The sequence below is a fragment of the Pseudomonas sp. NPDC087626 genome (genome assembly GCF_044743405.1).
In the GTDB taxonomy this organism is placed as follows: Bacteria; Pseudomonadota; Gammaproteobacteria; order Pseudomonadales; family Pseudomonadaceae; genus Aquipseudomonas.
This window is the reverse complement of record NZ_JBIUWJ010000006.1, coordinates 1-114,613: the sequence shown is the minus strand read 5'-3', so window position 1 is coordinate 114,613 and position 114,613 is coordinate 1. Positions and strand designations below refer to the sequence as shown.

Annotated in this window: 104 protein-coding genes, 1 tRNA gene and 1 pseudogene (1 of these 106 cut by a window edge); 48 read left to right on the top strand and 58 right to left on the bottom strand. The window is 61.2% G+C overall.

Annotation, left to right across the window (positions count from 1 at the left end; translation table 11 throughout):
* The 5 genes from thrC to ACIOVD_RS07390 all read right to left on the bottom strand — a co-directional run.
* On the bottom strand, positions 1-1,166 hold the 5' portion of the coding sequence (gene thrC / locus ACIOVD_RS07410) for a threonine synthase (protein WP_401126917.1). 229 nt of this gene lie to the left of the window's left edge; the window shows 1,166 of its 1,395 coding nt (coding positions 1-1,166); its start codon is at positions 1,164-1,166; its stop codon lies off the left edge, out of view.
* Between the two features lie 16 nt (positions 1,167-1,182).
* Positions 1,183-2,073 (bottom strand): LysR substrate-binding domain-containing protein, encoded by an 891-nt coding sequence (locus ACIOVD_RS07405; protein WP_401126915.1) that lies wholly within the window; start codon positions 2,071-2,073, stop codon positions 1,183-1,185.
* 59 nt (positions 2,074-2,132) lie between these two features.
* Positions 2,133-3,563 (bottom strand): amino acid permease, encoded by a 1,431-nt coding sequence (locus ACIOVD_RS07400; protein WP_095169855.1) that lies wholly within the window; start codon positions 3,561-3,563, stop codon positions 2,133-2,135.
* A 143-nt stretch (positions 3,564-3,706) separates the two neighbouring features.
* On the bottom strand, positions 3,707-4,984 hold the full coding sequence (locus ACIOVD_RS07395; RefSeq protein ID WP_401126913.1) for a cystathionine gamma-synthase family protein: 1,278 nt from the start codon (positions 4,982-4,984) through the stop codon (positions 3,707-3,709).
* 176 nt (positions 4,985-5,160) lie between these two features.
* Positions 5,161-7,020: an ABC transporter ATP-binding protein gene (locus ACIOVD_RS07390; protein ID WP_401126911.1), complete on the bottom strand. Its 1,860-nt coding sequence runs from the start codon at positions 7,018-7,020 to the stop codon at positions 5,161-5,163.
* A gap of 125 nt (positions 7,021-7,145) precedes the next feature.
* On the opposite strand from ACIOVD_RS07390, the gene ACIOVD_RS07385 reads away from it, so the two are divergent.
* Positions 7,146-7,685 carry an adenylate kinase gene (locus ACIOVD_RS07385; protein ID WP_401127004.1) on the top strand — a complete coding sequence of 180 codons (540 nt, stop codon included), beginning with the start codon at positions 7,146-7,148 and terminating at the stop codon, positions 7,683-7,685.
* A 54-nt stretch (positions 7,686-7,739) separates the two neighbouring features.
* Entirely contained in the window at positions 7,740-8,294 is a 555-nt protein-coding gene (locus tag ACIOVD_RS07380) for a DinB family protein (protein ID WP_401126909.1), read from the top strand.
* A 2-nt stretch (positions 8,295-8,296) separates the two neighbouring features.
* On the opposite strand, the gene ACIOVD_RS07375 is transcribed toward ACIOVD_RS07380, so the two are convergent.
* Both ACIOVD_RS07375 and ACIOVD_RS07370 read right to left on the bottom strand, forming a co-directional pair.
* Positions 8,297-9,325 carry an LLM class oxidoreductase gene (locus tag ACIOVD_RS07375; protein WP_401126907.1) on the bottom strand — a complete coding sequence of 343 codons (1,029 nt, stop codon included), beginning with the start codon at positions 9,323-9,325 and terminating at the stop codon, positions 8,297-8,299.
* Positions 9,322-10,755, bottom strand: a complete 1,434-nt coding sequence (locus ACIOVD_RS07370; protein WP_401126905.1) for an MFS transporter — start codon at positions 10,753-10,755, stop codon at positions 9,322-9,324. Before ACIOVD_RS07370 ends, ACIOVD_RS07375 begins: the two co-directional genes overlap by 4 nt.
* A gap of 129 nt (positions 10,756-10,884) precedes the next feature.
* Here ACIOVD_RS07370 and ACIOVD_RS07365 point away from each other — a divergent pair, with 129 nt between their 5' ends.
* Positions 10,885-11,775, top strand: coding sequence for a LysR substrate-binding domain-containing protein (locus tag ACIOVD_RS07365; RefSeq protein ID WP_401126903.1), 891 nt, complete (start codon positions 10,885-10,887; stop codon positions 11,773-11,775).
* A 172-nt stretch (positions 11,776-11,947) separates the two neighbouring features.
* Positions 11,948-12,325: a cytochrome c gene (locus ACIOVD_RS07360; RefSeq protein ID WP_159996601.1), complete on the top strand. Its 378-nt coding sequence runs from the start codon at positions 11,948-11,950 to the stop codon at positions 12,323-12,325.
* 51 nt (positions 12,326-12,376) lie between these two features.
* Here the strand turns inward: ACIOVD_RS07360 and ACIOVD_RS07355 are convergent, their stop codons facing one another.
* From ACIOVD_RS07355 to ACIOVD_RS07340, 4 genes are all read right to left on the bottom strand, one after another.
* Positions 12,377-13,375: an XdhC family protein gene (locus ACIOVD_RS07355; protein WP_401126901.1), complete on the bottom strand. Its 999-nt coding sequence runs from the start codon at positions 13,373-13,375 to the stop codon at positions 12,377-12,379.
* A 57-nt stretch (positions 13,376-13,432) separates the two neighbouring features.
* The gene (locus ACIOVD_RS07350; protein ID WP_401126899.1) at positions 13,433-15,682 is read right to left on the bottom strand and encodes a molybdopterin cofactor-binding domain-containing protein; all 2,250 of its coding nucleotides are present in this window, start codon (positions 15,680-15,682) and stop codon (positions 13,433-13,435) included.
* The gene (locus tag ACIOVD_RS07345) at positions 15,682-16,137 is read right to left on the bottom strand and encodes a (2Fe-2S)-binding protein (RefSeq protein WP_095171962.1); all 456 of its coding nucleotides are present in this window, start codon (positions 16,135-16,137) and stop codon (positions 15,682-15,684) included. The genes ACIOVD_RS07350 and ACIOVD_RS07345 overlap by 1 nt, the downstream gene beginning before the upstream one ends.
* Before the next feature lie 88 nt (positions 16,138-16,225).
* Positions 16,226-17,158, bottom strand: coding sequence for an AraC family transcriptional regulator N-terminal domain-containing protein (locus ACIOVD_RS07340; RefSeq protein ID WP_401126897.1), 933 nt, complete (start codon positions 17,156-17,158; stop codon positions 16,226-16,228).
* Between the two features lie 160 nt (positions 17,159-17,318).
* Between ACIOVD_RS07340 and ACIOVD_RS07335 the strand changes: the two genes are divergently transcribed.
* The 4 genes from ACIOVD_RS07335 to ACIOVD_RS07320 all read left to right on the top strand — a co-directional run bounded on the left by ACIOVD_RS07335 (position 17,319) and on the right by ACIOVD_RS07320 (position 21,214).
* On the top strand, positions 17,319-18,368 hold the full coding sequence (locus ACIOVD_RS07335) for an NAD(P)-dependent alcohol dehydrogenase (protein ID WP_401126895.1): 1,050 nt from the start codon (positions 17,319-17,321) through the stop codon (positions 18,366-18,368).
* A 49-nt stretch (positions 18,369-18,417) separates the two neighbouring features.
* The gene (locus tag ACIOVD_RS07330; RefSeq protein ID WP_401126893.1) at positions 18,418-19,614 is read left to right on the top strand and encodes an MFS transporter; all 1,197 of its coding nucleotides are present in this window, start codon (positions 18,418-18,420) and stop codon (positions 19,612-19,614) included.
* 223 nt (positions 19,615-19,837) lie between these two features.
* The gene (locus tag ACIOVD_RS07325; protein WP_095171955.1) at positions 19,838-20,128 is read left to right on the top strand and encodes a hypothetical protein; all 291 of its coding nucleotides are present in this window, start codon (positions 19,838-19,840) and stop codon (positions 20,126-20,128) included.
* A gap of 39 nt (positions 20,129-20,167) precedes the next feature.
* Complete coding sequence (locus ACIOVD_RS07320; protein WP_401126891.1) at positions 20,168-21,214, top strand: alpha/beta hydrolase family protein; 1,047 nt, start codon at positions 20,168-20,170, stop codon at positions 21,212-21,214.
* Between the two features lie 12 nt (positions 21,215-21,226).
* Here the strand turns inward: ACIOVD_RS07320 and ACIOVD_RS07315 are convergent, their stop codons facing one another.
* Complete coding sequence (locus tag ACIOVD_RS07315; protein ID WP_401126889.1) at positions 21,227-21,790, bottom strand: dihydrofolate reductase family protein; 564 nt, start codon at positions 21,788-21,790, stop codon at positions 21,227-21,229.
* A gap of 88 nt (positions 21,791-21,878) precedes the next feature.
* Positions 21,879-22,316, bottom strand: a complete 438-nt coding sequence (locus tag ACIOVD_RS07310) for an NUDIX domain-containing protein (protein WP_401126887.1) — start codon at positions 22,314-22,316, stop codon at positions 21,879-21,881.
* A 208-nt stretch (positions 22,317-22,524) separates the two neighbouring features.
* Here ACIOVD_RS07310 and ACIOVD_RS07305 point away from each other — a divergent pair, with 208 nt between their 5' ends.
* Positions 22,525-23,394 carry a GyrI-like domain-containing protein gene (locus ACIOVD_RS07305; protein ID WP_401126885.1) on the top strand — a complete coding sequence of 290 codons (870 nt, stop codon included), beginning with the start codon at positions 22,525-22,527 and terminating at the stop codon, positions 23,392-23,394.
* 375 nt (positions 23,395-23,769) lie between these two features.
* Here the strand turns inward: ACIOVD_RS07305 and ACIOVD_RS07300 are convergent, their stop codons facing one another.
* On the bottom strand, positions 23,770-24,696 hold the full coding sequence (locus ACIOVD_RS07300; RefSeq protein ID WP_401126883.1) for an FRG domain-containing protein: 927 nt from the start codon (positions 24,694-24,696) through the stop codon (positions 23,770-23,772).
* Positions 24,697-24,866: 170 nt separating this feature from the next.
* Entirely contained in the window at positions 24,867-25,178 is a 312-nt protein-coding gene (locus ACIOVD_RS07295; protein ID WP_401126881.1) for a hypothetical protein, read from the bottom strand.
* A gap of 601 nt (positions 25,179-25,779) precedes the next feature.
* On the opposite strand from ACIOVD_RS07295, the gene ACIOVD_RS07290 reads away from it, so the two are divergent.
* Both ACIOVD_RS07290 and ACIOVD_RS07285 read left to right on the top strand, forming a co-directional pair.
* A complete protein-coding gene (locus tag ACIOVD_RS07290; RefSeq protein ID WP_401126880.1) occupies positions 25,780-26,115 on the top strand; it encodes a hypothetical protein in 336 nt (111 codons plus the stop codon).
* A gap of 99 nt (positions 26,116-26,214) precedes the next feature.
* Positions 26,215-26,799, top strand: a complete 585-nt coding sequence (locus ACIOVD_RS07285; protein WP_401126878.1) for a hypothetical protein — start codon at positions 26,215-26,217, stop codon at positions 26,797-26,799.
* Positions 26,800-26,844: 45 nt separating this feature from the next.
* Here ACIOVD_RS07285 and ACIOVD_RS07280 read toward each other — a convergent pair whose 3' ends face one another.
* A complete protein-coding gene (locus ACIOVD_RS07280) occupies positions 26,845-28,167 on the bottom strand; it encodes a PLP-dependent aminotransferase family protein (RefSeq protein ID WP_401126876.1) in 1,323 nt (440 codons plus the stop codon).
* A 128-nt stretch (positions 28,168-28,295) separates the two neighbouring features.
* Here ACIOVD_RS07280 and ACIOVD_RS07275 point away from each other — a divergent pair, with 128 nt between their 5' ends.
* Together ACIOVD_RS07275 and ACIOVD_RS07270 are read left to right on the top strand one after the other, a co-directional pair.
* Complete coding sequence (locus ACIOVD_RS07275; protein WP_401126874.1) at positions 28,296-28,706, top strand: VOC family protein; 411 nt, start codon at positions 28,296-28,298, stop codon at positions 28,704-28,706.
* On the top strand, positions 28,700-29,329 hold the full coding sequence (locus tag ACIOVD_RS07270) for a LysE family translocator (RefSeq protein WP_401126872.1): 630 nt from the start codon (positions 28,700-28,702) through the stop codon (positions 29,327-29,329). The genes ACIOVD_RS07275 and ACIOVD_RS07270 overlap by 7 nt, the downstream gene beginning before the upstream one ends.
* Before the next feature lie 19 nt (positions 29,330-29,348).
* Here the strand turns inward: ACIOVD_RS07270 and ACIOVD_RS07265 are convergent, their stop codons facing one another.
* On the bottom strand, positions 29,349-29,795 hold the full coding sequence (locus ACIOVD_RS07265) for a GNAT family N-acetyltransferase (protein ID WP_320332492.1): 447 nt from the start codon (positions 29,793-29,795) through the stop codon (positions 29,349-29,351).
* A 182-nt stretch (positions 29,796-29,977) separates the two neighbouring features.
* On the opposite strand from ACIOVD_RS07265, the gene ACIOVD_RS07260 reads away from it, so the two are divergent.
* The 7 genes from ACIOVD_RS07260 to ACIOVD_RS07230 all read left to right on the top strand — a co-directional run bounded on the left by ACIOVD_RS07260 (position 29,978) and on the right by ACIOVD_RS07230 (position 35,082).
* Positions 29,978-31,456: a DUF1254 domain-containing protein gene (locus ACIOVD_RS07260; RefSeq protein WP_401126870.1), complete on the top strand. Its 1,479-nt coding sequence runs from the start codon at positions 29,978-29,980 to the stop codon at positions 31,454-31,456.
* 122 nt (positions 31,457-31,578) lie between these two features.
* A complete protein-coding gene (locus ACIOVD_RS07255) occupies positions 31,579-32,148 on the top strand; it encodes a DJ-1/PfpI family protein (protein WP_401126868.1) in 570 nt (189 codons plus the stop codon).
* Between the two features lie 173 nt (positions 32,149-32,321).
* Positions 32,322-32,942, top strand: a complete 621-nt coding sequence (locus ACIOVD_RS07250; RefSeq protein WP_159996649.1) for a LysE family translocator — start codon at positions 32,322-32,324, stop codon at positions 32,940-32,942.
* 9 nt (positions 32,943-32,951) lie between these two features.
* Positions 32,952-33,686: an SGNH/GDSL hydrolase family protein gene (locus ACIOVD_RS07245; RefSeq protein ID WP_401126866.1), complete on the top strand. Its 735-nt coding sequence runs from the start codon at positions 32,952-32,954 to the stop codon at positions 33,684-33,686.
* Positions 33,679-34,107 carry a nuclear transport factor 2 family protein gene (locus ACIOVD_RS07240; protein WP_401126864.1) on the top strand — a complete coding sequence of 143 codons (429 nt, stop codon included), beginning with the start codon at positions 33,679-33,681 and terminating at the stop codon, positions 34,105-34,107. The genes ACIOVD_RS07245 and ACIOVD_RS07240 overlap by 8 nt, the downstream gene beginning before the upstream one ends.
* A 103-nt stretch (positions 34,108-34,210) precedes the next feature.
* Positions 34,211-34,822: a DNA-3-methyladenine glycosylase gene (locus ACIOVD_RS07235; protein WP_320332506.1), complete on the top strand. Its 612-nt coding sequence runs from the start codon at positions 34,211-34,213 to the stop codon at positions 34,820-34,822.
* Positions 34,819-35,082, top strand: a complete 264-nt coding sequence (locus tag ACIOVD_RS07230; protein ID WP_095170739.1) for an Ada metal-binding domain-containing protein — start codon at positions 34,819-34,821, stop codon at positions 35,080-35,082. Before ACIOVD_RS07235 ends, ACIOVD_RS07230 begins: the two co-directional genes overlap by 4 nt.
* Here ACIOVD_RS07230 and ACIOVD_RS07225 read toward each other — a convergent pair whose 3' ends face one another.
* The 12 genes and pseudogenes from ACIOVD_RS07225 to ACIOVD_RS07170 all read right to left on the bottom strand — a co-directional run bounded on the left by ACIOVD_RS07225 (position 35,083) and on the right by ACIOVD_RS07170 (position 49,356).
* Positions 35,083-36,777 (bottom strand): BCCT family transporter, encoded by a 1,695-nt coding sequence (locus ACIOVD_RS07225; protein ID WP_095170741.1) that lies wholly within the window; start codon positions 36,775-36,777, stop codon positions 35,083-35,085.
* A gap of 241 nt (positions 36,778-37,018) precedes the next feature.
* Positions 37,019-38,263, bottom strand: coding sequence for an MFS transporter (locus ACIOVD_RS07220; RefSeq protein ID WP_177440703.1), 1,245 nt, complete (start codon positions 38,261-38,263; stop codon positions 37,019-37,021).
* 39 nt (positions 38,264-38,302) lie between these two features.
* Positions 38,303-38,674 carry an ethanolamine utilization protein EutQ gene (locus tag ACIOVD_RS07215; RefSeq protein WP_401126861.1) on the bottom strand — a complete coding sequence of 124 codons (372 nt, stop codon included), beginning with the start codon at positions 38,672-38,674 and terminating at the stop codon, positions 38,303-38,305.
* Positions 38,671-39,999: an NAD(P)/FAD-dependent oxidoreductase gene (locus ACIOVD_RS07210; protein ID WP_401126859.1), complete on the bottom strand. Its 1,329-nt coding sequence runs from the start codon at positions 39,997-39,999 to the stop codon at positions 38,671-38,673. Before ACIOVD_RS07210 ends, ACIOVD_RS07215 begins: the two co-directional genes overlap by 4 nt.
* 10 nt (positions 40,000-40,009) lie before the next feature.
* A complete protein-coding gene (locus tag ACIOVD_RS07205) occupies positions 40,010-41,254 on the bottom strand; it encodes an FAD-dependent oxidoreductase (protein WP_401127002.1) in 1,245 nt (414 codons plus the stop codon).
* Positions 41,243-41,407: pseudogene (locus ACIOVD_RS07200) on the bottom strand (rubredoxin); the annotation flags it as partial. The gene ACIOVD_RS07205 and the pseudogene ACIOVD_RS07200, both read right to left, overlap by 12 nt.
* A 5-nt stretch (positions 41,408-41,412) precedes the next feature.
* Positions 41,413-42,858 (bottom strand): aldehyde dehydrogenase family protein, encoded by a 1,446-nt coding sequence (locus tag ACIOVD_RS07195; protein ID WP_401126857.1) that lies wholly within the window; start codon positions 42,856-42,858, stop codon positions 41,413-41,415.
* A gap of 12 nt (positions 42,859-42,870) precedes the next feature.
* The gene (locus tag ACIOVD_RS07190) at positions 42,871-44,058 is read right to left on the bottom strand and encodes an aromatic ring-hydroxylating dioxygenase subunit alpha (protein WP_401126855.1); all 1,188 of its coding nucleotides are present in this window, start codon (positions 44,056-44,058) and stop codon (positions 42,871-42,873) included.
* Between the two features lie 239 nt (positions 44,059-44,297).
* Positions 44,298-45,215, bottom strand: a complete 918-nt coding sequence (locus ACIOVD_RS07185; RefSeq protein WP_401126853.1) for a LysR substrate-binding domain-containing protein — start codon at positions 45,213-45,215, stop codon at positions 44,298-44,300.
* Between the two features lie 164 nt (positions 45,216-45,379).
* A complete protein-coding gene (locus ACIOVD_RS07180) occupies positions 45,380-46,624 on the bottom strand; it encodes a saccharopine dehydrogenase family protein (RefSeq protein ID WP_095170753.1) in 1,245 nt (414 codons plus the stop codon).
* A 27-nt stretch (positions 46,625-46,651) separates the two neighbouring features.
* Positions 46,652-47,749 carry a carboxynorspermidine decarboxylase gene (locus ACIOVD_RS07175; RefSeq protein WP_095170755.1) on the bottom strand — a complete coding sequence of 366 codons (1,098 nt, stop codon included), beginning with the start codon at positions 47,747-47,749 and terminating at the stop codon, positions 46,652-46,654.
* A gap of 569 nt (positions 47,750-48,318) precedes the next feature.
* The gene (locus tag ACIOVD_RS07170; protein ID WP_401126850.1) at positions 48,319-49,356 is read right to left on the bottom strand and encodes an Ldh family oxidoreductase; all 1,038 of its coding nucleotides are present in this window, start codon (positions 49,354-49,356) and stop codon (positions 48,319-48,321) included.
* 130 nt (positions 49,357-49,486) lie between these two features.
* Between ACIOVD_RS07170 and ACIOVD_RS07165 the strand changes: the two genes are divergently transcribed.
* From ACIOVD_RS07165 to ACIOVD_RS07135, 7 genes are all read left to right on the top strand, one after another.
* The gene (locus tag ACIOVD_RS07165) at positions 49,487-50,362 is read left to right on the top strand and encodes a MurR/RpiR family transcriptional regulator (RefSeq protein ID WP_401126848.1); all 876 of its coding nucleotides are present in this window, start codon (positions 49,487-49,489) and stop codon (positions 50,360-50,362) included.
* A 13-nt stretch (positions 50,363-50,375) separates the two neighbouring features.
* Entirely contained in the window at positions 50,376-51,131 is a 756-nt protein-coding gene (locus tag ACIOVD_RS07160; RefSeq protein ID WP_095170761.1) for a transporter substrate-binding domain-containing protein, read from the top strand.
* A 110-nt stretch (positions 51,132-51,241) separates the two neighbouring features.
* Positions 51,242-51,961, top strand: a complete 720-nt coding sequence (locus ACIOVD_RS07155; RefSeq protein ID WP_095170769.1) for an ABC transporter permease — start codon at positions 51,242-51,244, stop codon at positions 51,959-51,961.
* Positions 51,958-52,668 (top strand): ABC transporter permease, encoded by a 711-nt coding sequence (locus tag ACIOVD_RS07150; RefSeq protein ID WP_095170771.1) that lies wholly within the window; start codon positions 51,958-51,960, stop codon positions 52,666-52,668. The genes ACIOVD_RS07155 and ACIOVD_RS07150 overlap by 4 nt, the downstream gene beginning before the upstream one ends.
* A 51-nt stretch (positions 52,669-52,719) precedes the next feature.
* On the top strand, positions 52,720-53,961 hold the full coding sequence (locus tag ACIOVD_RS07145; RefSeq protein ID WP_159996689.1) for an FAD-binding oxidoreductase: 1,242 nt from the start codon (positions 52,720-52,722) through the stop codon (positions 53,959-53,961).
* 17 nt (positions 53,962-53,978) lie between these two features.
* Positions 53,979-54,767 carry an amino acid ABC transporter ATP-binding protein gene (locus ACIOVD_RS07140; protein WP_401126845.1) on the top strand — a complete coding sequence of 263 codons (789 nt, stop codon included), beginning with the start codon at positions 53,979-53,981 and terminating at the stop codon, positions 54,765-54,767.
* A 109-nt stretch (positions 54,768-54,876) separates the two neighbouring features.
* Positions 54,877-55,329, top strand: coding sequence for a hypothetical protein (locus ACIOVD_RS07135; protein ID WP_095170775.1), 453 nt, complete (start codon positions 54,877-54,879; stop codon positions 55,327-55,329).
* 11 nt (positions 55,330-55,340) lie between these two features.
* On the opposite strand, the gene ACIOVD_RS07130 is transcribed toward ACIOVD_RS07135, so the two are convergent.
* On the bottom strand, positions 55,341-55,502 hold the full coding sequence (locus ACIOVD_RS07130) for a DUF2986 domain-containing protein (RefSeq protein WP_095170777.1): 162 nt from the start codon (positions 55,500-55,502) through the stop codon (positions 55,341-55,343).
* A gap of 288 nt (positions 55,503-55,790) precedes the next feature.
* Here ACIOVD_RS07130 and ACIOVD_RS07125 point away from each other — a divergent pair, with 288 nt between their 5' ends.
* The 8 genes from ACIOVD_RS07125 to proC all read left to right on the top strand — a co-directional run bounded on the left by ACIOVD_RS07125 (position 55,791) and on the right by proC (position 65,279).
* Positions 55,791-57,215, top strand: a complete 1,425-nt coding sequence (locus tag ACIOVD_RS07125) for an FAD-binding oxidoreductase (protein WP_401126843.1) — start codon at positions 55,791-55,793, stop codon at positions 57,213-57,215.
* A 67-nt stretch (positions 57,216-57,282) separates the two neighbouring features.
* Entirely contained in the window at positions 57,283-58,365 is a 1,083-nt protein-coding gene (locus ACIOVD_RS07120; RefSeq protein WP_095170782.1) for an ABC transporter substrate-binding protein, read from the top strand.
* A gap of 66 nt (positions 58,366-58,431) precedes the next feature.
* Positions 58,432-59,541 (top strand): ABC transporter ATP-binding protein, encoded by a 1,110-nt coding sequence (locus tag ACIOVD_RS07115; protein WP_401126841.1) that lies wholly within the window; start codon positions 58,432-58,434, stop codon positions 59,539-59,541.
* Positions 59,538-61,307, top strand: coding sequence for an ABC transporter permease subunit (locus tag ACIOVD_RS07110; protein ID WP_320332519.1), 1,770 nt, complete (start codon positions 59,538-59,540; stop codon positions 61,305-61,307). The genes ACIOVD_RS07115 and ACIOVD_RS07110 overlap by 4 nt, the downstream gene beginning before the upstream one ends.
* Before the next feature lie 32 nt (positions 61,308-61,339).
* Positions 61,340-62,257 carry a 4-hydroxy-tetrahydrodipicolinate synthase gene (gene dapA, locus ACIOVD_RS07105; RefSeq protein ID WP_095170788.1) on the top strand — a complete coding sequence of 306 codons (918 nt, stop codon included), beginning with the start codon at positions 61,340-61,342 and terminating at the stop codon, positions 62,255-62,257.
* A gap of 98 nt (positions 62,258-62,355) precedes the next feature.
* Positions 62,356-63,186, top strand: coding sequence for an IclR family transcriptional regulator (locus tag ACIOVD_RS07100; RefSeq protein WP_320332520.1), 831 nt, complete (start codon positions 62,356-62,358; stop codon positions 63,184-63,186).
* Positions 63,187-63,288: 102 nt separating this feature from the next.
* Positions 63,289-64,440, top strand: coding sequence for an alpha-hydroxy acid oxidase (locus ACIOVD_RS07095; protein WP_401126838.1), 1,152 nt, complete (start codon positions 63,289-63,291; stop codon positions 64,438-64,440).
* A 50-nt stretch (positions 64,441-64,490) separates the two neighbouring features.
* Positions 64,491-65,279, top strand: a complete 789-nt coding sequence (gene proC, locus ACIOVD_RS07090; RefSeq protein ID WP_401126836.1) for a pyrroline-5-carboxylate reductase — start codon at positions 64,491-64,493, stop codon at positions 65,277-65,279.
* A 555-nt stretch (positions 65,280-65,834) separates the two neighbouring features.
* Here the strand turns inward: proC and ACIOVD_RS07085 are convergent.
* The 7 genes from ACIOVD_RS07085 to ACIOVD_RS07055 form a co-directional block, all read right to left on the bottom strand.
* Positions 65,835-66,638, bottom strand: coding sequence for an IclR family transcriptional regulator (locus tag ACIOVD_RS07085; RefSeq protein WP_401126834.1), 804 nt, complete (start codon positions 66,636-66,638; stop codon positions 65,835-65,837).
* A 123-nt stretch (positions 66,639-66,761) separates the two neighbouring features.
* Entirely contained in the window at positions 66,762-68,315 is a 1,554-nt protein-coding gene (locus ACIOVD_RS07080; protein WP_401126832.1) for an AMP-binding protein, read from the bottom strand.
* A gap of 3 nt (positions 68,316-68,318) precedes the next feature.
* Positions 68,319-70,022 (bottom strand): ABC transporter permease subunit, encoded by a 1,704-nt coding sequence (locus tag ACIOVD_RS07075; RefSeq protein WP_401126830.1) that lies wholly within the window; start codon positions 70,020-70,022, stop codon positions 68,319-68,321.
* Entirely contained in the window at positions 70,019-71,089 is a 1,071-nt protein-coding gene (locus tag ACIOVD_RS07070; protein WP_095170801.1) for an ABC transporter ATP-binding protein, read from the bottom strand. Before ACIOVD_RS07070 ends, ACIOVD_RS07075 begins: the two co-directional genes overlap by 4 nt.
* Positions 71,090-71,101: 12 nt before the next feature.
* Complete coding sequence (locus tag ACIOVD_RS07065; RefSeq protein ID WP_095170803.1) at positions 71,102-72,163, bottom strand: ABC transporter substrate-binding protein; 1,062 nt, start codon at positions 72,161-72,163, stop codon at positions 71,102-71,104.
* Positions 72,164-72,319: 156 nt separating this feature from the next.
* Complete coding sequence (locus ACIOVD_RS07060; protein WP_401126827.1) at positions 72,320-73,084, bottom strand: enoyl-CoA hydratase/isomerase family protein; 765 nt, start codon at positions 73,082-73,084, stop codon at positions 72,320-72,322.
* A gap of 202 nt (positions 73,085-73,286) precedes the next feature.
* Positions 73,287-73,766, bottom strand: a complete 480-nt coding sequence (locus ACIOVD_RS07055; protein ID WP_095170806.1) for a VOC family protein — start codon at positions 73,764-73,766, stop codon at positions 73,287-73,289.
* Positions 73,767-74,067: 301 nt separating this feature from the next.
* Here ACIOVD_RS07055 and ACIOVD_RS07050 point away from each other — a divergent pair, with 301 nt between their 5' ends.
* Both ACIOVD_RS07050 and ACIOVD_RS07045 read left to right on the top strand, forming a co-directional pair.
* Positions 74,068-76,194, top strand: a complete 2,127-nt coding sequence (locus tag ACIOVD_RS07050) for a TonB-dependent receptor family protein (RefSeq protein WP_401126825.1) — start codon at positions 74,068-74,070, stop codon at positions 76,192-76,194.
* 121 nt (positions 76,195-76,315) lie between these two features.
* Positions 76,316-77,257: a hypothetical protein gene (locus ACIOVD_RS07045; protein WP_401126823.1), complete on the top strand. Its 942-nt coding sequence runs from the start codon at positions 76,316-76,318 to the stop codon at positions 77,255-77,257.
* Between the two features lie 171 nt (positions 77,258-77,428).
* Here ACIOVD_RS07045 and ACIOVD_RS07040 read toward each other — a convergent pair whose 3' ends face one another.
* Entirely contained in the window at positions 77,429-78,367 is a 939-nt protein-coding gene (locus tag ACIOVD_RS07040; protein WP_401126821.1) for an RHS repeat-associated core domain-containing protein, read from the bottom strand.
* 501 nt (positions 78,368-78,868) lie between these two features.
* Here ACIOVD_RS07040 and ACIOVD_RS07035 point away from each other — a divergent pair.
* Together ACIOVD_RS07035 and ACIOVD_RS07030 are read left to right on the top strand one after the other, a co-directional pair.
* The gene (locus ACIOVD_RS07035) at positions 78,869-79,879 is read left to right on the top strand and encodes an alpha/beta fold hydrolase (protein ID WP_401126819.1); all 1,011 of its coding nucleotides are present in this window, start codon (positions 78,869-78,871) and stop codon (positions 79,877-79,879) included.
* Between the two features lie 301 nt (positions 79,880-80,180).
* The gene (locus ACIOVD_RS07030) at positions 80,181-80,807 is read left to right on the top strand and encodes a transcriptional regulator (RefSeq protein WP_401126818.1); all 627 of its coding nucleotides are present in this window, start codon (positions 80,181-80,183) and stop codon (positions 80,805-80,807) included.
* 22 nt (positions 80,808-80,829) lie between these two features.
* On the opposite strand, the gene ACIOVD_RS07025 is transcribed toward ACIOVD_RS07030, so the two are convergent.
* The 5 genes from ACIOVD_RS07025 to ACIOVD_RS07005 all read right to left on the bottom strand — a co-directional run bounded on the left by ACIOVD_RS07025 (position 80,830) and on the right by ACIOVD_RS07005 (position 85,609).
* Complete coding sequence (locus ACIOVD_RS07025; RefSeq protein ID WP_401126817.1) at positions 80,830-81,528, bottom strand: RraA family protein; 699 nt, start codon at positions 81,526-81,528, stop codon at positions 80,830-80,832.
* Positions 81,529-81,571: 43 nt separating this feature from the next.
* Positions 81,572-81,961, bottom strand: coding sequence for a RidA family protein (locus ACIOVD_RS07020; RefSeq protein ID WP_401126815.1), 390 nt, complete (start codon positions 81,959-81,961; stop codon positions 81,572-81,574).
* Positions 81,962-82,239: 278 nt separating this feature from the next.
* Positions 82,240-83,517 (bottom strand): dicarboxylate/amino acid:cation symporter, encoded by a 1,278-nt coding sequence (locus tag ACIOVD_RS07015; protein ID WP_401126813.1) that lies wholly within the window; start codon positions 83,515-83,517, stop codon positions 82,240-82,242.
* A 134-nt stretch (positions 83,518-83,651) separates the two neighbouring features.
* Entirely contained in the window at positions 83,652-84,617 is a 966-nt protein-coding gene (locus ACIOVD_RS07010) for a threo-3-hydroxy-L-aspartate ammonia-lyase (RefSeq protein WP_401126811.1), read from the bottom strand.
* 20 nt (positions 84,618-84,637) lie between these two features.
* Complete coding sequence (locus ACIOVD_RS07005; RefSeq protein ID WP_095171625.1) at positions 84,638-85,609, bottom strand: ornithine cyclodeaminase family protein; 972 nt, start codon at positions 85,607-85,609, stop codon at positions 84,638-84,640.
* Between the two features lie 416 nt (positions 85,610-86,025).
* On the opposite strand from ACIOVD_RS07005, the gene ACIOVD_RS07000 reads away from it, so the two are divergent.
* Together ACIOVD_RS07000 and ACIOVD_RS06995 are read left to right on the top strand one after the other, a co-directional pair.
* Positions 86,026-86,289, top strand: coding sequence for a hypothetical protein (locus ACIOVD_RS07000; protein WP_095171623.1), 264 nt, complete (start codon positions 86,026-86,028; stop codon positions 86,287-86,289).
* 167 nt (positions 86,290-86,456) lie between these two features.
* Complete coding sequence (locus ACIOVD_RS06995) at positions 86,457-87,092, top strand: DUF502 domain-containing protein (protein ID WP_095171621.1); 636 nt, start codon at positions 86,457-86,459, stop codon at positions 87,090-87,092.
* A gap of 12 nt (positions 87,093-87,104) precedes the next feature.
* On the opposite strand, the gene ACIOVD_RS06990 is transcribed toward ACIOVD_RS06995, so the two are convergent.
* The 3 genes from ACIOVD_RS06990 to ACIOVD_RS06980 form a co-directional block, all read right to left on the bottom strand.
* Entirely contained in the window at positions 87,105-87,671 is a 567-nt protein-coding gene (locus ACIOVD_RS06990) for a nucleotidyltransferase family protein (protein WP_401126809.1), read from the bottom strand.
* 102 nt (positions 87,672-87,773) lie between these two features.
* Positions 87,774-92,159, bottom strand: a complete 4,386-nt coding sequence (locus ACIOVD_RS06985; RefSeq protein WP_401126807.1) for a response regulator — start codon at positions 92,157-92,159, stop codon at positions 87,774-87,776.
* 46 nt (positions 92,160-92,205) lie between these two features.
* Positions 92,206-93,363 (bottom strand): two-component system response regulator, encoded by a 1,158-nt coding sequence (locus ACIOVD_RS06980; protein ID WP_159996723.1) that lies wholly within the window; start codon positions 93,361-93,363, stop codon positions 92,206-92,208.
* 255 nt (positions 93,364-93,618) lie between these two features.
* On the opposite strand from ACIOVD_RS06980, the gene ACIOVD_RS06975 reads away from it, so the two are divergent.
* Both ACIOVD_RS06975 and ACIOVD_RS06970 read left to right on the top strand, forming a co-directional pair.
* On the top strand, positions 93,619-95,106 hold the full coding sequence (locus ACIOVD_RS06975; RefSeq protein ID WP_401126805.1) for a DUF3300 domain-containing protein: 1,488 nt from the start codon (positions 93,619-93,621) through the stop codon (positions 95,104-95,106).
* Between the two features lie 38 nt (positions 95,107-95,144).
* Positions 95,145-96,020 carry a DUF2950 domain-containing protein gene (locus ACIOVD_RS06970; RefSeq protein WP_401127000.1) on the top strand — a complete coding sequence of 292 codons (876 nt, stop codon included), beginning with the start codon at positions 95,145-95,147 and terminating at the stop codon, positions 96,018-96,020.
* Between the two features lie 5 nt (positions 96,021-96,025).
* On the opposite strand, the gene ACIOVD_RS06965 is transcribed toward ACIOVD_RS06970, so the two are convergent.
* From ACIOVD_RS06965 to ACIOVD_RS06935, 7 genes are all read right to left on the bottom strand, one after another.
* Entirely contained in the window at positions 96,026-96,664 is a 639-nt protein-coding gene (locus tag ACIOVD_RS06965; protein ID WP_401126803.1) for a dihydrofolate reductase family protein, read from the bottom strand.
* A 43-nt stretch (positions 96,665-96,707) separates the two neighbouring features.
* Positions 96,708-98,123 (bottom strand): DUF2252 domain-containing protein, encoded by a 1,416-nt coding sequence (locus ACIOVD_RS06960; RefSeq protein ID WP_401126801.1) that lies wholly within the window; start codon positions 98,121-98,123, stop codon positions 96,708-96,710.
* Between the two features lie 254 nt (positions 98,124-98,377).
* Positions 98,378-98,662: a type II toxin-antitoxin system RelE/ParE family toxin gene (locus tag ACIOVD_RS06955; protein ID WP_095171608.1), complete on the bottom strand. Its 285-nt coding sequence runs from the start codon at positions 98,660-98,662 to the stop codon at positions 98,378-98,380.
* Positions 98,652-98,894, bottom strand: a complete 243-nt coding sequence (locus ACIOVD_RS06950; protein WP_095171606.1) for a CopG family ribbon-helix-helix protein — start codon at positions 98,892-98,894, stop codon at positions 98,652-98,654. The genes ACIOVD_RS06955 and ACIOVD_RS06950 overlap by 11 nt, the downstream gene beginning before the upstream one ends.
* 153 nt (positions 98,895-99,047) lie before the next feature.
* Positions 99,048-101,051: a U32 family peptidase gene (locus tag ACIOVD_RS06945; RefSeq protein WP_401126798.1), complete on the bottom strand. Its 2,004-nt coding sequence runs from the start codon at positions 101,049-101,051 to the stop codon at positions 99,048-99,050.
* Between the two features lie 121 nt (positions 101,052-101,172).
* Positions 101,173-101,553, bottom strand: coding sequence for a RidA family protein (locus ACIOVD_RS06940; RefSeq protein WP_095171602.1), 381 nt, complete (start codon positions 101,551-101,553; stop codon positions 101,173-101,175).
* Between the two features lie 156 nt (positions 101,554-101,709).
* Positions 101,710-101,784 (bottom strand) — tRNA-Gln (locus ACIOVD_RS06935).
* 356 nt (positions 101,785-102,140) lie between these two features.
* Between ACIOVD_RS06935 and ACIOVD_RS06930 the strand changes: the two genes are divergently transcribed.
* The 5 genes from ACIOVD_RS06930 (at position 102,141) to ACIOVD_RS06910 (ending at position 109,097) form a co-directional block, all read left to right on the top strand.
* On the top strand, positions 102,141-103,514 hold the full coding sequence (locus ACIOVD_RS06930) for a glutamine synthetase family protein (RefSeq protein ID WP_095171600.1): 1,374 nt from the start codon (positions 102,141-102,143) through the stop codon (positions 103,512-103,514).
* A gap of 7 nt (positions 103,515-103,521) precedes the next feature.
* Positions 103,522-104,913, top strand: a complete 1,392-nt coding sequence (locus ACIOVD_RS06925) for an aldehyde dehydrogenase family protein (RefSeq protein WP_401126796.1) — start codon at positions 103,522-103,524, stop codon at positions 104,911-104,913.
* A 3-nt stretch (positions 104,914-104,916) separates the two neighbouring features.
* Positions 104,917-106,077 (top strand): iron-containing alcohol dehydrogenase, encoded by a 1,161-nt coding sequence (locus ACIOVD_RS06920; RefSeq protein ID WP_401126794.1) that lies wholly within the window; start codon positions 104,917-104,919, stop codon positions 106,075-106,077.
* A gap of 146 nt (positions 106,078-106,223) precedes the next feature.
* Complete coding sequence (locus ACIOVD_RS06915) at positions 106,224-107,789, top strand: amino acid permease (protein ID WP_401126792.1); 1,566 nt, start codon at positions 106,224-106,226, stop codon at positions 107,787-107,789.
* A gap of 480 nt (positions 107,790-108,269) precedes the next feature.
* Positions 108,270-109,097 carry a 5'-nucleotidase, lipoprotein e(P4) family gene (locus ACIOVD_RS06910; RefSeq protein WP_401126999.1) on the top strand — a complete coding sequence of 276 codons (828 nt, stop codon included), beginning with the start codon at positions 108,270-108,272 and terminating at the stop codon, positions 109,095-109,097.
* A 38-nt stretch (positions 109,098-109,135) separates the two neighbouring features.
* On the opposite strand, the gene ACIOVD_RS06905 is transcribed toward ACIOVD_RS06910, so the two are convergent.
* The 5 genes from ACIOVD_RS06905 to ACIOVD_RS06885 all read right to left on the bottom strand — a co-directional run bounded on the left by ACIOVD_RS06905 (position 109,136) and on the right by ACIOVD_RS06885 (position 114,303).
* A complete protein-coding gene (locus ACIOVD_RS06905) occupies positions 109,136-109,660 on the bottom strand; it encodes a transporter suffix domain-containing protein (RefSeq protein WP_401126790.1) in 525 nt (174 codons plus the stop codon).
* A 40-nt stretch (positions 109,661-109,700) separates the two neighbouring features.
* The gene (locus ACIOVD_RS06900) at positions 109,701-110,153 is read right to left on the bottom strand and encodes a YMGG-like glycine zipper-containing protein (RefSeq protein ID WP_095171590.1); all 453 of its coding nucleotides are present in this window, start codon (positions 110,151-110,153) and stop codon (positions 109,701-109,703) included.
* A gap of 88 nt (positions 110,154-110,241) precedes the next feature.
* A complete protein-coding gene (locus tag ACIOVD_RS06895) occupies positions 110,242-111,648 on the bottom strand; it encodes a purine-cytosine permease family protein (protein ID WP_401126788.1) in 1,407 nt (468 codons plus the stop codon).
* 53 nt (positions 111,649-111,701) lie between these two features.
* Complete coding sequence (locus ACIOVD_RS06890) at positions 111,702-112,442, bottom strand: TorF family putative porin (protein ID WP_095171587.1); 741 nt, start codon at positions 112,440-112,442, stop codon at positions 111,702-111,704.
* Between the two features lie 118 nt (positions 112,443-112,560).
* Positions 112,561-114,303, bottom strand: a complete 1,743-nt coding sequence (locus ACIOVD_RS06885) for an amidohydrolase (protein WP_401126785.1) — start codon at positions 114,301-114,303, stop codon at positions 112,561-112,563.
* Positions 114,304-114,613 lie beyond the last annotated feature (310 nt).

Genomic DNA, 114,613 nt, shown 5'->3' with positions numbered 1-114,613 from the left:
CCGGTCGCCGTGTGGGGATCGATGACGTAGCCGGTGTCGCGGTACAGCGCGCTGATTTCCTGCACCGTCTCGGCATCGCTGACCGCGTAGGAGTCAATGATCATCCGCGCCTGTAACCAGCATTCGTTGGCCATGCGCATCTCGCCAGTGGCCTCGAACCCGGCCATCAGCGCACTCACCGCCTGGCCATCTTGCCCATAAAGCGCCCAGAGCAAACGCTCGAGGTTGGAGAAAATCGACAGGTCCATGGCCGGCGACAGGGTCTGGTTGGCGTGCGACCGGCAGTAGTAATTCTTCAGGAACAGCTGGTGCAGCGCGTCATTCTGGTTGGTCGCGACAATGATCTGGGTAATCGGCAGCCCCATCTTCTGCGCAATGTACCCGGCATACACCTGGGCAAAACTCGCCGCCGGCACGCTGACGCCGATGGGCCGCTGACCGCCACCGAGTTGCAACACCCCATGGAAATAGAACACCAGTTGCGCCAGCACACTGACCCAGTTGCTGGAGTTGAAGCTGACCGCCTGCAAGTCGGCGCACGGCCACTGCTGGAATAGCTGACTGACCAGGGTCTGGCACTGATCGAAGCTGCCGTTGACCGCGAACCTGTGGACCCTGGGCCGGTTCACCGCCTGCAACTGCTGCCACTGCTGCGGCGCCACGCCAGTCTGCGGGTAAAGCAGCACCACTTCGGCTTGCGCGCAATGCTTGAATGCCTCGATGGCCGCCAGCCCGGTGTCGCCATTGGTGGCCCCCAGCACCACGGCCCGGCGCTGGCGTTTGCGCAAGAAGTGCTGCACCAGCTGCGCCTGCAGTTGCGCGGCAAAGTCCTTGGAGGAACCCGTGGGCCCGTGGAACAGCTCCAGCACCCACTCATTGCGGTCGACCTGGTGCAGGGGCGCTATCGCACGATGACTGAAACCGCGGCAGGCAGCCTTGAGCAATGGGCGTAAATCCGCTTCGGCAATCGCCTCACCGATAAACGGCTGCAACACCCGCCAGGCCAGTTCGTCATAGGCCAAGGTCGACCAGTTGGCAATGTCCTGCGGGCTGAAGTGCGGAAGGTCGACGGGGACGTACAGCCCCCCATCGTCGGCCAGTCCGGATAACACGACTTTTTCGAAGTCAGCCTCTACGGCCGAACTGCGGGTACTTACATAACGCATGGTTGGCTCCGGCCATTCATTTGTGACGATGTGCCTGCTCCACCAGCCAGGTGGCAAACATGATCGCGTCGGGGTGTTCGTCGGTGCCGGCACCGCGCACCAGGTAGAACGACTCGCTGGCTTCGATGCGCTGGGCGAAGGGTTCCACCAGGCGCCCGTCCTCGAGCATCTCGAGCACCATCGAGGAGCGGGCCAGGGCAATGCCCTGCCCCAGCTCGGCCATGCGCAAGGTCGAGATCAGGGTGTCGAACTGCATGCCGGTCGAGGAATCGACGCTGTCGGCGCCAACCATCTTCAACCAGTAGCCCCACCCTTCTTCGTAGCCCAGCACGTGCAGCAGCGGATGCTGGGCCACGTCGGCCGGGACCTTGAGCGCCGAGCGCGCCATCAGCGCTGGCGAGCAGACCGGGAACAGGCTGTCCCAGGTCAGGCGCTGCGCCACCAGGCCGGGCCAATGGCCGTGACCCCAGCGAATCTCCATGTCGTCCTCGCCGTCCAGTTCCTTGACCCAGATATTGCTGATGTAGCGGATGTCGACATGCGGATGGGCCTGGCGGAACCCCACCAGCCTGGGCGCCAGCCAGTGCACGAAAAACGACAGGCTGCCGCGCACCTTGATCGGCCGGCGCTTGTGCTGGCCGAAAATTTCGTTGGTGCCCACGGCCAGCCGGGTGATCGCGTCCTGCACCACGGGCAGGTAGGCCTGCCCTTCCTCGGTCAACCCCAGGCCACGAGGCAAGCGCTTGAACAGCGCCACCCCGAGATGGCTTTCGAGCTGGCGGATCTGCTGGCTGACGGCGCCCTGGGTGAGGAACAACTCGTCGGCGGCGTGGGTGAAGTTCAGGCAGCGGGCGGACACCTCGAAGGCCCGCAACCAGTTCAACGGGGGTAAGGTTTTTTGCTTCATGGCCTGGACCTCTGTGACACCCCCGCACCGAGCGAACCTGCCCAGCCCGCCGACGGTTACTAGAACGCATCGGACGGTTGTGCCAAGGGGGCAAGCGCCAAGCGGCGCTCACGGCTTTTGCGGGTAATGTAATACACGAAGTAGCACCAGGCGATGAAGGGCAAGCCGAAGTACAGGGCCACGCGCTGCTCAGGGTCGAAGGCGATCCCGATGCAGGCCAGGCTGCAGCAGACCAACGCCCCCAAAGGCACCCACGGATAACCGCGGACCCGGAACTTGAGGTCGTGGATATCGCCGCCGTTGGCCACGTAGTGTCGACGAAAGGCGATCTGGCTCGCAGCGATGCTCATCCAGACCACCACCACGGCCAGCCCGGAGATCGATACCAGTGCCAGGTAGATGGTGTCGGCGGCAAACACACTGCTGAGCAGCGAGGCGGCGCCCCCGGCCATGCTCACGATGATCGCGTTGAGCGGCGTGCCCATGCGGGTCAGGGCCGAGAATTGCTTGGGCAGGTGTCCCTGGTCGCTGAGGGTCCAGAGCATCCGCGAGGCGGCGTACAACCCGGAGTTGGCTGCCGACAGCAAGGCCGTGATGATCACGAAGTTCATGATGTCGGCGGAGTACGGAATGCCGATGTAGGTGAACACCGTGACAAACGGGCTCTCCACCAGCCCGGCCTGCTCACGGGGCAACAGGGTCGCGAGGACAAAGATGGTGCCGACAAAAAAGATCGCCAGGCGCAGCACTGTGGTGCGGATGGCCCGCGGTACATTGCGTTGCGGGTCCTTGGTTTCACCGGCGGCGATGCCGATCAACTCGGTGCCGGAGAAGGCAAAGGCCACCGCCAGCAAGGTCATGGCAATCGGCATGAAGCCGGTGGGGAACAAGCCTTCACGGGTGAAGTTGCCCAGGCCGATGCTGTGCACCTGGTCGATGTTCAACAGGCCGAGAATCGCCCCGCCGCCAATCACCAGGAACACCACCACCGTTATCACCTTGATCAGCGACAACCAGAATTCGGTCTCGGCAAACAGGCGCACGGAAATCACGTTGGTCAGGAACACCACCCCGGCAAACAGGGCGCTCCAGATCCACACCGCAGTGTCCGGGAACCAGCGCGTCATGAGGATGCCGGCGGCGGTGAACTCCGAACCGATGGCCACCGTCCAGGTCAGCCAGTAGAGCCAGGCCACCGTGTAGCCGGTGCCCGGGCCGAGAAAGCGCGTGGCGTAGGTGCTGAAGGAGCCGGTTTCCGGCATCTGCACCGCCAGTTCGCCGAGGCACATCATGACCATGTAGACCATCAGCGCGCCAATGATGTACGCAATCACCGCGCCCAGCGGGCCGGCCTGGTTGACGGTGTAGCCAGAGGTGAGGAACAGTCCGGTGCCAATCACGCCGCCCAATGCCAGCATGACGATGTGGCGGGTCTGCATTTCCTGTTTGAAACCGGAACGCGGGTCGAGTTGTTGTTCTTTTATGGACATGGTTGTTCTCATGAAAGGGGTTAGGGCACGCACTGGCGCCTGCGCTCGGTTGCCCGGCAGAGGCGCACCCAGGTTTTATTGTTATGGCTCTTCATGAAGTCCCCACGGGCGGTCTCGCCGTGGGGCTGGTGATCCCTCACTCGTCAGCCTGCGACCTCGGCGCTCGACGGATTGCAGGTAACACGCGCCATCGATGCGCTTTGCTCCTCGCGAATGCGCCGGACATGGGCAAACGCCTGCTGCAGATCCGCCAGCAGGTCATCGGTGTCTTCGATGCCGACCGAGACCCGCACCAATCCTTCGGAAATCCCCAGGGCGAGACGCTCCTCCAGGGTGTTCTCGACGTGGCTGGTGGTGCGGGCCGGGCCGTAGATGGTTTCCACCGCCCCCAGGTTGCCCGCGCAATGGGCATACCGCAGGCGTGGCAGCAGCACCTTGACCGTGTCCATGCCCCCCACCAGCACGAAGCTGACGATGGCGCCAAAACCACGCATCTGCGCAGCCGCGACACTGTGGTTCGGGTGGTTGGGCAACCCGGGGTAGCTGACCGACTCCACCAGCGCTTCGCTGCACAGGTAGTCCGCCAGGACGCGGGCGCTGTGCTGCTGTTGGCGCATGCGCAGCACCAGGGTCTTGATGCCACGAATGATCAGGTAGGCCGAGAATGGGTCGAGGGACGCACCATTGATTTCCCGGTAATGCCGGACCTGCGCCATCAGGGTTTCACTGCCGCACACCAGGCCGCCAAGCACGTCGCCATGGCCGCTGAGAAACTTGGTCGCGCTGTGGATCACCACATCCACGCCCAGCGCCAGGGGGTTCTGGTTCAGGGGGGTGGCGAAGGTATTGTCGGCCACCACCAGCGCACCGACACGCTTGGCCGCGGCGACCAGGCGCTGGATGTCGAGAATTTTCAGGGTCGGGTTGGTCGGCGTTTCCAGGTACAGCACACGACAGCCCTTGGCGATTTGCGCTTCGATCTCGGCGTGATCGAAGGTCTCGCACAAGGTCACTTGAACGCCCATGCGCGGCAGGAACTCTTCGAAGATCTTGTTGGTGCCGCCGTAGCTGTCCTTGGTCGACACCACCCGGTCACCATTGGCCAGGAAGGTGTAGAGCACACTGCTGATGGCCGCCATGCCGCTGCTGAACGCCACCGCGGACTCGGCCTGTTCCAGCTGGCGGATCTTCGCTTCGAGGGTCTCCACCGTCGGGTTGCTCATGCGGCTGTAGATGAAGCCTGGGGCCTTGCCCAACGCCACGTCGTACCAGACGTCGATGTCGTCGTAGGCATAGGCGGCACTGGCAACGATCGGCGTTTGCGTGGCGTTGTAGGGATGCCCGCCCTGCTCCCCGCCCCAGACCGCACGGGTCCCCGCGCCGGCCTGGGTGAGTCCTGCGCTGTCAGGTTTTTTATTCATAGAGACTACTCGCACTAAGGATGGCGAGCGTTCAGCCACTCACCGGGTATGGCGGCCAATATAGGGAAATACGCCGCCCCCGAGAAACGATGGAATCGGTGGCAAAGGGGCGGTTTTTTTAATGGCTGGGGGACGGGCTGAACGGTCAGGCTCCCACCTGCGGCGCCCCTTCAGGCTCATACCTGATCCATAGCCTCGACCACGCCGTTGTCCTCCCCCAGGAAGCCGCCGCTTTGATGCTGCCACAGCCGCGCATAAACGCCGTTCTTGCCGAGCAACTCGGTGTGGGTACCTTCTTCGATGATGCGTCCGTCATCCATGACGATGAGCCGGTCCATGGCCGCAATCGTCGACAGTCGATGGGCGATGGCGATTACCGTCTTGCCCTGCATCATTTCATCGAGGCTTTCCTGAATAGCCACTTCGACTTCCGAGTCCAGCGCGCTGGTGGCCTCGTCCAGCAGCAGGATCGGAGCGTTCTTGAGCATCACCCGGGCAATCGCGACGCGTTGGCGCTGGCCGCCGGACAGCTTGATGCCCCGCTCACCCACCAGGGTGTCGTAGCCGGTGTGGCCTTGTCGGTCACTCAGTTGGTTGATGAACCCATCGGCCTGGGCATTGGCCGCGGCGCTGCGGACCTGCGCGTCGGTCGCATCGGGACGGCCGTAGGCGATGTTGTCGCGAATGGAACGATGCAGCAGGGAGGTATCCTGCGTGACCATGCCGATGGAGGCACGCAGGCTGTCTTGTGTCACCTTTGCGATGTTCTGGCCGTCGATGCGAATCTCCCCGCTGTCGACGTCATAGAAACGCAGCAGCAAGTTGATCAGCGTGGACTTGCCAGCACCAGAGCGACCCACCAGGCCGATTTTTTCACCAGGGCGGATACTCAGGCTCAAGCCATCGAGCACCTGGCGTTCGCCACTGTAGTTGAAGCTGACCTTATCGAAGGTGACCGCGCCACCGCTGGTCATTAGCACGCCGGCATCTGGCGCGTCCTGCACCTTGGCGCCCTGGGTCAGCGTCGCCATGCCATCCTGCACGGTGCCGATGCTTTCGAACAGCGAGGTCATTTGCCACATGACCCAGTTCGACATGCCGTTGATACGCAATGCCATGGCAATGATTGCCGCCACGGCACCGGCGCCGATCTCGCCCTGATGCCATAACCACAGGGCATAACCCCCTGCCGCCATGATCAACGCCACCACCAGTGCCTGGTTGACGATATCGAACAGGCTGACCAGGCGCATCTGGCGAAAGCCGGTTTGCTTGAAATCCTCCATCGCTGCACGCGCGAAGTGCGCCTCACGATTGGAGTGGGAGAATAGTTTCACCGTCGTGATGTTGGTGTAGGCGTCCGAGATACGCCCGGTCATCATCGACCGCGCGTTGGCTTGTTCCTGCCCGACTTTCCCCAGACGAGGCACGAAGTACAGCATGGCCACGCTGAACAATACGACCCAGGCAATAAAAGGCAGCATCAGCTTCAGGGCGAAGCCGCCGGCCAGGGCGATGATCGCAATCAAGTACACGCCGATCCCGGGGGCGATCTCGATAAGGGTAAACAGCACATCGCGCACCGCTAGCGCAGTTTGCATCACCTTGGTCGTGACTCGACCGGAAAACTCATCGGAAAAAAAAGACAGGCTTTGCCGCAGCATCAGGCGATGGAAGTCCCAGCGCAGGCGCAACGGCAAGTTGATCGCCAATATCTGGTGCTGCACCATGGTGCGCAGCGCGACCAGGACGACACTGGTCACCATGACGATGCCCATGCCCCACAACACGCGACGTTCCTGCGCCGCCGCTGCACCGCCCGCCTGCCAGGTCGAGAGCAGGTCCACGACCTGCCCGAGGAAGTAAAACAACCAGGCTTCGTAGATCGACACACCGGCACTCAGTAGCGCCAGCGCCAGGATGTAACCACGAGCACCCCGCGTACAGGCCCACAAAAAGCGAGCCAGGCCGGCGGGTGGCGGTGGCACCTCATCTGGCGGAAAGGGGTCGAGCCTTCGTTCAAACGCACCCAGCATGGTGATCTCCAAAACCATCCAGTCTAGTCCGTTCGACAAAACACGAGAAGCCTGGCGGTTTTTCGAGCGGCGGTTATGGGGTATCGTGCCGACCTCAGAACCGGCTGGTATTCATGGAGGAAAAATTGCGGATCTACATTACCGGTGCGTCGTGTGCGGGCGTGACCACATTGGGGCAAAACCTCGCAACCCTGCTGGGTGTTCGGCAGGTCGATGTCGATGATTTTTTCTGGATGCCCACCAACCCTCCGTTTACCACCAAGCGACCTGCCGACGAGCGCGTGTCATTGATCCAGCAGGAGTTCGCTGACGAAGATTGGCTGCTGACCGGTTCTTGTTTGGGTTGGGGAGATGCGCTGATCCGCCAGGTCGATCTGATTGTGTTCGTTGCAACTCCAACGCCGGTTCGCCTTGAACGGCTGGCCGCCCGGGAACAGCAGCGCTTTGGCGATCGCATCGCACCCGGCGGCGACATGCATGAGATACACGTGGCCTTTCGGGAATGGGCTGCGCAGTATGACAATCCGGACTTTGCAGGACGCAACCGAGCGTGGCACGAGGCGTGGTTATCCAAACAAACGGCACCAGTCCTGCGGATCGACGGGGCCAACAGTGCTGAACAGATGGCAGCGGATGTGATTGCTGCATTGTCGCAAGTATCGTAGTCACTCGTAACCGAGCCGGCTTCCCCGCTAGCTGCTGGTAAAAGGATGAGCACCATGACCCGCACCCGCCACATCCACCTGATGGCAACCTATAACCAGTGGATGAACAGCAGGATTTATCAGGCCGCCCGGAGCCTGCCAGACGAAGAACTGTGCATGGATCGTAAAGCCTTCTTTGGTTCGATTCTGCGGACCTTGAACCACCTGGTGGCAGGCGACACGGTCTGGCTGCAGCGCTTCGCCACGCACCCAGCGAACTACCTGGCACTGGGTGCGATTGGCCAATTTCCCGTCAGCAGCCTGGACCAGTTGCTGTTCCCGGATATCCGCGAACTGTCGGCACATCGAGAGTGGCTCGATGAGCAAATTGTCGAGTGGTCTGGCTGCATTACCGAGTCGGACCTGGATCACACCCTCCATTACAGCAGCATGAAGGGTGTACCTGCCGACAAGGACTTCTACGCGTTGCTCATGCACTTTTTCAACCATCAGACCCATCACCGCGGACAAGTGACGACCTTGCTGTCACAGGCGGGTGTCGACATCGGGGACACGGACCTGGTCATACTTGTTCCGTCCGAGCCTGGCGCACTGGATAGCTCGCGCTGAACTCACCATGCCACCTTGAAGCCCGCAGGCCCCTGATGCGACGGAAACAGTGGCAGGACTTCTTCGGCCAGTTCCTGGACGACTTCTGCGGCCGGTCGCTGGGAGAACTGGATGCCCAAGGCGGCATGGTTGACCCCGGCAGCGCGCCACTCACCCAGCAACTCAATCAAGCCTTTACGCCCGGTACGCAGCACATATCCCCCCTGTATCGGCGTGCGGGGATGGTTGGGGTCGTCAACCAGATCGAGCCACTCATTGGTCATGTGGGGCCGGAACCCGCCGTCTGCAATCAACCCCCGCCAGGCCTGGATCTTTGCCGCCAGGCGTTTCGGCCCTTCAGGTGTATGGGTTGCTTCGGGAAAGGTCAGCCAGCCATCCGCCTGTTCTGCGATCCAGGCGGGTGACTGGCGGGACGAACCGGTCACCATCAAGGGTATGACTCCCGCCACCGGTTGCGGTAAGAACTCAGCGCCGGTGATCCGGCCCAAGGGCGAATCGACGAGGGGCGTTTGCCCACCGGTGAGCTGACGAAAATACGCCACCGCCTGGGCAAACCGTTCGCCACGCTCGGCGTGCTGCAGACCATAGGCGGGAAACTCAAGCGGCCGGTCACCCGAGGCAATGCCCAGGACCAGGCGCCCACCCGAAAGCTGGTCGATCGTCGCCGAGGCCTTCGCCAGGTCGATGGGATGGCGCAGCGAAAAAATCGCACTGCCGGTTGCCAACGCAATCGTCTTGGTCTGGGCGGCAAGGAACGCCAAGTAAGTGAAGGGGTCGAACACCTGGCCGGCATCACCGAACGCCGGATCGAACAGCGGCACGTCCCTCACCCAGACGGCGGCAAAACCCAGGCGGTCAATGTCCCTGACCATCTGCGCCTGCCCCGCCAGCACCGCCATGTCACCTTGATAGAAGCGCAAGGGCAGGAAAATCCCCAGAGTCAGTTCATCGGACGCGAACATGCGTCGGTAGCCGGGATGGCTGGCGAACGCCCAAGAGGATTTGCCGACGCCGTGATCGATGCAATTCATGCTCGCTCTCCAGGTTCAGGCGCCTGGAGCGGGCGAGGTAAAGAGGATGCACCCGCAGACTTGCCGGGCAGGATGAGCGCGGCACAGACCACACCGATCACCACCATGCCGGCGGAGACCAAAATGGCATAGCTGAAGCCTTGCACCGCGCTTCCACCATCGGCCAGCACGGCGATGCTGACTGCCACACCCATCGCCAGGCCCACGGCTGAACCCACCTCTTGAGTGGTGGTCAGCATGCCGCCGGCCAAGCCGTGGTCGACCGCATCAATGCCCTCGATCCCGGCCACCGTCCAGGCGGGAAACGCGACCCCGTAGCCAATCCCCGCCAACAAGGTGCCGGGAAGAATCGAAGTAGCCCAGGAGGCGTCCGCTGCCAGTGAGGCACCCAGCAGCGCCAGACCGCCGATGAACAGGGTCATGCCGCCGAGGATGACCGGCTTGGTAGTGACCCTGGCGATCAGGCTCGGCCCGACCCAGGCGCTGGAGAGCGTGAAGGCAATCGCCATCGGCAGCAGCCCCATTCCGGTCTGGGTGGCGCTGAAGCCGAGGATTTCCTGCATGTACAGCGCCACGACCACAAAGGTCGGACCCAGCGCGGTGTTCGCCAGCAGCGAGACCAGGTTGGCCCCGCCGGTCATGCGCCGCCAGAAAATCGGGATCGGCATCAACGGCTGTTTGACCTTGCTTTCGACCCAGACGAACAAGGCCAGCAACCCCATGGCCAGGGCGATCAATCCATAGGTGATGGGCGACGCGAGGCCCACGTGTTCGCTGTTGGCAAAGGCGAACACCAGCGTTGCAGCCCCCGCCGCGACCAGCACTGCACCGCCGGCGTCCAGGCGCCCCGCAGCCCTTGCCCCCTCGCGCTGACCCACCGGGAGATTACCCGCCAGGGCAATCACCAACACGCCAACGGGCACGTTGATCCACAGCACCCAGCGCCAGCCCATGAGGTCAGTGATGATGCCACCCAGGATCAAGCCCGCGACAAATCCTGTCGCGGCCACGGCCGTCCAGGCCCCCAGCGCTCGATTACGCGATTGCTCATCGGTAAACAGGGCCAGCAATAACGAAAAGGCCGCTGGCGAAAACAACGCCGCACCAAAACCCTGCAAGGCCCGGGTGAAGATCAGCATCGCCGGGCTCTGTGAAAAACCCCCGAGCAACGAACCGAGGGTAAAGATAACCAGCCCGAGCAGAAACACGCGCCGGCGGCCAAACAGGTCGGCCGCTCGCCCACCCAGCAGCAGGAACCCGGCAATGGCCACGCCGTACGCATTGATCACCCACTGCAAGGCGCCGGGGGTAAAGCCCAGGCTTTGCTGAATCTGCGGCAAGGGAATCATGGTGATAGAGAAGTCGAGCAGTGCAACGAATTGGGTGGTGCACAGCAATATGAGGCAGAGCCGCCAACGAGGGTTGTTCATACAGGCATCCTGATAGATATAGTTTTACTAAAGCTTCTTAGTCGCGCTAAACGAACGGTATAATCGCTGGCGTGCTGCTCCAGCGGAAACGATCATTTCTGCGCACTGACTTTAGGAAAACTAAATCTTATGGCCACCTCACTGCCCCTGCTCGCCCTGCGCACCTTCGTCGAGGTTGGCCAACGCGGCAGCATCAAGGCTGCCGCTCAAGCGCTGAGCGTCACCTCCGGAGCGGTCAGCCAACAGATCCGCCTGCTGGAAGATCGAATCGGCCTGGCGCTTTTCACTCGCCAGAGAAGCGGCTTGCGCCTGACCGAAGCGGGAGCCAGCGTTCACCCTTCCCTGCTCCAGGCGTTCGAGCAAATGGAGCAAGCGCTGCAGTCGCTGGAACAGATCAAGTCTCGCCAGACCCTGACGGTCAGCACGGTCGCAACGTTCGCCGCGTCGTGGCTGGTGCCGCGCCTGGGGCGTTTCAACCTGCGCCACCCGCACATTGAGGTGCGGGTCGAGGCGACCTCCGCCGTGATCGACATGCGCCGCGATCATGTGGATGTGGCCCTGCGACATGGCTTGGGGGTCTACCCCAACCTGCACGTCAGCCGCCTGATGGCGCCCGTCCTGGTGCCGGTGGCCAGCCCCGGGTTCGTGGCCGACCACTCCATGCCTGAAGAACCGCAGGAGTGCCTCGACTTTCCACTGCTGCACGACTCTGACCGGGCAGACTGGCCCCTGTGGTTGACCGCACACGGCGTGGCGAAAGACCCGCGCGCAGAACGCGGGACGGCGTTTGAAGATGACTTTCTGCTGATCCGTGCAGCGGAGGCCGGCCAGGGGCTGGCCCTGGTGCCCGTGGAATACGCCAGAGACGAAATCGCCGCCGGCCGCCTCGTGCAAGTCATGGATAAACCTTGGCCGGCACGCTTTGCCTACTACGTCGTGACGCAACCGGAGGCGATGCAGCGCGATGAGGTCAAGGCGTTCGTTGCGTGGGTCATGGAAGAAGCCCAGGGCATGAATTAAAGGCACCCCTGCGGCTAATGCTGATCAGTTAAGCGACGCCGTCCATTGTGGGAGCGGGCTCGCCCGCGATGGCGGTGTGTGGCCAGCGCAAATGGTTGTGTGTGCCGACACGCGGGCTGATATCTTTGCCGCGCGCCGAAACGCGGCCACTCCATCAAGGAAGATGAAAACCATGAAAGTATTATTGATCGCTTCGCTAGGACTTTTCTCGCTGACGCAGACCGCACTGTCCTTGGCCGATAATGCCAACGGCAAGAATCTTTTTACCCAGAGATGCTCCATGTGTCATGGCGCGGATATCAAGGGAACCGGACCTCTGGCCAACAAAAGCAACCCGCCGACACCGGACCTGACCACAGCCACTTTCAAGAAACGCTTGAGTGATTATCCGGGCGTTATTGTCTCCTCGATTATCCTGCGCCCCAATGGCGACCTGATTCCCCGGACCTTGCGCGAGAATGGTGTAAAGGTGGCGCCGCACGCGTGGAGCGTTAACGATTTTCGCGATTTGAATCAGTACATGAGTGCTGTGATTGCAAAAACCCGATGATTACGAGATGAGCGCTGGGCGCGGCAATCCAAGCGAACGACTGAGCACTCCTTAGTGCGCTTTGGACCTGGCAATTGACAACTCTCTCGGCAGGCTGGCCCCATTCTTGGCGGCAAGGATCTCGGCCATCACGCTGACGGCGATTTCCGCGGGCGTCTTGCTGCCGATGTAGATGCCGATCGGTCCGTGCAGACGCTCAAGCGACGCTTGGGTCTCAGCAAAATGCTCGATCAGGCGCTCGCGGCGCAGCTGGCTGTTGCGCCGCGAGCCAATGGCACCGATGTAGAACGCCGGTCCGTGAAGGGCTTCGAGCAATGCGAGATCGTCGAGTTTGGGATCATGACTCAAGGCGACGATGCAGGTTCGCAGATCGACCGCGAAGTCACGAACCACGTCATCGGGCATGCCGACAATGCACTCCACGCCGGCCACCGCCCACGTCTCGATGTACTCGGGACGTGGATCGCAAACCGCCACTTTGAATCCGTTGAACAACGCCATGATGGCCAGGTACTCGGCCAGCGCGCCGGCTCCGATCATCAGCATCCGATACCCCGGTCCCAGGGTATTGAGCATCTGCTGGCCGTCGAAGCTGAATTGCTCAGGGGTCTGCGTGGGTTCGAGGGTGACCTGCCAGGGTTGCAGTACCAGGCGGCGGCGCACCAGTCGCCCGGCGTCCATTTCGGCCAGCAGTTCATCGAGCGACCGCCAGGACGGGCTGAACTCCAGAATCAGCTCAAGCGTACCGCCACAGGGCAAGCCGAAACGGTGCGCTTCATCGGCGCTGACGCCATAGCGCACTACCTCGGGTGCGCCGTCCTTCAGGCCACTTCCGCCATGGGCTGTGGTGTAGCGATGGATCAGGTCATCCTCAATGCAGCCACCGGACACGCTGCCCACCACCCGACCGTCGTTACGCAAAGCCATCATCGACCCTACCGGGCGCGGTGAAGAACCCCATGTGCGCGCGACAGTGGCGAGCAGCACGCGCTCGCCGGCGGCGAGCCAGTCCCGCACGGTGCGCAGGACCAGCAAGTCGATGCTTTCCATCTGGCTCTCCTCTAGCGTATGTGGTGTACCAGGCACGGCCAGCCATCCAGGCGCAGATCAGGTGAAGGTGTGCCGGCTCATGGGCAGGCTACGAACCCGCTGGCCAGTCAGCGTAGCCACCGCATTGGCGACAGCGGGCGCGACGGCGGGCAGTGGCGGTTCGCCGATGCCACCCATTTTTCCCCCGCTCTCGACAACCCGCACATGTACCCGGGCCATCCGCGCAGGCGCCAGGATCGGGTACAAGTCAAAGTTGCGAGCCCGGGGTTTGCCATCCACCCACACCGACTCCTCCACCAGCGTTTGAGACAGCCCCAGAGCCACGGCGCCATTGACCTGGGCTTCGACGATAGCCGGGTTGACGATGCTGCCGGGGTCAATCGCCTGCCAGATATCGTGCACCTTGACCTGCCCGTTCTCGATGGACACCTCGGCGATCACGGCAGTCTGCGTACCGAACGGCGAAGCCATCGCTATGCCGCGCGCACGTTTGCTACCGTCCTCGGCGGTAAACGGCCCGCGCTTCCAACCGCCCGACAGTTCACTCACAGCCTGCAGCAGCGTGGTCAGGCGCTGGTTGTCACGAAGCAGGTGCAGGCGCAGTTCGAACGGATCCTTGCCGCCCTTGTCAGCCAGTTCGTCAAGAAACGATTCGTAGAAGAAGTCGTTGAGGGAATTGCCCACCGAACGCCAGTAGCCCAGCATGGCCGGGCCTTTGACGTAGATCTGCGCGATTCGCTTGTTAGGGATCGCGTAGGACTTGCCTGACAACCCTTCGAGCGCCGTAGGGTCGAGCTTGTCACCCTGCTTGCCCGCGATGGCCTCGCTAGGACCTTCAGTGGCACTGATCGCTTCGATCGCCAGCGGCCAGCCATCGTTATCCAGCGCGGCGCGAAAATTGACCGAGGCAACGGGACGGAGCACGTCACGCAGGAACTCTTCCTCTCGACTCCAGATCAGTTTGACCGGGCGGCCAACCGCCTTGGACAACTCGATCGCCTGGGGATAGGGACTGGCTGAGTCGTAGAGGAAATGCCGACCGAAGAAGCCACCCAGCAGTGGCGAATGCAAGGTGATGCGAGACGGATCCAGCCCCGTGCGCTTGGCTATGTCTGCAAGAAACATGTCCGGCGCCTGATTAGGTAGCCAGACCTCCAGCGATCCGTCCGGATTGAACCTGGCCAGCGCAGAAGGCGGTTCCAACTGCCCGTGGTTCAGGTACTGGTTGTGGTAGGTGGCGTCGACCCGGGTCTTGGCGTCAGCAAGAATCGAAGCAACGTCCCCTTTGTGTTCGTCATCCCTGGCCAGCCCCTTTGCGTTAGCGAGTCGCTTGAGCCAGTCGTCGCTGGAAAAGTCTGCGGGCATCGGTCGCACTTTGCTGTCGAGCGCTGGCTCCTGCCAGTCGACCTGAATCGCCTCCACCGCACGTTTGGCGTGCCACCAGCGCTCGGCCAGCACTGCCACGGCACCCGGCAGACGATGCACGGAATGCACGCCTTTCATGGCCTTGACCTGGTCTTCGTTACGCAGGTTGCCCACCGTCATACCCAAGCGCGGGGCATGCTGAACGGCGGCATGCAGCATGCCATCGACCTTCAGATCGATGCTGTAGAGCGCCTTGCCGGTGGACTTGTCGTAGGCATCGATGCGCTTTACCGGCTTGCCGATCCAGCGAAACTGGCTCGGATCACGCAGTTGCACGCTGGCAGGATCGGGAACTGGCAGGTCCATCGCACGCTCGGCCAACTCACCGTACGCCAACGAGCGGCCCGACGCGGCATGCACCACCTTGCCAGGTTCGGTGGTCAATTCGCCCACCGGCACCCCAAGCTTCTCCGCGCCCGCTTGCAACAGCATGGCGCGGGCAAGTGCGCCGAGGCGGCGCATGACCGGGTAACTCATGCGCACCGACATGCTGCCGCCGGTGACACGCATGCCATTCTCCATCACCACAAAAGCCTCGCCGGGCGGCGCGGCTTCGACCAGGAAGGTCGCCGGGTCGGCGTCCAGTTCTTCACCGACGATCTGCGCCATCGCGGTGAACGTACCCTGCCCTCCTTCCATGAAGGGACACAGCAGGCGTACGCGGTTGTCCGGGCGGATCTCCAGAAATGCCGGAACCTGGGTGCCGCGCCCGGCAGTCGTGGCTGCCGCAGCTTGCACCCGGGTCGCACCGAGCGGCAGGCCGAAACCGAGGACCAGTGCGCCGACGGCGGTACCGGTCAAAAAACGTCTGCGCGACACATTGATCGGATCGTGCAGAGCGAATGCCGATGCCTCAAGGGACGGATCGATACGTACGTTCATCACACGCTCCCCTTGGCAGCAAGCTCATGCATCGCGGCATGAATAGCGTTGTACGTGCCGCAGCGGCACAGATTGACCATCGCGGCCTCGATCTGCGCGTCACTCGGCTCGGGGTTTTGTTTGAGCAGCGCGGTGGCTGCCATAACCTGCCCGGACTGGCAGTAGCCGCACTGGGCGACCTGAAGATCGACCCAGGTCGCGACAACCCGCTTCCCTACTTCATCGGCCTCGATGGCCTCGATGGTGGTGATCTCCCGGCCAACCACACCGGCCACCGGCATGATGCACGAGCGCACCACATTGCCGTCCACCAGCACCGAGCAGGCGCCGCATTGCGCCAGCCCGCAGCCGTACTTGGTACCGGTCATGCCCAGGTCATCACGGATCACCCACAGCAAGGGCGTATCGGCGTCGGCATCGACCTGATAGGTCTTCTGGTTGATTCGTAGTTCCATGGTTCACCCGCTTGATCATCGGTTGACGAGCATTGTTTTAAGCGGTGAAACGCTGCGAGGCGTACCACCGGTAAAGCTGTTCTTTCGCTCAACTTGCCGCGTTACCGAGCCCTTCGGCCTCGAATGACTGCCCACGCAGCAGCGCCATGTCACGACTGGGTGCGGTGCCGAACAGGCGGCCATATTCGCGGCTGAACTGTGAGGGGCTTTCATACCCGACGGCGAACGCCGCCCGTGAGACGTCCAGGCGCTCCGTCAACATCAGCCGACGGGCCTCGTTCAGGCGCAGCCACTTCTGGTATTGCAGCGGGCTCATGCCGGTGAGCTGGCGGAAATGATGGTGGAAGGTGGGTGCGCTCATCTGCACCCGCGCCGCCAGTTCGTCAATGCGCAGCGCAGCCGTGTAGTTGAGCTTGAGCCAGTCGATGGCTTTGGCGATGCGATAACCCTGGCCATCGACGGCGGTTATCTGCCGCAGCCGTGCCCCTTGATCGGTACTCAGCAGCCGATAGTGGATTTCCCGCAGAATCAGCGGCGCCAGCACCGGGATCGCCTCCGGTTCATCGAGTAATGCCAGCAGGCGATCGAGCGCGCCTTCCAGGGCGAACGACATGCTGCCAATGCCAGCGCCTGAACCCATGACTGGAATTCGCTTGGCAGGCAAGCCGACCTTGGCGATGACCTCGGCAAGCATGCTGACATCCAGTTTCAGCACCAGGCCGACACAGGGTTGTTGGGGACTGGCGAGAATCACTTCGGAGTTGGCTGGTAGATCCAGTGACGTGACCAGGAACCGCGAATGGTTGTAGCTGTAACCCTCACCACCAACCCACAACCGCTTCGCACCACGGCCCACCAGTATCAGGCTCGGCTCAATCATGCACACGGCGGGGGGCGCCGGCTGGTCGCGACGAAACAGCGACAGGCCGGGTATGGATGTGGCGAAGTCACCCGCCTCGCTCACGCGCGGGTCAATGTTCAACGCCAAGGGTGACTCATGGCGCAGGGGGTTGGGATTCATGTCAGGTCGCTCCTGTTGACTGAACTCTAGTGCGCCCACGCTGCGTTTCCTATCCACCGCCCTGCATCGCCATAGGATTAGGCAAGCATTCAAGCGGAATGCACTAGGGCAGAGGCAAATCGACCGGGAGAATGTGTCGAACTGTTACAGGAGAGCCACAATGGAAGTCTTCGCTTATGGCGCCCATGCGGGCGACAAACCGCTTGAACCCTTGCGCATCACTCGTCGTGATCCCGGCCCGGAAGATGTGCAGATCGAGATCGCCTATTGCGGCATCTGCCACTCGGACCTGCACCAGGTGCGCGCCGAATGGCAAGGTACACAATTTCCGTGCGTGCCCGGTCACGAGATCGTCGGCCGTGTCTCAGCCGTAGGCCTGAAGGTCGCCGGGTTCGCACCGGGTGATCTGGTCGGAGTCGGCTGCATCGTCGACAGCTGCAAGCATTGCCAAGAGTGTGCCGAAGGCCTTGAGAACTACTGCGACAGCATGATCGGCACCTACAACTTTCCAACGCAGGACGCACCAGGCTGGACGCTCGGTGGCTACTCGCAAGCGATCGTTGTCCATCAGCGCTACGCACTGCGCATTCGCCACCCCGAAGCACAGCTGGCGGCCGTTGCGCCGCTACTGTGCGCGGGCATTACCACCTGGTCGCCGCTGCGTCACTGGAACGCCGGCCCCGGGAAAAAAGTCGGCGTGGTGGGCATCGGTGGCCTGGGTCACATGGGCATCAAACTGGCCCATGCACTGGGCGCGCATGTGGTGGCTTTCACCACGTCCGAATCCAAGCGTGAAGCCGCCAAAAGCCTGGGCGCCGATGAGGTGGTGGTCTCAAGCGATGCGCAGCAAATGACCGCGCACCTGAAGAGCTTCGATCTGATCATCAACACCGTCGCCGCCCCCCACGACCTGGATGCCTTGCTGGTACTGCTCAAGCGCGACGGCGCGATGACACTGGTGGGCGCGCCCGCCTCGCCGCATCCAGCGCCCAACGTGTTCAACCTGATCATGAAACGTCGAACCCTGGCGGGATCGATGATCGGCGGCATCGCGCAAACCCAGGAGATGCTCGATTTCTGCGCCGAGCACGGCATCGTTTCGGACATCGAGCTGATACGTGCCGAGCACATCAACGAGGCTTACGAGCGGATGCTCCAGGGTGACGTCAAATATCGTTTTGTGATCGACACCGCAACGCTGGCGGGGTGACCAACGGCGCACGCAAACCATCACGCTTTTCGCAAGACAGGTAGTTCCCATGACTGTTCGCGCTACAGAAAAACGCGGCTGGAGCGCCGTGCTGGCCATGTCGTTGGCCGCATTCGCTTTGGTTGCTTCAGAATTCATGCCCGTCAGCCTGCTAACCCCCATTGCGGCGGAGCTGAACATCACGCAAGGCCAGGCAGGCCAGGGTATTTCCGTGTCCGGTGCATTCGCATTAGTCACCAGCCTGGTCATTGCAACAATTGCCGCTCGCGTCGAGCGCAAGAGGCTGCTGCTGTGCCTGATCTTGCTGATGATCGTCTCAGGTACGGTCGTCGCCCTCGCGCCAGGCTACCCCTCCTTCATGCTGGGGCGTGCCTTGATCGGTATCGCTATTGGCGGCTTCTGGTCATTATCAGCGGCGACCGCCATGCGCTTGGTGCCGCCTGATCAAGTTTCCCGGGCGCTGGCCATGGTCAATGGCGGTAACGCTCTGGCTACGGTCATCGCAGCCCCGGCGGGGAGCTTTCTTGGCTCGCTGATAGGATGGCGCGGGGCGTTCTTGTGTGTGGTTCCGGTCGCAGCGCTTGCAGCCGTGTGGTTGCTGATCAGTCTCCCGACCTTCAAGGTCGAGCGTAACGTAAGCAGCGGCAATGCCCTGCGGCTGATGAAGCAGTTGCCAGTCGCATTGGGCATGGTCGCCGTCAGCGTATTTTTCATGGGACAGTTCATGCTGTTCACTTACCTGCGGCCCTTTCTTGAGGTCGTCACCGGTGTCAGCGTTTCAACCTTGTCTTTGATGCTGTTGGGCCTGGGACTGGCCGGCTTTATCGGGACCTTTGTGATCGAGAGATTCATGGGCAATGGCCTCTACCGCACACTGACCGTGATACCTCTGATAATGGCTGTTATAGCGCTGGCTCTGGTGGCCTTCGGTGCATCGCCGTTACTGACTGCCGTGTTGCTCGGACTCTGGGGCCTGGTGGCGACTGCCGCTCCCGTTGGCTGGTGGACATGGCTGGCGCAAACGCTTCCTGATGATGCTGAAGCCGGTGGCGGCTTGCTCGTGGCCATTGTCCAGCTGGCTATCGCAGGAGGGGCAATCATCGGCGGCCTGGCATTTGACCTGAGCGGCTATAGAGCCACCTTCGAGCTGAGCGCGACTGTGCTGGTCATCGCGTCTGTTCTCGCTTGGCTAGCGGGTCGCAGTGCCACTGAAGTTCATCTCGCCGAGTCGAACGCGACAGCCTGACGAGATCAGGACCTGCCCAGCGAGCTACGTGACTCTGGGCAGATCGGTCGCTTCGCCGAAGACTGCACAGTGCACCCGCAGTTATTGAGCTGCGGGGACAATAAATCTGTCCCCTTTCCCTACTTTCTCTGGCGAGCCACTTTCAAGGCGCCTGCTATAGTCAGCCGGGTCGGTTCAAGGCTATAGCTGCAGGTAAAAAAACAAACTACTCAGGAGTTTGATTATGCGAATTCTATCGGCCACTGCGTGCATATTCCTGTTATCCCTGGCATTGCCAACGCTGTCCTTTGCCGGTTCGGACTGTGATGATGCGGGCAGTGCAAGTGACGTCAGAAACTGTTTAAAAAACAACAACGAGCAAAAAGGTAAAGGCAATTGCAATGACAATGGCAATTGCGCCAAGGCCAAGGACAAAGCCAAAAACAACGATTACGATGACGATCACTCAGTCAGTTGCATGAAGATCAACAACCTGACCTTGCGCCGTGAGTGCCTTGACCGGCGTAGAGATTGAATGAACTGATGTGATAGCGGGATCAAGGAAGAAACCACATTGAAAATAGCTTTTGGCACCCTGTTGTTGACCGGGCTGACGACTATCGCACTCGCTGACGAAAGCGCTGTCGGCTTCCAATCTTCCACGCTGGTGGACACGCACAATGACCGCGCACTGCAGATGGTGGTCTGGTACCCCAGTGCAACCACCGCCGCCACACAACTGATCGGCGATGATGCGGTGTTCGTCGGGGCGGCTGCGGTTCGGGACGCACCGCCCGCGGCTGGCAAGCATCCGTTGCTGGTGCTCTCGCACGGGTACAGAGGTAACTGGAGCAACCAGATCTGGCTCGCCAGTGCGCTGGCTCACAGGGGTTACATCGTCGCCGCCATCAATCACCCGGGCTCCACCACCCATGACCGCAGCCCTCACGCAGCGGCGCAGTTATGGCAGCGCCCGGTTGATGTGAGCCGAGCCATTGATAGTGTGACCACTCAACCTGAAAAATTCGGCGCGGTGGCCAAAGACCGAATTGCCGTGGCCGGCCATTCACTCGGCGGCTGGACCGCCCTGGAGATCGCCGGCGCGCAATTCGACCCAGACCGCTTCGCCCAAGACTGCAAGGCGCACCCGCAGTTAACCAGTTGCAGCGTCTTTGCACGGATGAACCCGGCAAGCACCTCACAATCAAAAGCCGCATTGACCGCCGATTTGCGTGATCAACGTGTCACTGCCGTGGTCACACTAGACGTGGGGCTTTCACGGGGCATGACCGATGCGAGCCTGGCGGCGCTGCCGATACCCGCGCTGGTAATCGCTGCCGGCGCCCCTTCGCATGATCTTCCTGCGCAGTTGGAGTCTGCCCACCTGGCCAAACGTCTGCCGGCGGCTTCAAGTCGTTACGTCGAAATCAGCGACGCGAGCCACTTCACTTTCTTGTCGGTGTGCAAACCGGGGGCGCAGGCACTGCTCGAAGAGGAAGTACCAGGCGATGGCATCATTTGCCAGGATGGCGACAGCGCACGTGCACGTGGGGTGATTCAACAGCAGGTGACTTCGCTGATCGCGGCGTTTCTTGAGTCATCTGCCGCCAGGCAACCCTAACCTTGTGCAATATCAGCCCATGCAACCAGCCGGTGCGAGCACTTGATAACGACTCTGGACAAATCCGTTATCCGATACTGATGAGGCAATCAGGCGTAAGCCCAGCTCATCAGCAAACTGGCTGAACAGTGGAATGCCTTTGCCCAACAACACTGGAATGCGCGTGATGACGATCTCGTTGATCAATCCCGCAGCAAGGAAAGCCTGGATGGTCTGCCCTCCATCTATGTAGAGATGCTTGAGACCTCGCGCCGCCAACTGCTCCACGATGTGTGCCGGGTCGCCGGCCAGCACATCGATCTTGCCCCTCAGTTCTTGTGGCAATGCCACCTTCCCATGCGAGAGCACTACGACTGGCGTGTTGTCGTAGGGCCATTGAGGAAAGGACAGCACCTTGTCCAGGGTCTTGCGTCCCATGACAATGGCATCAACCGTGGTCATGAATTCGTCGTAACTGAGCCCCTTCAAAGCCGCGCACTCGTACTCAGGCCGATGAAGCCACTCGATATCGCCATCAATCCTGGCAATGAAGCCGTCAACGCTGGCCGCGATGAACACCGAGCATTTTCTATCCATAGTCTGGGAACCTCCTGTTTGGGCGGTGTTTATAGCATGAGCTGACGCCCGAAATTCTTGGGGAAAAAATGATCACGCTGTAGTTACATCAACACCGTTTGTCCACCCAGTGCCCCCGCGCCCGCAAGACCTCGCACAAGAAGTCCAGCGCTCGACGAAAAACAGGATGGCAATCGTCATAGGGTAAGCAGTCGAACGAAGCCCAGAAAAACTCGAAGCGGTGACCATGGTCATCGAGCGTCTGGTGTGACCATTGCTCAGGTAAGGGCCCACCCGCCTGGCAAAGGTGAAACGACCAGATCTGGCCGTGATGAGCGGAGTCCCAGCAGCCTAGATCGTCGACGATTTCGGCGGTGCTTAAACCCGACTCTTCCGCCAACTCACGCAGGGCAGCTCGAGCCGGTATTTCGCCCTGTTCAATGGTTCCCTTCACCAGTTGGACCCCCGCTTGAGGATGCCGGAACAACAGGATCCTGGGTGGCGACGTAGAAGAAAGTACGACTGGGCAGGCCTTGTCAGAACGCATGGCGATTTCCGTATCGGTAATGAGGGCCCGCCATCATACGCGTTCAGCTAATGCGTCAGGGCTGTGACTGGGTCCTGACTGGCATCGTGAGCTGCAGCCAAGTGATCACATTGGCCAAATCAAAACCGGCCTTGAGCAAACGCGGCTAGGCGCGTGCACGGCGCTATAGTCGACTCTATTGACGACCGTACTTCCAGGAGCTTTTCCAGTGTCTGACATGCCGACCCATCTCGCTTACACAAAACGCTTCAACGCCGTGCTCGCCTACATTGATGCCAATCTCGAAGGCGACCTGTCGGTGAAGACGTTGAGCCGTGTGGCGAACTTCTCGGCATTTCACTTCCATCGACAATTCACCGCGTTCGTTGGAGTGCCCGTCTCACGCTATGTGCAACTGATGCGACTACGCCGCGCGGCACATCGCCTGGCGGCCCTCGCTGATCACTCGGTACTGGACGCGGCACTCGATGCCGGTTTTGAAAGTCCCGAGGCATTTAGCAGGGCGTTCAGGCGGGCGATCGGGATGACGCCGAGCGCGTTCAGGAAGGAACCGAACTGGCAGGTCTGGAATGCGGTGTTCGCAATCCCTCACTTTTCAAGGACAGTCATCATGCAAGTACGAATCGTAGATTTCCCCGAGGTCAAGGTCGCCGCGCTTGAGCACTGCGGGCCAGCCGGGCTCGTCAGTGAAAGCGTGAACAGGTTCATCGAGTGGCGTATGCACAGTGGACAGTCACCGGTGGCCTCGTGTCGCACCTTTGGCATTCCCTATAGCAACCCCGATACGACACCTGCACAGGAATTTCGCTTCGCAATCTGCGGCGAGATTCACCAAGCGGTGGCGCCCAATGAGTTCGGCGTGCACGAGATCGTCATCCCCGCCGGCCGGTGCGTCGTGGTACGACACACGGGGTCACCGGATCACATCGGCGAAACGATCTATCCGATCTACCGCGACTGGCTGCCAACCAGTGGCGAGGAACTGCGTGACCAGCCACTGTTCTTCCATTACCTGAGTGCCTATCCCGAGACCCCGCGGGATCAATGGCAAACCGATGTGTATGTCCCGCTGCAATAGCGCAGCAAATAGCGTTCGAGCCTGAGCTGACGCTGACGAGTGTCTGTTCAGGCTCGATTTCAACCGGTTGAGACACGGCAAAAAGGGGATTTATTTGCCTGAGCAGGCCAGCTTTCAGGAGCCAAATAAATCTGTCCCCTTTTTGCTTCAACGCGGACGTTGACATGGGCTACCCACTAGAACAGAAGCTGAAAGATTATGCTGGATATTTCTTCAAAGGGCGTTACGGCTATGAGGCTGATTCAGTCGGTGTGATTCGTATTGAGGTTGTTAGGCACGGTAGATCATCTTAGCTTTTGTCAGAGAATTTTTAGCCTTCTGACATTCTAGCCAATGTGTAGCCCGCCCTAGAAATTAGCGGGTTTTACGACACGATCAATTAAAGTCAGGATCATAACTGTCAGAATTGCAGTCATCTATAGCTGACTGAGAGTGCCTGACGCCAACTTCAATATTAGCCCAGTCCCTCACCATCTTAGCTACTCCATGATGGCCGGGGAAAAGTGTAGCCCCGTCAACACCAAGCTTAGAACACAGCCCTAATAGTTCAGGAGCCTCACTAACTGGTAATGTCATTTTGATAAGTGGCCGAAGGCTTCTAGCCCTGCTGTAAATTTCACCAACTTCATCAAGAGCCTCTGATTGGTACTCGTCGTGGATGCCATATCTTGTGACATTGTGCGTGGTGAATAAGCCCGACTGTGCTGCCTGATTCCTGCTTGTTCCACCTGGCGTCCTAATGATCTTTACTGTTTTCCAGCTATCGTGGTAAGTGGTGTCTAGTGCCCATACCGCAATCTTAGGCATATTCATAGTATCTAACTCAAAGTTGGCTGAGGCCGCTGCAAAGTAACACGCCACAAAGCTTCTCTCAGTCCAATCTAAAAGACGGGTGGGTACGTCATAGTGTTGGGCTACAGCCATGATTTCGTATAGCTGCTCAGGTGGCCATGGCAGAAAAGACTCAGGGAAAAAGAACGGATGATCTGAGAGCTTCCTTTTGACTTGCTCTGAGTATCCAGGAACAACTAGACCTGACCTATCGCAGCCTTCTAGAAATCTTCTGAGTATGTCCAGCTCAAATCCAACTTGCCCAGAGCTTGACTTGTCAAAAGCTCTCGTAGGCGAGCCATAAGCAAACGATCCTTCACCATTTCGGCAAACTGAGGGTATCAGCTTGTACAGGTCGCTCGGCTGGCCCCTGAATATGTACCGGCCCTCATCCCAAACCGTGTTTAGCGGTGAGACGTAATCCAGCAGCTTACGCGCTGTGTCGAAAGGCATTTCAATCGGCTTTAGCATCACTCCCCGGCTCCCTGTTAGGCAGGCGTAAGCGTACTGGCTCTTGGAGGCTACTATCAACCTCAATCATCTCTCATAGGTCTTCTATTGTGCAGAGAGTGGCCTACCTATGAGCGTTGTAACTGACCCAAAGCGGCCATCCAGCCAGGATCTAAATACGACGGGTAGCCTTACACCTCGAGCAGCAAAAACAAATCCTCATCGGTCAGATCTGTGTCTCGCTTATAAGAAAGCCGTTCTGCAACTGCTGGTACGAGTGGCAGCAGTGATGTCTGGCTTTTGGGGGCGAATGTACTTTGACCTGTACGATAAAATGAAGCTCCGGCAAAGCTGCAGCCGTTGTCAATGATGATGCGATGCTGCCGGCCATGGTCAGGGTTTTCGACGATTACCAATCGATAGCTGCTGTGGTGGAACTGTTGCATGCAGAGAATCAGCGTATCACCTTTGGCGGGGGCATTTGCCGTGAAGTAGCTCTTCACTTGTTCTCGCGAAAAGTTTAAACGCCGACGAAGAGAGTCGGCCACACTCTTTGCCCGTCATGCTTCTGCGCATGAAGGACACCGCTCAGACGTCGATTTGAAGATGCGAACTGGAACAGGAAATTCTCCGAGGAGCTTGCTCATTTTTGCAGTGAATGTGGTCCCGCAACTCGGACAGGTTTTCTCACACGTTACACTTTCGGACATCAACTGATCCCTCATGTTGTTTTGGTGCTAAAGGGTAACGCGGAACTGCAGGTGTCGGGTGCTCAATGTGAATCGCCCTGAGCTTCATTGATACATTGACTGACTGCTGTTGGCCGTTCTCTGCCTGTCACCACCGACAGCTTTGACTCGATTTCCGCCAGTTGCGCCAAGCAGAAAACGGCCAACAGCGGACTCTCACAATCGACTTTTCCATGCCCACTGCGAGCAATTGAAGCGGGTATACCAGTACGCCCCCCCATAAAACCTCTTGGTGGAACACACAGCCCCGCCCCTCCTCCCCCCCTCAGGCCCAATGATAGAATTCTCTTTTGAAAAAGGAGTTTCATCTGTGGACGCTGGAAAAAAGAGTTGCCCTTACTGCGCGGAAGCCATCATGGCTGAAGCCATTTTGTGCAAACACTGCCGATCCGACCTAAGGCAGAAAATACCAACCCCGCCCTGGGGGCCGCTATCATCAGTAACGAGAATGGGCCCGGCCAGCAAGGTCCTCGTCGGCAGCGTTATCGCCATCGCCTTGTATTTGGCTTTCGGTTTTTTTGTCAGTAACGGCTCGCAGGACAAGGAAATAATCCAGGCCCGAGAGGCCAGCGAACTATGCCGTCAGCAAGTAGACAGCTACTCTGGCCCGGAAGTCGGCAAAACCATTATTGAAGAAACCTGTCGAAAGCTTGAAGACGAATTGCGCAAGGGTTTTGGCCACGCACCATAGGCGAGGCCGATTACGAAGCCCGCCATTGAGCGCTCCCACAATCATCATCGACGCGAGTCCGCAACCAGATGGTTTCCGCAACTAACCACAAGGACTGACATGGGTATTTTAGATCGCTTGTTTGGTGGACGATTTACCATGCCTCCACCTGAGGAAACCAACCTCAGCGCTTCCGCCATCATGAAAGAACTGCGACCCGAGCGAAGCGATCCCTCCCAGAAAAAAGCACTTGAGGCTTTTGCCCAAGCGCTGGTCGCTGTCGTTCCGGAAAAAGAAGGCGCCAGGCTGGTCAGGCGCGTTATGCGTCGATACGCGATGGGAGATGACGCACCCAGTGCCCTGGCGGAAGGGTTTCTGAATGACCCAAAGGGACAAAAACTTGCAACCCTGGTGCTCCTTAGCGTGGAGTGGCAGGGTTATGACGTGTTTGAGTATCAAGCTCCCTATTTGGTCAGTGCCAGTGGTTTGAAAGAACCCTACGCTTATGTGAGGGAAGACGCGGCTTCGATGCCAGAAGTGCTCGACAAGCTTGATCAGTGGCTAGCTCAGTTCGGCAAACGTTATCTTCACCTGGACTGCACAGGTGACAATTACGAAGGTGTGATAGTTGACACTAAGCGGCTGGAAGAAGTTATCGAGTTGGCTGGACGAGCTGGAATCAAAGCCAGTCTTGAGAGCTTCTAGCGCTGCAATAGAGAGCCTGGCGCAGGTCAGTCGCGAGAACTCAAACTAATAGCCGCAGGCAACTCTGACTTTTTCCAGGGCGAGTTCAAGCGTTGCAACAGGCACCGATCCCAGCGCCACGCGCAGCGCATTAGGCGCATGGGAGGCCGCAGAAAACGGCTCTGCTGTCGTCACCAGGATGTTGTCGCGCCGCAATGCAGCAGCAATGCTCTCGGCCCGCATGTCTTCGGGCAACGGCAGCCACAGGAAGTAGGCGTTTGGATGCGCGAGCAGGTTGATGCCGGCGAAAATGCGGCGGGCCAGTCGTTGCCTATGCGCGGCGTCTTTGCGCTTCAATTGTTCCAGGTCATCCACCACACCTTCTTCGATCCAGCGACACGCCAGTTCGACGGTGAGCGATGGCGAACTCCAGGTGGAAGCTCGCACGGCTTGCTCGAGCGCGGGGATCAGCGATACAGGCGCGGCGATGAAGCCAATACGCAAGCCCGAGGCGACGCTTTTGGAAAGGCCGGAAACGTAGATCGTGCGATTCGGTGCGAGCATGAACAACGGCTTCGGCGCCGGCTCGGCTAGAAACGCATAGGCGCCGTCCTCGATCAAAGCAAAATCGTGTTCCTCGGCCAGCGCTACCAAGCGTTTGCGGTCGGCGGCCGGCATGATCGATCCCAGGGGATTGTGCAGGGTCGGCATCGCATAAAACGCGCGCACAGGACGCCGCTTGCAACTTGCCGCGAGCGCGTCGAGATTGGTCTTGCCATCAGCCAAGGGTATCGGCAGGAGTTCAATGCGATGGGCGACGGCCAGCACTTTGATGCCCGGGTAGGTGAGCGCGTCGACCGCGAGTACATCGCCCGGCTTGAGTAGCGCCATCATCGCGAGCGCCAGCCCTTGCTGCGCGCCATTGACGATCAACACTTGTGATCCGGGGACGCGTACCCCTCGATTGCGCAGGTGTTTCGCCGCGATTTCTCGTTCATGCGCACGCCCGCCATGGGGGGCGTTGCGCAACAAGGCGTCCAGATCGCCCGACAATGCGAGGCTGCGCAGTGCCTGCCTCAGCAACTCGGCTTGTCCGGGAACCGCTGGACTATTGAAGGCCAGGTCAATTATTCCAGCGTCGGATGCCGGTTGCAGACCAAGGTCGCGTGGCACAGAGGTGTCGCGCACGAAGGTGCCACGGCCCATTTCACCCACCACCAGGCCCATCGATTCCAACGTGCGGTAGACCCGCGCGGCTGTCGCAAGCGCAATCCCATGTTCGCCCATCAAGCTGCGTACCGTCGGCAGTTGGGTTCCAGGGCGCAAACGTCCGCTGCGAATATTTTCCGCTAGCTGGTCAGCAATGGTTTTGTAGCGTGGCATCGTCATTCAATGTACCTAGAACAATTCTTTGTGTGTATCAGGTGCCGAGCGTAGGCTCCACTACCACACAAAACAAGGAGGCGAGTTCGGCACGCAGGACACAACCGTTCCAGTGGCGTCGAATCGATTGAGAGATGTTCAGTCACGTTACTGTGGGATGCACCGACCTCGAAACAGCGGCGGCTTTTTATGACGCCGTGCTTGCGCCACTCGGGCTGATCCGCCGCGCGGTGACCCCGGATGGAGGCCCCGCCTCGGCTTGCTGGGTGCATCCGACGCGCACACTGCCGAGGTTCTATGTCTATTTGCCGCGTGATGGCCTTGCGGCCACGGCGGGCAATGGCAGCATGCTCGCGTTTCATGCCGAGACGCCCGACAGCGTACGCGCGGCGTACACCGCGGGGATTCTCCAGGGCGGTACTGATGAAGGCACTCCGGGTGAGCGACCCTGGTATGGCGAGGGCTACTACGGTGCCTACCTGCGCGACCCTGATGGCAACAAGCTGCACATCGTCTATCGCGGCGATCTGGAGCACACATGGTAGAGCCATCGACGCTACTGCTGTTCGCGGGGGCGGTGTTGCTGTTGCTGATGTCTCCCGGCCCCAACATGGCCTTCGTGATTGCGCACGGCGCGAGCTACGGCTGGCGTGGCGGCGTCGTTGCTGCTTTGGGAATCGGCGCAGCTGACCTGGTATTGACCGCGCTCACCGCAGCCGGTCTCACGGCCGCAGTAGCACAGTGGCCACCGTCGTTCGACCTGATCCGCTGGGCCGGTGCGTTCTATCTGCTCTGGATGGCCTGGAAGGCCATACGGGCGCATGCCGGCCTGCCACCACACTCCGCTATCCAGGCCTCGCTGACGTCGGTGTTCATCCGGGCGCTTCTGAACTCTTTGCTCAACCCGAAAGCGCTGCTGTTCTTCATGGTGTTTTTGCCGCAGTTCGTTGTTCAGGGCAGTTCTACGGTCGCACAGCAAATCGTGGTCCTGGGGCTGGTGTTGACCCTGATCGCGAGCGTTTTCCACATCGCGTTGGGCCTGGTCGGGGGAGTCATCCGCGGTTTCGCGTCCGACAAAAGCCAGTCCGCAAAGTGGCAGTCGCGGGGCCTGGCATTGGTATTGGTGTTGCTTGCGGCTCGCCTGGTGTTTACCTCGCGGCCGGCATGAGTCTGGCCGACAGACTTGTTCAAGTGTCGCCTAGCAGCATGATGTGAGTGGCATGGATATCCTCTGTTCGCACGAAACCGCAGTGCAGGTAAAACGCGTCTCCTGCGGGCGTATCGGTGCTCAGACGCACGCTCTGAAAGCGCAGAGCGGCATGTGCGACCAGCGCTTTTACTAGCCTTTGACCGACGTGGTGCCCCCTTGAAGAAGCTGCGACGTAAACCCGTCGCAGCCTTGCCGTATTGGTCTGGCCATAGGGATCAACTGAAAGGCCGCCGATGCCTATCAGTTGCTGGTCGAAATACGCCGCCATGAGACATTCCCCGGGTGCATCGAAGCGATTCGCCCCGCAGTGCCATTCGCCAATCAGCCGAGTGAGAAATCTGAAACCCTCTCCAACGGCCTCTTTTTCCAAGGCCAGGATCTGTGGCGGCAGGTGGGTGATGTGGTGAATCTCGACTGGTTTCATGCATCGTCCTTGATTCGGGGTTAAAGGGTTTTGGCTGATCTACACTCCCTGGGCGGCTGAGTTGGCGCTTTACCGCCGGATTTACTTAGTCGGGAGACAATCCTGGGTTTCAGTTGAGCTGCGGCCTGGATGGGAGCCTGAACACTCACGGTAATTGCTTGCTCAACACTGACGAGGTGCAAATGAACAGGAAGTTTAACCGAGGCTGGACAATGGCGGCGGCAGTCGTCGTGGGTTCAACGCTTTTTGCAGGGTGTGCGAGCAAGTCCGATCCGATCACGCAGGCAGACCAGGCCGATGTGGCCAAGGGCGTACCCGCACCCAGTCTGGAGCAGACCAAGGTGATCGCCGAGGAAGGTTTTATCTACGGCTTGCCGCTGGTCATGAACTACGCCGTGATGAACGAGTTCGCGGTGGACTCACAGTCCAGCCAGTTCAAGGCGCCCTTCAACCAACTGCGCAACGAGCATCGGGTTTCTACTCCCGCCGATACGGCTGTCATTACGCCAAATAGCGACACTCCGTACTCGATACTCTGGGCCGACCTGCGCGCAGAGCCGCTGGTGATCACCGTGCCGGCGGTGCCCAAAAAACGCTACTACTCGGTCCAGTTGATCGACGGCAACACCTATAACTACGGCTACATCGGGAGCCGGGCAACGGCCGGCGCACCCGGGAGCTATCTGATCGCAGGCCCCGACTGGAAGGGTGCGCTGCCCCCTGGCATTCACAAGGTGTTCAACTCCACGACGCCCTTCGCGCTGACGCTGATCCGCACCCAACTATTCAATCCGGCCGACATGCCGAATGTCGAGAAGCTGCAGGCGAGCTACAAGATCCAGCCGCTGTCTGCCTTCCTCCATCAACCCGCGCCGCCCGCTGCGCCGAAGATTGATTTCGTGCCGGCGACGACAGAGGGCATCAAGGCCAACTTCTTCGAGTACCTGTCGGCCGCGTTGGAGTATGTGCCGCCATCGGCCTACGACAAGGAGATCCGTGCCAGGCTGGCCAGCATCGGCGTAGGTCCGGGCCGGAGCTTCGAGTTCAAGGACCTCTCGCTCGAACACAAGGCCGTGGTCTTGCTGGGGATGAAGGCCGGCGACGAGAAGGTCGACAAATTTCTGTCTAGCGGCATGAAAAATATCAACGGCTGGAACATCGGCGCGTTCTTCGGCGACCAGGCGTTCTACAAAGACAACTGGCTGATGCGGGCTGGCGCTGCGAAGGGCGGTATCTACGGTAATAACGCCGTCGAGGCCATGTATCCCTTCACACGTACTGACGGCAACGGCCAGACGTTGAATACCGGCAAACACAACTACACGCTCACCTTCCCTGCCGGCAAACTGCCTCCCGTCAATGCGTTCTGGTCGGTGACCATGTACGACGGCAAGAGCCAGCTGCTGATCAACAATCCGCTCGACCGCTACCTGATCAACTCGCCGATGCTGTCGGCCATGAAGAAGAATGCCGATGGTTCGCTGACGCTGTACATCCAGAAGGATTCGCCGGGCAAGTCCAAGGAGTCCAATTGGTTGCCCGCGCCTGACGACACGGCCTATCTGGTGCTGCGCCTGTATTGGCCGAAAGCCACGCCACCTTCGATTCTTCCAGCGGGTTCCGGCACTTGGTCACCCCCAGGTATCACTCAGGCGAAGTGAAAGCTGCACCATCGTAGTGACCTGACTGCACGGGTCACTACGACAGCCCGCCCCCCATTGCCGCCCTTGATGTCTGTTTACTTGCACCTTAGATTACTGGCATTCATGGAGGAGTCTGGCTGATGGCACGCGTAAGTTTGATACTGACACCCGGTTTTGCAGACTGGGAATATGCATTCATTGCAGGAACTGGGTCGCCGTTCTACGGGATCGACGTCAGGTTTTTCGCGCCTGCTGTGGGGCAGTTCCACTCACAGGGCGGATTGGCTGTCACCGTCGAGAGCAGTTTGCAGCACTGCCTGGATTGGCAACCGGATGTTGTGGTGGTCATTGGAGGAACTGTCTGGGAAGGTGCGTTGGCGCCGGACATTTCAGGCTTTCTTCAAACCAGTCGCTCACGAGGAGCGAGCATTGCCGGTATCTGTGGGGGAACGCTGGCGCTTGCCAGAGCCGGGCTTCTCGACACAGTGCCGCATACCTCGAACAGCCCTGCCTTCCTGCAAGACAATGCCCAAGGTTACGCGGGACACGCGTTTTATCGAAGCAGTCCGGTCGCGGTAGTTGCAGACCGCATCATTACAGCGCCCGGCCCGGCCCCCGTCAGCTTCACCTGCGCGGTGTTCGAAGCTGCCGGGCTGTCTGCAGAGACCATTGCACAGTTCAGGGCAATGTTGGCCGCGGAACATCGGTGAGATACCGCACCTACACAGACAACTGTGGGAGCGAGCCTGCTCGCGATGAACTGAAGAACAACGCGTTGATTCAGACAATACGCGTCATCGATGACGTTCATCGCAAGCAAACGGAGCCCCACCCGGCGGCTCCTACAGAGTGAACCAACCCCCGACTACGGACGCAATCGCCTATGGACCTCGCCACCCTCACCCTGTTCCTCCCCGCCTGCTTCGCCTTGAACATGGCGCCGGGGCCGAACAATCTGTTGTCGGTCAGCAACGCTACCCGCTATGGCTACCGCACCTCGTGCCTGGCCGGGATCGGGCGGCTGCTGGCATTCGCCGGCATGATCGCCCTCGCCTCCGCCGGCCTGGCGGTGGTGCTGCAGACGTCGGAGTGGCTGTTCTACGGGATCAAAATCGTCGGTGCGGCTTACCTGCTGTACCTCGCCTGGCAACTGTGGACCGCCGATCCCCAGGTCGAGACCGCAACCAAACGCCCTGAGGCGGGGTTGCTGGCGCTGGCCCGGCAAGAGTTTTTGGTGGCGGCCGGCAACCCCAAAGCCATCCTGATATTCACCGCCTTCCTGCCGCAGTTCGTCGACCCCAGCCAGGCGGTGACCCCGCAGTTTGCCTTGCTGGGCGCGCTGTTCCTGGCCCTGGAGTGGGTTGCCATCGCCTCATACGCCTACATGGGGCTGCACATGCGCCGCTGGTTCAGCCAGCCCGGTGGCAAACGGGTTTTCAATCGGTGCTGCGCCGGGCTGTTGGCGGCGGCGGCAAGTGTGCTGATGATGGCGCGTCGGGCCTGAGCCTCGGGCATGCTTGAACCCTTGAGCAAACTGCTGCTGGGGCCTTTGCTCCTACTGCAAGGTCTCTACGTCCGGCGGGTCACCCCGCGGTTGCCGGAAGCCAGCGGTGCACGCCAGGGCTTGACCGGCAATGGCGTGCGCCTGCGCTTGCTGATAGTCGGGGATTCGGCCGTCGCCGGGGTGGGTGCCGCGACCCAGGACCAGGCCCTGAGCGGGCAACTGGTTGGACGGCTGGCTGCAGACTTCCAGGTGAGCTGGCAACTCTGGGCACAGACCGGGCTGGATTCCCAAGGCCTGCTGGAGCTGCTCGAAGCCAAGGACGCGGAGCCCTTCGATGTGGCGGTGCTGGGCATTGGGGTCAACGATGTCACCAGCAGCCTTGGCGCCGATCAATGGCTGGTGCGGCAACAGCGCTTACTGGGGTTGTTGAGGGACAAGTTCGCAGTGCAACAGTTGATCATTTCCCCGCTGCCACCGATGCATCTGTTCCCGGCATTGCCCCAGCCTCTGCGCTGGTACCTGGGCAACCGGACCAGGCGTTTCAACCAACGACTGGCCACCCTCACCGCCGCCCAGCCATCCTGTAGCCTGCTGACCCTGAGCCTGGCCCCGGAGGCCGGGATGATGGCCGTCGACGGCTTCCATCCCGGGCCTATGATCTACAGTCTCTGGGCAGAGCACGCCGCCCAGGCCATCACTGGGCGACGGCACAACAATAAAAACCCAGGAGTCGAACATGTCTGAACTCAAGCTGCATCCCAACGTCGCCGCCACCCTGGCGCAGTGGCACGCCATGCTCGATAAGGGCGACTTGCGCGCCCTGCCCGAATTGCTCGCTACCGAAGCCGTATTCCGTTCGCCAATGGCCCACACGCCCTACCCCGGCGCGCCGGTGGTGGCGATGATCCTCAACACGGTGTTCCAGGTGTTCGAGGACTTTACCTACCACCGCGAACTAGGGAGTACCGACGGGCTGAATGTGGTGCTGGAGTTCAGTGCCCGGGTCGGCGCCAAGCAACTCAAGGGCATCGATATGATTCGCTTCAACGAGGAGGGGAAAATCGTCGAGTTTGAAGTGATGGTGCGACCGATGAGTGCCTTGCAGGCCCTGGGTGACGAGATGGGCCGACGTCTTGCTGCGTACCTGGCTGCGAGCAAGGCCTGAGCACCAAGGCGCCATTGCGAATTTGAGCGCAAGACCCCGGGTGCACGGTGGCGGGCGGACGACTAGTCTGTCCACCAACCCCTCACTCCTACCCGGATGCCCCATGCCCTATCACCGCGCCCGCCAGTTCCTCGCCGCCCTCGACGACGACTGGGCGCGGCATGTCGCGGCCATCGGCCCATGCCTGCATCAACCCCAGCCAACGCGCGATCCCTACGAAGCCCTGGTGCGGGCGATCGCCTATCAGCAACTGCACGTGCGTGCCGGCGATGCGATTGTCGGGCGCTTGCTCGCGCTGTTCCCCGGGCAGCCCTTCCCCACTGCTGCACAGTTGCTGGCCAGCGAGTTTGACGACCTGCGCCGCTGCGGTTTTTCCGCGAGCAAGATCGCGACCATCCAGGGCATCGCTGGCGCCACGTTGAGCGGCGTTGTCCCGGACTACCCCACGGCGCAAGCCATGGACGACGAGGCGCTGATTGCGCGCCTGACGCCGTTGCGTGGGGTTGGTCGCTGGACCGTGGAGATGCTGCTGATCTACACCCTCGAACGCTCGGACATCCTGCCCGCCGACGACTTTGGTGTACGCGACGGTTACCGCCGCCTCAAGGGCCTGGAGCAAACGCCCACGCGCAAGCAGATGCTCGACCTTGGCCAGGCCTGGAGCCCGTATCGGACGGTTGCCGCGTGGTATTTGTGGCGAGTGCCCAGGGGATGAAAACCTACTGGCTGCTCAACGAACAACGGCACAAGATCGCCAGCCCGGTGCCCGGCCTGTTGGGCGGCCACCGGCGCTCGAAGATCTACGGTCGCCTGGATTGCCCAGGCGCCTTGCGTGCCATCGCCCGGGGCGGCTACGTCACTCATCGGGTGTTTTTTGCCGATGAGGCAGCCGCCCTGGCGGCCGGTTTCCGGCCGTGTGCGGGGTGTTTGCCAGAGGCTTATCGGGCGTGGAAAAACGCCCGACAACCGCTCTGATCAGTAGGCTTCAGCTACCGGAAAAGGCACACGTTTACCCGTTACCACTTCAGGTTCACGTCGTTCTGCCAACGCAGCGTCCTGCTCCGATTTCGGCTGCGGTGCCGGGGTACGGTAGGCCACGGCCGGCATCTCCTGGCGCAAGCTGTGGATCAGGCTGTAGCAAATGGCCAACAGCAACATGGCGATCGGCAACCCTGCGGCAATACTCGCCATTTGAATCGCTTTCAATCCGCCGGCCAATAACAACCCCGCCGCAATGGCGCCTTCCAACAGGCACCAGAGCACCCTGATCCACTTCGGTGGATTGGTGCTGCCCAATGCGCACAAGGTACACAACACCTGGGTCCCGGCATCGGCGGTGGTGACAAAGTGCACCCCGAGCAACACGCAGACCAGGATCGACAGTGCCGCGCCGACCGCAGGGCCATCGAGCACTTGCAACAGGGTGAACATGGCCGCCGTGGTTTCTTTTTTGGTCGCCAACAGCACCGTGCCACCGCTGAACGGTGCTTGCTCCTGCACCACTTCCTGAGCCGCTACCGACTGCTGATAGGCTTGCCGATCGAGTTGCTCCTGCTTCAGGGAAGCACCACCAAAGACCGACATCCAGAGGATGGTGACCATGGTCGGCACAATCAACGCACCCACTACCAGCTCACGGATGGTCCGGCCTTTGGAAATTCGTGCGATGAACAAGCCGACAAACGGCCCCCAGGTCATCCACCAAGGCCAGTAGAACGCGGTCCACCAGTTTTGCCATTCGCTGTCTTTCTGGGCATCCATCCAGAAACTCAGGCCGACGATGTTCTGCACATAATCGCCGGTGGATTCGAACATCAAGTTCAGAATGTAACGGGTTGGACCTAACAGCAGCACCGCGAGCATTAACAGGAAAGACAAATACATATTAAGGGTGGAGATGCGCTTCATCCCCTTGGACAATCCCACCAGCAAGGAAACGCAGGCGAGAATACTGACCACCAGGATAATCGATAACTGCAGGCCGATACTCACCGGGACATCAAACACTTGATGTAAGCCGGTATTGATCTGCGCCACACCCAGGCCCAGTGACTGGGAAACACCAAAGGCGGTGATCACCACACCCATGATATCGACCACATGGCCGATCCAGCCGTAGATGCGGTTACCGATCAACGGATAGAGCAACGAACGCAGCGCCAGCGGCAAGCCCCGGCGATAGGCAAAGTACGCCAGGCCCAGGCCGATCATGGAAAAGATTGCCCACGGGTGCAGGCCCCAGTGAAACAGGGTGATGCGCATGGCGATGCTCGCCGATTCGTCGGTCAAACCCTTGGAAAACGGGTTGTCGGCGTAGTGCAGCATAGGCTCGGCAACCGACCAGAAGATCAGGCCGATGCCCATGCCGGCGCTGAACAGCATGGCGATCCAGGATGCGAAACTGAACTCTGGCACATCCTCGTCGGCGCCCAGCTTGAGGTTGCCAAAGCGACTGACGGCAATATAAGCCAGCACCCCAAGTACAGCACTGATCAACGTGATGTAGTACCACTTGAAGTTGTACAGGATAAACCCGGAGGCCGTTTCAAACGCCTTGGCGGCTTGTTCATCTTGAACGGCACAAAACAGTACAAACAGGATCACGCCAACTAATGAGGCCACCGTCACTTTCGGATTCAAGCCTTTCAACATGCCAGATTGCGCACGCATTTTATTCCCCTTTTGTTTTTGTATAAGGGTGTAGAGAGTGTTCTGGAGTCAGGCGCTTGACGGGTTATTTAAAGCCCCGAAAAACAACGCTGTTCGTCCGATGATTATTCCAGGCGTGTTTATCCTAATTACCACTGGCAAGATGGTGGAAACCCCACCCGCCTTCAAACCATTTTTCGTCACCGATTCATGAGAAAAACGCATCGATCAAAACCGTCGCTGCCCTCCCTGGCGACGGCACTTAGTGCCTTGCCGATTGCTCTACCGGCTCTGCCACCGCCACCCAGTTCGAACTTGCCAGACCATCCGGCGTGAGCGGTTGATGCAAGGGCGCGTCCGGGTTCAGGTGCCGACCGCTGACTCGCGTCTGGGTCACGCACAAGGCCAGCAACAGCGCACAACCGGCGTGGAAAAAATACAGGCTGGAGGCGCCCGCATATTCCATCAATAAACCTGCCACCAGCGGCCCGATACAGGCTCCGACGCCGAAGGTGATCAACAGCATGCCCGAGAGGGACACCCGCAAGCCTGCCTCCATATTGTCGTTGGCCAGCGCCACGCCCAGCGGGTACAGGCAGAACTGCAGGAAGCCAATCGCCGCGCCAAACAGCAACACGGTGCTGAACGAGGGCGACTGATTAAACCCCAGCGGCAGGCTGGCCACGAGAAGCACCACCGCCACCCCACGGATCAGGCTCGCCCGTGGCAGCCGGTCCGAGAGCCAGCCCAGCGGCAACTGCGCCAGCAGCCCGGCGCCGATGGTCAAGGCCATGAACTGCCCGACCTGCGCCGTGTCGAGTCCCTGCTTGCTCGCATAGATCGCAGCCAGGCCGTAGAAACTGCCATTGATCATCCCGGACACCAGGACGGTCACCAACGACTGGGGAATCCGCCGCACAAACAACCGCACATCAATCGCCGCACTGGGCACCACGCTGGGATGGGCGCTGCGGGTCAGCGCCACTGGCACCGAGCACAGGGCAAACACCATGGCCACGCCCAATAGCGCACGAATGCCCAAGCCGGTATCGAGGGTCAGGGCCAACTGGCCGAGCATCATGCCGACGTAGCTGGCAACCATGTACAGCGCCAGTACCGCGCCACGTTGCTCGGTGCGGGCCTGATCGTTGAGCCAGCTTTCGATCACCATCAGCTGGCACATCATCGCCAGCCCCACCAGCGCCCTGAGCAATAGCCAGAACGGCAGTGAATGACTGAATTCATGGGCCAGCACCGCTGCGGCAATAATCCCGGCGCACGCTGCATAGGTACGAATGTGCCCAACCGCGCCGATCAGCCAACGCCCGACCCAACCGCCCAGGACCATGCCCAGGGCATTGGCGGCCATCAAGGCACCGCCGGCCGCCTCGCTCCCGCCCATGCCACTCAAGCGCAACGCCAGATAGGTCATCAGCAGGGTCGAGCCCAATTGCATCAACAAGCTGGCCAGGTAAAGGGCCCCGAAAGTTCGCGTCAGTCCAAGCACGGTGCGGATTCCAAGAAGTCCAAGGGAGGGAAGTTGGCGTCACGCCAATCCGTGCAGCTCTTTCCAGTTACCTGGGTGCACCACGTAGCCGAACAAGGCATGACCGCCATACACCAGCTCGCTGCCTTCAGGAATCCACAGCACCTGGCCTGGCCTGACCTCGAACATTTCACCGTCGGCCTGCAGCTGCAGACAGCCCTCGATCACGAAGATCACCTCGTCATACAGCACCGTCCACCGCACCTCTGCCCCTTCCCAGCGGGCAAATCCCACCCCGATGTTCGGTGACACTTCATTGCTCACGGCGCGGGCGACATAGGCCGCTCCGGGCGGCCCACCACGCACGGTGAATGTCAGGTCCTGCTGGTCGATGCACAGCACCCGTGCCTTGCCTGGGACGCGCGGGCTCATAACTCACTCCGGCTGTTCCAGGCGGCCAGGCGAATGCGCGAGCGCACCCCCAGGCCGAGAAACGGTTCCGGCGGGTTGAGCGACGGCATGCCGGTCACCGCGCGGATATCGTTCAACTGCGCCGAATCGGCGCCCACCGCCAGATCGGCCAGCAAGGTCCCGGAAATCGTGCCCCAGGCCGCACCCACCCCGTTGTCGCACGCCGAGGCATGCAGCCCCGGTTCCAGTTCGCCAAAGAAGTTGGTGAAGTTGCGCGAGATCGCGTAGACCCCACCCCAGGTATGACTGAAAGGCACCTCGGCCAGTTGCGGGAAGCGCGCCAGGAACGCCTTGCGATGCGCCGCGCGCACGTCCAGGCGCATGGCATCGCTGGTGCTGCGCCCATACTTGGGCACATGTTTGTAGGTATTGCGGATAATCAGGCGACGATCCTCGGTCATGCGCACCGTGGTACCGGCGTGGTCCGCCGGGGTCAGCCCCCAGTCCACCTGACCGCCGTAGGCCGCCAGCTCGTTGTCGGTCAGCGGTCGGGTCCAACTGGCGAAGGTCATCACCGGCAGCAGGCGGTTACGCAAATAACCAAACTCCTGGGTGAAGATGCTGGTGCCGAGCAATACCTGCGGGCTGCGGATCACCCCCTGGCTGCCATGCAACAGCCAGCCGCCCTTGCCGTCGCGCTCCAGGCGCTGGATCGGTGACTCTTCCAGCAACTCGACATTCTCCGGCAACGAATGCGCCAGCCCGGTGACCAGGGCCGCGGGTTGCATCAGGTAGCAGCCGGGGGTGTAGATCGCGCCACTGTAATGCTGGGTGCCCAGGACGCTGGAAAGCTCTGCCGGACCCACCCGGCGAAACGGTTCGCCAAGGTCGCTCATCAGCCGCTCGAAGTGATCCAGGTAAGCCAGGCCACGCGCACCGACGGCACCTTGATACTTACCGGCATGGGACCATTGGCAATCGATCCCACGGCTCTGCACCAAACCTTGCAACTGTGCAATGGCGGCGCGATTGAGCCCCAGCAAGCGCTGCTTGTGTGCCGGGTCCGGATGCTCCAGGGCGAATTTGTGGGGCAGGTCAATCACAAACCCAGAGTTGCGCCCCGAAGCCCCGTGAGCCACCCGTTGGGCATCGACCAACAGAATCCGTGCTTGCGGGTGATGCGTTGCCAGGCGGCGTGCGGCCGCCAGGCCGGCAAACCCTGCGCCGACGATGGTGAAGTCGGCCCGCTGCTCACCGGACAGGCGGGTGCAGGCGGGTTGTGCAGGCAAGGCTGCGTACCAGCCGCAGCTGGCATCGTCATACGGCAGATTGATCGTGTTCTTCATGATTCGGGCCTCAGGCTACAGCCTGTTGGGAGTTCTGGCAGGACTGCAGCAAACGGCTGCGTTGGGCTTGCGCCTGGCGACCGAGCAGGACAAAACCTTGCAGCGCGCCGTCGACGTCATGGAAACCGGCACTCACCCCGTCCTCGGTCAAGGTGCAGCGCCATTCCCCCACGCAACCCGCCGCGGGCGGCAGCAGGCACAGCGGCGCTACCGGGGTCTTGACCGTCACCGGCATCAACGGGTAATCGACGGCCGTAGGCCGGCCGAGCAAGGTCTGGCTGAGTGCCTGGATGCCCTGGTTGATCGGTGCCAGATACGGCAACAACTGCCCGGCGATTTCGATGCAATCGCCCAGGGCGTAGATCCCCGGCTGGGAAGTCTGCAACCGCGAGTCCACTTGAATGCCCCTGCCAACTGTCACCCCGGCACTCTCTGCCAGGCTGAGGTCCGGCCGCAGCCCGACGGCAGACAACACCAGGTCAGCCTCGATGCGTTGCCCGTCGGCGAGTTGCAAGCCGTAACCCTGGGCCGTTGGCTCGATGGCCTGCAGGGTGTTCTGCAGATACCAGTTCACTCCCAATTCGCTGAGGGCGAGCTGCAGCTTCTGGCCAGCCTCGACCGGCAGCAGGCGCTCCATGGGCCAGCGGCCGAGGCCGATGACATCGACACGCACGCCGTTGCTGGCCAGGTCGTTGGCAAACTCGCAACCGATCAGGCCGTCGCCCAGGATGGCGACACGCTGCACGCTACTCAGGCGCTGACGAAACTGTCGGTAGTCGTGCAAATTGTTGACGCTGAGCACGGCACTGGTGTCGCCCTCGATCGCCAGGCGCAGCGGCATCGCGCCGCTGGCGAGGACCAACTGGCCGTAGTCCATCTCACCCAGACTGGTGCTCAAGCGCCGCGCCGCACTGTCAATGCGCTGCACCTGGCAATGCGCATAGACGCGGATGTTCAGGCGCCGCTCGATGGCCATCGGCGACTCGCTGGCCAATGCCTCGGCGTCTTTGCCCTGGGACAGCCCGATCGACAGTGCCGGCTTGGAATACAAGTGCCCGCAGTCCTGGGTCAGCACGCGGATCTCTACGCGCGGGTCGGCCTTGCGCAATGCCTGGGCCAGGCCGTAACCGGCGTAACCGCTGCCGATGATGACGATCGGCTGGGTCGGCAGCAGCGCTGCAGGGGTTATCACCGGGGTGGGCAACGGCACACTGGCGACGGCCGCCGGCGCAACATGCTCACTGATATCGAGCATCTCGAAATCCGCCTTGCCGACGTGGCATTCGGGGCACAGCCAGTCTTCGGGCACATCTTCCCAGCGCGTGCCGGCGACGATGCCGTCCTGGGGCCAGCCCAGCGCCTCGTCGTAGATCAGGCCACAGACGATACACAGCCAAGTCTTGTACATGGCGCTCACTCCCCCGCAACCCGGATCGCTACGTTCTTGGTGCGCACATAGCTGTACAAGGCCTCCTGGCCCTTTTCCCGACCAAAACCCGACAGTCCGACGCCACCAAACGGGGTTTCGATACCCCCGGCGTACCATTCGTTGACGAACACCTGGCCGGCCCTCAGGCGCCGGGTGCAGCGCATCGCCCGGCTGATGTCCTGGGTGAACACCCCGGCGACCAGGCCGAACTCGGTACCGTTGGCGATGGCGATCGCTTCCTCTTCGGTGTCGAAAGGGATCACCGCCAGCACCGGGCCAAACACCTCTTCCTGGGCAATGCACATGTCGGGACGCACATCGCGGAACACCGTCGGGGCCATGAAGTGACCGGCTCGGTCAGGCAATGCCTGGCCACCGGTGGCCGCTACCGCACCTTGCGCCACAGCGCGGCGACACAGGTCTTCGATACCTGCCAGTTGTCCGGCACTGACTACTGGCGTGAGGTCCGCGTCGTCCTGGCCGATCCCGACGCTGAGCCCTTCGGCCATGGCGACAACGGACTCGACCACTTGCTCATAAATCTCGCGCTGCACCAGCAGCCGGGACATCGCTGAACAGACCTGGCCGGCATTGAAGAAAATCCCCGACTGGACACTGGCCAGCAGTTGCTCGGGGTCGGCATCGGCAAAGGCAATCGCCGCCGACTTGCCCCCCAACTCCATCACGCTGGGAATCGCGTGTTGGGCGGCATCCCGCAAGATCGACTGCCCGGTAGGCACGGAACCGGTGAACACAATCTGGTCCACCGTGCGGTGGCTGACCAAGTGCGCCCCGACCTCACGGCCTCGGCCGCAGATCAGGTTGACCGCGCCTCGCGGCAAGCCCGCTTTGCTGATGGCGCCGATCAGCACACACAGGCCCAACGGTGAAAGCTCAGGCGACTTGATGACCACCGCGTTACCCGCCGCCAACGCCGGGGCCAGGGAACGCGCACAGATCGAAACCGGGAAGTTCCAGGGCACGATCTGCGCCGAAACGCCCATCGGGTCGTACAGGGTAAAGTCCATGTAACCGTTGCCCAGCGGGATCGAGGTGCCCTCGATCTTGTCCGCCATCCCGGCGTAATACTCGAAGTACCGCGCCGCCTCGACGAACTCGTCCCTGGCGTCGCACAGGCGCTTGCCGTTCTCCTGGCACAGCACCCAGGCCCCTTCGTCGGCCACGGCGCGAATCTCCTCGGCGATGCGCAGCAGCCAAGTGACACGTTGCGCCGGGCGCACTCGGGTCATTTCACCGCTGTCGGCACAGCGCCGGGCCGCCGCCAAGGCGCGCTCGGCGTCTGCCAGACCGGCCTGGGCGATGGTTGCGAGCAACTCGCCATTGCCCGGGTTGTGGACTTTCAAGTGCTGGGTACTGTCGCTCCATTCACCGTCGATGTAGTTGAGCCAGTGCGAGGCTATCGGATACATGGGCGCTCCTCCTCAGGCAGACGGCGTGGTGGCGAGCAACTGACGTGCAGCCCACTGGTGGAAGAAGTGCGTCGGGATGTCCATTTCCGGAGAGAACGCGCCACCTTTGTAGCCTGGGGAGAAACGGCCTTTCTGCATGCCTTCCACCGAGCTGATGTCTTCCTGGAACACTACTTTCCAGGACTCGAGAATCGCTGCGCGGCAGGCGGCGAACTCATCGCTGGTGGCCGCTTCGTCACCCACATAGAACAGGCGCAGGTGCTCGATGGTGCGTCCCGGCGCAACCGGCTCAAGCTGCATGGCAAAGGCGTGGTCGGCCTGGATGCCCAGCAGCACGTTGGGGAAAAATGCTACATATTCGGCGTTGCGCAGACGGTCCTGGGGCCACGCCGGGAACTTCGGCAGGTGGGTCCCGGCGACATCCGAGAGGTTGTAGGCGTAGCTGCCCTGGCCGGCGAAATGCTCGTCGAACAGGATGTTGTAGTGGTCTTCCAGGCGCGAATAGGAGTTCAGGCTCGGGTGCACCCACGGCAGGTGATAGGCCTCGCAGTAGTTCTCCACCGCCAGCTTCCAGTTGCAGTTGATGTCCAGGGTGGTCTGGTCCTGGCCCGCACGGCGACGCAGCAGGCTCATGCCGTCCTCGCCAAGGAACTGGGTCCAGCGCGTGGTCAGCGGCGCGAGCATGTCCTCGAGTGGCTGGGCGTCGTCCGACAGGTTGATGAACACCATGTCCATCCAGATCGCACTGCGGATGGCTTTCAGGCCGTGCTTTTCGCAGGCGAAGCGCTCGTCCTTGTGCTGATCGATCCCGCCGACGTGCGGCGTGCCACGCAGGCCGCCGTTGAGGTCATAGGTCCAGGAGTGGTAAGGGCAGCGAATCACCCCTTGCACCTCACCGGCCTCCTCCACCAGCTTCATGCCGCGGTGACTGCAAACGTTATGGAATACCTGCACCAGGCCTTCACGGTTGCGCATCAGCAGAAGGGGCAGGCCCATGAAATCGATCGGCTTGACCGAACCGGCCTTGACCAGGTCACTGGCGAAACCGACACAGGCCCAGGTCTTGCCCATGACCTGATCACGTTCCAGTTCGAAGAAATGTTGATTGGTGTAGAACTCGTTGCTCAGCCCGGTGGCCTCATGGATCGGGTTAAGTACGGTTTCAAGGTGATGCACAGGAATTTGGCGGTTGTTGCTCATTATTGTTTTCCCCTGCTGGGCACGGTTTGGAAAGATCGGCAGGCCCACTGGCCACTGTCCGTTGGCAGCCAGTTTGGGAAAACAGGAGTGGTCTCGACAAACGATATTTGCGGGGCGATTCATGACTTTTAGTCATAAATTCGCCTGCCTTGTTTTTTGCCTTGAAACTTGCTAATTGCAGGGGCGCGCGAATATATGAGCAACTTGTTGTTATCGCCAAGTTTAACTTTTTGCGATTCTTAGACGGAGTCTTTCGAAGGCGGAAGTTGATTCAACAACCAACTTCTAAAGCACTTCACACTCTGGCGCATAGCGCCCCGGGACAACGGCTCCAGCAAACAGAACTGCGCCTCGGTCGTTAATACCGCCTCCAGCGGTCGTACCAATGCGCCGGTGCGCAAAGGGTCATCGACCAGGTTCGACCAGGCCAGGGCAATGCCCTGCCCGTTGATTGCCGACTGGATCAGCATCGAGTAACTATTGATATTGATTCGGCGCTTTGGCTCGACCTTGTTCAGGCCCTGGCTGAGCAACCAGTCGGACCAGCCGATCCAATCCCGCTGCGGGTCATCGAGGTACAGCCAGGTCAAGCCGGCAAGGTCCTCAGGTTTGCTCAAATGCGGGTGCTGGGCCAGGTAGGCCGGGCTGCAAACCGGGTACACCTCCTCGCAAAACAGGGGCGTTACCTGCATGTTCGGCGGCGGTGTACGGCAGTAATACAAGGCCAGGTCACAGTCCAGCCGGGAGAAATCCTTGACCTGATCGTGGGCGATGATCCGCAGGTCGATCTCTTCGTTTTCACGCTGGAACTGGGTGACTTTGGGCAATAACCAGAGTGATGCCATGGCCGTACTGGTGGCCACCGTTACTTGCTCGGCCCCCTGCCATTGGCGTATTTCGCCGGTGGCTTGCGCCACGCCCAGCAATGAATTGCGAACCGCTTCGTAATACTGGCTGGCGGTCGGGCTTAGTTGCAGAGTACGGGTCGTGCGTATAAATAGGGTTTTACCCAGGTAATCTTCGAGCAAACGGACCTGGCGACTGATCGCGCCTTGGGTAACGTTTAATTCATGCGCCGCCAACGTGAAACTCATGTGCCGCGCTGCGGCCTCAAAAGCAATCAAACTATTGAGGGGTGGAAGTGGATGGATTCTCATGCAGGCAAGTCACGTCGTTATTGTGGTTATATGCCACTAGTCTAGCCCTTGTAATAAGCAGTGCACAGAGGGACGCTCGCCCACCGGTCCTGTGCTGGAAAACAAAACGCCGCTCAATGAGCGGCGTTCTTGTGCGCGGGGCAGTTACCAGGACCTGGAAGGCCTCAGGCTTTGCTGTCCCATGGACGATCGCCACGCTCATCCTTGATGCGGGTCGGCAGGCCCATCACGTCCAGCGCCTTGAGGAACGGCTCGGCTGGCAGCTCCTCGACGTTGACCATGCGTTGCACGTCCCACTCGCCACGGGCGACCAGCAAGGCGGCGGCTACCGGTGGCACGCCAGCGGTATAGGAAATGCCCTGGCTGTCGGTTTCGGCATAGGCCTCCTCGTGATCAGCCACGTTGTAGATGAACACTTCACGCGGCTGGCCATCCTTGGTGCCCTTGACCAGGTCGCCGATGCAGGTCTTGCCGGTGTAGCCCGGCGCCAGCGAACTTGGGTCCGGCAGCACGGCCTTGACCACTTTCAACGGCACCACTTCCAGGCCTTCGGCAGTCTTGACCGGTTGCTCGGAGAGCAGGCCAAGGTTCTTGAGTACGGTGAACACATTGATGTAGTGCTCGCCGAAGCTCATCCAGAAACGCACGTTGGCCACGCCGAGGTTCTTCGACAGGGAGTGCACTTCATCGTGACCGGTGAGGTAGAGGTTCTGCGCGCCGACCACTGGCAGGTCGTCGGTGCGTTTGACTTCGAACATGGTGTTGCTGGTCCACTGGCTGTCCTGCCAGCTCCACACCTGTCCGGTGAATTCGCGGAAGTTGATTTCCGGGTCGAAATTGGTGGCGAAATATTTGCCGTGGGAACCGGCATTGACGTCGAGAATGTCGATCGAATCAATGCGGTCGAAATACTGTTGTTGCGCCAGGGCTGCATAGGCGTTGACCACACCCGGGTCGAAGCCCACGCCGAGAATGGCGGTGACGTTCTTCTGCTGGCATTCCTCGAGGTGCTTCCACTCGTAGTTGCCATACCAGGGCGGCGTTTCACAGATCTTGCCCGGCTCTTCGTGGATGGCGGTGTCCAGGTAGGCGACACCGGTATCGATGCAGGCACGCAGCACCGACATGTTGAGGAACGCGGAACCAACGTTGATGACGATCTGCGATTCGGTTTCGCGGATCAGCGTCTTGGTCGCTTCGACATCCATGGCGTCCAGGGCAAAAGCCTGGATATCGGCGGGCACTTTGAGGCTGCCCTTGGCCTTGACGCTGTCGATGATGGCCTGGCATTTGGAGATGTTGCGCGACGCGATAGCAATACGACCGAGTTCATCGTTGTGCTGCGCGCACTTGTGGGCCACCACCTTGGCGACACCTCCTGCACCAATGATAAGTACGTTCTTCTTCAATTTTTCTCTCTCTCCTTCTGCGCCAGCTTACGAAAGGCTGGACAAGTAATCGTCGAAACCAAACTCACGAACCAGCTCGACACTACCATCGAGTTGTTTCACTACGATGGACGGCATTTTCAGGCCGTTGAACCAGTTTTTCTTGACCATGGTGTAACCCGCGGCATCGACAAACGACAGACGGTCGCCAATCGCCAACGGTGCAGCAAACTGATACTCACCAAAGATATCCCCGGCCAGGCAGGATTTGCCGCACACCATGTAGGTGTGTTCACCCTCGCTCGGCGCCAGCTTGGCGTTCAGGCGGTAGATCAGCAGATCGAGCATGTGCGCTTCGATGGAGCTGTCCACGACGGCCAGGTGCTTGCCGTTGTAGAGGGTGTCGAGCACGGTGACTTCCAGCGAAGCGCTCTGGGTGATGGCAGCTTCGCCCGGCTCCAGGTAGACCTGCACGCCGTACTTCTGCGAAAAAGCCTTGAGGCGCGCGCAGAACTGGTCGAGGGCATAGTCTTCACCGGTGAAGTGAATACCGCCGCCCAGGCTGACCCATTCGACCTTGTGCAGCAGGTGACCGAAGCGCTCCTCGATGGTGCACAGCATCTGGTCGAACAGGCCGAAGTCGCCGTTCTCGCAGTTGTTGTGGAACATGAAGCCGGAGATCTGCTCGATGACCGCCTCGACCTTGACCGGGTCCCACTCGCCCAGGCGGCTGTATGGACGCGCCGGGTCTGCCAGCAGGTAGTCGGAGCTGCTCACCTGCGGGTTGACCCGCAGACCGCGAACCTTGCCTTCGGACGCCTCGGCAAAGCGCTGCAACTGGCCGATGGAGTTGAAGATGATCTTGTCGCAGTTGGCGAGCATCTCCTCGATCTCATCGTCGGCCCAGGCCACGCTGTAGGCGTGGGTCTCGCCGGCAAATTTCTGGCGGCCGAGCTTGAGCTCGTAGAGCGAGGACGAGGTGGTGCCATCCATGTACTGCTCCATCAGGTCAAACACCGACCAGGTGGCGAAGCACTTGAGCGCCAACAGGGCCTTGGCCCCGGACTGCTCGCGCACGTAGGCGATCTTCTGCATGTTCGCCAACAGCTTTTGTTTATCGATAAGGTAGTACGGCGTCTTAATCATTTCGAGGCCTCCGGCAAGGCTAGCCAAAAAAGGATGCGCATTGTGCCTTCACTGACTGCAGATCGAAAGAGCAGAAAGTGTTTGCGCCCTGGCCAGGGCGTGGAAAGGGGTCAGTTATAACAGGGCGGGGGCATGCAGGGTGGCAGTTTCAACCCACCAAACCGGTGGGGGTGTCAGGTGCCATGGATGTTGACTGTGCCGGCCTCATCGCGGGCAAGCCCGCTCCTACAGTGATTTTGGCTGTTCACAGATTCTGTATACACCACATCAAACCTGTGGGAGCGGGCTTGCCCGCGATGGCGGTGTGTCAGGCGCCAGCGATGTTGGCTGTGCTGGCCTCATCGCGAGCAAGCTCGCTCCCACAATGAATTTGGTTGCTCACAGATTTTGTATACACCCATACCAAACCTGTGGGAGCGGGCTTGCCCGCGATAGCGGTGTGTCAGGCAACATAGATGTTGGCTGTGCTGGCCTCATCGCGAGCAAGCCGCAAGCGGGCGCTCGCTCCCACAATGAATTTGGTTGCTCACAGATTTTGTATACACCTGCAAGGTCGGATACACCTTTGCCTAGCGCGCGCTCGCCAGTTCACGCAGCCGCGCCAACTCGGCTGCAGGCAGGCTGATGCCATCGGCCAGGGATTTGGCCCGTTCCTGATACCGTCGGTCGCCTGGCATGCGTTGCAGGCCGACGCCGCGCATCTGCTGCACCAGTTCTTCGCTACGGCTGGCGAAGTGGTTGCCGGCGGTCTTGCTCGGATCGATCACGATCAGCAACTGACCGGTCCAGGGGGTTTGTGCCCCGGGATGGTTCGACCAGTCGAACTCGAACGAGAAGTTGCCGCCGGTCAGGGCCGCCGCCAACAGTTCCACCATCATCGACAGGGCCGAACCCTTGTGCCCGCCAAACGGCAACAGCGCGCCGCCGTTGAGGATAGCCTTGGGGTCCCGGGTCGGCTGGCCCAGGCTGTCGACGCCCATGCCCTCGGGCAGCAATTGACCCTGACGCGCGGCGATCTGCACATCGCCGTGGGCGATGGCGCTGGTCGCCAGGTCAAAGACGATCGGCTCGCCACCGGCACGCGGTGCGGCAAAGGCAATCGGGTTGGTGCCGAACAGCGGCCGTTGCGCGCCATGCGGCACCACGCAGGTCATGCTGTTAACCACGCTCAAGGCCACCAGGCCCTCTTCGGCGAAGGGTTCGACGTCCGGCCAGAGCGCGGCGAAATGGTGCGAGTTGCGGATCGCCAATACCGCGATGCCGGCACTGCGGGCCTTCTCGACCAGCAAGCTACGGGCTGCGGCCAAGGCCGGCTGGGCAAAACCTTTGGCCGCGTCGACCCGGACAAAACCCGAAGCCACATCCTCCACCACCGGCACGGCCCGACCATCCACCCAGCCACTGGCCAACGACGACAGGTAACCAGGAATGCGGAACACCCCGTGACTGTGGGCGCCGTCGCGCTGGGCGCTGGCACAGTTGTGCGCCAGTACCTGGGCGACTTCCGACGAGGTGCCGTGCTGTTCAAAGATGCGCTGCAGCAGCTCAGTCAGGTCGGCGAGTGAAAGGCTTTGCACTTCGGGCAAAGCGGTGTTGGCGTGGGACATTCTGAAGCTCCGGGCGATTTGTTGTTATGGGCGAACTATCCGGCGATGACAGTTATCTGTCAAATATTGACTTTATGACAGAAAACATCCATTTTCCTTCCCAAGCGCTGAATAACAACAGGAAACAGCCTTGAGCCAGCCCATCAAACAACGCCTTGAAAGCAGTCTGTCAACCGCCGCCGCCTCTGGCCGGGCGATTGCCAACTACATGCTGGCCAACCTCTATGAACTGCCGTTCCAGACCGCTGCCGACATTGCCGCGAAGTTGAACGTCAGTGAATCCAGCGTCGGGCGCTTCTGTCGCTCCATCGGCTACAGCCACTTCAAAGACCTGAAAAACGACCTCAAGGCCGACCTGGGCGATGGCCCGTGGCTGGTAGGCGACCGTTTGCAGGAATTCCGCCAGCAGGCCAGCCAGGGTCCGCAGGGCCTGCCCCGCAGCTTCGAGCTGGAAGTGGCGGCGCTGGTCAAGGTCTACGAATACAGCCTGACCCCCACCTGGCACGCCGTCAGCCAGCGCCTGGCCAGCCGGCGCAAGGTGTTCGTCGCCGGGTTCCAGACCGAACGGGGCATCGCCGCCTCCATGGTGCACTTGCTGCAGTACCTGCGCGATGACGTGCACTGGGTCGACGGCGCTGCCGGGCATTACGCCGACGTGCTGCTCAGCCTGCCCGATGACAGCGCCCTGGTGGTGTTCGAAGCCCGCCGCTATTCACGCCATGCCCTGACCCTGTGCCGCAAGGCCCGCGAGGCGGGCATCCCGGTGACGCTGGTCACCGACACCTTTTGCGACTGGGCCGAGCAGAACGCCGACGAAGTGTTCCGCGTGCCCACCGAGTTCAACCTCTTCTGGGAGTCGACCGCCGCGATGCTGTCGTTGGTGCACCTGCTGGTCAACGACGTCTGCAAACAGCTGGGCCCGGAAGTGGAAAAACGTCTTGCCGCCGTTGCGCTCCTGCACAACGAGTTCGTTGGATACACATCATCACCAAGCTCAAAACAATAAATCGAGGTGCTAGATGAAACACGTCATTCGCTTTGCCAGTGCATGTGCAATGGTCCTGGCCGGGGCCTCCGGCGCGCAGGCTGAAGTCCTGAAGATCGCCACCGAAGGCGCTTACCCGCCGTTCAACTATGTCGACTCGGACAACAAGCTGCACGGCTTCGATGTGGACATTGCCAACGCGCTGTGTGAACGCATGAAAGTCCAATGCAAGATCGTCGCCCAGGACTGGGAAGGGATTATCCCGGCGCTGATGGCGAAGAAATACGACGCCGTGGTTGCCTCGATGATCGCCACCGACGAGCGCAAGCAGAAGATCGATTTCACTAACCACTACTACCGCACTCCGCTGTCCGTGGCCGTGCCCAAGGACTCGGACATCTCCGACGCCCAGACCGATTTCAAAGGTCGCACCGTGGGTGCCCAGGCCTCCTCGACCCAGGCCATCTACGCCGAAGATCACTACGGCCCGGCTGGCGCCGACGTCAAGTTCTACCCGACCCTGGATGAAGCCAACAGCGACCTGGCTGCCGGCCGCGTCGACGGGGTGATTGCCGACAAGTTCCCACTGCTGGCCTGGATCGACAGCGCTGGTAAGGACTGCTGCAAGATCATCGGCGATGTCAACGGCACCACCGCCGACGCCTCCATCGCGGTACGCAAGGGTGACGATGCACTGCGCGAGCGTTTCAACAAGGCGCTGGATGAAATCGTCGCCGACGGCACCTACAAGAAGATCTCCAGCCGCTACTTCGCGTTCGACATCTACTGATCCCCTGCCCCCCAGGTCAGCCTGCGGGGCGTTCCTTGCCGACCTGCTGCACCGCGCGCCCACCGGCGGCGGTGCACGCGTGCGGGCCTAATTTACGAGAGGGTTCGAGCATGTTCGAAAACCTGTCACTGCTTTCCTTCGCCAGCGGCGGCTGGGGCTCAGCCTTGCTGGCCGGCGCCCTGGTGACCATCGTCCTGGCCTTGAGCTGCCTGCCGATCGGCTTGCCACTGGGGTTGGGCCTGGCCTTGGCCGCCCGCTCCCGACGTCGCTGGCCGCGCGCCATGAGCACGGTGTTTGCCACCGTGTTCCGTGGCCTGCCCGAACTGCTGACCCTGCTGATCATTTACTACGGCTGCCAGATCGGCGCGCAGAAACTGTTGTCGGTGATGGGCTACGAGGCTGAAGTGGCGATCAACCCCTTCGTCGCCGCCATGATCGCGTTCAGCCTGGTGTTCGCTGCGTTCTCCAGCCAGATCTGGCTGGGCGCCTTCAAGACCGTGCCCAAGGGCCAGTTCGAAGCCGCTGCCGCCCTCGGCCTGTCCCGGCGCACCACCTTTACCAAAGTGGTGCTGCCGCAACTGGTGCGCATCGCCCTGCCGGGCCTGTCGAACAACTGGCTGTCGTTGCTCAAGGACACTTCGCTGGTGTCGACCATCTCGCTGGTCGACCTGATGCGCCAGACCAACCTGGCCGTCAGCGTGACCAAGGAACCGATGTTGTTCTACACCGTGGCCTGCTTTGGCTACCTGTTCTTCTCGGCGATTTCCGGCCGCCTGTTCCAGTACCTGGAACAGCATTTCAGTCGCCATCAACGGAGCGTGCGCCCATGAGCCTGGCTGAATTGCAGAGTCTGTTCCTCAGCCCTGAGTTGCTGGAACGTTATGGTCCACGCTTCATCGACGGGCTGTTGGTCACCGCCAAACTGGTGGCTATTTCCTTCACCCTCGGTGCCCTGCTCGGCCTGCTGATTGCCCTGGCGCGGTTGTCGGGCAACCGCTTTCTCAGCCGTTTTGCCGGCGTCTATGTGTACTTCTTCCGTGGCTCGCCGCTGCTGGCCCAACTGTTCATGCTGTATTACGGCCTGGGTTCGTTCAAAGGCTTCTGGCAGGACGTCGGCCTCTGGTGGTTCTTCCGTGACGCCTGGTTCTGCACCCTGCTGGCGTTCACCCTGAACACCGCGGCCTATCAGGCGGAGATCCTGCGGGGCAGCATCATGGCCGTGGCCCAGGGGCAACGCGAAGCCTGCAACGCCCTGAGCCTGTCGCGCTGGACCACCTTTCGCAAAGTCGTCCTGCCGCAATCGCTGCTGGTGGCCATCGGCCCCCTGGGCAACGAACTGATCCTGATGATCAAGGCCAGCGCCATTGCCTCGCTGGTGACCATCTACGACTTGATGGGGGTGACCAAACTGGCCTTCTCGCGCAGTTTCGACTTCCAGATCTACCTCTGGGCCGCGGTGCTGTACCTGCTGATCGTGGAAGTGGTGCGACGCAGCCTCAAAGCCCTGGAAGGCCGCCTCGGCCGCCACTTGCAGTAAACCGGTTTTTTCTCGGGCTGCCGTGGGCGCCCCAGCATCAAGGATCTACCCATGCATTGCCAAACCATCGTTCTGGGCGCCGGGATTGTCGGCGTCAGTACCGCCCTCCAGTTACAGGCCCGTGGCCGCCAGGTGGTGCTTATCGACCGCCAGCAGCCGGGCAAAGGCACCAGCCACGGCAACGCCGGGCTGATCGAGCGCGCCAGCGTGATTCCCTATTCGTTCCCCCGCGAGCTGTCGAGCCTGCTGCGCTACGCCCGCAACCAGCAATCGGACGTGCGCTACAGCCTCAAGCACCTGCCCAAGGCCGGTCCCTGGTTGCTGCAATACTGGCGGCACTCCGGGGCCAAGGGCCTGGCCATGGCGACCAAGGCCATGCTGCCCCTGGTGGAACGTTGTGTCAGTGAACATGACCTGCTCTCGACGCCGGCCGGCATGGACCATTTGATCCAGGCCGGCGGCTGGGTCGAGGCCTACAGCTCGATCCCGGCTTTCTTCAAGGCGCAACAGGACGCCGCAGCACTGCAGCGCTTTGGCCTCAATTACCAGGTGCTCGACCGCGACGAACTGCGGGCGCGCCAACCCGGCCTGCACAGCAGCGTGATCGGTGGCATCCACTGGCTCGACCCCAAGACCGTCAGCGATCCCGGCGGCCTGACCCGTGGGTATGCCGAACTGTTCGTCGAACGCGGCGGCGTGTTTGTCCTCGGCGATGCCCTCTCCCTGCGCCAGGGCGAAGGCAAATGGCAGGTACAGACCGAGCAGGGCCTGGTGCTCGGCGACGAAGCCGTGGTCGCCCTCGGCCCGCAAGCCCGGGGCGTCTTCGAACCCCTGGGCTACAAGATTCCGCTGGCGATCAAGCGCGGCTATCACATGCACTATGCCGCCCTGCCAGGCAGTTGCCTGCAACAACCCTTGCTCGACCCTATCGGCGGTTACGTGCTGGCGCCGATGGTGGGTGGCGTGCGTCTGACCACCGGGATCGAGTTCGCCGACAGTGACGACCCGATCAACGAAATCCAGTTGCGCCGCTGCGAAGAGCTGGCGCGCAAGTTCTACCCGCTGGGCGAACGCCTGGACGCCGAACCCTGGCTGGGCCGCCGCCCGTGCCTGCCGGACATGTGCCCGGTGATCGGCCCGGCAGCGCGGCACCCGGGCCTGTGGTTTAACTTCGGCCACGCCCACCACGGCCTGACCCTCGGCCCGGTCTGCGGCCGTTTGCTGGCCGAAATGATGACCGGCGCCACCCCGTTCACCGACCCTGCCCCTTACAGCGCCGAGCGCTTCCATTGATTGCCGGAGACCCGACCATGCCTGCCCTCTCTGCCCGTATCGATACGCCGCTGGCCGTGCAACCCGACACCCGTAAGGTAGTGGTGGATATCGCCGCCCTGAACAAGTTCTATGGCGCCTTCCATGTCTTGCACGACATCAACCTGCAAGTGCGCGAAGGCGAACGCATCGTCCTGTGCGGGCCTTCCGGCTCGGGTAAATCGACCCTGATCCGCTGCATCAACCGCCTGGAAATCGCCGAGAAAGGCCGGATCCTGGTGAATGACACCGACCTGTCCCAGAACACCCGCGAGGCGGCCAAGGTGCGCAGCGAAGTGGGCATGGTGTTCCAGCATTTCAATCTGTTCCCGCACATGAGCGTGCTCGACAACTGCACCCTGGCACCGATCTCGGTGCGTGGCCTGAGCCGCAAGAAAGCCGAGGAACTGGCCGAGCACTTCCTGCAGAAAGTCGGGATCGCCAGCCAGGCCGGCAAGTACCCCAGCCAGCTTTCCGGCGGCCAGCAACAGCGCGTGGCCATCGCCCGGGCGTTGTGCATGGAACCGAAAATCATGCTGTTCGACGAGCCCACTTCGGCGCTCGACCCGGAGATGGTCAGCGAAGTGCTGGACGTGATGGTGAAACTGGCTGGCAGCGGCATGACCATGCTCTGCGTGACCCACGAGATGGGCTTTGCCCGGCAAGTGGCCGAGCGCGTGCTGTTTCTCGACGGTGGCCAGATCATCGAGGACGCCCCGCCGGAAGACTTCTTCAACGCCCCGAAAAGCCCACGGGCCAAGGCCTTCCTGGCGCAGATCGTGCATTGACACAGGCCAGGCCCGCAGGGTGCTGCGGGCCTGACTGACGAACGTCAGGCGACTATTGGGCCATACCCGCTAATCTCCCATGGCAATTCTTCAACACTGGAGGTTGGTCATGAATCCCAGATATCCACTGGTCGCACTGCTGGTCAGCGCGAGCCTGTTTGGCTGTACCACGTCAAGCGAGCACGGGATCAGCATTCCCCTGGCGGCCACTCGGCACAACGTCGGGCAAATCGCCAATACCACCCTGGCCAATTGGGACCAGAACACCGGGTTCGACTTTTTCATCAGCGGCGTGCCCACCGGCACCTCCCTGCCCCTGCGCATCTACACCTTCATCCATAAGGGCAGTTGCCAGCAGCCCGGCCCGGTGGCCTATGCGATGAACGACAAGGTCAATACCGAACGCGCCGCCGTTGCCGGCTGGACTTTTTCCAGGAGCGCCGCCATCGCCCTGCCGGAGTTGCTGGCCGGCCAGTACTCGATCGTCCTGCGATCGGCACCGGAGGACGGCAACCTCGATCTGTTCTGTGGCGATATTCCCCAGGGCGGCACAGCAAAATAGTCGAGGCGCGATCAGCTCTCGACCGGGCTGCTTGGATCCTGACTGGCTTCAGCCGCCAGCTTCAAGCGGTCGGCTTTGCTGATGTACTTGTCCTTGTTGACTGGGGCCAGCTTGGCGCTGGCCTTTTTCGCGTGGGCTTTTAACAGCTGCTTGATTTTCTTACGGCGATTCATGGTGCTCTACTCAGGGTGACAATGGCGCGATGGTAGCAGCTTGCGATATTCAAGCTGGTGCTCGTGGCACCGCCTGAGTCGATAAAGTTGCCCATCAGCGATCACCCTCCTCCCTTCCCGCCTGGTTCCGGCAGCGCAATGGGCGCTCCGTTGCCCGGCCGCGAGCCATATCTAAAAACGACATACCTAAAAACGACACACCCCAGAATCCCTATTGCCAATGAGGGGAGAAGCGCTCTACTATTTTTGCAATTACTTTAATTGCATTGAGATTACTGGAGTCAGCGAATGTCATTGGTCGACGAGCTCATCGCTCTGCTTGGTGCAAACAACCTGATTACCGACGCCGGCGAAATGACCGCTTCCCTTGAGGACTGGCGTGGGCGCTACCGTGGTGCGGCGCTGTGTGTCGCCCGTCCGGCCAGCACCGCAGAAGTGGCGGCGGTAGTGGCCTGCTGTCACCGGCACCGCGTGCCCGTGCTGCCTCAAGGTGGCAACACCGGCCTGGTCGGTGGTTCGGTGCCGCCTTCCAGCGGGCCGGCTCCGGTGATCATCAATCTGCAGCGCATGCGCCGCATCGGCCTCGTCGACCCCGTCAACAACTCCATCGAAGTGCAGGCCGGCTGCGTCCTGGCTAACGTGCAGCAAGCGGCGCGGGACGCCGGACGCCTGTACCCGGTCAGCCTGGGGGCCGAAGGTTCCTGCCAGATCGGCGGCACCATCGCCACCAACGCCGGGGGCATCTCCGTACTGCGTTATGGCAACACCCGCGACAACGTCCTGGGCATTGAAGTGGTACTGGCCGATGGCACCATCTGCTCGGAACTGCGGGCCCTGCGCAAAGACAATACCGGCTACGACCTCAAGCATCTGTTCATTGGCTCCGAAGGCACCCTGGGGATCATCACCGCCGCCGTGCTCAAGCTGCATCCCCTGCCCACGCGCTGCGCAGTGGCCTGGGTCGGCGTCAGCAGCCCGGCCCAAGCGATCGAGCTGCTGGTGCTCACCCGCCAGCTGTCGGGCTCATCGCTGTCGGCCTTCGAGCTGATGAACCAATTGCAACTGGACCTGGTAGTGGAGCACGTGCCACAGCGCCGCTCACCGCTGGATACCCAGCATCCCTGGCACGTGCTGATCGAGCTGGCGGATACCGCGGGCAGCGCCGACCCCGAGGCGGCCCTTACGGCCATCCTCGAGCAGGCGTTCGACCAGGCCATCGTCGACAACGCCAGCATCGCTTCCAGTCAAGGCCAGCAGGCCGCCATGTGGGAACTGCGCCACAGCGTGTCGGAAGCCAACAAGAAAGGCGGCATCGGCCTGACCACCGATTGCGCCGTGCCGGTGTCCACCATCGCGACCTTCATCGAGCGGGCCAACGCCGCAGTGGCGAAGCTTGCCCCGCAAGCGCAGATCGTGATCGTCGGGCACATGGGTGACGGCAACATTCACTACATTCCGTTCTTCCCGTTCGCGGTCTGGGACGGACTCGAGCAAACCGAAGCCCTCGCCCGTGAACTGCGTCGTGCGGTCAATGACGTGGCCGCCGAACTGGCCGGCACCTTCAGCGCCGAACATGGCGTCGGGCAAACCTCGCTCGATGAAATGCATAACTATAAATCCGCGGCTTCGCTCGCCCTGATGCGGGCGATCAAACACGCCGTCGACCCCCTTGGCCTGTTCAACCCGGGCCGACTTATACCGCCTGAAAAATAAAACCCACAACAAACATCCCTAGTGACGATAGCGACTATCGACAATATCGCGAAGAGAGGTCAGGAGTATGGGCAACAACATTAATAACTGGTCACGCCGCAGCGTGCTCAAGGCCAGTGTGGTCGGGGCCGTCGCACTGTCGACGAGCAGCATGTGGTCGTCCTTGCGGGCGCAAACCAAACGCATCGTGGTGCGCGATGATGGCGGCGTCTACACCAAGGCCTACACCGAGGTGTTCTATCGGCCGTTCCAGGAGGCGACGGGAATCGAGGTGATTGGCGTACAGGCCAACGCCGAACCGACCGCGCAGATCCTGTCGATGGTCGATGCCGGTTCCTACACCTGGGACATGGCCAAGATCAGCCAGCCGGCAATCAAGATGCTCACCCAGGGCCAGAAGAAATACCTCGAGGCCCACGGCCTGGGCAACGACCCCATCGTGGCGCAGATGCCCGAGCACTTCATGTCCGAGTACGGAGTCGGCACCAACGTCTACACCACCGTGCTGGCCTATCGCAAGGATGCCTTCGAAGGGCGCCAGGCGCCTACCTCCTGGAAGGACTTCTACGATGTGCAGGGTTTCCCCGGTCGCCGCGCCCTGCGCCGTCACCCCTTCGACACCATCGAGCAGGCACTGCTGGCCGACGGAGTTGCCGTGGCCAACGTCTACCCCTGCGACCTGGAACGGGCATTCTCGGCACTCGACAGAATCAAGAATGACGTCTCGGTGTTCTGGACCAGTGGCGCGCAAGTCGAGCAATTGCTGGTGTCCGGCGAAGTCGACATGGTGCCGGTCTGGGTCTCGCGTGCGCAATCGGCCCGCAGCTCCAATGCCCCGGTCGGCATCGTCTGGGACCAGAACATCTGGGGCCTGGACAGCTGGGCCATCCTGGCGGGCACGCCCAACGCCGCAGCCTGCCGCGAGTTCATCAAGTTCACCTGCGACCCCGAGCGCCAGGCTGCACTGACCAAGTATTTCCCCGCCGGTGTGACCCATCCCCGGGCCTTTGACTTCATCGACCCGGCCGTGGCCGCCGATTGCCCCTCCTACCCCGACCACATCGCCAAGGGGCTTCCGATCGACGCCCAGTATTGGACAGAAAAACAGGGCACGGCGCTGGAACGCTATAACGCATGGCTCCTGAGCTGACCCCGCTGACGGGTCCGCCACGCGGCGGGCCCGATATTTCCTGTCCCTTGTCTTCAGGTCTTCGCCATGTCCTCTTCCAGCCTAACCGTAAAGAAGCTCGCTAAAAACTATGGCCAGTTCGTGGCCCTCGCCCAAACCGACCTGACCGTCGCCGATGGGGAGTTCCTGACGCTGCTCGGTCCTTCCGGCTCCGGCAAAACCACCTTGCTCAGCCTGGTGGCCGGCCTCACCCATCCCGATGGCGGCGAGGTGTCCATCGGCGACAACGATGTGACGTACCTGGCGCCCCATCATCGCGACATTGGTGTGGTGTTCCAGAACTACGCGCTATTTCCCCACATGACGATCCTGGAGAACATTGCCTTCCCGCTGAAGATGCGCAAGGTCCCGGCGACTGAAGCCCGTGAGCGGGCCATGGCCGCCCTGGACATGATCAAGCTGCCGCACATCGCCCAGCGTTATCCCAAGGAGCTGTCCGGCGGCCAGCAACAACGGGTCGCGCTGGCGCGCTGCATGGTCTATCGCCCCTCGATCATCCTGATGGACGAACCCCTGGGCGCGCTCGACAAGAAGCTGCGCGAACACATGCAGCTGGAGATCAAGCGCATTCACCGGGAGCTGGGAACCACCATCATTTATGTGACCCACGACCAGGAAGAGGCGATGACCATGTCGGATCGCATCTGCCTGATGAATGCCGGGAAGATCGAGCAACTGGGCACCCCCGATGACCTGTACTTCCGCCCACGCACGCTGTTCGTTGCCGACTTCCTCGGTGAGTCGAACCTGCTGCCGGCGCAGATCGTCGCCTCCCAGGACGGGGTGCTCGATGTGCTGGTCGGCAGCCGTGGGATCAAGGCCAGCGCCACGCCAAACGGCGAGAACCTGCCGGGCGCGCACATCCACATCATGGTCCGCCCACAGAACATGCTGATTGCCAAAGCCACGGCCGGCGACGTGCGCCATCTGCAGGCGAGCGTCAGCGATGTGATGGTCACCGGCAGCCTGACCAAGGTCTACATGAGCACCGAGGAAGAAGGTATTCCCGCGCTGGTCTCGGCCTTCCCGACCCGGGTCAATGGCGAGAGCTTCCAGCGCGGCGACAAGGTCTCCCTGTCCTGGCACGCCTCGGACGCCGTTGCCATCACCGAACAACCCAAGGCGGCGTTCCCATGAGCCTGTTTACCTCTCGCGCAGCCTCTGCGCCGATGCCCGCCTGGGCCAAGAACAGCCTGATGATCGCGCCGTTGCTGGTGCTGCTGGCAGTGTTCCTGGCCTATCCGGTGGGCCGCCTGCTGTCGTTGAGTATCCTCGGGCCGGAGGGCTTTTCCCTCGACGCCTACCGGCACCTGTTCGCCTCGAGCCTGTACCTCAACGTGCTGTGGATCACCTTCAAGATTTCCCTGGCCACCACCGTGCTGTCGGTGGTGCTGGGCTATCCGGTGGCCTACCTGATCTCCACGGCGCCGGCCAAGCTCAAGAGCCGCCTGGTGTTCCTGGTGCTCCTGTCGTTCTGGACCAGCTTCCTGGTCCGGGCATTCGCCTGGGTGGTGATCCTGGGACGCAACGGGGTGGCCAACAACTTCCTGATGTCCCTGGGCCTGATCGACCGACCGATCAACCTGCTCTACGGCACCGGCGCGACCCTCACCGGCATGGTGCACGCGATGCTGCCGCTCGCCGTCATGACCATGCTCGCGGTGATGGAGAACATCGACCGCAGCCTGCCCCGTGCCGCTTCGACCCTGGGCGCGCGTCCGGGTACGGCCTTCTGGACGATCTACTTCCCGCTGTCGATGCCCGGCGTGGCCGCCGCCACCATCATGGTGTTCGTCACTGCCATCGGCTTCTTCATCGTTCCGGCGCTGTTGGGTGGGCGCAAGGAAACCATGATCACCCAACTGATCATCGATCAGGTGCAACAGACCCTGAACTGGGAACTGGCCGGGTCGATTTCCGTGCTGTTGCTGGTGGTGGTGCTGGTGGTCTTCGTGATCTATGACCGGATCTTCGGCTTCGCCACCCTCACCGGCGAAGACCCGTCCGCCCAAGCCCGTCGCGACACCCTGGCGCGACGTGCAGGCAGTGCGGTGCTGGCGGGCATTGGTGCAGTCAGCGACTGGCTGATCGCGCGCCTGTCGTTCAAGCGCCGGCGCAAGAGCGCTGAAGGCACGCCGCTGGTGCTCAGTGTCTTCGTCTGGACCGTGCTGGTGCTGATCAGTCTGCCGGCCCTGCTGATGATCCCGATCTCCTTCAGCAGTGCCGGCCTGCAGTGGCCACCTTCGGGCATGACGCTGCAGTGGTACGAGCAAATGCTCAATACCCCGGTCTGGACCCAGGCCCTGGTGCGCTCCCTGACGGTGGCGACCGGCGCGGGCATTCTGTCGATGCTGATCGGCGTGCCCGCAGCGTTTCTCCTGGCCCGCGGCAGGATCCGTGGCAAGGCGATCCTGCTGGCGTTCCTGCTGTCGCCGATCATCGCGCCACGAGTGATCATTGCCCTCGGCCTGTTCTACATGTTCGCCGAGCTGAAGCTGGTCGGTACGTCCATCGGCCTGATCATTGGCCACACCGTGGTGTGCGTGCCCTACGTGGTGATGACCATGATCGCGGTGCTGCGCAACTATGACCAGCGCCTGGACCTGGCCGCGCAGAGCCTGGGGGCCAGCCCCCTGAGAACCCTGCGCCACGTGACCTTCCCCCTGCTGGGCGCCGGGATGTTTTCCGCGTTCCTGTTTGCCTTCGCCACCTCGTTCGACGAACTGACGATTGCGCTGTTTTCGTCGGGCGGCCTCAACGCCACGTTGCCCAAGCAGTTCTGGGATGAGGTGACCTTGCAGGTTTCACCGGTGATTGCCGCCGTCTCCACCTGCTTGCTGATTTTCATCACCCTGCTGATTTTCGGCGCCGATCGCCTGCGTCAGCGCAGCCTGGCGCGCTGAGCCCGTAACCCATGATCAAAGGAGAAACATCCATGCTCAGTTCTGAACACCTCAAAGGTATTTTCCCGGCCATTACTACGCCGGTGCAGAGTGATGACACGATTGATGTAACCGCCACCGAAGCGCTGTTCAGTTGGTTGACCGGGCAAGGCGTGGACGGCGTGGTGCCGTTGGGCGGCACCGGCGAGTACGGTGCCCTGTCCAGGCATGAACGGGTGCGCTTCGTCGAACTCTGCGCCAAGCTCGCCGACCAGCGCATGCCGGTGATCTGCGGGGTGCTGGACACCGGCTATCACGACGCGATGACCGCGGCGCAGGACTTTGCCAAGGCCGGCGCCGATGGCCTGCTGGTGATCACGCCCTACTACACCAACCCGACCCAACTGGGCATCCGCGATTACTTCCTGCGCTACGCCGATGAGTCGCCGCTGCCGATCCTGATCTACGAAATTCCTTATCGCACGCGGATCTCGATCGATCCCGAGGTGCTGCACGAACTGTCCCGGCATGAGCGCATCATCGGCATGAAGGCCTGCAACACCGACATGTACCACTTCCTGCGGGTGATTGCCGGCGTCGATCCTGAGTTCGCCGTACTCAGCGGCGAAGACACGCTGTTCCCGCTGCAAGTGGCGGCGGGTGCAACAGGCGGGATCGTGGTCACGGCCAACCTGCTGCCGAAAACCTGGCGCCGGGTGTTCGACCTCGCCAGCGCCGGCAAAACCGCCGAGGCGCTGGCGCTGCACCGGCAATTGATTCCGCTGATGAACCTGGCGTTTTCCGAAACCAACCCCGGGCCGATGAAGTCGGTGATGGACCTGATCGGGGTCAACGCCCCTGCCCTGCTCGCCCCCCTGCGTGAGCCGAAGGAAGATCTGCGTAATGCACTGAGAGTCGAATACAGCAAACTTCTGGACATGTTCGAGAAGGCCCCAACCGCGGCCCGCTAGTTCAAAACAACGGCTGCCACGCCAGTGCCCGTGCGCTATGCAAGGGCACAGGTGAATGCCACAATCCAATGTCATGACATTTATGGACCGCTCAACAAATGCCGAATTCTCGCCCAACCAAAACCACAAGAAAAACTGCAAAAGAAGCAGTTGGCGATCCTCGTAATTCGTCATTGTATGTCGGCTCTACTGAAAAGACCTTTCAGATACTGCATGCCTTCGACCATCCGAAACGGCAAATGCCGCTCTCGGAAATAGCCACCTTGTCGGGGCTTGATCGCAGTGCCGCACAACGCCTGGTATTTACCCTGGAAGCCCTGGGATATCTACGCCGCGTACACAACACTCGGGATTACGCACTGACTTCCAAAGTGCTGCAGTTTTCCTACAACTTTCTGTGCGCCCATGAGTTGCTGCACAAGGCCGCGCCGTACCTGGTGGACCTGAGCAGTACCCTGGGCGAAACCACTAACCTGCAAGAGCTCGATGGCCACGAAGTGGTCTACGTGGGGCGCTATCCGGGCCGGCACTTGATCAACGTCGACATCATGGTCGGCAGCCGCCTGCCCGCGATATTCACCGCCTCGGGCACCGCCATCCTGTCCCACTGCAGCGCTGAAGAGCGGGAAGCGGCGATCGAGGCCACCCAACTGCGGGCACTGACCCCGCATACCGTCACCGACAAGGGTTTGTTACTCGAACGCATGCAGCGCGCGGCTGAAACCGGCTACGCGATCATCGCCAATGAAACCGTACTGGGAGATATTGCCGTGGCCTCGGCCATATTGGATGAACATGGCCATGCAATCGCGGCCATTACTATCGCGGTACCGACCACTCGCTGGACTAAAGAACGCGTCGAAGAAGAACTCGCCCAACATGTTCAAGTGGTGGCGACTTCCATTTCCGCGAAGAAGTTTTTCTCCTGAAACCCGCATCAACTTCATAACTTAGCGCGTACATGGGCAATCAATAACAACCGGGCTTTATAAGTCTCGGTTGCGTTTGCCTGCATGTCTGGACGAGGGCTTATGTCATCCTTATTGAACTTTATTGATTACCGGGCCCGGGCCAGGCAACGGTTGCCAAAGGCACTGTTTGAATATATCGATCGCGGCAGTGAGGATGAACAGGCACTGCTACGCATCCGTTCCAGCCTGGACCAGATCACGCTGACGCCTTCCCTGCTCAATGGCGTCGATCAACCGGAGCTGCGCACCCCGTTGTTGGGGCAAGCGCTGGCCATGCCGCTGGTCATCGCGCCCACGGCATTGGCGGGACTGGTGTCGTTCCAGGGGGAAATACAACTGGCGCGCACCGCGCGTGACCTGGGCATTCCCTTCTGCGTTTCCACCCAGTCGGTGACCACGGTGGAAGAGATCCGCAAGCAGGTGCCGGATGCCAATCTGTGGTTCCAGTTGTACGTGTGGAAAGACCGCAACCTCACCCGCCAGTTGCTCGAACGCGTCCAGGCGGCCGGGGTCGATACCCTGGTGATCACCGCCGACACGCCGATCAGTCCGAAACGCGAATACAACGTCAGGAACGGCTTCTCTATTCCCTTGAAACCCAGCCTCGCGCTGCTGCTGGATGTGCTGGGCCATCCCTCTTGGCTGGTGTCGGTCTGGTTGCGCCAATGGCTGGCGAGCGGGATGCCTTCCTATGGGCATTACCCGGCACAGTTTCGCGGTGCGGTCACCCAACAGACAGTCCATGAGGCGGTGCGCCTGGAAAATCGCCTGACCTGGAACGACATCCGGCAGATCCGCAGTGGCTGGCACGGGCGTTTGGTCATCAAGGGCGTGTTGAGCCCCCAGGATGCGTTGCTTGCCCGGGACGAAGGCGCGGATGCCATCGTCGTCTCGGCCCATGGCGGACGTAATCTCGACATCGCGCCCGCGCCTATCCAAGTCCTGCCGGCCATCGCCGAGGCCGTCGGCGGCGACCTGCAGATCATCGCCGACAGCGGCGTGACCCGCGGCAGCGACGTGCTCAAGTACCTGGCGCTGGGAGCGGATGCGGTGATGGTCGGGCGTTTGCCGCTGTGGGGCCTGGCAGCCGCCGGCCAGCAAGGCGCCACCGACAGCCTGCGGATGCTGCGCAACGAAATGGAACTGGCCATGACCCTGCTGGGTGCGCACTCAGTGCGCGACTGCAGGAAGGCCAACGTGCTCGGGCGGTAACCCGCCCTGTTTGTCAAACCAAGCCCTGGGGCTTATCCGGAGATCACCGCATGAACGTACTTTTTATCGGTTACGGACGCATGGGCAGCGCCATGGGCGAAGCCTGGCTGGCCAACGGTCTGGTTGACGCGGTCAGCGCCGTCGACCCGCATCCACAGGCGGGTCTGCGGGCAACCCTGTACCCGGATCTACAGGCCATTGCGCCGCAAGCCTTTGACCTGATTGTGCTCGCGGTCAAGCCCGACAAAGTGTGCAGCGTCGCTGCGTCCCTGCCGGACCTGATCTGCCAGGACGCGGTGGTCATCTCCGTCGCCGCCGGCATCACCTGCGACGCCCTCGATCAGGCGCTGGCCCGTCGCTGCCCGGTGATCCGGGCGATGCCCAACACCCCGGTGCTGGTGAATGCCGGCTGCACCGGGCTGTACGCCGACGCCCGGCTGGATGCGACACGGCGCGCCCTGGTCGGCCAACTGTTCGACAGCGTCGGACGTAGCTACTGGCTAGAACAGGAAAGCCTGCTGGATGCCGTCACCGCGATCTCCGGCAGTGGCCCGGCCTACTACCACCTGTTCAGCGAAGCCCTGGCCCAGGCCGGCGTCCTGCTCGGCCTGCCACCGCAACTGGCACTCAACCTGGCCCGCCAGACCGCCCTGGGCGCCGCACGCCAGCAAACCCAGGAAAACGCAGACCTGGTCGAACTGCGCACCGCCGTCACCTCCCCCAACGGCACCACGGCAGCGGCCATCAGCGTGTTCGAACAGGACCAGGCCCTGCGCCAACTGATTCAAGCCGCAACCCAGGCAGCCCATGCCCGTTCCCAGGCGTTATCGGCGGTGTAGTAGCGAGAGCCCGCTTGCGGCGCCCGCTTGCGGCCTGCTCGCGATGGGGCCAGCCCATTCAACATCGATGGTGCCTGATATACCGCCATCGCGGGCAAGCCCGCTCCCACAGGTTTCGATGGGTGTATGCAAAATCTGCGGGCACCACAAACCACTGTAGGAGCGAGCTTGCTCGCGATGAGGCAGGCACAGTCAACATCATTGGTGCCTGACCCACCGCCATCGCGAGCAGGCTCGCTCCTACAGGTTTCGATGGTGTATGCAAAATCTGCGAACAGCCAAAATCACTGTGGGAGCGAGCTTGCTCGCGATGAGGCCAGCACAGTCAACATCGATGTTGCCTGACACACCGCCATCGCGGGCAAGCCCGCTCCCACAGGTTTCGATGGGTGTATACAAAATCTGCGGGCACCACAAAACCACTGTAGGAGCGAGCTTGCTCGCGATGGTCGTCAACGATGACGTTCCAAGCCTGATTCACCGCGGCGCTCATGCGTCCTTCGCGAGCAAGCTCCTACAGGGCTAGCGGGGGTATGCAAAACCGGTGGCTGGGGCTCAGCTTTTGCGTTTCGCGGAGATCGAGGAGGCGGTGGAGATCAGTAGGTCGGCGTAGCGGCGCATGTCCCGCTCAGCGACCCAGCGCGAACGTGACACTGCCACGTTGACCGCGCCAATCCCGCGCCCGGAACCGTCGAGAATGGCTGCCGCGGTGGACACGTCGCCGTAGAAAAACTGGTCCTCGACGTGGGCAAACCGCTGCTGGCGCACCTGCTCCACGTTGGCCCAGATCTGCCCACGGTCAGTGATGGTGGCCGGGGTGTGCTGGACGAACTGGCTGCGGTCGAAGATGTCGTTGACCTCGTCATCCGGGTAAGTCGCCAGCAACGCCAGGCCCGGTGCGGTGCACCAGGCTGGCAAGCGGGTGCCGACAATCACGTTGGCGTTGAACACATGGCGGCTGACGATCCGCTGGACAAACACAATGTCGGTGTCGTCCATCACCGTGAGGTTGGTCGCCTCCTCGGTTTCCGCGCTCAACTGCTGCAAGTACGGCGCGGCTCGGTTCACCAGCTCACTGGAGCTGAGGTAATGAAAGGTGAAATCCAGCAGCTTGGGGGACAACTCATACTTCTTGCCCTGGTCCTTGTTCAGGTAGCCCAGGGTGGCCAGGGTATGGGTGAAGCGCTGCGCCGCGCTGAGGTCCATGCCCGTCAGCCCGGCAATTTCCGACAGCGACAGTTGCCGCTGGCTGCCATCGAAGGCCATGAGCACTTTCATGGCCTTCTCCACGGATTGCACGTACAGCGAGGAAGCGGTGGGATCAGTTGCCGGTTTTTTCGGCGAGCGGGGGTTGGCCATGGGTGCTTTACATCGCGTCGTGAAATGAAAGAATGCGGTTTGCTGGACACAGTCTATCGCTATTCACTGACAGCCTGTCACCTGGCACGAATTCTTAGTGAAATTCCCCGCCTGAACCTACCTCTACGCTCGCTGCCCCTGCCCGTCCCACGCACCGTCGAGGGTGCGCGCCAGCAGGTGTTTCTTGATCCGCTCGCTGGGGGTCATCTCGAAGCTGGCGATTGCCCGGTAGTACCGCGGCTGCTGGTACGACGCCAGGCGCTGGCTCGCCCACTGCACGATGGCGAGCCAGTCGACCTGCGCATGTTCCTCGAACTGCACATAGAGGAGGATTTCCTGCTCGCCAATACTCGATTGCACCCCCACCGCAGCACAGGCCCGCACCGCCGGATGACTGCTGAACACCCGCTCCACTTCCCAGGCCGACACGTTCTCGCCGCGTACCCGCATGCTGTCGGTCCGGCGCCCGACGAAGAACAGGTCGCCATCGCCATCCAGGCGCGCCATGTCACCGGTGTACAAACGTCCGTTGCGCAACGCCTGGGCAGTGGCCGTAGGGTTATCCAGGTAGCCAGGCAGAAACACGCCCTCCACGCTGCTCGACAGCACGATCTCGCCCAACTGCCCAATACCGACCGGCTGGTTTTCGGCGTCCAGCAATTCCAGGGTCAACCAGGGCAGCGGCTGGCCCACGGAGCCCGGCTTGTTGTTGCGATTGAGGGTGGCGAAGCTGGCGCATTCAGTCATGCCGTAGCACTCGCGCAACTGGCAGCCGAAACGCTGTTCGATGGCCGCCCAGTTGTTCACGGACACCCCCGCCCCCCACAACGTGCGCAGGCTATGCGCGGTCGGCCAGGTGGCGGCATCCTGCTGCATGAGGATGTCCAGCACCCCGCCCAGGTAATGCAACTGCGTGGCCCCGACCGCCGCGCACTGGTCCCAGAAACGACTCGCGGAAAAACGCTGCACCACGTTCAACTGGACGTCGGCCAGGAATGGCAGCAACAACATTTGCGCGCCACCGATATGGCACAGGGGCTCCCACAACAGCAGGCGATCGCCCGCCTGCACATCGGCCACCAGCAACACTGCCTCGCCGGCGATGCGCATCATCCGATGGGTAAAAATCACGCCCTTGGGGGCACCGGTGGTACCCGAGGTGTAAATCAGGCACAGCGGCGCATCGCTGGCGCTGTCCAGCCATTGCAACGGCGCATCCGGATACTCCTCGGCGGCACGCTGCAAGGCCGTGATCGACCGGTACGGTAAAGCAGCGGCCGCACCCTGGCGCAGCAGCGGCTCGAACTCGGCGTCCGCCACCACCAGCTCGGGCCGAGCGTGTTCGAACGGATAATCCAGCCCCGGGCCGCGCAGCCGGGTATTGATTGGAATCCACACCAGCCCGGACAGGATCAACGCGTAGATCAACACGATCTGCTCGTCGCTGTTGCCCAGCATCACCGCCACCCGTTGCCCGGGGCGCAGCCCTTGCGCGGCCAGCACCGCCTGCAGGGCCGCGACCCGGGCCCGCAGTTCGGCGGTTTGCAACGAGCGCCCTTCGAAGGTGATACGCACCCGGCTGTCATCGTTCATCAGGCCGGCGTGAATCAGCGGCGCGGCCGTCAATGGGTCGTCGGTGATGCGCTGGGGGAAAAATTCGCTAGGAAAGTTTTGCATCGTTCAAGAGCCTTGGCGTTTGGAAAGAGAGCGTCGCGCGACCCATTGGGCGACCACCACGAACAGCACGATGAAGCCCAGCAGCGTGGTGGATACCGCCGCCAGCGTCGGCGTGAGCGCCAACTGGATGCTGTCCCACATTTGCTTGGGCAAGGTGGTGTTGATCCCGCCGCTGACGAAGATCGCGACAGTCAGGTCGTCGAACGAGGTAATGAACGCCAGCAGGAATGCCGACATCAGGCTGCCCGCCATCAACGGCAGGGTCACCGTGCGCAACCTTGTGAAGGTCCCGGCACCGAGGATCCGGGCCGCATCGTCCAGGCGCATGTCGTATTGGCGAAAGGCCGCCGCCAGGGTCACCACCACGTAGGGCAATGCCAGTACCGTATGCCCGAGCACCAGGCCCAGGTCCTTGCCGGCCAGGCCCAGGCGGGAGAACAGGTACAGCAAGCCGAGGGCGATGACGATGCGCGGCACGATCAGCGGCGCGATGAACAAGGCGAACAGGCCCTTGCGCCAGCGCGCCGACATGCGGGTCATGGCCATGGTCGCGCCAAACCCCAGCACCAGCGCCAGCAACGCCGTCGCCACCCCCACGCCAAAGGAGCGCAGCAATGCCGCCTGCCATACCGGCGAGGTAAAGAACTCGATGAACCACTTGAAGCTGTAGAGCTTGGGCGGGAACGCAATGAATGGACTGCTGGTAAAGGCCAGCGGAATCACCACCAGCACCGGCAGGATCAGCAGCAACACCAACAGCACGCTGTAGCCCGGCAGCATCACCCCATCACCACCGCGCGGGCGCCCGGAGCTGAAGCGTGAACAGAAATGCCCGATGGCGAACAACAGCCGCAGGCCCAGGCCGGACTGCCGGCCCTTGGGTGCTTCGCCGCCGAGGGAAGACAACCCCGCAACCCGGTCGTAGATCACGAACACCAACAACGAGCAGATCAGCAGCACCACCGACAGCGCGCCGGCAAAGTGCATGTCGAACAGGTCGAGTACCGAGGAAATGACCAATTGGGCGACCATCATTTCCCGTGGCGAACCCAGCAGCGCGGGAACGATGAAAAAGCCCAGGCTGGTAATGAACACCAGCAGCGCAGCGGCGGCGATACCCGGCGCCGACAGGGGCAGGAAGATACTGAAGAAACTCATCGGGCCACTGGCGCCGAGGGTTTGCGCGGCGGGTGCCAGGCGCTGGTCGATGCTGCGCATGATCGGCAGCAAGGTGATGACCGCCAGCGGCAGCATCGAGTGGACCATGCCGATCAGCACGCCGGACAAGGCCGGGACCATCCCGGACGGATTATCGATGAACTGCGCCACCAGGCTGGTGACCAGGCCCTTGCGCGACAACAACAGCATCCAGGCGTACGTCTTGACCAGGTAACTGGTCCAGAACGGCAGCATGATCCACAGCATCCAGCGCTCGCGGCCCTGGGGCGACAAGCGCGTCAGCAGGTAGGTCACCGGGTAGGCCAGCAGTACCGAGAGGATCGCAGTCAGCGCCGAAATCCAGAAGGTGATACCCAGCACCCGGCCATAGACCGGCGTCGAGGCGATGCGTTCGAAGTTGCTCAGGCTCAGGTCGCCGGCGCTGTCCTGGAAGCTGCCCATGAGCATTTCGGCGACCGGCAACAGAAAGAACACCGCGAGGAACAATAGGGCCGGGATCGCCGGCAACAGCCGTCTAGGCAGGCTCATGGCTGCACCTGCGCAGGCAACAAGGTGGCACGGTGGGCGTCCCAGGTGATGCCGACGGCGTCGCCAACCCGCGGGTTGATGTGGCGCGCGCAACGCACGCTGAACCGGGCGCCCGAAGGTAGGCGAATCAGCGCCCGCGTATCGCTGCCGAGGAACACGCATTCGTCGACACTGCCCACCAGCAGGCCGGCACTCGGTTCGGTCAGGCGCGCCGCTTCCGGGCGCACCAGGACGAAGTGGTCCGCGCTGTCGACCTTGGCCGACACCTCGTGGCCTATGCAGCCGCTGAGTTCCAGCAGGCGTCCTTCGACGTGCAGTTGGCTGGCACTGGTGCGCTTGCCCTGCAGTACGTTGGAGTGGCCGATGAACTCGGCGGCGAACAGGCTGGCCGGGCGGTCGTAGAGCTCCTCGGGAGTCGCCAGTTGCTCAATGCGTGCCTTGTTCATCAGGCAGATGCGATCCGACAGGGTCAGCGCTTCTTCCTGATCGTGGGTCACGTAGATGAAGGTCGCGCCCAGCTCCTTGTGCATGCGGCGGATTTCCAACTGCATGTGCTCGCGCAGATTCTTGTCCAGCGCCCCCAGGGGTTCGTCCAGCAGGATCACCGAGGGCCGATAGGCGAAGCAGCGCGCCAGGGCAATACGCTGCTGTTGGCCACCGGAAAGTTCACTGGGATAACGATGGGCGAACTCGTGCATGCGCACCATTTCCAGCGCCGCATCGACTGCGGTTTCCAGTTCGCGCTTGGGGTACTTGCGCATGCGCAAACCGTAGGCGACGTTGTCGCGCACGCTCATGTGGGGAAACAGCGCATAGCTTTGGAACACCAGGCCGATTCCGCGTTTGCCGGGAGCGATGTGGGTGGCCTCCTGGCCGTCGATCAGCAACTGCCCACTGCTGGGTGGCACCAGCCCGGAGATCATTTGCAGCAGGGTCGACTTGCCTGAGCCCGAAGGCCCCAGGAGCGTCAGGAACTCCCCTTCGCGCACCTGGATATCGGTGGGCTGCAGCGCGACGAACTGGCCATAGGTTTTGCCCAGGCCACGTGTTTCGAGTTTTACGCTCATGCAACGACTCCCTTACGACAAGATCCAGGCGTTAAAACGTTCAGTCACCTGAGTGCGGTTGGCTTCCCACCATTGCGGGCTGGGCAGGCGCATGTTCTTCAGGTTCTGCGGCGCGGTGGGCAGCAGCGCGGCCCGTTCGGCGGGGATCTGCTCGAAGGATTTGCGGTTGGTCGGACCGTAGGCCAGGTCATTGGTGAAGGCGGCCTGGCGTTTGGCGTCGGCGCAAAATCGCACGAATTGCTTGGCCATCTCGGCGCGCGGGGTGCCTTTGGGAATGGCCCAGCCTTCGATGGAGTACAGGCCCTGGTTCCACTCGATCTGCACCGGTGCACCGTTCTCCAGCGCGGCCTGGGCGCGACCGTTCCAGATCGAGATCAGGTCCACTTCGCCGCTCTGGATCGCTTGCATGGCCTGGGCTCCGGAGGTCCACCACAGGTCGATGTGCGGCTTGATCCGGTCCAGGCTCTTGAAGGCCCGGTCGACGTCCAGCGGATACAGCGCGTCCAGCTCGACGCCGTCGGCCAGCAGGGCCTGTTCCAGGGTGTCCAGCGGACTGCGGCGCAGGCAGCGGCGACCGGGAAATTTCTCGACGTTCCAGAAATCCGCCCAGGACTGCGGGGCGTTGTTGGCAAAGGTGTCGGTGCGATAGGCCAATACCGTGGAGTACACATCGACGCCGAGGAAGTTCGGGGTAATGGCCTCCGGCAGCAGGTCCGGAAACTCTTCGCTGCTCAAGCCGATCGGCTCGAGGAAGCCCTGGCTCTCCAGGTAGGGGATGTCGGCCGAGATCGTCAGGGTGGTGACATCCCAGACGAAGTTGCGGGTCTTGACCATGGCCGCGAGCTGCGCCACCGGCTGTGCTTCGCGGGCGACGCTGATCACCTTGATCCCGGTGGCTTGCTCGAAAGGGTCATAGAACGCGATGCGGTAGGCCTTGGTGTAGGGGCCTCCGGGGTCGGAAACAATTATTTGCCGCGCACTGGCGCGGACCACGCTCGGCAGGCTGCAGGCCAGTGCGAGGGTCATGCCGGCCTTGAGCAGATTTCGACGGTCAGGGCTTTCTGGATTATTCATGAAGGACTCCTGCGAAAAACGAAAGCATCGATAAAAGGCGAAGACATCGGCAGTTCACAAGGTCGTGGGGGTTGCCGGTGAGGGTACGTTGCCGCCGCCGTGCGCATTGTTGTAGCCACCGACCCACTAGGCCGGCGGCGAGTTACCAGGGGTGAATCAGGCCTGTTTGGCCCGTTGCTGGAAGAACGCTTCCATCATGCGCGCCGGCTCACCGGAGTCGTACGCCTCTTTCTGCAGGCGCTGGCCGGCTTCGATGGCGCTCTTGAAATCGGGGTCGCTCATTTCGCGGAAACGCTGCTTGTCCAGGCGCATGGCCACCGGCGGTTTGTTGGCCAACTCGTTGGCCACCTGCAGGGCTTTGGCGAACACTTGCTCGGCCGGCACCATGTAGTGGATCAGGCCGATGCGGTGGCACTCCTCGGCGTCCATCAGGCGCCCGGTCAGGGTCAGCTCGATGGTGCGCGACATGCCCAGCATGCTGTTCATGATCCACGGCCCGGTGGTGCTTGGAATGCCCGAGTTGATCTCCGGCTGGCCCATGCGCACGCCCGGATGACCGACCCGGATATCCCCCAGCAGCGCGACCTGGAAGGCCGAACCCGCCGCCGTGCCGTTCAGGGCCATGACCAGTGGCTTGGACAGCCCCCGCAAGGTGGCGTAGTAGCGTTCCCACTCACCGACCCATTGCACTGCGCGCTCACCATCAAAATCATGGGCTTCGGAGAGGTCCTGCCCCGCCGAAAAAGCACGGTCCCCCGCGCCGGTCATGATCACTGCCTTGATCGACGCGTCGGCGTCATAAGCCAGCAAGGCGTCGATGATTTCGTCACGCATGGCGGTGGTCCATGCATTCAAGACTGCCGGGCGATTGAGGGTGATAACTGCCACGGAACCTTGAGTTTCTAGCACAATGTTTGACATGGTTATCTCTATGCAATAGTTGATGTCTAATTACGATATAACCATATTGATTTACCCGCAAGCGGAAAGATCGCGCTCGCGGCTGCTTGGTGCAAGGTCGGGTAATCGGGGGGATAAGGCTGGGGGGTCAGGCTGGCGCAGACCGGGTGCTGCAGATGTCGGGGCCAGGACAGTCGGCCTGCCCTGCCCCAGTTGACGCGGGTTAACCCTTGATCGCGGCCTCAATGGCGGCGACATCGATTTTGCCCATCTCCATCATTGCCGCGAAGGCGCGCTTGGCCACCGCTCGGTCGGGGTGGGTGAAGGCCGCCGTGAGCACTCGCGGAGTGATCTGCCACGACAGTCCCCAGCGGTCCTTGCACCAGCCGCAGGCGCTGGCCTCGCCGCCGTTGCCGACTATCGCGTCCCACAGGCGGTCGGTTTCGGCCTGATCGTCGGTCGCGACCTGGAACGAAAACGCCTCGTTATGCTTGAACGCCGGCCCGCCGTTCAATCCCAGGCAAGGGATGCCCATCACGTTGAATTCCACCGTCAACACATCGCCCTGCTTGCCCGCCGGGTAGTCGCCGGGCGCACGATGCGCAGCGCCCACCGTGCTGTCGGGGAAGGTCTTGGCGTAGAAGGTCGCGGCGTCCAGGGCATCGCCGTTGAACCACAGACAGATCGTATTTTTGCTGACCATTTTGTTTCTCCAGAATTGGTACAGACCGGTTCATTCTAGCTGCACCGTTCATCGCCCCCATGGCAGCATGGCGGTTTACCCAGGATCAGGAAGATCATGCTTATTCGACTGACGCAGGTTTCGTCTTCATCGATGAGTGGGAGCCCTTGGCCAGTCATCCGCAGATCCTGGTCCAGACCATGATCTGGCAGGCAAGCCACTGAAATTCACGGTAAAAAACCGCGTTTTCATGTGTTCCCCGGGGGCTCCCCGGCGTCGCAGTTGTTTACTGCCCGCCCCCTTTCCGTCTGGAGTTCGCCCGATGCCCGCGTCCAAATCCTTGCCCACTGCATTACTCGGCCTGGCCCTGGCCTGTCCGGCCATGGCCGAGGCGCAGGGCCTGGAGTTGGGCCAGGTGCTGATCGGTGCCGAAGAGCGCAGCGGCGAAGACGCCTCGGTGGAGGAAGCCAAGGCTCGGCTGGCCCAGGTGCCCGGTGGCAGCAACGTGGTCGACATGCGGCGCCCGCTCCAGGGCCGGGTGGCCAGCAACCAGGATGTGTTGGCCTATCAGCCGGGGATCTATGCCCAGTCCGCAGGCAACGAAGGGGTCAAGATCTCGATCCGAGGCTCGGGGATCAACCGCGCCCCGGGCGCCCACGCCTCGGGACTGTACGCCATGTTCGACGGCCTGCCCCTGACCGGCCCCGGCGGCACCCCCTATGAATTGCTCGAACCGCTGTGGCTCGATCACGTGGAAGTGCTACGCGGCGCCAACGGTTTCGACCGCGGCGCCCTCGCCCTGGGCGGCGCCATCGACTACGTCAGCCACACCGGCTATGACTCACCGCTGTTGCAGGTGCGCTACGGGATCGGCAGCCACGGCTACCAGCAGCGCCAGATCAGCTCCGGCCAGGTGCTGGGCGACTTCGACTACTACCTGGCCGTGACCGACGCCCGCTCCGATGGCTACCAGGACCACACCGCCAGCGACAGCCAGGGGTTCATCGCCAACGTCGGCTATCGCTTCAACCCGAACCTGGAAACCCGCTTCTACCTGCGCTACCGCCAGACCGACAACGACCTGGCCGGGCGGGTCAGCAAGTACTCGATCGAGCACGACCCACGGGCCGCCAACCCTGCGTACGTGGCGCGCGACGATCGCCGCGAGCAACCGGGCAGCACCTTCATCGGCAACAAGACCACCTACTACATCGACGACGATTCGAGCATCCAGACCGGCCTGGTCTACCACGACTACCCGATGGACCTGCGCGAAGGACCCAACCGCCTGAAAGTCGCCTACAGCGATGTCAGCGGCACCTTCGACTACAAGCGCCGCGACACCCTCTGGGGCCTGGAAAGCCAGAGCACCCTGGGCCTGCGCACCACCAAACACCTGCCCAACGCCGGCGCCAGCGAAGAAGTGCGCATCCCCACCGGCAACACCGCAGGCTACGCCCCGGGCACACCGATGCGCGACTTCACCTACCAGGGTTCGGACTCCGTGCTGCACGCCGGCAACGACCTGGAAATCGCCGACGACCTGTGGCTGACCACCGGCCTCGCCGCCCTCTACACCCGCCGCGAAAGCGCCGTCACCTACCCCGAGGAAGGCGGCAAGACCAGCCAACACGACTGGGACTACGCCGCCCGCCTGGGCCTGCGCTACCAGTTGACGCCCGGCGTGCAAGTGTTCGGCAACCTCAGCCGCTCGGTGGAAGCGCCCCACCCCTGGTCGCTGATCTACAGCTCCAACATTCGTTTCCCGCAAGGCAGCGGTCCCGCCACCGGCACCCAGCGCGACCCGATCGAACTGCAAAACCAGACCGCCACCACCCTCGAACTCGGCGGACGCGGCGATGCCGCCCTCGGACAATGGAGCCTGTCCTGGTACTACGCCCAGGTCCGCCATGAACTGCTCTCCGTCCTGCCGGACGCCAACACCGTCACCCCCTACGAACTCAACGCCAGCCCCACCGTGCACCAGGGCGTAGAAGCCAGCCTGCAAAGCACCCTCTGGGCATCGCCAACCGGCGAACAACTGAGCCTGCGCCAGAGCTACACCTTCAGCGACTTCCACTACCGCGACGACGACCACTTCGACGACAACCGCCTGCCCGGCCTGCCGATGCACTACTACCAAGGCGAACTGCGCTACGACTGGCCCCTGGGCTTCTTCGCCGCAATCAACAGCCAACTGGTCTCCAAAGTCGCCGTCGACTACGCCAACAGCGAATACGCCGACCCCTACGCCCTCTTCGGCGCCACCCTGGGCTACAACGCCCCGAAGGGCGACTGGCAAACCTGGCTGGACCTGCGCAATTTGACGGATAAACGGTACGCGGCGACGATTACGCCGGGGTACGACGATAGGGGGTTGGATGCAGCACGGTCGACGCCTGGGGAAGGGTTTGGGGTTTATGCGGGGGTTTCTTGGAGTTTGCGGTGAGGGTCGCTCACCAGCAAAGTCTTACACCGTCTGGCATCGGTGATGCTCTACTTCGCAACGCACGGACCTGACGGGCTATCGGGTCATACATTCTGCTGCATTAACTGTTTGGGATCTGCCCATGGACACCGCCGGAACCGCTTTACTGCCCTTCGTTGGAGAGGACTCGCTGGAGAGTCTCAAGAAATGTGCCTTGATGGTCGACAAGGTAGCCCTAGTATTCCTGACGAGCATTCCCCGTGCCAAACGGGCGCGTTTCCCCTTGTCCGTTGCCTACTACAATGAAGAGCAGATTCGCCGCGTCTCCACAGATCTCAACTTTTTGTTCGACCATGGTCTGCTGGATTCTCCAATGGAGGATCCGAGATCGTCGGGATTCGAGATGGAAGACTTTGACGCTGACCTCCCGGCATGGGTCATCAGAACAGCAAAGAGCACGTCCTACTTCCAGCCAGGAAAAGGTTCGCTCGACGAAACCCTCTCAGAGATCACTCGCCTAGAATGGCTTATGGAAGCGACGCCTGAACTGGAAATCTCCGGAATCCGCAACTTATTCCATAACATACCCATCGTTTTAGGTAGCAGGTCCCTGCAACAACAGCAATCCCGGGCTGTAGCCCAGGACAACCAGAGTCTCGTTCTTGATCTGATGCTTGCCAACGTTCCCCAACCAAGCCTCGAAACTCCTTGGGAGGCGATACTAGATTGGCGAAATGATGAGGAAGCGAAGATCAAATTCAGGCGTCTGAAAAACTGGATGAACAAGACCTCCGAACGCAAGGACCTGAACCCCGATCACCTGAGGGATGAGGTTCTGTACCTTCTGGATGAGTACCAGCAATACATGACCATTCAGAAAGCGAAATTCTCGACCAGCACCCTGAGAACCATCGTTACTGGCGCTGCGGAGGTACTCGAGTCGTTGACCAAGCTCAAGTTCAAATCTCTCGCAGAAATGCCCTTCAAGATCAGCGAGGCTCACTTGGCCGTACGTGAAGCGGAGTTGAAAGCGCCCGGCAGAGAGTTGGCTTACATCGTTGACGCCCACGACAATTTCAAGTGATTCCATCCAGCCAACCGGATACCCCTGTCTAGTCCTCAAGTAGGTGAATCATATTTCAGGACTAGACAGTGTTTTTTGGTAAAACAAAACTTATGAGTGAAATCAAGCAGATCTTCGTTGATACCATAGACTGCCCCACTTTTTGTCGCTGGTTAGTATCCGGATTTCGGATTAGAAACCTTGCTCACGAATAAAATCCCTATGTTCTGACAGATCAAATGGTTTTTCGAGTGCTTGATTGTCGCCCGCTAAGTACGCGCGTGCCTGTCTTATATCATGGGATAACTGTAATTCCAGTTCAAGGTCTTTGCGCGATCCGTATTGTTGAAATGATCGGCCTTGTGATGGAATCGTGCCATTTTGTTGTGCGGGATTCTTTGGCGAAGACGTGCCGCCTGCCTGCGATATTTCCTTCGGTGTGGCTATGCCGTATTCTTGTACTACGTGTGGTTGTGTGCTTGCGAGATTTTTGGAGCTCGGTGTGCCAGCGGAAGCAGGTGTTCTAAGTTTGCTTGGTGTTCTACCAAATACATTTTTAATGCCCTTCCACAAGCTATTAATAATCCCGGGGCCTTTCCAGTGTCCTGTAGCATCGCTCCCAAGTACTGGCTCTCCCTCGCAGTAGGCATATGGATTCAGCCCGCCAATCCCAAATGGGCTCAAGTTATCCGGACTATTGAACCTCATCAGCACTGGATTAAACGCCCGATACCCATTCCCCAGCAAATAATGCCCGGTCAGCGGATCCGGCCGTTCGCCGTTGAAGCCAAGCAGGCTGAGCAGGCCGCTGGGCACCGGGCGGTGGCCGTAGGGCGAGTAGGCGATAGGCTGCAGTGGGGTTTCTTTGTTGAGGGTGCGCAGCACCGAGCGTTGCAGGTCGGTGGCCAGCAGGCGGGTGTCGAGCGCGGCATCCTGGCGCAGTTGTTGCGCCAGAAGTTGGTCGTCGTGTTGGACGATTGAGTACGCGATTGCACCCTGTATCTCGGTCGCCAGGCGGCTTTTGCAGTAGAAGCGCTGACGTACCGGGGTGGTTGATCGGGTGTGGCTGGTCAGTCGATCCAAAGGATCATAGTGATAGGTGCAGAGCAGGGTGGGTTGTGTAGAAGACATGGCGTGCACTCCTGGCTTTCAAGGGGGCATGACCTAGAAAGTTTGAGTATCGGAGTTTTTGCTCAGGCTGGGAACTAGCAGAACTGATAGGTTCACCGTGTGCCGGTTTTAGTGTAAGGAACTGTCAAAGGGGACGCCCATTAGCCGGTCTCCTTATAGTTCGAATTTGCAGAATCGGTGCTTCAGGTTCTGAAGCGACTGTACGGTAAATGCTTCGTACTTATAGAGGTGCGGTGGAGGTGACATCAGTTCAAAAAGGAGAAAAAGGGGAGAAAAAGTGGACGAATTTATTATTCCTCCGCAGCGAGGAGAATTGTAACCGTCCGATCAGCATCCTCTCCTGACCGTTCTCCAAATTAGCCAAGATAGTAACCAATCCGATGATTTGACGAGGCTGGCGGGAAGGTTTTGCATAGTCAGGAATTTGTTCATGCTCTTCACGCTACCTTAATTGTGGGTCTATTTAAATAAAGTCCTGAACTAATTCATAATTGGTACGATATGATTTCTGGAAATGTTTTCAAAATTTCACTGCTGGCATCGATAGTCGTTTTAGGCTCTCAGCAGGCCCAAGCTGCAAGCATTTATGGGCCTCAGCTGGAAGGATTTTCCTACCCCTACCCTCTGCAACACATCAATTTCACGTCTCAATCTCAAGAGGTTCAGATGGGGTACATGGATATTCCTGCTGAAAAAGCCGGACCCTCTGAAACGGTTGTTCTTCTGCACGGTAAAAATTTTTGCGCTGCAACGTGGGATAGTACGATAGGCGCGCTGCATGCAGCCGGGTATCGGGTCATCGCACCTGATCAGATTGGCTTTTGTTCTTCGAGCAAGCCTGCCAACTATCAATACACCTTCCAACAGTTGGCCGATAACACCCATGAGCTGTTGAAACACCTGGGCGTCAAAAAAGCTACCATCATCGGCCACTCAACCGGTGGCATGCTGGCTACCCGATACGCCCTCATGTATCCCGCTGACACCGCAAATCTGGTCTTGGTTAACCCTATCGGGCTTGAAGATTGGAAAGCGCAGGGGGTGCCCTACCGAACGGTTGATCAGTGGTTTGATCGAGAGCTGAAGCTCAGTGCTGCAAGCGTCAAAGCTTACGAACAGAAGACCTATTACGATGGCCGCTGGAAGCCTGAGTACGATAAGTGGGTTGATATGCTGGCAGGGCTTAATGCTGGCCCCGGACACCGTCTTGTAGCCTGGAACTCGGCTCTGATCTACGACATGATTTTCACCCAACCGGTCGTATACGAGTTTCCTAAACTCCAAGTGCCAACGCTCTTGATGATTGGCCAGGCCGATACTACGGCGATCGGTAGTGACAGCGCTCCGGCTGAGGTCAAAGCGAAGATCGGAAATTACCCAGAGCTGGGTAGGGCCGCTAAAGGGGCGATCCCTGGGGCAGAGCTGATCGAGTTTCCTGGTTTGGGTCATGCCCCTCAAATGGAGGAACCCGCTGAATTTAACCACGCGCTAATAGGGTGGATGGCAAAATGAACGGCTAGATTTTAGCCGGCATCGCCACCTTTGACGCGTTACACATCTGTTCGCCTTATACCCAAAATAAAACGCTTCTCGCAATCCACACGACCGTGTCGTTGGGTTTGCGAGAAGCGCTCGTGCGGATGGCCACTGGCGATTGTGCCATTGGGTGTCAGCGCACATCTGGAGAGCGAATGCTAACTCTTAGCTTCTTTCTTGAGTGAATCATTCAAAACGAAAGGTACTGAGAAAAGCGGGTCATAGCCTGTTATCGTCCTCTCACTGAAACCTTTTACTTTTGCTGGACATCTTCACGATGAAGAAAACTACCCCCGAGCAACAGGCGCTGATAAGTCAGCTGGAGCAAATAGCAGAAGGCTTGAGCCAGACCTTCAGCCCATTTTGCGAAGTCGTATTGCACGATCTGCGAGATCCCGAGCACGCAATATTGGCCATTCACAATAATCTTTCTGGCAGGGAGACCGGGCAATCGGCTACCGAGTTGGGGCTTGCCCGGATTGCCGATCCCGCCTATCCCCAAATAATTGCCAATTATCCCAATCAATTCAAAGATGGGCGCCAGGCCAAAAGCACTTCTATTGGAATCAAGGACTCCACTGGACGGTATGTGGCCGCGCTCTGCATGAACATTGATCTCACCCTGTTTAGGGGGCTGCAGGGCATGCTGGATCAGTTCGGATCCTTCAGTGGCGATCGTCCGCATGAGTCGCTCGAATCGAGCGGTGCAGAAACGATTCGCGCGCGCATTGATCAGTTTGCTGCACGGCTATCCACTTCTCCCCGTGCGCTGAAGGCTGGCGATCGGCGAGTATTACTTCAGGAGTTGAAGGCGTGTGGCCTCCTCGATATCAGAAAGGCCATGGAAACGGTGGCTTCACACCTCGGCGTATCCCGCGCAACGGTGTATAGCGATACGAGGTGATCAACACCTCGTATGAGCTCGGCTACACAGGACAGCCTTTGGCCCTGAGCATCGCATTGAACCGATCAGGGTCAAGTGTGCCGTCTTCAATTCCCTTGAGGATCGACGCTTCCCGATCCAGCAGTTGACGGCAGCGCTCATAAACCCTTGCGAGCTGGTCCTGAGCGATGGCAACAACGCCGTCGGAATCGCCTATCACCAGGTCACCCGGATTAACGACCAGCCCTGCGCACGACACTGGGATATTGATCTCACCAGCACCGTCCGTACTTGGGCCACGGTGGACACAGCCGAGGGCGAAAATCGGCATCTTGCCGTCCAGCCAGTCGTCATGGTCACGAAGCATACCGTTTATGACGATCCCGACGATCCCGGCTTTGAGCGCCATCGCCCGCATGATCCCCCCAATGATGGCTCTAGTCTGGTCCCCACTGCCATCTACCACCAGGATATCCCCAGGACGTGCCATCTGAATGGCATTAAGCGTCATCAGGTTATCGCCGGGGCGAACTCGCACGGTGATCGCTGTGCCGCACATGTGGCCGCGCCCGTGAAAAGGGCGAAGTCCTAGCCCGCCTACGTTGCGACCCAGACAATCACTGATGATTGCGCTGGGGACTTGGCTGTACGCAGTCAGCCACTCTTCAGGGATAACAGCGGGTGATGGATTGATTTGGAAGCCCGTGGGCCAAGCTTCATTCGACGCGACATTGAGCATCATCGATCTCCTCTGAAATGCCAGAAATGGACGTACCTTCAGCGCTTCAAGTAGCGTTGGTTTCAGTGCGTGCAACTGCCTCAATCTCAACCAGGTAGCCATGGTGCAGCTCTGGTACCGGTACCACGGCGCGAGCTGGACGGTGGCTGCCCAACATTTCGGAGTAGATCCGGTCAAAGGCCGGCCAGTGCTTCACGCCTGCGACGTAAACAGTGACTTTGACCAGGTCGCAGGGAGAACACTCTGCGGCATGCAGGATGGCCAGCAGGTTGTTCAGTGCAACTTGTGCCTGTTCGGTGAACGACGCCTCAACGTTGTGAGTGCCATCCGGACTAACGGGAAGCTGGCCCGAAATGTAAAGCGAGCCTTGGTGAATAACCGCTTGCGAGTAGTGACCGGCAGGTTGGGAAGCCGCATCGGTGCTAACAATTTTCATAAGTAACCTTGTCTAGGTGGAGCCGGCGCAGCAAGCGATGCCTACGGCGTCAGCTCTTGGATGTATCAATGAGCGTTTGTGGAGGCTGCCTGAACCTTGCCAGGCTCGGTGACGCCGCTCGCGGAAAGAAGTTTGGGAGAACCCGAGACTACTGTGTGTTTAAGTCCATCGATGCCACAAAGCCGCATTTGGTATCACCGATTTCACGCTTGCTGGCGGAACCTGCGATAGTTCAACCCGCTGCAAGTAACAGGACACTTGGTAATCCCAGTTTTTGATTACACGACTTGAGAACTTTTCTCAGCGTAAATTGTAGTTTCAACTTCCTCACGCTCATTACCGTGTCGACCGATGACGGCTGTTGCGACACCGCAGCCAAACACGTTGGTAGCGGTGCGCCCCATGTCCAGGATGGGGTCAACGGCGAGGATGAGAAGTAGGCCTGCTTCCGGAAGGCCCATCATCGGCAGACCCGCAGCCAGGACGACCAGAGCGCCCCGCGCTACACCTGCGGTACCTTTGCTGATAACCAGTAGCGTCAGCAACACCATGATCTGGTGGGAGACAGTCATTTCAATGTTGTACGCCTGGGCGATGAACATCACGATGAAGGCTTGGTACATCATCGAGCCGTCCAGGTTGAATGAGTAACCCAACGGCAGGACGAAGCTGCTTACACGTTTGTTGGCGCCAAATTTGTCCATGGCGGCAATGGTTTTCGGGTACGCGGCCTCACTGCTCGCCGTAGAGAAGGCAATCAGAATTGGCTCACGCATATACTTGAACAGGTCTTTGATGCGTGGGCCGAGGGCCATGTAGCCGGCAAGCGTAATTAACAACCAAAGAATTGCTAAGCCTAGGTAAAACTGCCCAACCATCTTGCCAAAGGTCACGACCATTTCCAGACCATGTACGGTGATGGTGGCGGCGATGGCTGCAAATACAGCCAGTGGAGCCACATACATGACGTAATCGGTAACCCTGAACATGACATTGGCCAATTCTTCGAGCATGTCCACGATGATGGACTTGCCTTTGCCTCTGCCCTTGACGAACGCTAATGCAGAGCCGAAGAACAGCGAGAACACAACGATCTGCAGCACTTCGTTTGTACCCATTGCCTCAATAATGCTTCGAGGAAATACATGGGTGAGGAAGATCGGCAGGCTAAAGCCAGAAGTGTTCAAGCCTGTACTCACGGCTTCACCGTTCACGGTCAGGTTCAGACCGACACCTGGCTGGAAAATATTGGCTAAGACCAAACCGATGGACAGGGATACCAGAGAGGCAATCAGGAACCAGGTGATGGCTTTAAAGCCGATACGACCCATCGAACCGTTCCCTGACATGCTGGCCACCCCGGTGACCAGGGTGGCAAGCACCAACGGTGCGATAACCATTTTGATCAGACGTAAAAACACGTCAGTGACCAGGTTCAGGTATCCGGAAATTTCTTTTGCGGCCGCAGCATCCAGCTGACTGTGGAGCGTGCCTCCTAGGACCACGCCGAAAATCATCGCGATAACTATCGCTTTAACGAGAAGGCGGCTTTTCATGTGCACCTCTTTTTATAGTGGCCTTATTTATGGCCATGTTGTCTGGGCTAAATATATGTTCGTTAAATTCCGGCAAGATGGTGCCGTCAGGCGCTGTTGAGCACCTGATTTTCACCAGATAAAGCTAACTATCCTTAGGACTGGAGAAACTTTCCAAGCTTGTCGATATCAATATTACCGCCTGTAATAATGACGCCAACTCGTTTGCCCTGGAGTTCATCCTTGAACTTTCTTACTGCGGCAAGCCCCAGACATCCGGTGGGTTCAACCACAATCTTCATGCGCTGAACAAAGAATTTCATTGCAGAAAGCAATTCTTCGTCAGTGACAGTTACAACCCGGTTCACACCATTCAAAATAATTGGAAAGGTATAGTTGCCAAGATGCTGGGTTTGAGCGCCATCCGCGATGGTGTCAGGGGTGTCGATGTGAACAATCTCACCTGAATTGAAAGATTGTTGTCCGTCGTTACCTGCTTCAGGCTCAACGCCGATCACAGCGCACGCTGGCGCCAATGCGCGTGTCGCCAAGGTGGTTCCCGACAACATGCCGCCGCCACCCAGGCCTACAAACAAGGCGTCCAATTGACCGACGCTTTCAAACAGCTCCTTGGCGGCAGTACCCTGGCCGGACAGCACGTCTGGATGATCATAGGACGGGATCAGCGTCATGCCATGCTTGGCGGCCAGTGCCCGACCGATAGCCTCGCGGTCTTCGGTATAACGGTCGTAGAACACAACCTCGGCACCATAGCCTCTGGTAGCAGCGACCTTGGCTGCAGGAGCGTCAGTTGGCATGACAATGGTGGCCGGGATCTTCAACAGTTTGGCCGCCAAGGCGATTCCTTGTGCGTGGTTCCCCGAAGAGAACGCTACAACACCGCCTCGACGTTGCTCTTCGCTGAATTTAGCGAGCGAGTTGTATGCCCCGCGGAACTTGAAGGAGCCGGTACGTTGGTAGTTTTCGCATTTGAAAAATACCTTTGCGCCGACTTCCTCATCGATCGTACGAGAAGTCAGAACAGGCGTGACGTTGGCTGCTCCCTCAAGTCGCGTAGCCGCGTCGACTACGTCTTGATAAGTTGGCAGAGAGATGTGCATAGAAAAATGTCCTCAAAGATTTACCACGGCCAAGAAATATCGTGGCCAATACCTTCGATATTGGCTTGCTTGAACAGAAGCTGAGCAACTGTCAGGTCTTGCAGCGCCAACCCCGTCATGTCGAAGAGGGTGATGTCATTGGCACTACGTATGAATTCGACTTGCCCTGTCAGCAGGTCACCGATTTCGATTACTGGTGAAGCCGGCGCCCATTGCGTTTCGCCGAGCTGGCAAGCTTGAGCTTTATCGTCGACAAAGATTTTGGCCTTGGGCAGAAGCCCTTCCGGCACTTCCCTTTTGCCCTTGGTGTCTGCACCCACGCAGTTGAAGTGCGTACCGGGTTGGACGGCGTCCAGGTCAAACAGCACCTGCCCTCCGGGCGTCGCTGTGATAACTACATCACTTTTGGATACGGCATCGTTTGCCGATGCGCTGTGGCGCATGGAAACACGTTCTGAAAACTGCGATTCAAATTGGGCACTCGGTACGCCATCTGCCGTCAGATAGGTGACATGCTTGATGCCGGACATCACGCGAAGCGCGTAGTCCACTTGAATGCCAGCCTGTACGCCGGTGCCGAAAACGCAGAGTCGCGAGCTGCCTCGACGAGCAAACATCTCCAGACCCAAGGCCCCGGCAGCACCTGTACGGAGTGTCGTAATGACGTTGCCATCAATGACACACAGTGGCCGTCCGGTCGTAGGATCAATCAGCAGGATGGTCGCTTGATGAGGCTCACCTTGCAGGGCACGGTTAGTGGGCCAGAAACCGGCGGCTTTGAATCCGAGCACGCCCTGGTTGGCGATACCACCGGATTTGATTCCAAAGATGCCACCCGTACTCAGCGCTTCGCGAACAACGGGGAAGATTTGGCCATCTCCTGCGCTGTGCAGGTAGAAGGCTTCGCGAACGGCGAAGAGGATCTGCTCGGGTAGCACTAGGGCATTGACACTGTCCCTATCCAGCAGTTTTAGCATTTCAATCTTGGACATTTTACGCGCCTGGCACAATAGCTATATCAGACATATTATCCAGAACTAGACAATCTGTAAAGACAAGGCGCAGCCGTCTGTCATGAAAGGGTGCCCACTCAGCTAAAAATTAGAACAGGCTGCAAAGATGTCTTGCGGCACAGGTAGCGCTTTACGCGTTACGGGTCGATCACGGTTTTTGCCTAGTAGATTGCCAAGCCCGCCGGATTGATGTGTGGTTCGAATGTCCGCTTGTGGCAGTTCCCCGCCCATCACGACAAACGGAAAACCCCCACCTTGTACAACCCCCCATCTCGTCCTATCGTTAAATCCCTCAGAGCACCTTTAAATTCACGCGGCCCAACAGCCCCAGTTAACCGCGTGTGATACAGAGATCGGGGCAAGCACTGATTAGATTCAGTGCAAGGAGAATGCTCATGATCCGCAGATACTATCTAACCGCCCTCACCGCCCTGGCCCTTGCAGTTGGCGGCTCCTGGGTGCCGACACTGGCTTTCGCCACCGATCAGGCTGACCAGCGGCAGGAGTCGCGCGATACCAAGCAGGAGGGGCGTGATGCTTCTCGGGAGACCAAGGAGGCCTGCAAGGAAGGCGACGAAAAGAGTCGCGCCGATTGCCGTCAGGACAAGCGCGATACCAAGCAAGACACGCGCGACACTGCGCGAGACATCAAGTACTGATTGCGTAGATCTCACCCCCGCACTTCGCTGCGGGGTCAGGACAGGTTGATCCTTCGGTTATCGGTTGGAGCTGCGCGGCGTGTTGATTGGAGCGCCGCGCACAACAACTGCAGGGGGCGATCAAGGGGCGCGGCCCTATTCCGCCAATCCCGACAGGGGCAGTGCATATGAAGACGGCGCTCGGATACTTCGCCAAACGGGTACTTGCTGGTCTGCTGGTTATCGTCCCGATTTACCTCGCGATCCTGGTGCTGCTCAAGGGCATGAAGTCGCTGGGACAACTGGTGCGACCCTTCTCCCAACTGTTGCCGGAATGGCTGCCTGCCGAGCAGTTGTTATCGTTGATCCTGGTGTTGTTGATCTGCTTTTTCATTGGCGCCGCCCTGCGTACCGGTTTGGGCGAGCGCACCCGCGCGCGGGCAGAACGGGCGGTGTTTGAAAAAATCCCCGGCTACAGCCTGTTCCGCAGCCTGACCCAGCAAGTGGCGGGTGATAGCCGGCAAAACGTCTGGAAGCCGGCCTTGGTCGAAATCGAAGATGCGCTGGTCCCGGCGTTCATCATTGAGGTGTTCGAGGACGGCCGCTATACGATTTTCGTCCCTTCGGTGCCCACGCCATTGGCCGGCGCCATCTATGTGCTGGAAGCAAGCCGCGTGCATCCGCTGGATGTGTCCTTCACTGATGCCTTCAAGGTCATCAGCAAATGGGGTTTGGGTGCCAAGGATCTGGTGGCGGCCATGGAAGCCGGGGCCAAGCGGCCTGAGGTTCCAGTGGTCGCCAGCAAGGTTGATGCAGCACCTTGATTCGCCTCGTTCTCAAGAGCAGTAATCCACAACCTTCAGCCAAGGCCAGCGCTGCTGGTAACTCTGTGCCTTCTGGGCAAACAACTCGGTCTTGGGGTTCTTCCGGTTGATCCGCAACAAACCCTGCTGCGTGTCGGCCAGGCCATGGGGGGCGTAGAGTTCGCCGCTGGTGATGTCCAGGCCGATGCAGGTGCCGGCGATCAGGTAGCGGTCGACGCCGTCCCGGGTTGAGTGCAATTGCGGATAGTCGCTGCCGAATCGCTGGCGGTACCACAGGTGGACACGGGCCTGGTTCTTCAATTCGATGTTGACGTCGAGGTCGTGGAACAGTTGGCGGCCGGCCTGGATGACCTGGTCTTCGGCTTCCCAGGACAGGTCTGGGTCGAAGTAGAAGATGTCGTAGTCCTTTACGCCCCAGTCCAGGGGGCGTTGGGCCTGTTGGTTCCAGATGGCCTGGAACAGGCAGCCGGCGGTGAGCATGCATTGGTCCAGGCCGAGTGCGGGTAGGCGGGCGGTGATGAGTGCGTTGACTGGGTTGGCCAGTGCGACCTCGAGCAGGGTTTTGGCCGTTAGTGTCATGTTGATCCTTTTTGGGTGGGGCTCCGGGGTGCTGAGGATAGCTTAGCGTTGGGGGGTGTGGATTGTAGTGATTTGGCACCCTGCTCTATCTCCGTCAGTTGGTCAGGACAGGTTTTCCAGGAGCTCCAGGGCTTGGTCGAAGTCGTAGGATTGGGCTTGTTGCATCACTTGATTTAACTGTTCGGCCACTCGTGGGCCTGATGCCAGTCCTTGCAGGGTGTGCAAGGCGCTCAGGGCTTGGGCGTCGCTTTCGGCCAGTAGGTCGCGGACGTGGGCCAGTTGGGTGTGCCATTCACTGTCCAGTGGGGGCGCGTCGATTACCGGTGCTTCGTTTAGCTGCGCCAAGCCGGCCAGCAGCGGGGTCAGGTGCTGTTCGACGGCCGCCAGGCGTTCGGCCAGGTCCGGTTCGCTGGCGCCTTGCAGGCACGCTTGCTCCAGGGCACCGGCGGCTTGGGCCAGGGCGGTGGCGCCGATGTTGCCGGCGGTGCCGCGCAAGGTGTGGGCGAGTCTGGCTGGCGCCGCTGGATCGGCCTGGGTTCGCGCGCTGCGGAATTGGCCGTCAAAGCCTTGTTGGCTGGCGTTGAATTTACCCAGCAGGCGCAGGTAGAGGTCGGTCTTGCCCATGCAGGTGGCGAGGCCGGCGTGCAGGTCGATCCCGGGCAGGCTGGCGGGCAGGCTGCTGGTCGTTGCATTGGCCGCGGCCATCTCGGCGGCAGGGGCGCCGCGCCCTGGACGTGGGTGTATCCACTTGGCCAGGGTGGCGAACATGTCGTCAATGTTCAGCGGTTTGCTGATGTGGTCGTTCATGCCGCAGGCCAGCGCCCGCTCGCGGTCGCCCGCCATGGCGTCGGCGGTCATGGCGATCACCGGCAGGTCGGCCCAGCGCGGCTGCTCGCGGATTTTGCCGGTGGCGGTGTAGCCGTCCATCACTGGCATCTGGCAGTCCATCAGCACGCCGTCGAAGTCCGAGTCGCGCTGCAATTGCTCCAGCGCCTCGGCGCCGTGGACGGCCAGGCACAGTTCGATCCCGGCGCTCTCGAGCAACTCACACGCCAGCTCGCGGTTCAGTTCGTTGTCTTCCACCAGCAGCACCCGCGCGCCACGCAGGCTGGCAATGGCGCTGGCGCTTTGGCCGGAGCGCTCGTTGGCCCGGGTGTCGACCTGGGGCGCCTTGCCGAGAACCGTGCCCAGCGCTTCGAGCAAGGTCGAGGGGGTCACCGGCTTGGTCAGCACCACCGGCAATTGAATACCGTGGCGGCTGGCTTCTTCGCGGGCTTCTTCGCGGCCAAAGGCGGTGACCATGATCACCGACGGGGTTTGTGCCAGTTGGGCGGCATGCATCTGCAGCACCGTCTCGACCCCATCCATGCCGGGCATGCGCCAGTCCATCAGCACCAGGTCGTAGGGCAGCATCCGGGCTTCGGCGTCCACCAGCTTGGCCAGGGCCGTCCGGCCACTCTGCGCGACATCGACTTCGACGCCAAAACTGCGAGCCATGGTCGAGAGAATTTCCCGCGCGCTGGCGTTGTCGTCAACCACCAACACCCGGCAGCCGAGCAATTCGTCGGCGGTCAGCATGCGCCGCACATGGCTCTCGCGTTGCAGCCCCAGGCTGACCTCGAAGTGAAAGGTCGAGCCCTGGCCCGGCTCGCTCTCGACCCATATCTCGCCGCCCATCAGTTCCACCAGATGCCGGGAAATCGCCAGGCCCAGGCCGGTGCCGCCGTATTTGCGGGTGGTGGAACTGTCTGCCTGACTGAAGGGCTGGAACAGACGCGAGCACTGTTCGGCGCTCATGCCGATGCCGCTGTCACGCAGCCAGAAATGCAGCTGCGCCTGCCCTTCCCCACCACCGCGCTGCTCCACGCCGAGCACGATTTCGCCCTGCTCGGTGAACTTGGTCGCGTTGTTGCCCAGGTTGACCAGCACCTGGCCGAGGCGCAACGGATCACCGATCAACCCGGTGGGCAGTTCGGCGGCGATGCTGAACAGCAGTTCCAGGCCTTTGTCCTCGGCCTTGAGGCCAATCATGTTGGCGAAGCCGTCGAGCACGTCTTCTAGGTGGAAGGGAATCTGCTCCAGGTGCATCTTGCCGGCCTCGATCCGGGAGAAGTCGAGGATATCGTTGATGATCCCCAGCAGGCTTTCCGCCGAGCGATGGACCTTTTCGATGTAGTTGCGCTGGCGATGGTCGAGCTCGGTGCGCAAGGCCAGGTGGCTCATGCCGATGATGGCGTTCATCGGGGTGCGGATCTCGTGGCTCATGGTCGCCAGGAAGTCGCTCTTGGCCCGGGTCGCCTCCTCTGCCGTCTCGCGCGCGCGCTGCACCTGGGCCTCGGCGATCTTGCGATCGGTGATATCGAAGTACCAGTTAGCCCCCATGCCCCGCTCCCCCTGGGTCAGGGTGACGCTCGACACCAGCACCTCGAAACGCTCACCGTCGGTGCGCTGCAGGCTGGCCTCGAAGTTGAGCACCGCCCCTTGTGCCACCTCGGCGAGAAACCGTTGATGGGCCTCGGGCTCGACCCAGAATTGGCTCAGGTCGCTGCCCTGCAGTTGCCCAAGCTGGCTGGCGAACAAGCGGTCGAATTGCGGATTGCTGTAGGTCGGGCGGCCATCGGCGTCTTTGATCAGCATGGCCACCGGGCTGCTGTCGAGGACCGCGCGCAACTGGACCTCGCTGGCCTTGAGCGCCGCCTGCAGTTGCCGGCGCTCGCTGACATCGCGTACCGAGGCGCACACACACATGCCGCTCCCTTCCAGGCTGGGCAAGCGTGACAGGCTGATCTCGGCGGAAAACAGGCTGCCGTCCTTGCGCACGCCTTGCAGGTCTTCGAGGTTGGCGCCCATCTGCCGGGTGTCGCCGTGGCCGATGAAACCGTCGCGCAGCGCCACGTGACGGCCGCGACTGGCCAGCGGCACCAGACGCTCGATGGCCGCGCCGATCAGCTCGCCGGGGGCGTAGCCGAACAGTTGATCCAGCTGACGGTTGGTCCTCAGGATGTGCCCACCATCGTCCACTACCAGCATGCCATCGGGCGCCGCTTCGATGATGCCGCGATACCAGGCTTCGGTGGCGCGCAGTGCCCCTTGCTGGGTTTCCAGCGCCTGGGCCTGGGCCTCCAGTTGCAGCGCCTGTTGCGCCACTTCGCTGGCCTGGCGCCGGGTTTGCGCCAACAGGGTCTTGACCGCCTGATTGCGCTCCATGATCGCCATCGCGGCGGCCAGTCGTGGCGTGGCCTCCTGCAACAGTAGCCATTCACGCTCGTCCAAAGGCTGCAGGCTGGCCAACTCGAACACCCCCAGCAGGCGCTCGCCATGCACGATCGGTTGCAGCAGCAGGCAACTGGCCGCTACCTCGCCCAGCGGCGAGTGCAACCGCCAGTACTGCTGCGGCAACGCCTGCAACTGTCGCACCTGGCGATCCAGCGCACACTGGCCCAACAGGCCGTCGCCGAATGGCACCTGGTCCTTGGGTGGGTGCTCGGAATCGGTGGCATAACCGCCCATCAGCTGCAGCGTGGCGGCGTCTTCCTGGGCGCTGTACAGCACCGCCTGGCAGATGCCGTGCAAGCCCGCGATGTGCAGCAGGAATACCTGCGCCAGTTCGTCCGGGGTGTCGGCCTGCTGCAGGTCGATCTGCAATTGGGCGATATGGCCCTTGATCCAGCGCTGGCGCTCCAGTTGCTGGGACTCGGTCTGCAGTTGGGCGATGGCCCGCGCCAGGTCCCCGGTTTCATTGTTCAGGTCGGTGTGGGGGATCGGCTGGTCGAGCTGCCCGGCGGCCAGTTGATCGACCGCCACCCGCACCCGATTCAACGGATTGCGGATCGACTGGCTGGCCAGCCACGACAGCAACAACGCCAACGACAGGCCACCGAACAACAGGATGTAGGTCAGCAAGGTACTGCGTTCGGCGTACTCGACTATGCCCTTGGCCGTGTCGCGAATCGAGGCTTCCTTGATTTGCGCAATACCGTACAAATGACTGTCGGCCTGCCGGGCGATCCTCTGGAACTCGCTGCTGTTAAGCAGCAATAGCGCCTGACTCTGCCGACCCTGGTCGATCAACACAAAAGCCTGTTCGCTGTAGCGCTGCAACTGTTGCAGCATCAGGTCGATCTCGGCCAGGCGCGCGAGGTTCTCCGGGCGCTTGAGGGTGACCTTGGCCTGGGCCAGGGCCAATTGCAGGCGTTGCCGGTTGTCAGCCAACTGCTGCAGGGCTTCGACGCGGATCTGCGCACTGTCGGTGCCCACCGCTCGCTGCAGGGTTTGCATCAAATGGGGCAGTTGCACCCGCGCTTCATGCAAGTACTCCATGCCGACCAGTTCCTGCAGATAGAGGTTTTGCATGTCCTGCTTCAGCGATTGCTGAGTGCGCAGGCTTTGCACGCCGAGCACCAGCACCAACAGCAGCAGCGCGGCGAATCCCAGGAGCAGTTTGTGCAGCAGCGCGAGACGCTCGAGCAGGGTGCGAAATCCAGCCATTACCTATCCTCGTGAACCTGATCGAAAAAGCCCCGCACGCGCGGGTTCAAGGCGTCTGCCCGCTGCGTTGCAGGGCCGCCAACTGCACGGCCATGTCCTGGTCGGTATCGGCGAAACGCTGGGCGATCTCCTGGAACTGTTCACAGCAGGCCAGGAAGGCATCGCAGATGTCCGGGTCGAAGTGGCTGCCGCGCCCCTGAGTGATGATCTCGACAGCCTGCTCATGGGGCATCCCCGCCTTATACACACGCCGGCTTATAAGCGCGTCATAGACGTCGGCCACTGCCATCAACCGCGCGCTGATGGGGATAGCGTCCGCCACCAGCCCCTGGGGGTAACCGCTGCCATCCCATTTTTCCTGGTGGCTGTAGGCGATCTCCTTGGCCAGGCTGAGGAACTCGGCGCGTATGCCCAACTGGTCCTCGGCGCGCTGGATGGCGTCACGCCCAAGGGTGGTGTGGCTCTTCATGATCTCGAATTCCTCTGCGCTAAAGCGTCCCGGCTTGAGCAGGATATGGTCGGGAATGCCGACCTTGCCGATGTCGTGCAGGGGCGCCGACTTGAACAGCAACTCGATGGTCGCCACGCTGAGAAAGTGCCGGAAACGCGGGTGATCCTGCAGATGTTCGGCCAGCACCTTGACGTAGTGCTGGGTGCGGCGGATGTGGTTGCCGGTTTCGTTGTCGCGCGTCTCCGCCAGGGAGGCCATGGCCTGGATCGCCACGTCCTGGATGGCGACCACCTCGCGGGTGCGACGCTGCACTTCCTGTTCGAGGTAGTCGTTGTGATCACGCAGGAAGTCGGCCGCCGCCTTCAGCTTGAGCTGGGTGTCGACCCGCGCCAGCACCAGTGCCGGCCTGATCGGCTTGGTGATGTAGTCGACCGCGCCCAGCTCCAGGCCATGAATCTCGTCCTCGGTGCCGGCCATGGCGGTGAGGAAAATGATCGGAATTTCGCGGGTATGAGGATCGTCCTTGAGACGCCTGGCCACTTCATGCCCGGACAGCCCAGGCATCATCACGTCCAGCAGGATCAGGTCCGGCAGCGAGTCACCCTGGAGCAGGCGCAAGGCTTTTTCCCCGCTATTGGCGACCTTGACCCGATAGCGATCCTTGAGCAGGTCGGTCATCAGCAACAGGTTATCGGGCGTGTCGTCGACCACCAGCAAGGTCGCACGGGTGTAATGACTCGGTTGGCTATTCATCGCAGGCCGCTCCCTCGCCAGACATTGGCATCCCCAGGCGGCATTTCCAGCCTGGCGCTGGAAAGCGTAGTTGCAGTTTTGCGCACTTGCCGAACCGTTGCGTGCGGAAAAGAACGGGAGTTTCCTGGCAGTTTTTTAAGCTTTGCTACTATTAGCGAACGGTATCGACACCGACGCCTGCGGCTTGCACAGTCGGCTGACACTTCCCTGGTTTTGAATCACCCCTCTCAACCTGCCTGAGCCCATGGAGTTGCAATGCGCATTCCATTAATTTACGCGTTCTCAGCCGTCCTTTTTGTCAGTGCAGCGGCCAGCCAGGCACAAAGCGTAGCGCCGGCCGCCAGTCCACCCGCCAGCACCACTGCGCCAGCGCCGGTCACGGCAGCGACCAAGGACCCGGTGTTTACCCAGGAACAGCTCGACCAGATGCTGGCGCCTATTGCCCTGTATCCCGACCCCCTGCTGGCCCAACTGCTGATGGCCAGCACCTACCCCGGGGAAATCGCCGAGGCGGTGACCTGGTCCAAGGCCCACCCGGACGCCAAGGGCGATGACGCGGTCAAGCAGGTGGCGAGCCAGCCGTGGGACCCGAGCGTGCAGGCGCTGGTCGCGTTTCCCCAGGTCATGGTCACGCTGGGCCAGGATCCGGTCTGGGTCCAACGCCTGGGGGATGCCTTCCTGGCGCAGCCCGACGACGTCATGGAGGGCGTGCAACGCTTGCGCCGCCAGGCGCAAACCGCCGGCAACCTGCAGAGCAACCAGTACCAGAACGTCACGGTCCAGGCCGCTGCCCCGGCACCGGCTCCAGCCGCCAGCTCCAGCAGTTCGGCGCCCGCCCCGGCCAGCAGCACCTCGACCATCATCCAGCCCGCCGACCCGCAGGTGGTGTACGTACCCACCTACAACCCGACCACCACCTACGGCACCTGGCCCTACCCGGCCTCGCCACCGGCCTACTATCCGCCGCCGCCCGCCTATTACCCGGGTTCGGCGCTGATGGCCGGGTTGGCGTTCGGCACCGGCGTGGCGATCGTCGGCGCGTTGTGGGGCGAATGTGACTGGGACGACAACGATATCGACATCGACGTCGATCGCTACAACAACATCAATGCCAACAACCGCATCAGCAACAATCAGAACAAGTGGCAGCACAACTCCGCGCACCGCAATGGCGTGCCCTATCGCGACAACCGCAGCCGCCAGCAATACGGTCGCCAACTGGACGGTGCCACTCAGCGTGAGGCCTACCGCGGGGACAACGCCCAGCGCGCCCAGGCTCGGGAAAACGCCCGTAGCTCGATGGACAAGCACGGTATCGAACGCCCCGCCACCAGCAACCGCGAAGCCCGGGACCGGGTGCGCGAAGCCCAGTCCGGTGCCTCGGCGGGCAACCGCATGCAAGCGAGTAACGAGCGGCCACGGACTACGGACCGCAGCCAGGGCACGCCCCGGACCACCCGCGACAATCAGCAGCCGCGCCAGCACAACCGGCAGGTCAACCAGCGCGACCAGCGGCCGGCGCAGGCGCGCCAAACCACGCAAAAACGCCCGGCCGCCACTCAGGGCGCGGCGCGCAACAATGCCTTCGCCGGCGCGCGCTCACCGTCCCAGGTCAACGCCCAGGCCAATCGTGGCCGTGCCAGCCAAGTCTCCGCGCAGCGCCCCAGCGCCTCGCGCGCCGCTGGCCATCAAATCAGTCGACCATCCAGCGCACCCGCGCGCCAACGGGGGAGCCGTCGTTGAATAACCATCCTCGCAGCAAGCCACTCACCGGCCGGCTCCTGCATGCCCTGGGGCTGACTGTCGGCCTGGCCTGGTCGTGCCTGGCCAGCGCCCAGCAGGAATTTGCCACGCCTGAACAGGCCGCCCAGTCGTTCGTCGAAGCGTTGGGCAGCAAACACGCCGACCACGAGCGCCTGACGGCGTTGCTGGGCAATGAGTGGCGTAGTTTCATCCCGCGTGAAGGTGCCGAACGCCAGGATGTCGATGCGTTCATCAAGCAGTACCACGAACAGCATCAGATCGAGCAAACCAGCGACGGCAAGGCGCTGCTGTCGGTCGGCAGCAACCACTGGACGCTGCCGATCCCCCTGGTCAAAAGCGCCAACGGTTGGCGCTTCGACATCAAGGCCGGCGGCGCCGAAGTCCGGGCCCGGCGCATAGGCCGCAACGAACTCTCTGCGGTACAGGCGGCGCTGGCCTATCACGATGCGCAGATGGAATATGCCTCAATCGACCGTGACGGCGATGGTGCCCTGGAGTATGCGCAAAACCTCTTCAGCCACCCGGGCCTGCATGACGGGCTCTATTGGGCAGACGACGACAGCGGCCAGATCAGCCCGCTGGGCCCCTCCTTCGGCAAGACCGTTGCCGGCGAGGATTGGCACGGTTATCACTTCCGCATCCTGCATGGCCAGGGACCCTCGGCCCCGGGCGGTGCCTACAGCTACCTGATCGGCGACAAGATGAGCCGGGGGTTTGCCCTGATCGCCTGGCCGGCAAAATACGCCGACACCGGGGTGATGAGCTTCATGATCAGCCATGAAGGCCAGGTGTTCGAAAAAGACCTGGGGCCGGACAGCGAGAAGCTGGCCCAGGGGATGACCGTCTTTGACCCGGATGACAGCTGGAAGGAAGTCGGGCCGGACGAAGAGTAACGCGCTTAGCCGCCTGGGCCGGGCTCGTCAAAGGTTCCCGTGCGCACCTCACCGCAGTACACATAACGGGTCAGCAGCACGCCGCCGGGGGTGCTGCTGGACTCCACCAGGGTGAAAGCCGCCGCTTGGGCGCTGTGGTCGAACAGGCGCTTGCCCTTGCCCAGCAGGATCGGAAATATCATCAGCCGCAGTTCGTCCACCAGGCCTGCCACCAGCAGTTGGCGCACCAGATCACCACTGCCCTGGGTCAACAGTTGAGCGCCCTGCTCCTGCTTGAGCGCGCGTATCGACTCCGTCAGGTTGCCCTGCAATCCATGGCTGTTGTGCCAGGCCAGGGTCTCGGGGTGATGGGTGGCTACATGTTTGGGCACGCTGTTGAACAGGTCGGCGATAGTGCGGTGATCGGCATCGGCCTGGCTGTACTGCGGCCAATAGGCCGCGAAGATGTCGTAGGTCCGGCGCCCCAGCAGCAATTCGAACGGCAGGGAAAACAGTGCCTGTATCGCCAGGCCGGAAACCGGGTCGGCATAAGGCACGATCCAGCCGCCATAGCGGAAGCCGCCGCAGGTATCTTCCTGTGGCCCGCCGGGGGCTTGCATCACCCCATCCAGGCTGATGAACGCGGCAACGATAAGTTTGCGCATGGTTATCTCCTGCTGGGGCCTGGTGCGACATCAGCGCCGCGCCTCACTCCTCTTCTCGCAACGCGATGATCCGCCCGGATTTTTCGGCGGCCAGCAGCGTGCCATGGTCGGCGGCATTCTGATCGGCATAGGCGATAGCAAACTTGCCGATGGCCTGGTCGAAGGAGTCGGTCTTGCCCAGGTAACCACTGATGAGCGCCGCATCGCCGGATTTGGCGTGGGCGCGGGCCAGGGTCAGGCCGCACCACTGGGCGTACATTTTCATCCGCGCGGCGGATACGCCTTCGATCGGCGCGGACATTTTCATGTCGCGCAACTGCCGGACAAAAAAACAGCGGCCGTTCTGGCTGCGGGTCCAGCCCAGGAAGATGTCGCTGGAGGACTGCATCAGGCGCTGCCCGGTGACCACTCGCTGACCGTGGTTGTCGTAGTTGCTCTTGCCGGCATAGGGCGCCAGGACCGAAGGACAGGCCTCCTTGAACTGCAGGAGCAACGGGTGATTTTCCGCGGAAAAGAACAGGCCGACAAAACAGTAGGTACCGACGCTCCCGATGCCCACCGCCTTGACCGCAATGTCTTCCAGGCGGTAACGATCGAACAGCACGCGCCGCTCATGGGGCAGTGACAGCCGATAGTCCTGGAGCGTCAGTTGGACGTTGCGCATGAAACCCTTTTCATACACATGAAACAGGATCGGCGGTTGATCGATCAGGCGCCGGCGCCCGCCGACTTCGCCGCTGATCTTGGGGTAGAGGTAATCACCGACCCGCATCCGGGCCTTGGCGACCACTTGCTCGCGGATTTTCTTGATCTGCGCATTGGGCGCCATGTCGATGATCGTTTGCGCGTCCAGGCAGTCGTACCAGACGTCCATCGGGTTCATCCTGGAAAACCTGCGCAGGTGCTCGCGGTAGGCGCCCATGCAGCCGGCGGCAATGGCTCGCGCTTCTTTGTCGCCGAGGTCGTTGTCGCGCGCGGCCACGGCAAAGCTGATCGCCAAGCGTTTGACATCCCACTCCCAGGGCGCGGGCAGGGTTTCGTCAAAGTCGTTGATGTCGAAAATCAGGTTGCGCTCGGGGGTGGCGAACAAGCCGAAGTTCATCAGGTGGCAATCGCCGCAGGCCTGGACCTGGATGCCGGTCGTCGGGGTAGCCGCCAGGTCATGGGCCATCAACCCGGCAGAGCCGCGCAAGAAGGTGAAAGGGCTGCGCAGCATGCGGCCGTAGCGCACTGGCACCAGGTTGGGCAGTCGATAGCGGTTGGATTCTTCGAGCAGCTCGATGGCGTTACGCTGCTTGCGCGCGGGCTTCCACTGGGCGTGTTGGCCATGGGGCAGGCGCTCGCGCAATAACGCACCGGCGTACAGCCGCTCCTTGCGCGACTGAAAAACCTGTTCGTCGCCGGTGTCGTCCGACGGCTCTGGATTGCCGGCGGCAGGCCTGCTTTTTGGCGGGGGCATGTGCCCTCCTACGCTCAACGAAGTCTGATTCGCTTGGGCACAGGACCTGATAATTCGACTGTTCCATCAGCCCGCAGAAGACAGGTGCGGCGGTAGGCTAGAAAGCGCCAAAGCTAATGGTTCAAGCGTAGCAGCTCTTATCCTGGGTGCTGCATAGCGGGGACGCAATCAACAGATAACACTCTAGGATGGGCAGGGGTTACTTGAGCGCGGTGCGACGAAGGAGTGACGAGACGGATCAGATTTCGCCGACATCACCACTCGGAACGTGGGCGCTGTCGTGTGTGGAATACGCCAAGAACTTGAAGGCGATCATCGCGTATTCGATAGGGAATGAGATAGGACCAGTTGGGCACCGCCCATTCACGTGTGTTTTTGACCCGGCCTTCACGGCCCATAGCTGGAAACCGGGCCAGTTTTTCTACACTGGCGAAGACAGCATCGGAAAAGTCGTTGGCAGCCTTGGGATTTTCAAGGGCAATGTAGCTAGCTTCGTCTTCCAGGTTCTTCAGGGCTCTTTCCAGCCACTCAACCCGCACTACGGCTCCAGCGACGAGCACGCATCGCTGCTACCTGGTCCTCAGTGGCAAATTTGCCCTCGTCGGCTTCTTTTACCGCCAATTCGATCTGTGCAGTCAGCGCACGCTCATGCGCGATGTAATCGCGAAGAACGTCCATCGCGAGATAGCTCGCGCTTTGCCCGTTGGTCTTGGCCAGATCGGCGAGGGAGTTTGATAGGTCTTCCGGCAGGATCAGGGATATCCCGGTCATGGCAACCTCGATGGTGGATATTTGTTGGGCATCTTACACCGTCAACTGCTGACTTGGAGCAGCAGGCCGCCGAGAGGTGTATCTCGAAGTGAACCTGCCCCTTCTTTGCCCGACAGGCGAACGCGACGCCTTGGCATCGCGTTCGCCTGGCACTCAGTGAGGGGCGCGGACGATGGTCTTGAGCAGGTCCGCCGGGCTGATGTGCCCGACTACCTGCTGTTGCACGCCACTGCCCGGCTGGGGCAGGTCGAGGATGTGGCCCTTGATCTTGCCGACCACGTGCATTTCGCAGGGTTTGCAGTCGAACTTCAGGGTCAGCACTTCGTCGCCGTGGATCAGTTGCATCGGCGCGACCTTGGTGCGCACGCCGGTGACGCCCTTGGCCTGTTTCGGGCACAGGTTGAAGGAGAACCGCAGGCAGTGCTTGGTGATCATCACCGGCACCTCGCCGGTCTCCTCGTGGGCCTCGAAGGCCGCGTCGATCAGCTTGACCCCATGGCGATGATAGAAGTCCCGGGCTTTCTGGTTGTAGACGTTGGCCAGGAACGACAGGTGGGACTCCGGGTACACCGGCGGCGGACTGGTCTCGGCTTTGCGTCCACCCCTGGGATGGGCGTCGACCCGGGCTGCGGTCAGCGCTTCGATGACGTCGCGGCGCGCCGCCTTGAGCTGGGAGTTGGGGATGAAGTAGGCCTGGGGCGCATCCAGTTTGATCGCAGCGGCGTGGTACTGGGTGGTGCCCAGTTGACCGAGCAGATCGCGCAGTTGCTCCAGGGCCTGCTCGGGTTTATTGGCGACGCCGAACGGGCCTGCGAGGGCGACGCTGGCACTGATGCCCTCCTCGCTGGTGGCCGTCAGCTCCAGGCGCTCTTCACGCAGTTGCACGTGCCAGTCAACGCCCACCCGGCGTTCGGCGGAGGTCTTGAGCAGGGCTTGCTGCCAGTTGTGGTCGAGGTTGCGATTGAGCGGGTGATTTGGCCGGGCCTTGTACAAGTCCGCAGGCATCTCGTTGGGTTCGACGCGATAGCGGTAGCGCTTCTCGCCGTCTTCCTCGAACTCGCCCTTGGCCTCGGCGATGTTGGCTCGAAAGCCCACCACTTCGCGCTTGATCAGCACGTTGAGGCCGTCGCCGTTGGACAGCGGCTCTTGCGTGACCACTTGCAAATCGCGCTTGCCGACTTTTTCGACGATGCCCACCGGCAGGCCGGTAAAGGTCGGCGTGTCGAAGGCGCCAATGTCGATCTTGCGGTCACTGACGAAGTAGTCGGTGCTGCCACGGTGGAAAGTCTTTTCCGGGTCCGGCAGGAAGAAGTGCGCGGTGCGGCCGCTGGAGGCGCGGGCCAGGTCCGGACGGTCTTCGAGCACATCATCCAGGCGCTGGCGGTAGTAGGCCGTGATGTTCTTCACGTAGCCCATGTCCTTGTAGCGCCCCTCGATCTTGAACGAGCGCACGCCGGCTTCCACCAGGGCGCGGATGTTGGCGCTCTGGTTGTTGTCCTTCATCGACAGCAAATGCTTCTCGAAGGCGACCACACGACCCTGGTCGTCCTTGAGGGTATACGGCAGGCGGCAGGCCTGGGAGCAGTCGCCCCGGTTGGCGCTGCGGCCGTTCTGCGCATGGGAAATGTTGCACTGGCCGGAAAAGGCCACGCACAAGGCGCCATGGATGAAGAACTCGATCGCCGCGTCAGTCTCGTCGGCAATCGCGCGGATCTCCTGCAGGTTCAGCTCGCGCGCCAGCACCAGCTGGGAGAAGCCGGCCTGGTCGAGGAACTTGGCCCGGGCCAGGGTGCGGATGTCGGTCTGGGTGCTGGCGTGCAGCTCGATCGGCGGGATGTCCAGCTCCATCACCCCCAGGTCCTGGACGATCAGCGCGTCGACGCCGGCATCGTAGAGCTGATGGATCAGCTTGCGCGCCGGCTCCAGCTCGTTGTCGTGCAGGATGGTGTTGATGGTGGTGAACACCCGGGCATGGTAGCGCCGGGCAAATTCCACCAGGCCGGCGATTTCGCTCACTTCGTTGCAGGCGTTATGCCGCGCACCGAAGCTCGGTCCACCGATGTACACGGCGTCGGCGCCATGCAGAATGGCCTCGCGGGCAATGGCGACATCGCGGGCGGGGCTGAGTAATTCCAGATGATGTTTAGGCAGGGACATATTTTTTTAGTCGACTTGTCACGGTAGGTGCGCATTGTAGCGGCGAATCGCCGGAGCGGCACCCGTGTGCTGCCAGGTGGCGGCCGTTGCCTGGGCAAGGCCGCCGTCCGAGCCCGTCGACTCAGGCCTTGGCGGCCATCGCGGTGACTTCCACACGCATCCCTTCAACCGCCAGGGCGGCCACGCCCACGGCGGCGCGGACTGGCCATGGCTTGGCGAAGAAGCGCTGGTACACCTGGTTGAAGGCGGCGCGGTCGGCCATGTCGGTGAGGTAGATGGTCAGGTGCAGCACCCGGTCCATGGAACTGCCGGCCTTCTCCAGCGCGACTTTCAGCGCCTGCAAGGTGCACTCGCTCTGCAACTCGATATCACCCAGCTCCAGGCTGCCGTCGGCGCGAGTAGGAATCTGGGTGGAAACCAGCAGGCCGGCGAAACCGGCAACGTCGGAAGAGATCGAATCGGCGTCCGGATCGGGGATGAAGGTCAGGTCTTGGTTAGCCATGGGTGCTCCTGCTTGAGGGGGAAAAAGTCCCGCAGTCTACCGCCCCATCGCGCCCACGCTGAGTGATCCGCTGGAAAAAAATCCCAGGCACGGAAAAACCCGCGTCACGACCCAGGCCGGCGCAGCAGATTTTACGAGACAGATTGCTTTGGAAAATGGCAGGGGCGGCTGGATTCGAACCAACGCATGGCAGGATCAAAACCTGCTGCCTTACCGCTTGGCGACGCCCCTGTAGATGTAGCGACGAGTGCTGGGCACTCACTTGCTGAACCCTTGCACGACTGACGACCCGGTAAAGGCCAGTGCAAGAATGCGCGGAAATTTACCAAGTTTGTTCGAACCTGGGAAGCTTTTTTTTAACAAATTTGTTTGAAAACAGCTACTTGCTCATAAGTAATGGCCATGAGCGGCGTTCCCGGGCAGTTTTTTCCAGCTTTTGCGCGGCCAGACTTGCGCTTGGCGACAGTAAGCTAAGCTTTGAGCAGCTCATTGCACACGATGCTCATGCTGCAGGTTTTGGGGTTTTCTGGAGAGCGTCTGCAACGACTGATCAGACTGCCCTCCTCCTTGCCGCAGGATTTGCCGTGATGACCGAGCCCCTCTTAAGCTTCGAAGCACTCAAGCGCGCCGCTGCCAATGGCGAAATCGATACCGTGCTGGTGTGCATGGTCGACATGCAGGGGCGCCTGGTGGGCAAGCGCTTCCAGGTCGAGTTTTTCATCGACAGCGGTCACGAAGAAACCCACTGCTGCAATTACCTGTTGGCCGACGACATCGACATGGAGCCGGTGCCCGGGTACGCGGCCGCCAGCTGGAGCAAAGGCTACGGCGACTTTGTGCTCAAACCCGACATGAGCACCCTGCGCCGCGTGCCGTGGCTGGAATGCACGGCCCTGGTGCTGTGCGACGTACTCGACCATCACCACCGCCAGGACCTGCCCCACAGCCCGCGGGCGATCCTCAAGAAACAGGTCGAACGCCTGCGCCAGCGCGGCTACACCGGCATGTTCGCCTCGGAACTGGAGTTCTACCTGTTCGACGAGAGCTACGAGGCCATCCACCAGCGCAACTACCACCAGCCAAAAACCGCCGGGCACTACATCGAGGACTACAACATCCTGCAGACCACCCGCGAGGAACCGGTACTGCGAGCGATCCGCAAGCACCTGCAGGCCTCCGGCATTCCCGTGGAGAACTCCAAGGGTGAATGGGGCCCGGGGCAGGAAGAGATCAACATCCGCTACGCCGATGCCCTGACCATGGCCGACCACCACGTCATCATCAAGCACGCCTGCAAGGAGATCGCCCAACTGCAAGGCAAGGCGATCACCTTCATGGCCAAGTGGCGCTACGACGCCGCCGGCTCCAGCAGTCACATCCACAATTCGCTGTGGGACAAAAACGGCAAGAAGCCGCTGTTCTTCGAGGCCAAGGCCGAGTTCGGCATGTCAAAGCTGATGCGTGCCTGGGTGGCCGGGCAGCTCAAGTACGCCAACGACATCACCTGTTTTCTTGCGCCCTACATCAACTCCTATAAGCGCTTCCAGGCCGGCACCTTTGCGCCCACGCGTGCCGTCTGGAGCCTGGACAACCGTACCGCCGGCTTTCGCCTGTGCGCCGAGGGCAGCAAATCCATCCGTATCGAATGCCGGATCGGCGGCGCCGACCTCAATCCCTACCTGGCCTTCGCCGCCCTGATCGCCGCAGGCCTGGCCGGGATCGACGAGCAGCTCGAGCTGGCCGCGCCCTTCGAGGGCGATGCCTATGTCGACAGTCATTTGCCGGAAGTCTCCAAGACCCTGCGCGAGGCCTGCGCCGCGCTCAAGGGCTCGGGCATGTTGCGCGAAGCGTTCGGTGACGACGTGATCGACCATTACGTGCACACCGCCGAATGGGAGCAGAAAGAGTACGACCGGCGCATTACCGACTGGGAATTGCAGCGCGGCTTCGAGCGCTATTGAGACCGCCATGACTTCGACCATCCAACTGATTTCCCCGGTCGACGGCCGGGTCTACGCCGAGCGTCAGCGCGCCGATGCCGGGCAGATCGAGCTGGCCCTGGCGAGCGCTGCCAGCGCCCAGGCACTGTGGAAGCGCCGCTCGCTAGACGAGCGTGCGGCGTTGTGCAGTGCCGCCGTAGACGCGATGCTGGCGATGCAGGCCGAGATCGTCCCGGAGCTGGCCTGGCAGATGGGCCGTCCGGTGCGTTTTGGCGCGGGCGAGCTGCGCGGCTTTGCCGAACGGGCCCGGCACATGATCGCGCTGGCACCCCAGGCATTGGCGGCGGTCGAGCCGGAACCGAGCGCCGGGTTTCGCCGTTGGATCAGTCGCGAGCCGCTAGGTACGGTGCTGGTGGTCGCGCCGTGGAACTACCCCTACCTGACCGCCGTGAACAGCATTATTCCGGCGCTGATGGCGGGCAACAGCGTGATCCTCAAACACGCCTCGCAAACCCTGCTGGTGGGCGAGCGTTTCGCCGAGGCCTTTCGCCGCGCCAACCTGCCCGAAGGGCTGTTCCACAACCTGCTGCTCAGCCACCTGGATACCGCACAGATGATCGCTGGCGGCCAGGTCCAGCGGGTCAACTTCACCGGTTCCGTGGGCGGCGGCAAGGACATGCAACGGGCGGCCGTCGACGGTTTCCTCGGCGTCGGCCTGGAGCTCGGCGGCAAGGACCCGGCCTACGTTCGCGCAGACGCCAACCTCGACCACGCGGTGGAGAACCTGGTGGATGGCAGCTTCTTCAACTCCGGGCAAAGCTGTTGCGCTGTCGAGCGCATTTATGTCGCCGCCAGCCTCTTCCCCGCCTTCGTCGAACGGTTTGTCGCCCTGACCCGCCAGTACGTGCTGGGCAACCCGCTGGACCCAGCCACCACGCTGGGTCCGATGGTCACCCCCCAAGCCGCGGACCTGGTCCGTGGACAAATCGCCCAGGCCCTGGACCAGGGTGCCCGGGCCTTGATCAAGCCCGAAGATTTTCCCGCCGATGTGCCAGGCAGTGCTTACCTCGCGCCCCAGGTCCTGGTGGATGTCAGCCATCGGATGGCGCTGATGCGCGACGAAAGTTTTGGCCCGGTGGTGGGCATCATGCCGGTGCGCAGCGACGAAGAAGCCCTCGCCCTGATCAACGACAGCGAGTTTGGCCTCAGCGCCTCGATCTGGACCCAGGACCTGGCCGCTGCCGAACAGTTGGGCCACGCGATCGACACCGGCACCCTGTTCATGAACCGCTGCGATTACCTGGACCCGGCCCTGGCCTGGACCGGGGTGAAAAACAGTGGGCGCGGCGTCACCCTGTCGAGCCTGGGCTATGAACACCTGACCCGCGCCAAATCCTTTCATCTGCGCCACGAGATCTGAACCATGAGCCTGACGGGAAACTGGAACTACCCCACCAGCGTGCGCTTCGGTGTCGGGCGCATTGCCGAACTGGCCGACGTCTGCCGCAGCCAGGGCATCCAGCGCCCGTTGCTGGTCACCGACAGCGGCCTGGCACGGGCACCGATCACGGTGGCGGCAGTCGACGCCCTGCGCGCCGCCGGCCTAGGCGTGGCGCTGTTCAGCGACCTCAAGCCCAACCCGGTGGAAGCCAATCTGGCGGGTGGGTTGGAGGCCTGGCGCACTGGCCAGCACGACGGGGTGATTGCCTTCGGCGGCGGCAGTGGCCTGGACATGGGCAAGCTCATCGCCTTCATGAGCGGCCAGAGCCGGCCGGTCTGGGACTTCGAAGACATCGGCGACTACTGGACCCGCGCCGACGACAGCCGCATCGCCCCAATCATTGCCGTGCCGACCACTGCCGGGACCGGCTCCGAAGTCGGCCGGGCCGCGGTGATCATCGATGAACGCAGCCACACCAAGCGCATCATTTTCCACCCGAAAATGCTCCCGCGGGTGGTCATCAGCGACCCGGCCCTGAGTGTTGGCATGCCGGCCAAGATCACCGCTGGCACCGGCATGGATGCATTTGCCCACTGCCTGGAAGCCTACTGCGCCCCCGGTTTCCACCCGATGGCCGACGGCATTGCAGTAGAAGGCATACGCCTGGTGGCCGGGGCCCTGGTCCGTGCCGTGCGCACCCCAGCCGACCTCGAAGCCCGCGCCAACATGCTCGCGGCCGCCGCCATGGGCGCCACCGCCTTCCAGAAAGGTCTGGGCGGCATGCACGCACTGTCGCATCCGGTGGGGGCGCTGTACGACACCCACCACGGCATGACCAACGCCACTTTCATGCCCTATGTCCTGGCGTTCAACCGCCCGGCCATCGAGGAACGCATCACCCGCCTGGCGGCCTACCTGGGCCTGCCCGCTCCCGGGTTCGACAGCTTCCTGGCCTTCGTCCTCAAGTTGCGCAAGGACATCGACGTGCCCCATACCCTGGTTGAACTGGGGGTGGACGATCGCCAGGCTGGACTGATCGCCGACATGGCCGTGGTCGACCCCTGCGCAGGAGGCAATCCGCTGCCCCTGACCCGCGAGGGTGCGGCGCAGATATTTGCCGCGGCCTATCACGGTCGCCTCTAGAGCAGTCACCTGGCCATGGCCCGACCACGGGCCGGGACAGGGTTTACCCAGCAGTGACAGGAGCAGTACGACAAGGGGTTGAAAGCCAAGCCATCCGGCGCTGTCAGCGCGGGTGGATGCGTATCAAAACCTGAAGGGGCACCCACATGAAACCAGCCAGCCAGCCCGATAGCGGCACCCCCCATGACGACGACGTCAAGGTGCTGCACAGCATGGGCTACGCCCAGCAACTCTCGCGACGAATGGGGGTTTTCTCCAACTTTGCGATTTCCTTTTCGATCATCTGCATCCTCTCCGGCGGCATCAACTCCCTGGCCCAGGGCACCTCGGGGGCAGGCGGTGCGGCAATTGGCATCGGCTGGCCGCTTGGCTGCCTGATCTCCGGGGTATTTGCCCTGGCCATGGCGCAGATTTCCTCGGCCTACCCCACCGCTGGCGGGTTGTATCACTGGGGCTCGATCCTGGGTAACCGCTTCACGGGGTGGCTGACCGCCTGGTTCAATCTACTGGGGTTGGTGACCGTGCTCGGCGCCATCAACGTCGGCACCTACTACTTCTTTTTCGGCGCCTTCGGACCAGCGCTGGGCATGGAGGACACCACCACGGTCAGGGTGATTTTCCTGGCGGTCCTCACCGGCCTCCAGGCCCTGTGCAACCACTTGGGCATTGGCCTGACGGCAAAGCTCACCGACTTTTCCGGCTACTTGATCTTCGCCACGGCCCTGGCGCTGACGATCGTTTGCCTGGTCTCGGCGCCCAGCTATGAGTTCGCCCGGCTGTGGACCTTCGGCAACTATTCCGGCGCGGCTGGCGGCAATGTCTGGCCCGAGGCGTCGAATGCCTGGATCTTCATGCTCGGCCTGCTGCTGCCGATCTACACCATTACCGGTTACGACGCTTCGGCGCACACCTCCGAGGAAACCCGCAACGCGGCCATGTCGGTGCCCCGGGGCATGGTGATGTCGGTGGTCTGGTCGCTGCTGTTCGGTTGGGTCATGTTGTGCTCGTTCGTGTTGCTGTTGCCGAGCCTGGACGAAGCGGCCAAACAGGGCTGGAACGTGTTTTTCTGGGCCATGGACACCCAGGTCAATCCCAACGTCAAACTCGCACTGTACGTGGCAATTTTCGTTTCCCAGGTGCTCTGCGGATTGGCGACCGTGACCTCGGTGTCACGCATGATCTTCGCCTTCTCTCGGGATGGCGGCCTGCCCTTTTCGAAAACCCTGGCCTCGGTCTCGCCGACCTTCCGCAGCCCGGTCGCCGCGATCTGGACCGGCGCGACCCTGGCGGTATTGTTCGACTGGGGCTCATCGGTGATCTCGATCGGCGCCACCCCGGTCTACACCATCGTGGTCTCCTGCACGGTGATCTTCCTGTTCTTCTCCTTCATCATCCCGATCGTGCTCGGCCTGTTCACCTACGGCACGGCGAAGTGGCCGACCATGGGCCCCTGGAACATGGGACGCGGCTGGTACTCGCTGTTTGCGATTCTGTCAGTCATCTCGATGGCGGTGATCTTCATCATCGGCATCCAGCCACCGAACGATTGGGCGCTGTACATCACCATCGGCTTTCTGATCCTGACTGCAATCGTCTGGTTCGGCTTCGAAGCCCGGCGCTTCCAGGGCCCACCGATCGGCGACATGATCAGCAAACGCCAGGCACAGATCGCCGAAGCAGAAGCAGCGCTGAACAAAACCCCAGGAAGTTAAGCAAGGTAGAGACCTGTGGGAGCTGGCTTGAACTGCGATAGCGGTGTGTCAGGCACCATGGGTGTTGGCCTGGGATGGCCTGGAGAACACCGCGTACACCCTGAATGCATGCGATATCGTTAACGACCATCGCGGGCAAGCCCGCTCCCACAGGGTTTGCGGCGTACCCGAGGTTGGTGTTCGCCTGGAGAACACCGCGTACACCTTGAATGCACGCGATATCGTTAACGACCATCGCGGGCAAGCCCGCTCCCACAAGGGATGTCCCCTCAAGGATCAAAAGATCGCAGCCTACGGCAGCCCCCACATCACCGTCAGACACTGAGCACCATCGCCAGCAAACCGCAGGAATTACGCCCCATTGAGCCATAAACGCGACACCTGGATTGAGCAATAATCCCGCTTGGGATAGAACTGCCTGGCGGTATTTTTCCGACGCTGATCAATCCTCGCGATAAGGGCTGAACCTTGAAGACAACCATAACCAAAACCTTCGCCACTCCCCTGCTCCTGTCCTGCCTGCTGCTGTCCGGCACCGCCACTGCTGCCGAGCAGGCCAGCCCTTCTGCTTCGAACCTGCTCACTGCCGCCGTTGCCTGGAAACAGACCGCCGCCGAATTCGAGGCGCTGTACTACCAGGGTTTCAACGTGGCGAGAATGCAACTGGATCGGGCCCTGCAGGCGCACAAGGACGGCGACCGGCCGCTGGCGATCATCAGCGACGTCGATGACACCGTGCTGGGGAGCAACAGCTACTGGGGCTACATGATCAACGCCGACAAAGAGTTCTTCGACGATGCAGCCTGGGACAAATGGGTGGCGGACAATGGCCCGGTGGCCACGCCAGGCGCGGTGGATTTCCTCAACTACGCAAAATCCAAAGGCGTGGAGGTGTTCTACGTCACCAGTCGCGATCAAGGCGAAAAAACCTTCGAGTACGCCCTGGCCAACCTGCGCAAGAACAACCTGCCCTATGCCGATGAGCAGCACCTGACGGTGTATCGCGACAGCTCCAACAAAGAGCCGAGGCAGCAGGAAATCGCCAAGAACTACGAGGTGGTGGTGATGCTGGGCGACAACCTCAACGACTTCAAGCGCAAGTACTACGTGGGGGACGTCAAGCAACGCATGAGCCTGATGAACGAGGACAAACAAGAGTTCGGCCGCAAGTTCATCATCTTCCCCAACCCCACCGACGGCCACTGGCTGAAAGCAATTTTTGGCGACTCCGAGCCACCGGCCACCGCCGAGAACCACGCACGTTTCAAGGCCGCCGCCGGTTCCACGGCCTGGCAGCCCAAGCCGTAACCCGGTTCGAGTCCGAGGCTCCCTGGCGGAGCCCGGACTCAACCCGCCTGGCCAGTGACCACCCGGGCGTTACGCACGAACAGCGCCCGCACCTTGTCCCAGAAACTGCCCCCCAGCACAAAAAAGCTGCCGATCAGCATCGCATCGCCCAGCAGCTGGATCTGCCACACGTTGGGCCGCAAACCCGGCCAGAGACTGTCGACGTAAGGTTCCAGGACCGATGAGATCAGCGGCAGGCAGAACATCACGATGCCGATGGCATGGCGCACCGGCCCCACTTCCACGTCGGCACTCGGCGCCAGCCCGGAGACGTAGCCGAACAGGCTGCGCTTGACCCGCTGGAACCCGGCCTTGCCCATGACGGCGATGACCAGGATCAGCAGGATTTTGTTGCTGATGAACAGCGCACCGGTCAGGGCCGCGACTTTCGAGCCCGGGAGCCCGAGCGACGCCGCGATCGGCACCATGGCCCAAGAGCCGAGCATCACGCAGATGATGCCGATGCCCAATTTGAAGCGCCAGCCGGGGGCCGGGGTTTGAGCGACATCCTCGGGGGTCTTCATGGACCGCGTCCCTCACTTGAATTAACCCGCGCAAACAACCTCAGGGCGTGACCTGATAACCCTTGCCCTGCAGGCAGCTGGTATAGGCGGTGGAACTGGTCGAGGCGCTGGTCTTTTCCTGCTCCCGGCGCTCCTGCCGTTGCCGCGAGCCCCCCACTACCACGCCAGCCGCTGCGGTCTGCTTGGCGCGATCTTGACGATAGTCCTGCTTCACATCGTCGTCGACCCGGTCGTACACCTCGTCATGCTGGTTGCCGCGCACCGCGGCCCCCGTTGCACCGGCCGCGGCACCCACGGCGGCGCCGCGCAAACGTCCCCCGGAAGCCGTGTTGGTGCTCGCACTCTGGCTGGCTGCCACGTTATGGCATTCACTGATATCGAGCTGGGTTTGCTGCGCGCTCTGACCTTTTGTCGGCACTACCGTTTCCGCCCATCCCTGGGTGCAGGCAAGCGACAAGGCAGCGCACAGGCTAATGGATGACAACCTACTCATGATGACCTCCCTGAAGCCGTTGCACCGGCTCGGTGCAGTCAAACCAGTGTAGATCACCCACGGTTAGCCTCCTCGACAAAAATCTCCCCTAGACCGGGCGCTGCGGGACCACGGCCGGGGCCGTCGACCTGGCCAGCAGGTAGTAGAGGACGCCCGGCACCACCAGGCCGACGATCCAGGAAATATCCACCCCACCCAACTGCGCGACCATCGGCCCGGAATAGAAGTGGGTGTCGACAAACGGCAACTGGATCAACACGCCAATCACGTAGACGCTGATGCCCAGCACGTTCCAGCGCCCGTAGCGGCCCGCCGGGTCGGACAGGGCCGGGATGTCGTAGCGCTCCTTGTTGATGAAGTAGTAATCCACCAGGTTGATCGCGCTCCAGGGAGTGAAGAAGGTCAGCAGGAACAGGATGAAGTACTTGAACGAGTTGAGGAACGAGTACTGCCCCAGCAGCGCCAGCGTGGTCGACGCCGCGACAATCAGCAGCACGAATACCATGCGGTGCCGGGCCGTCAGCTGCAGGCTGCTGCGAAAACCACTGATGATGGTGGCCACGCACATGAAGCTGCCGTAGGCGTTGAGGGTCGAGACGGTGACCTTGCCAAGCACCACGCTCAAATACAGCAAGGAAGCGATCACTCCGGTGCTGCCCAGGCCAACGATGGTCGCCACCTCGTGCCCACGAAAGCCGGCGCCCGCCAACGCCGCGGCGAACACCCCCAGGACCATCGACGCCTGGGCGCCGAGCACGGTTCCCAGGCCAACGGCGGTGAAGGTTTTCCAGGACGAGGTGGTGCTCGGCAGGTAGCGCGAATAGTCCGCCACGTACGGACCAAAGGCGATCTGCCAGGAGGCCGAAAGCGACACCGCCAACAGGAAGGTGCCCCAGGCAAAGTGGCGGTTTTCCAGGAGCAGGCCGATGTCATTGAGGGTCAGCAGCCGGGTGAACAGGTACACAAAGGCAATGATCCCCAGCACACTCGCGACCTTGCCCACCAGGTGGATCACCCGGTAGCCGAAGATCGTCAGGAACGCGATGCACGCGGCAAAGATCAGGATCCCGGCGCTGTCGCTGACATCGATCAACTGGGCAATCGCCTGCCCCGACAACACCGCGCCCGTGGCGCTGAAACCCAGGTACATCAGGCACACCAGGACAATCGGGATGGCTGCGCCATAGACCCCGAATTGCACCCGGCTGGAGATCATCTGCGGCAGGCCCAGCTTCGGCCCTTGCGCCGCGTGCAGGGCGACCACCGCCCCGCCCAGCACCTGGCCGAGCAACAGGCCGATCAGCGACCAGAACACGTCGCCACCCAGCACCACTGCCAGGGCCCCGGTGACAATCGCGGTGATCTGCAGGTTGGCCCCCAGCCACAGGGTGAACTGGCTGTAGAGGCTGCCATGGCGTTCGGATTCGGGGATGTAGTCGATCGAGCGGGTCTCGATCAGTGGATTGCGCTTGGAACTCTCGATGACCTTGGTCATGAACGGTTTTTCCTTGGAGGAGCAGACACTGTTGTTGTTATCGCGGCGTCGACTTAGAACGCCTTGCTGGCACTGACCACGACGGTGGCCGTGCACAGGTCGTCATAGCCATACCAACTGGCACATTGGCTTTTTTTCAGGTTGGTGTCGACATAACTCAGGCCCCAGGTGACGCCCACGAACTCACGGCTGAGCTTGGCCTCCCATTCGTTGTAGGCCGAGCTCCCGCTGCCGTTGGTGGCCAGGAAGGCTTCATCCTTGGTGTCGTTGCGCCCCAGGCGCAAGTCCAGGCTCACCTCGGCCGGCAACACCAGGGTGTAGCCGAGATAGGCATACAGGGTGTCCTGGTCCTGGCCAAACACATTGGGTGTGTCGTTGGAGTAGTACGCACCCACCTTGACTCCATACAGGTCGAGGATGGCGTAGACCTCACTGAGGTTGAATTGGCCCTCCTTCGGGTAGTCGTATTTGATGTATCCCAGGTCCAGGCTGATGGCATCCGTGGCCTGCCAGAAATAACCGGCGTAGTACTCCATTTCCTGGCGGGTCTTGTAGTCATAGCCAAAGTCGACATTCGAGGTCCAGGCGCCCAGGTACAGGCCGCTGCTGTGTTGCAGCGTGGCGCCGAACTGCAGCGCCGGATCGCCAAGGGTCTGGGAGATTCCGCGGGAGCGGTAGTCACTGGCGGCGGTCAGGCTCATGTCCAGGCTGAAGTCGTCGCTGAGGGGCAACGCCTGGCTGGTGATTGGCAACAGGGCCAGGCTGGCCAGGGCGAAGCGAGAGAGTGCGTTCATGGAAAACCCTTGTTGTTATGAGTGTGCGGGTTATTGCAGGCACGGCGTTGCCGGACGCCTTGAGATGCAAGGCGCCCGGTGGTTTGGCTGGATCGCGGGTGTTAGGGGGTAGCGCGGTTCAGGACGCGGGGGCGTACACCTGCTTGCCGGCGAAGAAGGTCTTCAGGACCTGGGTGTCGAACAACTCGTCGTCACTGACCTTGAACACATCGCGGTCAAGAATGATCAGGTCAGCCTGCTTGCCCGGCGCCAGTGAACCGATCTGCCGCTCCAGGCGCAGGGTCTTGGCGGCGTTGAGGGTATAGGCATAGAACATGCTCTGGCGATCGAGACTTTCCTTGGCATTCAACACCCCCAGCGGGCCTTTGCGGGTACTGGCCTGGGCGATGGCGTTGAACGGATTGGGGCTGGACACCGGCCAGTCGCTGCCACCGGCAATCACCGCACCGGCGTCATGCAGCGAGCGGGCGGGATACTGGTAACCGTAGGCAAACGCGCTGATGTAGGGCTTGACCAGTTCCACCGTGTACGATTCGCCGGTGGCCCACAGCAACTGCATCGAGGCAATCACCCCCAGTTGCTTGAAGCGCGGGAACTCCTTGGGATTGACCAGTTGCAGGTGCGCGATGCTATGGGGCACCGGCGTCGGGCTGAGCTTGCGCGCGTAGGCCACGCCATTCAGGGCTTCACGCACCGCACGGTCACCGACCGCATGCATGTGCAGGATCCAGCCGCGCTTCTCGGCCGCCACCACCAGCTCACCGAAGTGCTCCGGGTCGATCAACAACTGGCCATTTTTATGGCTGTTCTTGAAGGGCACGATGACCGCCGCCGTCTGTCCGGGGAACTCGAGAATGCCATCGGCAAACACCTTGATCCCGGGGAACGTCAGGTTGGGTACGCCCTCGAACTGTTTCATCACCGTGGCCAGGACTTCCAGGTCCTCGGGCCGGCTCTTCGGATTGGTCAGCATCAGGGCCGCGACGTGGGCGCTGAGTTCGCCTTTCTCGGCCAGTGCGCGGTACAACGGCAGGACCCCGGTACTGTCGGCGGTTGCCTTGAAGTCGAACAGTGAATCGTCGCTCCCCGCATTCGCCGCGGCGTCCATCCAGGCAGTGACGCCATATTGGTTGTTGATCCTGACTGCCTCGCGGGCGGCCTTGAGCATGGTTTCCTGGCTGGGCGCAGGGATTTCGTTGCGGATCTTGTCCCAGCGCGATTCGGCAAAATAGCCGTTGGGGGTGAAGTCCGCCTCATGCCCGACAAAACTACGGTCCTGCTCCGACAGGCCCTTGACCAGCGCGGCATCGATCTTCAGGCGCTTGAGCATGGCGTTGTTGGCCCAGCCGGTATGCCCGTCGATGCCGCTGAACACCAGCGGCTGATCGGCCCAGCGGCCCTGATTGAAACGCTGGCCCATTTCGCGGCTTTTGTCCCAGTAGGCCGAACTGGTGCCGGCAATGCTGATCACGTCACCGGCCCGCGCGCGCCCGGCCTGGTCCTGCTCGATGATCCATTGTTCGAGCTCCGCCAGCGGCTTGACCTCGTCCAGCAGGTTGGCGCCCATGCTGTCGAAGGCCGCCACCACCGGGTGGCTGTGGGTGTCGATCAACCCCGGCATCAGCACTTTGCCGGCCAGGTCGATACGTTGGGTGTTGGCGTCGGCCAGGGCCTGGATCTCGGCGTCGCTGCCCACTTGCAGGATCTTGCCATCTTGCACCGCCACCGCCTGCACCAGCGCCTGGCCGGGCTCTGCGGTAAACACCTTGCCGTTGAACAGCACCAGGTCGGCCGCGGCCATCGCCGGTACCGCAGTGAGGGCCAGCGCGGCGGCCAGCAGGTTGGGAATCAATCGTTGCATCGGGACGCTCTCTTGTTGTTATCGGGCTGGCATCACCCTATAGAACACCAGCGCAGAACGGACCTCTACAAATGAGGAGGGGATACACAGGACAACCCTAGACCCAACCCGTGGGGGCGGGCTTGCCTGCGATAGGCGTAGGTATCTACACAACTGTGGTGCGACCAGGATGTTGGATTAGACCGAGTACATATCCATTTTTGCGGTAACGGCCACCTATGGTTCCGCTTTTACAGCGGCTCACTTTTGGAGGAGCCCAAAAGTAAGCAAAAGGCTCTTGCCCCACCACTCGGCATCTCGCTTGGGCTCG

Bases quoted from the DNA above. Each gene is read 5' to 3' on its own strand.
- ACIOVD_RS07255 (WP_401126868.1), top strand. From the start codon at position 31,579: ATGGCACGCGTAAGTTTGATACTGACACCCGGTTTTGCAGACTGGGAA.
- ACIOVD_RS07245 (WP_401126866.1), top strand. From the start codon at position 32,952: ATGCTTGAACCCTTGAGCAAACTGCTGCTGGGGCCTTTGCTCCTACTG.
- ACIOVD_RS06950 (WP_095171606.1), bottom strand. From the start codon at position 98,894: ATGACCGGGATATCCCTGATCCTGCCGGAAGACCTATCAAACTCCCTC.
- ACIOVD_RS06925 (WP_401126796.1), top strand. From the start codon at position 103,522: ATGACTTCGACCATCCAACTGATTTCCCCGGTCGACGGCCGGGTCTAC.
- ACIOVD_RS07330 (WP_401126893.1), top strand. From the start codon at position 18,418: ATGACTGTTCGCGCTACAGAAAAACGCGGCTGGAGCGCCGTGCTGGCC.
- ACIOVD_RS07065 (WP_095170803.1), bottom strand. From the start codon at position 72,163: ATGAATAATCCAGAAAGCCCTGACCGTCGAAATCTGCTCAAGGCCGGC.
- ACIOVD_RS07335 (WP_401126895.1), top strand. From the start codon at position 17,319: ATGGAAGTCTTCGCTTATGGCGCCCATGCGGGCGACAAACCGCTTGAA.
- ACIOVD_RS06965 (WP_401126803.1), bottom strand. From the start codon at position 96,664: ATGCGCAAACTTATCGTTGCCGCGTTCATCAGCCTGGATGGGGTGATG.
- ACIOVD_RS07080 (WP_401126832.1), bottom strand. From the start codon at position 68,315: ATGCAAAACTTTCCTAGCGAATTTTTCCCCCAGCGCATCACCGACGAC.
- ACIOVD_RS07325 (WP_095171955.1), top strand. From the start codon at position 19,838: ATGCGAATTCTATCGGCCACTGCGTGCATATTCCTGTTATCCCTGGCA.
- ACIOVD_RS07240 (WP_401126864.1), top strand. From the start codon at position 33,679: ATGTCTGAACTCAAGCTGCATCCCAACGTCGCCGCCACCCTGGCGCAG.
- ACIOVD_RS07230 (WP_095170739.1), top strand. From the start codon at position 34,819: ATGAAAACCTACTGGCTGCTCAACGAACAACGGCACAAGATCGCCAGC.
- ACIOVD_RS07025 (WP_401126817.1), bottom strand. From the start codon at position 81,528: ATGATGCTCAATGTCGCGTCGAATGAAGCTTGGCCCACGGGCTTCCAA.
- ACIOVD_RS07075 (WP_401126830.1), bottom strand. From the start codon at position 70,022: ATGAGCCTGCCTAGACGGCTGTTGCCGGCGATCCCGGCCCTATTGTTC.
- ACIOVD_RS06895 (WP_401126788.1), bottom strand. From the start codon at position 111,648: ATGACCAAGGTCATCGAGAGTTCCAAGCGCAATCCACTGATCGAGACC.
- ACIOVD_RS07395 (WP_401126913.1), bottom strand. From the start codon at position 4,984: ATGAATAAAAAACCTGACAGCGCAGGACTCACCCAGGCCGGCGCGGGG.
- ACIOVD_RS07380 (WP_401126909.1), top strand. From the start codon at position 7,740: ATGACCCGCACCCGCCACATCCACCTGATGGCAACCTATAACCAGTGG.
- ACIOVD_RS07275 (WP_401126874.1), top strand. From the start codon at position 28,296: ATGTTCAGTCACGTTACTGTGGGATGCACCGACCTCGAAACAGCGGCG.
- ACIOVD_RS06905 (WP_401126790.1), bottom strand. From the start codon at position 109,660: ATGAAGACCCCCGAGGATGTCGCTCAAACCCCGGCCCCCGGCTGGCGC.
- ACIOVD_RS07005 (WP_095171625.1), bottom strand. From the start codon at position 85,609: ATGTCCAAGATTGAAATGCTAAAACTGCTGGATAGGGACAGTGTCAAT.
- ACIOVD_RS07360 (WP_159996601.1), top strand. From the start codon at position 11,948: ATGAAAGTATTATTGATCGCTTCGCTAGGACTTTTCTCGCTGACGCAG.
- ACIOVD_RS07310 (WP_401126887.1), bottom strand. From the start codon at position 22,316: ATGCGTTCTGACAAGGCCTGCCCAGTCGTACTTTCTTCTACGTCGCCA.
- ACIOVD_RS07315 (WP_401126889.1), bottom strand. From the start codon at position 21,790: ATGGATAGAAAATGCTCGGTGTTCATCGCGGCCAGCGTTGACGGCTTC.
- ACIOVD_RS06980 (WP_159996723.1), bottom strand. From the start codon at position 93,363: ATGAATAGCCAACCGAGTCATTACACCCGTGCGACCTTGCTGGTGGTC.
- ACIOVD_RS06995 (WP_095171621.1), top strand. From the start codon at position 86,457: ATGAAGACGGCGCTCGGATACTTCGCCAAACGGGTACTTGCTGGTCTG.
- ACIOVD_RS06900 (WP_095171590.1), bottom strand. From the start codon at position 110,153: ATGAGTAGGTTGTCATCCATTAGCCTGTGCGCTGCCTTGTCGCTTGCC.
- ACIOVD_RS07270 (WP_401126872.1), top strand. From the start codon at position 28,700: ATGGTAGAGCCATCGACGCTACTGCTGTTCGCGGGGGCGGTGTTGCTG.
- ACIOVD_RS07125 (WP_401126843.1), top strand. From the start codon at position 55,791: ATGTCATTGGTCGACGAGCTCATCGCTCTGCTTGGTGCAAACAACCTG.
- ACIOVD_RS07115 (WP_401126841.1), top strand. From the start codon at position 58,432: ATGTCCTCTTCCAGCCTAACCGTAAAGAAGCTCGCTAAAAACTATGGC.
- ACIOVD_RS07175 (WP_095170755.1), bottom strand. From the start codon at position 47,749: ATGATTAAGACGCCGTACTACCTTATCGATAAACAAAAGCTGTTGGCG.
- ACIOVD_RS07280 (WP_401126876.1), bottom strand. From the start codon at position 28,167: ATGACGATGCCACGCTACAAAACCATTGCTGACCAGCTAGCGGAAAAT.
- ACIOVD_RS07260 (WP_401126870.1), top strand. From the start codon at position 29,978: ATGAACAGGAAGTTTAACCGAGGCTGGACAATGGCGGCGGCAGTCGTC.
- ACIOVD_RS06990 (WP_401126809.1), bottom strand. From the start codon at position 87,671: ATGACACTAACGGCCAAAACCCTGCTCGAGGTCGCACTGGCCAACCCA.
- ACIOVD_RS07070 (WP_095170801.1), bottom strand. From the start codon at position 71,089: ATGAGCGTAAAACTCGAAACACGTGGCCTGGGCAAAACCTATGGCCAG.
- ACIOVD_RS07370 (WP_401126905.1), bottom strand. From the start codon at position 10,755: ATGAACAACCCTCGTTGGCGGCTCTGCCTCATATTGCTGTGCACCACC.
- ACIOVD_RS07155 (WP_095170769.1), top strand. From the start codon at position 51,242: ATGTTCGAAAACCTGTCACTGCTTTCCTTCGCCAGCGGCGGCTGGGGC.
- ACIOVD_RS07300 (WP_401126883.1), bottom strand. From the start codon at position 24,696: ATGCTAAAGCCGATTGAAATGCCTTTCGACACAGCGCGTAAGCTGCTG.
- ACIOVD_RS07010 (WP_401126811.1), bottom strand. From the start codon at position 84,617: ATGCACATCTCTCTGCCAACTTATCAAGACGTAGTCGACGCGGCTACG.
- ACIOVD_RS07205 (WP_401127002.1), bottom strand. From the start codon at position 41,254: ATGCTCGATATCAGTGAGCATGTTGCGCCGGCGGCCGTCGCCAGTGTG.
- ACIOVD_RS07040 (WP_401126821.1), bottom strand. From the start codon at position 78,367: ATGTCTTCTACACAACCCACCCTGCTCTGCACCTATCACTATGATCCT.
- ACIOVD_RS06890 (WP_095171587.1), bottom strand. From the start codon at position 112,442: ATGAACGCACTCTCTCGCTTCGCCCTGGCCAGCCTGGCCCTGTTGCCA.
- ACIOVD_RS07060 (WP_401126827.1), bottom strand. From the start codon at position 73,084: ATGTCAAACATTGTGCTAGAAACTCAAGGTTCCGTGGCAGTTATCACC.
- ACIOVD_RS06915 (WP_401126792.1), top strand. From the start codon at position 106,224: ATGAAACCAGCCAGCCAGCCCGATAGCGGCACCCCCCATGACGACGAC.
- ACIOVD_RS07340 (WP_401126897.1), bottom strand. From the start codon at position 17,158: ATGAATCCCAACCCCCTGCGCCATGAGTCACCCTTGGCGTTGAACATT.
- ACIOVD_RS07285 (WP_401126878.1), top strand. From the start codon at position 26,215: ATGGGTATTTTAGATCGCTTGTTTGGTGGACGATTTACCATGCCTCCA.
- ACIOVD_RS07355 (WP_401126901.1), bottom strand. From the start codon at position 13,375: ATGGAAAGCATCGACTTGCTGGTCCTGCGCACCGTGCGGGACTGGCTC.
- ACIOVD_RS07235 (WP_320332506.1), top strand. From the start codon at position 34,211: ATGCCCTATCACCGCGCCCGCCAGTTCCTCGCCGCCCTCGACGACGAC.
- ACIOVD_RS07250 (WP_159996649.1), top strand. From the start codon at position 32,322: ATGGACCTCGCCACCCTCACCCTGTTCCTCCCCGCCTGCTTCGCCTTG.
- ACIOVD_RS06940 (WP_095171602.1), bottom strand. From the start codon at position 101,553: ATGGCTAACCAAGACCTGACCTTCATCCCCGATCCGGACGCCGATTCG.
- ACIOVD_RS07265 (WP_320332492.1), bottom strand. From the start codon at position 29,795: ATGAAACCAGTCGAGATTCACCACATCACCCACCTGCCGCCACAGATC.
- ACIOVD_RS07035 (WP_401126819.1), top strand. From the start codon at position 78,869: ATGATTTCTGGAAATGTTTTCAAAATTTCACTGCTGGCATCGATAGTC.
- ACIOVD_RS07225 (WP_095170741.1), bottom strand. From the start codon at position 36,777: ATGCGTGCGCAATCTGGCATGTTGAAAGGCTTGAATCCGAAAGTGACG.
- ACIOVD_RS07130 (WP_095170777.1), bottom strand. From the start codon at position 55,502: ATGAATCGCCGTAAGAAAATCAAGCAGCTGTTAAAAGCCCACGCGAAA.
- ACIOVD_RS06985 (WP_401126807.1), bottom strand. From the start codon at position 92,159: ATGGCTGGATTTCGCACCCTGCTCGAGCGTCTCGCGCTGCTGCACAAA.
- proC (WP_401126836.1), top strand. From the start codon at position 64,491: ATGAACGTACTTTTTATCGGTTACGGACGCATGGGCAGCGCCATGGGC.
- ACIOVD_RS07405 (WP_401126915.1), bottom strand. From the start codon at position 2,073: ATGAAGCAAAAAACCTTACCCCCGTTGAACTGGTTGCGGGCCTTCGAG.
- ACIOVD_RS07350 (WP_401126899.1), bottom strand. From the start codon at position 15,682: ATGAACGTACGTATCGATCCGTCCCTTGAGGCATCGGCATTCGCTCTG.
- ACIOVD_RS07055 (WP_095170806.1), bottom strand. From the start codon at position 73,766: ATGGTCAGCAAAAATACGATCTGTCTGTGGTTCAACGGCGATGCCCTG.
- ACIOVD_RS07160 (WP_095170761.1), top strand. From the start codon at position 50,376: ATGAAACACGTCATTCGCTTTGCCAGTGCATGTGCAATGGTCCTGGCC.
- ACIOVD_RS07190 (WP_401126855.1), bottom strand. From the start codon at position 44,058: ATGAGCAACAACCGCCAAATTCCTGTGCATCACCTTGAAACCGTACTT.
- ACIOVD_RS07135 (WP_095170775.1), top strand. From the start codon at position 54,877: ATGAATCCCAGATATCCACTGGTCGCACTGCTGGTCAGCGCGAGCCTG.
- ACIOVD_RS07015 (WP_401126813.1), bottom strand. From the start codon at position 83,517: ATGAAAAGCCGCCTTCTCGTTAAAGCGATAGTTATCGCGATGATTTTC.
- ACIOVD_RS07215 (WP_401126861.1), bottom strand. From the start codon at position 38,674: ATGAGCCCGCGCGTCCCAGGCAAGGCACGGGTGCTGTGCATCGACCAG.
- ACIOVD_RS07140 (WP_401126845.1), top strand. From the start codon at position 53,979: ATGCCTGCCCTCTCTGCCCGTATCGATACGCCGCTGGCCGTGCAACCC.
- ACIOVD_RS07390 (WP_401126911.1), bottom strand. From the start codon at position 7,020: ATGCTGGGTGCGTTTGAACGAAGGCTCGACCCCTTTCCGCCAGATGAG.
- ACIOVD_RS06920 (WP_401126794.1), top strand. From the start codon at position 104,917: ATGAGCCTGACGGGAAACTGGAACTACCCCACCAGCGTGCGCTTCGGT.
- ACIOVD_RS07120 (WP_095170782.1), top strand. From the start codon at position 57,283: ATGGGCAACAACATTAATAACTGGTCACGCCGCAGCGTGCTCAAGGCC.
- ACIOVD_RS07020 (WP_401126815.1), bottom strand. From the start codon at position 81,961: ATGAAAATTGTTAGCACCGATGCGGCTTCCCAACCTGCCGGTCACTAC.
- ACIOVD_RS07145 (WP_159996689.1), top strand. From the start codon at position 52,720: ATGCATTGCCAAACCATCGTTCTGGGCGCCGGGATTGTCGGCGTCAGT.
- ACIOVD_RS07290 (WP_401126880.1), top strand. From the start codon at position 25,780: ATGGCTGAAGCCATTTTGTGCAAACACTGCCGATCCGACCTAAGGCAG.
- ACIOVD_RS07030 (WP_401126818.1), top strand. From the start codon at position 80,181: ATGAAGAAAACTACCCCCGAGCAACAGGCGCTGATAAGTCAGCTGGAG.
- ACIOVD_RS06975 (WP_401126805.1), top strand. From the start codon at position 93,619: ATGCGCATTCCATTAATTTACGCGTTCTCAGCCGTCCTTTTTGTCAGT.
- ACIOVD_RS07375 (WP_401126907.1), bottom strand. From the start codon at position 9,325: ATGAATTGCATCGATCACGGCGTCGGCAAATCCTCTTGGGCGTTCGCC.
- ACIOVD_RS07100 (WP_320332520.1), top strand. From the start codon at position 62,356: ATGCCGAATTCTCGCCCAACCAAAACCACAAGAAAAACTGCAAAAGAA.
- ACIOVD_RS07185 (WP_401126853.1), bottom strand. From the start codon at position 45,215: ATGAGAATCCATCCACTTCCACCCCTCAATAGTTTGATTGCTTTTGAG.
- ACIOVD_RS07170 (WP_401126850.1), bottom strand. From the start codon at position 49,356: ATGTCCCACGCCAACACCGCTTTGCCCGAAGTGCAAAGCCTTTCACTC.
- ACIOVD_RS06945 (WP_401126798.1), bottom strand. From the start codon at position 101,051: ATGTCCCTGCCTAAACATCATCTGGAATTACTCAGCCCCGCCCGCGAT.
- ACIOVD_RS06960 (WP_401126801.1), bottom strand. From the start codon at position 98,123: ATGCCCCCGCCAAAAAGCAGGCCTGCCGCCGGCAATCCAGAGCCGTCG.
- ACIOVD_RS07210 (WP_401126859.1), bottom strand. From the start codon at position 39,999: ATGAAGAACACGATCAATCTGCCGTATGACGATGCCAGCTGCGGCTGG.
- ACIOVD_RS07195 (WP_401126857.1), bottom strand. From the start codon at position 42,858: ATGTATCCGATAGCCTCGCACTGGCTCAACTACATCGACGGTGAATGG.
- ACIOVD_RS07150 (WP_095170771.1), top strand. From the start codon at position 51,958: ATGAGCCTGGCTGAATTGCAGAGTCTGTTCCTCAGCCCTGAGTTGCTG.
- ACIOVD_RS07365 (WP_401126903.1), top strand. From the start codon at position 10,885: ATGGCCACCTCACTGCCCCTGCTCGCCCTGCGCACCTTCGTCGAGGTT.
- ACIOVD_RS07095 (WP_401126838.1), top strand. From the start codon at position 63,289: ATGTCATCCTTATTGAACTTTATTGATTACCGGGCCCGGGCCAGGCAA.
- ACIOVD_RS07050 (WP_401126825.1), top strand. From the start codon at position 74,068: ATGCCCGCGTCCAAATCCTTGCCCACTGCATTACTCGGCCTGGCCCTG.
- ACIOVD_RS07045 (WP_401126823.1), top strand. From the start codon at position 76,316: ATGGACACCGCCGGAACCGCTTTACTGCCCTTCGTTGGAGAGGACTCG.
- ACIOVD_RS07000 (WP_095171623.1), top strand. From the start codon at position 86,026: ATGATCCGCAGATACTATCTAACCGCCCTCACCGCCCTGGCCCTTGCA.
- ACIOVD_RS07110 (WP_320332519.1), top strand. From the start codon at position 59,538: ATGAGCCTGTTTACCTCTCGCGCAGCCTCTGCGCCGATGCCCGCCTGG.
- ACIOVD_RS07085 (WP_401126834.1), bottom strand. From the start codon at position 66,638: ATGGCCAACCCCCGCTCGCCGAAAAAACCGGCAACTGATCCCACCGCT.
- ACIOVD_RS07400 (WP_095169855.1), bottom strand. From the start codon at position 3,563: ATGTCCATAAAAGAACAACAACTCGACCCGCGTTCCGGTTTCAAACAG.
- ACIOVD_RS07345 (WP_095171962.1), bottom strand. From the start codon at position 16,137: ATGGAACTACGAATCAACCAGAAGACCTATCAGGTCGATGCCGACGCC.
- ACIOVD_RS06885 (WP_401126785.1), bottom strand. From the start codon at position 114,303: ATGCAACGATTGATTCCCAACCTGCTGGCCGCCGCGCTGGCCCTCACT.
- ACIOVD_RS06930 (WP_095171600.1), top strand. From the start codon at position 102,141: ATGACCGAGCCCCTCTTAAGCTTCGAAGCACTCAAGCGCGCCGCTGCC.
- dapA (WP_095170788.1), top strand. From the start codon at position 61,340: ATGCTCAGTTCTGAACACCTCAAAGGTATTTTCCCGGCCATTACTACG.